Below are 111,483 nucleotides of genomic sequence, written 5' to 3'. Positions count from 1 at the left end.
CTCGGTGAGGTCGCCGAGCATGCCGGAGAGTTCGCCGGCCATCATGGTGAAATCGGCGTCGAAGCGCTCGTCTTCATCGTGCGCCGTGCCGTCGGCCTGTTCCTTGATCACGTCCAGCGGCGCCACTTTCTTCACCACCAGCCCGTCCGTCAGCACGAACGAGACCCGGTCGTTCCACGTCATCGCCAGGCGCGTGCAGCGCTTGCCGGCGGCGATATGGCGGCGCAGGTCTTCCGGGTCCAGCGGATGGCGCACGTAACGCACGGTGGCCTTGCTTTCCGCGCCGGACTGCAGCTCGATTTCCTGGTCGACAGTGAAGCCGCCCGGTGCCGCATCGCCGGCCAGCCATTCGGTCATGGCCGCCACCGGCGACTGGTTGACGTGCAGGTTGATCAGCGGCAGCGGATCCAGTGCCTTGAACAGCATGCCGCGCACTTCATCGGCCTTGGCCGTGGCGGCGGCGTCGATGGCAAGCCAGCCGTTGTCCGGGTCGATCCACACACGCGTGTCGCGGCGGATGCTGAAGGCGCGCGGCAGCAGTTCTTCGGTGACCTGCTCCTTCAGTTCCTTCATTTGCTTGCGGCCCGGCTTGTAGCCTTGCTGCTCTTCGATTTCCGCGGCGCGGGCGCGCGTGACCTGGTTGACCACGGTGGTGGGCAGCAGCTTCTTTTCCGTGCGCAGCGTCAGCAGCATCTGGCGGCCGACGGTATGGACCAGCGGGCCGTTGTCACGCGGCGAGGCCCAGCCCTGGGTTTGCATTTCGAGGCTGGTACCGGGGAAGAAGGCGTGCTTCGCCAGGCTGGCTTCAACCTCTTCGGCGCTCAGCGACCACGGGGCGGAGAAGCGATGGACCTGCAGATTCTTGAACCACATGGGAATTCGGCCAAAGGGACGAATTCTATCCTCTCGCGGCGCACGGCCGCAAAAAAGGAGGGCGCCGCGCAGCACGCCGGCCGCGCGACGGTCACCGAGAGCCCGCCCTTACAGGTCGAGCTTGCTGATCTTGCTGCCCTCGAAGCTCAGGCCCGCCATCAGGCCGGCATTGGTCATGACGAAGCCGACGATGGGCTGCTGGCCGGTGTTGGTGTCCAGCACGCCGTTGGCGCCGACTGTCGCCAGGGCCACGGTGGCATCGACGCCGGCGGTCCAGCCGCTGCTGCGCACGAACTTGTCGTAGGCATCCGGCGTCAGGAACATCAGGATCACGGACTTGGACTGCGCACCGATCTGCCAGCCGACCGAGCCGGAAATCAGGCGGTAGTAACCGCGCGTGGCGCCGCCCGAGCGCAGGGCACCGTCGCCATACTCGCCGCCGACGATAAAGCCGGCCGACAGCGTCTTCGGGAACACCAGGATGCCGCGCGCGCGGTTGCCTAGCTCGCGCGAGCCCTGGACCGAGCCGTACAGGCGCGACAGCGTGGCGTCCACGCCGGAGTCCAGCTCGCGCCGGCGTGCGGCCTTGTCGGTGGGAGCATCGGGCTTGGTGGTGGTGCAGGCACCCATGGCCAGGCTGCCGAGGGCCAGACCCGCGCTGGCCGAAAGGAAGGTTCGACGTTTCATCTCGTCTCCTTGTGTTGTTGTCGTCTTTGAAGCATAGGCGCCGGAAGCACCCGGGCAAATACCGGACCGCGCAGAGACGTTTCCATTTGTGACGAAGGTGGTGCCGGGAGGCCATTCGCGGCAAGAATAGCCAGTCTTGCGCCCGGAACGTCCCATGGCTACACATGGGACGGCCCAATGCGCCGTGACAGCATCATCCAGCCATGAAAAAACTCCTGACCGCCCTGCCGCTGGCCTTCCTGGCCGCGTGCGCTTCACATCCTTCGGGTTCTTCCAATGACGCCGGCGCCGCGGGTGCCGGATCGGCGTCGGCCGTCGACAGCAGCGGCTGGCAGGCGCTGCGCGCCAAATACATGGATTGCGCGCAGAAGAAGGCCAACGATAACCTGTCGGCCAAGGGCCAGCCCAAGGACGTGGCCAACCTGGCGCTGGCCGCGTGCGAGCCTGAGCTGGGCGCCATGCATGATTCCTTCCGCACCTACCTGGATGGGCAGATGTCGTCGTCGCACGGCAAGACCAGCGCGCGCCAGGCAGCGGCGCGCGTGACCACCGACACCCGCGAGAAGGCGCGCAGCTACCTGGTGCGCTACGTCGAGCGCGAGCGCTACGTGGCCCGCGTGCCCTGAGCGCACGCGCCCGGCAGCCTGCTCAGAGCATTTCCAGCGGGCCCGGGCCGTCGGGCGGCGGGAAGATGCGGTCGAGCTCGGCCAGCTGGGCGGCCGACAGCATCTGCGACAGCGCCCCCAGGTTCTCCTGCAGGCGCTCGCGCCGGCTGGTCTTGGGGATGGCGATGACGCCGTCCTGCGCCAGCAGCCAGGCCAGCGCCGCCTGTGCCGCCGTCATGCCGTGGTCGCGCGCAAAGCGCTTCAGACCGGGGTTGCCCAGCAGGCGTGACTGCTCGATCGGCGAATAGGCCATCACCGGCACGCCGCGCTGGCGCAGCCACGGCAGCAGGTCCCATTCGATGCCGCGCCGGCCCAGGTTGTACAGCAGCTGGTTGGTGGCCAGCCGGTCGCCGCCCGGCGCGTCCCACAACGCCTGCATATCGGACAGGTCCAGGTTGCTCACGCCCCAGCGGCGGATCTTGCCGTCGCGCTGCAGTGCCTCCATGGCCTGCACGGTCTCTTCCAGCGGCACGCCGCCGCGCCAGTGCAATAAATAGAGGTCGATGCGGTCGGTGCGCAGCCGCTTCAGGCTGCGCTCGCAGGCCTGCACGGTGCCGCGCCGGCTGGCGTTGAAGGGATAGACCTTGCTGACGAGGAAGGCCTCGTCGCGGCGCCCGGCGATGGCCTCGCCGATCATCTCCTCGGACTGGCCCTCTCCATACATCTCGGCGGTATCGATCAGCCGCAGGCCAAGGTCCAGGCCCAGGCGCAGCGTGGCGATTTCTTCGGCGCGCGCGGCGCGCGACTCGCCCATATTCCACGTTCCCATGCCGAGCGCCGGGACGCGCTCGCCGTCGGGCAGGGTGACTTGCTTCATGTGTCGGCTTCCTGGTTTGCCGGGCCAGGTGCCGGGCGGCACCCAACCACACTAGTTAACAACACCTGGAATGTACAAGCCGCGCGGGCCGGGATTGCTTCAGACCAGTCCGGTCAGAAAATACACCGAGATGACGAAGAACACCGCGGCGGTCTTGATCATTGTGACGGCGAAGATATCGCGGTAGGACTCGCGGTGGGTCAGGCCGGTCACCGCCAGCAGCGTGATCACGGCGCCGTTGTGCGGCAGCGTGTCCATGCCGCCGCTGGCCATCGACACCACGCGGTGCAGTACTTCCAGCGGGATCTGCATGGCCTGCGCGCCCGCGATAAAGGTCTGCGACATCGCAGCCAGCGCAATGCTCATGCCGCCCGAGGCCGAGCCGGTGATGCCGGCCAGCGTGCTGACCGAGACCGCGGCATTGACCAGCGGGTTGGGAATCGCGCGCAGCGCGTCGCTGACCACCAGGAAGCCGGGCAGGGCGGCGATGACCCCGCCGAAGCCGTATTCCGATGCGGTATTCATCGACGCCAGCAGCGCGCCGCCGACGGCGCCCTTGGTGCCCTCGGCAAAGCGCTCGCGCAGGGCGCCGAAGGCGGTCACCAGCACCACGGCGATGCCCAGCAGCAGCGCGCCTTCCACCGCCCAGATCGCGGTCACGCTGGCGATCTTGGTTTCCACCGGCTTGGGCAGGCCCGGCAGCGCCACGCTGTTGGAAGGGCCATACCAGAGCGGGATCATCCGCGTCAGCCAGAAGTTGGCCACGCCCACCACCACCAGCGGCAGCAGCGCCAGCAGCGGGTGCGGCAGCTTACCGGACTGGCTGCGCTCCGGCTCGTTGCGCAGGTTGGTGCCGTAGCCTTCGCCACGCGCCGCGGCGGCGCGACGGCGCCATTCCAGGTAGCTCAGGCCCACCACCAGGATAAACAGCGAGCCGGCCACGCCCAGCACCGGTGCGGCCCAGGACGTGGTGTTGAAGAAGTTGGTGGGGATGATGTTCTGGATTTGCGGCGTGCCCGGCAGCGAATCCATGGTGAACGAAAACGCGCCCAGCGCGATCGCGCCCGGCATCAGCCGCTTGGGGATGTTGCTCTGGCGGTACAGCTCGGCCGCAAACGGATAGACCGCGAACACCACCACGAACAGCGACACGCCGCCATAGGTCAGCAGCGCGCACACCGTGACGATCACCGCGTTGGCGCGCGAGCGGCCGATATAGCGGATCGCCGCGGCGACGATGGACTCGGAAAAGCCGGACAGCTCGACCACCTTGCCGAACACCGCGCCTAATAGGAACACAGGGAAATACAGCTTCACGAAGCCGACCATCTTCTCCATGAAGATGCCGGTGAACACCGGCGCAACCGCGGACGGGTCGGTCAGCAGCACCGCGCCCAGCGCGGCGATGGGCGCGAACAGGATCACGCTGTAGCCGCGGTACGCGGCGAACATCAGAAAGGCAAGGGCTGCCAGCACGATCAGAAACGACATCGGATCTCCTTCAGGGTTGCCTTGTCCTGAGGTGCGGTCCGTTGCCGCGCGGGGGCTGGCGCTTGTGGCGCCTTGTCTTGCGTCAGTCCATCAGGAAAAGGGATCAGCCGGCGACTGTGCCACAGCTTGGCCCGCGGCGAAACCTCCGGTCTCGCCGCGGGGGCACTGGGATGACAGCGGCCTGCATGAAGGAGATACGCCGTTTCAGCCGTGCTGGTGGCGATACTCCTGCGTGCGCCCGCCGTAGCCATAGGCCGCGGCGCGGGCGTCGATCACGTGCACGTACGACACCGGATGCAGCTTGCCCAGCAGCCCCGACATGGTCTCGAACACGGCCTCGATGAACTGCGCCTTCTCCGCCTTGGTATTGGTTTCATCGGTCACGCTGATGTCCAGGTGGAAGGCGTTGCGGCCCTGCTCCGACAGCGGCACGTCGGCGATGATCCAGCTGTCGTGCGGGATGTACTGGACCGTGATGGCAATCACGTCGCGCTTCTTGCCGAGCACGCGCTCGGTCAGGTCGGCGATCGCCCTGGCGCTGCGGCGGGTGAGGGCGGCATCGGGTTGGCCGGACAGGTGCAGGACGATGTGGGGCATGGCTGGCTCCTTGGCTTTGCGTGGGTGGGTGATGCCATGGTAGGGGGTGGTGTAGTATCGGAAAAGCGGGAATATCCGATGCGGACCATCGAGTTATCCGAAGTAACGCCACCCTTGCCGGAGCCTTGCCATGCGTGGATTCGAAACCGACCAGTTGCGCACCTTTGTCACGGTCGCGGACAGCGGCAGCTTGTCGGCGGCGGCGCCCAGGCTGTTCTTGTCGCAGTCCTCGGTCAGCGAGCAGCTGCGCAAGCTGGAGGAGCGCGCGGGCGTGCCGCTGCTGTCGCGCGGCCGGCATGGCGCGGTGCCGACGCCGGCCGGGGAGCGGTTGCTGGAACACGCGCGGCGGATCCTGGCGCTGAACGAGCTGGCCCTGCAGGAGCTGCGCGGCCACGCGCTGGCGGGCGAACTGCGGCTGGCCGTGACCGACTACTTCCGCCCGGGCGAGATCGCCGGCATGCTGCGGCGCCTGCGCGAGCGCTACCCGTATCTGCGCCTGCACGTGACGGTGATGAAGAGCGCGGCGATCGATGCCGCCGCGGAGATGGACACCTTCGATATCGGCCTCAGCATGCGCCTGCCGGGCACGCGCGGGCAGCGCACGCGCGGCACGGTGCTGCGGCGCGAGCCGCTGGCCTGGGTAGCCGCGCCGGCCGAGGCCGACAGCCTGTCCGCGACGCTGCCGCTGGTGCTCCTGCCCGATACCTGCTCGCTGCATCAGTACGTGGTGCAGCTGCTGCTGCGCAAGCGGCTTCCGTTCGAGATTGCGCACTCCGCGTCGGGCGTGGCGGGGCTGCATCTGGCACTGGCGGCGGGGCTTGGGATGTCGTGCCTGAACGCCTCGGCGATCGGCCCCGGCGTGGCGCCGCTGGACGCCGCCACCATTGCACGGCTGGGGCTGCCGCGGCTGCCTGAGGCGGAGTTTTTCCTGCTGCCCGCGCGGCGCGGGGAGTCAGCGTTTGTAGCCGAGGCGCGCGATGCGCTTGCCGGGCAGCTGGGCTAAGGGACGGGCATCCAGTACGACACCTCAAGTCGAGGAATCGATCACAAGACGGACTGTGATAACCGCCACTTGTGTCGAAAGCAACATATATTGACCGCGAATAGGAATAATTCGCAATCTCGTTGACCCTGACAATCCTGTAATCGATAATGCGCCCGCGTTTTCAAAACTATTACAGCCGATTACAGTGAAATGAGAATAAAACTTCACCCGATCTGTGCCGCGGTGGCGGGGAGCTTCGTATTTCAACCGATGCTGACGTGGGCCCAGGCCGCGCCAGACGCTTCGGCGCAGTTGCCTGAGGTCACGGTCAGGGCCGATGTCAGCCGCGAGCTTGGCACCGGCTATAACCCGCCCAATGCGGTCAGCGCGACCAAGACCGAGGCGCCGCTGCGCGACATCCCGCAGACCGTCAACGTGGTCACCGCCGATGTCATGCGCGACCAGCACGCCACTTCGATGCAGGATGCACTGAAGAACGTGCCGGGCGTGTCGTTCTCCCACGGCGACGGCCAGCGCGACCAGGTGTCGATCCGCGGCTTTTCCGCCATTGCCGACCAGTTCGTCGACGGCATCCGCGACGATGCGCTGTACTTCCGCGACATGTCCAATGTCGACCGCGTCGAAGTCATCAAGGGTCCCGCGGCGGTGCTGTACGGGCGCGGCTCGTCGGGCGGCCTGATCAACCGCGTGACCAAGAAGCCGGGCATCGACGTCACCGACTTCGCGCTCAGCTATGGCATGTGGGCCGACCGCCGCGCCGAAGCCGACGTGGGCCGCGTGTTCGCCGACGGCGCCGCCGCCTTCCGCGTGACCGGCGCGGTGGAGAAGGCCAACAGCTACCGCTCGCAGCAGTTCCTGGACCGCTCGGCGATCGCGCCGTCGCTGGAGCTGCGCATCGCTCCCGAAACCACCGTGCTGTTCCAGGCAGACTACCTGGAAGACCGCCGCGTGACCGACTTCGGCATCCCGGCCTACAAGGGACGCCCGGTGGACGTGCCGGCCTCGCGCTACTACGGCGCGGCCAACGCGCGCGATGCCGACTACTCGCAGTCGCGCGTGTTCTCCGGCACCGCCACGATCAACCATCGCTTCAATGAGAACTGGTCGATCCGCAACGCCACGCGCTACTACCACTACTCGCTGGACCGCAACAACACGCTGACCAACACGGTGAACGAGGCGGCGCGCACCCTCACCATGAACCACGGCAATGTCCGCCGCGAGGAACATGGCTGGTTCAACCAGACCGACCTGACCCAGAAGGCCACCTTCCTGGGCATGAAGCACGAGATCCTGTACGGCATGGAGATCGGCCAGCAGAACAAGGACCAGGTCAACAACACCAAGCCGGTGGTCGGCGCAAACGGCCTGCCGATCGCTTTCGACCTGTTCAACCCGGTGTTGGTGGCGCTGCCGCGCCAGGCACCCGGCACGCCGGGCACGTCGAACCTTGGCGTGTTCAATACCCTCGCGTTCTACACCCAGGACATGATCACCTTCAGCGAGCAGTGGAAGGCGCTGCTGGGCGTGCGCTACGACAACTTCCAGCAGGAGACGCAGAACCGCATCGCCGGCCAGCGCAACCTGTCGCGCACCGACACCGCCTGGAGCCCGCGCGCCGGCCTGGTGTGGCAGCCGTCGAAGTCGCAGTCGTACTACGTGTCCTGGAGCAAGTCGTTCCAGCCCTCCGGCGAGGCTTTCGCGCTGGCGGCCAACAATGCCGACCTGGCACCGGAGACCACCAACAACACCGAGGTGGGCGCCAAGTACGACTGGCTGAACGGCAAGGCGAGCACGACGATCTCGGTGTTCAGGCTGGAGCGCAGCAATATCAAGATCGCCAACGCCACCAACACGGCGCTGCTGCCGATCGGCGAGCAGCGCACCGACGGCATCGAGATCTCCGGCGCGGCTGAACTCGGCGGCGGCTGGCGCATGCTGGCCGGCTACGCCTACCTGGATGCCACCGTCACCAAGTCCACCGCCGCGCTGCAGGGCAAGCGCGCCACCATCACGCCGCGCCACTCGGGCAACGCGTGGCTGACCAAGGACCTGGGCCACGGCTTCGGCGTTGGCGCCGGCCTGAACCTGGTGGGCGCGCGCTATGCCGACCCGCTGAACACCGTGACGCTGCCCGGATATGTCACCGCCGATGCGATGGCCTGGTACCGCCGCGGCGCCTTCGAGGCACAGCTGAACCTGTACAACCTGTTCGACAAGGGCTACATCGTGTCCGCGCATGGCACCAGCCCCAACCTGAACATGCCGGGTGCCCCGCGCAGCGTGATGGCCACCCTGCGCTACCGGATGTAAAGCGCAGCATCGTGGACAAAAAAACCGGGCGGTGATGAACCGCCCGGTTTTTTTTCGACTGCCGTTTCTCCTTCGGCGGGGACACGCAACGGCATGCCCCGGAGAAACCCTGAGTCCCGCGTCGTGCCAGCAGGGTCAGTGGTCGCGTTCCCAGGTCTGGGTGCGGCCGATCAGGCTGATGCCGATGAAGCCGCGCACGTTGAGCTTGTTGCCGTCCTCGGCCAGCGACATCTTGCTCTTGTAGACCTTGCCGTTCTCCGGATCCAGGATCTCGCCGCCGCTCCACTCGTTGTCGCCGGTCTTGCGCAGGCCAGAGAGGATGGTCATGCCGATGACGGGCTGGTCCTTGCGTGCGTCGGTGCACTTGTCGCACACGCGCGGCTTGCCATCGCTCTCGACGAAGGTCTTGACCAGGCGTCCGCTGAAGACGCCGTTCTTCTCGGTGATCTCCACCAGCCCGCGCGGCTTGCCGGTGTTGTCGTCGATGGTCTTCCACATGCCGCTGGGCGTGGCCTGCGCCATCGCCGCGGCGCTGCCGAGCAGGGTGGCGGCAAGCACGGCGGCGCGCAGGGTCGAAGCAAGGGGGGAATGGATGCGCATGATGTCTCCTTTGAGGTTCGTAGCCACGCCAATCTACTGGCGCCGGGAGCGCGCCGCAATCCGGCGCGGCGCGGCGCTCGCCTTTCCGCCGCCATCGCCTGCTACCCGGAAAACCGCATGCAGCCGCCGTTTGCGGGTTATTGTGATGCAGCAAAAGGTGCCGGCGGGCGGGCGCTGAAGCAATCCTCTAAGCGGACGTACGACGCGCTGCCGGCAGGGCGAGGCGAGTGGTGCGGAGAGTCGTGAGGGTGAGAGCGCGAACACGCGAGGCACGGCGCGCGCGATCCGGATCGCTCGGCAAGCGCGCGGATCGAACACCCATGCCGATGGCTTGATCGAAGCGTCTGCCGAAGTGTTGCCGCGATGCTTCGCGAGCGTCGCGGCTTGGCTCGATCGCAACGCTTTGATGACCTCGCGATGCCTTCGCGCTGTTGCGTCGATGCAAACCGTTGCGTGCACGCATCACTCTTGGACGGTGTGTGCGACGGTGCCGCGCGAAGCGCGAAGCGAGCATGGCCGCGGCGTGCTCGCATGGCGGCGCGTGCGTGCGCTGCCGACTGTGCAAAGCATGCAGGGCGGGTGTCGCGCAGCGCGGCGCGCGCGATCAGGAACGCGTCCGCGTGAGTCGACGGCAGCCGCGCGCGCATCTGTGTATCGCCCGCAAAGCCTTTGTCCATGCGGCTTTTCGGAAAACGCGATGACGCGCGCAGCGGCGTTGCGCAGTGGTCAGGCGCGCGTTGCGATGCTGGTCGTCGGGGTTTGTCGCGGTGTGTAAAAGCTGCGATGCGCGGTGTGTGCGATGGGGCGTCGCGCTGTGTGTGCGAGCGTGCGAAACGAACATCCGCACCAGCGTGCGAGCGACGCGTTGCGATGCTATCGGCAACGTCTTCGTGACACCGCGCGTGAGAACTAGTTCGAGCGATACATGCAGGCAAGTTTTTTTGCACTTTTTTCTTAACATCATCGTGCAAACGAATTATGATTCGCCTTGACAAGAGTCTCACTTCATTGCAGAGAAGCAGGAAGCAAGATGGAACGACGAGCGCGATGCGCGCTTCGATGCAGTGACGAAGGTAGTAGCTGAGGAGCACGAGAACTTTGACGCAGACCAGGCCGGACCGGCTTCTTAAAACGCGTGCAGTCTCCCTTGGTCCATTAACGGGTTGGACCCGCTACCACCGAATGAATGCCGCCTGCCGTGCGCGAGGCCAAGCCCGCACCGCAGGCCAGCTGTCCGATATCTCCTCATTTCTGGCCGTGCGCCGGCTCAACGGGCGGTGCGGGCTGATCGAATATTCCAGGGCGCGGCACGTGCCCGAGACCCGCTTGCGGGCTCGCTCCGGCCGCCAAGTCACCGCCAGGGGCGGTGCGCCTGCAACCAAATTCATTAGCGTGCAGCAGTGGTCGGGCCGCACGCCGATGAATCGCTCGCTCGACTGGGGCCGCGCTGCTGTAATGCGCCTCGGGTCGGTCGGGTCGCCAACTTAGGTCATTCGATATTCACTCTCTAGTGAAGGAGTTATCCATGGCAACTGCTGCAAAGAAAAAGCCGGCGGCTAAGAAGGCCGCCAAGCCGGCCGCCAAGAAGGCTGCTGTGAAGAAGGTAGCCGCCAAGAAGGCAGCACCGGCCGCCAAGAAGGCACCGGCCAAGAAGGCCGCTGTGAAGAAGGTCGCCGCCAAGAAGGCACCGGCCAAGAAGGCCGCCGCCAAGAAGGCACCGGCCAAGAAGGCCGCGGTGAAGAAGGTAGCCGCCAAGAAGGTAGCGACCAAGAAGGTTGCAGCCAAGAAGGCCCCGGCCAAGAAGGCCGCAGTGAAGAAGGTAGCCGCCAAGAAGGTCGTGGCCAAGAAGGCTGTCGCCAAGAAGGCTCCGGCCAAGAAGGCTGCAGTGAAGAAGGTTGCTGCCAAGAAGGCTGCACCGGCCAAGAAGGCTGCCGCCAAGAAGCCGGCTGCCAAGAAGGCTGCTGCCAAGAAGCCGGCTGCCAAGAAGGCTGCCGCCAAGCCTGCCGCGGCCCCTGCCGTTGCTCCCGCTTCGGCTGCCAAGACCGCGCTGAACCCGGCTGCTGCCTGGCCGTTCCCGACGGGCAACCGTCCGTAAGCTGCTCCGCCACGGAGTGGACCTTACACGTTCCGCAAGGAACCGCACCGGCACGCAGCGCGTGCCCGCATGACCGGATACTGCGTATCCGGTCCGCAAGACACCAGGTCTTGCCGACCCGCCGATGGCATCCGCCCGGCGGGTTTTTTCATGGGCGCGCGCCCGCGCGCGGAGCGGTCCGCCGCAATGTTACGGAATTGCAAAGCCGAAAAGAAAAAGCGCCGCGACCCTTGCGGGTGCGGCGCGCTTTGCTGCGCTCTGGCGCGGCCCTGCGGGGCCGCGAGGGCTCAGTGCGTGACCCGCGTCACGCCGCCCGAGGACAGCAGCCGCACGCGTTCGCCAGGGCGGAAGGCTTCGTCGGCCTCCTGCGTGATCGCGCGCATCTCGCCGTTGTCCAGGCGCACGGTGATTTCCAGCCCGCGGCGCTGGTTGATCTTGTTCTCGGCCGCGCTGCCGGCAATGCCGCCGAGCACCGCGCCAAGGATCCCGGCCGCCACCGCGCCGTTGCCGCCGCCGATGGTGCTGCCGGCGGCAATGCCGCCGATGGCACCGCCCGCGAGCGTGCCGGCGCCGCTCTGGCCACCCTGGATGGTGACCTCGCGGATGCCTTCGACCACGCCGTAGCGCACGGTCTGTTCGCGCTGCGCCTGGCCGGTGCCATAGACGCTGTTGGAGTTGGATTGCGTAGCGCAGCCGGCAACCAGGGCGGTGACGGCAAGGACGGCAACGGCACCGCCACGTAGCTTGTTGTTCATGTCGTTTCCCGAGAAGAAGCCACGCGCTGGCCGCAGGTCAGGCGTAGCGGTACCCGAATGCAGACTGGAACCGGTTGCCGATTTCCTCGCGCGACAACCAGTGATTCTGCGGACCCTGTTGCGCGATCTTGACCGAACCCATCAGCGATGCCAGGCGGCCAGTCGTTTCCCAGTCTAATCCGTTTTCAATGCCGTAGAGCAGGCCGCCACGGAAGGCGTCGCCACACCCGGTCGGGTCCACGATGCGCTCGGCCGTAACCGCCGGAATCGCGTACTGGCGACCATCGGCAAAGATGCTGGCGCCGCGCTCGCCGTGCGTGACGATGAAGGCACGAACCTTGGCGGCAACCTCGGCGCTGGTCCATGCGGTGCGGGATAGCAGGACCTGCGCCTCGTAGTCATTGACTGTCACGTAACTGGCGAGTTCAACGAACTCGCGCAGGTCTTCCCCGTTGAACAGGGGCATCGCCTGACCCAGGTCAAAGATGAATGGCACGCCGGCTTCGGCGAACTGGCGCGCGTGGTGCAGCATGCCCTCGCGGCTGTCGGGCGCGACGATGCCCAGGCCCGGCGCGCTGGCGCCGCCGAGCGCATCCTTGACGTGGTTCAGCTGCGACTGGCTCATTGCGCCAGGGTGGAAGGCGGTGATCTGGTTGTTGTCCAGGTCGGTGGTGATCATGGCCTGCGCCGTGAAGGTCTCCGGCAGCACGCGGATGTGGCCGGTGGCGATCTCCAGCTTGCGCAGGTAGTCCAGGTAGGGTTCGGCATCGGCGCCGACGGTGGCCATCACCACGGGATCGCCGCCCAGCATCTTCAGCGTGTAGGCGATGTTGCCGGCGCAGCCGCCGAACTCGCGGCGCATGCCGGGCACCAGGAACGAGACGTTCAGCATGTGGATCTGGTCCGGCAGGATGTGTTCACGGAAGCGTCCGTCGAACGTCATGATGGTGTCGTAGGCGACGGAGCCGCAGATCAGGCTGGCCATGCTCTCTCCAGGTGTTGGGGTGATTGGGTGGAACGGAGCCCTTGCGGGCAGTATCGGTCGGGCAGAAAACAAAAAGCGGCCGCCCCGGGATGCGGGCGGCCGCTGCCGTCCGGGAACCCGCGGGTTCCCGGGCGTGCCGCTGATTTACTTCAGCGCGGCCAGGGCGGCGTCGTAGTCCGGCTCGGTCTTGATTTCCGGCACCAGCTGGCTGTACTTGACGGTGTCGTTCTCGTCGAGCACCACCACGGCACGTGCGGTCACGCCGGCCAGCGGGCCGGACTTGATGTCCACGCCGTAGTTGCCCTTGAACTCGGCGCCGCGCATGGTCGACAGCGGCACCACGTTGGCCAGGCCTTCAGCGGTGCAGAAGCGGCCCATGGCGAACGGCAGGTCGGCCGAGATCGTCAGCACCACGGTGTTGGCGAGGCCGCTGGCGGCTTCATTGAACTTGCGCGCGGAGGCCTGGCACACCGGGGTATCCAGGCTCGGCACGATGTTCAGCACCTTGCGCTTGCCGGCGAAGTCGGCCAGCGTGACGTCCTTCAGGTCCTTGCCGACCAGCGAGAAGGCGGGGGCCTTGTCGCCGGCTTGCGGGAACTTGCCTGCGACTTCGATGGCGTTGCCGCCGAGGGTGACGTTGCTCATGTCTACTCCTTGTTGTCTGATGGATTTCCGGTTCGTGTCCGGAGCGGGGGGCGCGGCCTGCCGCCGGACTCGGATTCGGTCCGGCGGCGGGCCAGGGATTCAGGGGTAAAAAATCAGCACGCGATAGTTGGCTGGCGCCTGCTGCGTCCGGAATCGTACCCGAACCGGCAGCTCCATGCCCGCGCGAAGACCCTGCGCGGCAAAGGCCTTTTGCGACGGCTCCAGGTACTCCGCGGGTTGCAGCACGCGGCGCAGCAGCAGCTGGTCCTGCAGGTCGGTCATCACCAGCTCGATCGCGGGCAGGGCGGTGCTGGCGCGGCCCAGGTTGCGCAGCGTGACCGCCAGCAGGTAGGTGTCGCCGTCTTCATCCTGGCGCTGCAGCTGCGAGGTCTCGATGCGCAGCGCATCGATGTCGCGCCACGGCGGCACGTCGCAGCCCAGCGGCGCGCAGGCGGCCTCGAGTGCCGGGCGCAGCATCGGGAACTGGCCGGCCAGCTGGCTGCGCGCCAGGTAGACCACTTGCACGGCCGCGGCGATGGCAAGCACGACGGCGGCCACGCGCCAGGCGGAGCGGGGCACCGTCACGGGCTTGCGGGGCTGCCGTTCGCGTTCGCGCTCACGCGCGTGGCGCAGGAAGTCGGGGGCGAAGACCGGGCCGGCCGGTGCTTCGGTGCGTGCCCAGCGGCGCGTGGTCTGCTCGCGCGCGACGGCGCCGCCGGTGACGCTGGAGGGCTGTCCGGTGTCGGGGGCGTTGCCGTCGTCGCCAACGGTGGGTGAGGCGGGCGCGGCAGGCGAGGCGGCACGGCGGGCCGATGCCTCATCCGGCCATGCGGTCGGCTCAGACCCGGCATCGGCTGACGCCGCGCGCAGGAACTCGCTTGCGCTGGGGATGTTGGCCGCGGGTGTCACCGGCGCGGGCCCGGCGTCAGCATCAGCGGGTCGCGGTGCTGCCGGTGCCGCCGCAGCGGCCGGGGAGGGGGCCGGTGCGGCCGGGGTATCGAGCGCGCCGTGATCGAGTGCCGGCCAGGCGGACGCGGACGCCGCTTGTGCCCGCTGTGCCGGCGCATCCTCGGCGGGTTCCGGTGCCGTGACGGGGGCGGGCTCGGCCGCCTCCGGGCCGGCAGCCTGGCGTTCCGCCTCGCGTGCATCGCGATGGGCGACGGCTTCGTTGGCTTCGCGCAGCGCCTGTTCGATCTCGGCGTCTTCCATGCCAGTGGGTGCCGGCATGGCCATGTCCTCCGGCGACGACATCAGCATCGTCGGCGCATCCAGCGCCGGCACGTCATAGCCGGGGTCGATGGTCGGGGTGAAGGCAGGCTGCGGCGCAGGCGCGGCTTCCGCCGATGCGGGCGGCGCCGGGGGAGCGGGAGGGGCGGCCGGCGAAGCTGCCGCAGACGGCGCCGACGACGCCGACGACGCCGACGACGCCGATGATGCAGCGCCGGCCGGCAGCGGAATCTCGATCAGGTGCTCGCGCGCGTCGAACACCGTTTCGCACTGGCCGCAGCGCACCAGCCCCTGGCGCAGGCGCAACTGGTCGGCGACCAGCCGGAAGGCGGTGCGGCAGGCCGGGCAGCGCGTGACTAGCTTGACGGCGGCCATCGGTGTGAATCAGGGTCGGGCGCCGCGGGTGCCATGCAGGCACACCCAGCCTTCCTCGCTGCGCCACACCGTCAGCGGCAGCCAGGGCGCGTAGGCCGCGGCGACTTCATCGGCCTGGCGCTCCAGCACGCCGGACAGCACCAGCCGTCCGCCGGCGCGCACGCGCGCGCTCAGCATGGCGGCCATCAGCTTGAGCGGATTGGACAGGATATTGGCGACCACCAGGTCGTAGCTGGCCTCGGACACCGATTCGGGCAGCGCGAACGAGGCTTCCACGCGGTTGCGCTCGGCGTTGTAGCGCGACGCTTCCACCGCGTTGGGATCGATGTCGATGCCGACGGTATCGCCAGCGCCCAGCTTGCGCGCCACGATGGCCAGGATGCCGGAGCCGCAGCCGTAGTCGAGCACGGTTTCGCCCGGCTTCAGGTTCTGCTCCAGCCACTGCATGCACAGCCGCGTGGTGGGATGGCTGCCGGTGCCGAAGGCCAGGCCGGGGTCCAGCTCCAGCACCACGGCATCGGGCTCGGGTGCGTCGTGCCACGACGGCACCACCCAGATGCGCTCGCCGATGCGGATCGGCTCGAACTGGGATTGCGTCAGCCGCACCCAGTCCTGATCCTCGACCGCGCGCAGCTGGTAGGCCGGCACCGGGTCGATGCCCAGCTGGTTGGCGGCTGCCGCCACCACCACGGCCGGATCGGCATCGTCGCCGAACAGCGCCACCACGCGCGAGCGGTTCCACGCGAGTTGCTTCGGTTCCAGCCCGGGCTCGCCAAAGAGCGGCTGCTCGTCGGGCGTGTCGGCATCGGCGTCTTCCACCGAGACCGACAGCGCGCCGAGGTCGAACAGGGCATCGGACCAGGCTTCGGCCTGGTCCTGCGCCACTTCGATCACACATTCCTGAAATGCCACGGGCTTCCTTGCTTGCTGCTTGTGTATTGCGGGTAACGTTGCGTCAGGCCTTCGCGCGCTCCGCCAGGCGATGCTCGAGGTAGTGGATGCTGGTGCCGCCTTCAACGAAGTTGGCATCCATCATCAGCTCGCGGTGCAGCGGCACGTTGGTCTGGATCCCGTCCACCACCATTTCCGACAGCGCGATGCGCATGCGGGCAATGGCCTGCTCGCGCGTGGCGCCGTAAGTGATGATCTTGCCGATCATCGAATCGTAGTTGGGCGGGACGAAGTAACCATCATACGCGTGCGAGTCGACCCGCACACCCGGGCCGCCGGGCATGTGCCAGGCGGTGATGCGGCCCGGCGACGGCGTGAACTTGAACGGATCCTCGGCGTTCACGCGGCATTCGATCGCGTGGCCACGGAACTGCACATCCTTCTGGCGCAAGCGCAGCTTCTCGCCGAAGGCGATGCGGATCTGCTCCTGCACGATGTCGATGCCGGTGATCATCTCGGTGACCGGGTGCTCGACCTGCACGCGCGTGTTCATCTCGATGAAGTAGAACTCGTTGTTCTCGTACAGGAACTCGAACGTGCCGGCGCCACGGTAGCCCATCTTCTTGCAGGCCTCGGCGCAGCGGTCGCCGATGCGCTCGATCAGGCGGCGCGGAATGTGCGGTGCGGGAGCTTCCTCGATCACCTTCTGGTGGCGGCGCTGCATCGAGCAGTCGCGCTCGCCCAGCCAGATCGCTTGGCGGTGCTGGTCGGCGAGGATCTGGATTTCCACATGGCGCGGGTTCTCGAGGAACTTCTCCATGTAGACCTCGGGATTGCCGAAGGCGCGGCCGGCTTCTTCACGCGTCATGTTGACGGCGTTGATCAGCGCGGCTTCGGTGTGCACCACGCGCATGCCGCGGCCACCGCCGCCGCCGGCGGCCTTGATGATCACCGGGTAGCCCACGCGGCGCGCGGTGGCCAGGATTTCCTTGGGGTCGTCGGGCAGGGCGCCGTCTGAGCCGGGCACGCACGGCACGCCGGCCTTGATCATGGCTTGCTTGGCCGACACCTTGTCGCCCATCAGGCGGATGCTGTCGGCGGTCGGGCCGATAAAGACGAAGCCGGATTTCTCCACGCGCTCGGCAAAATCGGCGTTCTCGGACAGGAAGCCGTAGCCGGGGTGGATGGCCTGCGCGTCGGTCACTTCGGCGGCCGAGATGATGGCCGGCATGTTCAGGTACGACAGCGGCGACGGGGCCGGGCCGATGCAGACGGCTTCGTCTGCCAGGCGTACGTACTTGGCCTCTTTGTCGGCCTCGGAGTACACCACGACCGTCTTGATGCCCAGTTCGCGGCAGGCGCGCTGGATGCGAAGAGCGATTTCGCCGCGGTTCGCGATCAGAATTTTTTCAAACATGGTCTCTCTCTGCGAGAACAGTAGCGGTCCCGCTGCGCGCCGCAATGGCACGCCGGGCGCGCGGCCCGGGGGCTGTCGCCGCCGCGGCTGCCATACTGCGCGGAACTGCATGGAACTGCACGGAACGGGCCGCGAAGCCCACAACGTCCCTGGCGCCAAACAACGCCATGGCTTGCCGCGCGGGCGCTGCTGCGGGGGCCACTTGCGTGGCCGGTGGCAGCGTGCGGCGTGGCATGCCGGTCAGGATCAGCCGATCACGAAAAGAGGCTGGCCGTATTCGACGGCCTGGCCGTTCTCGACCAGGATTTCCTTGATGACACCGGCCTTGTCGCACTCGATTTCGTTGAGCAGCTTCATGGCTTCGATGATGCAGACGGTCTGGCCTTCCTTGACCGAGTCGCCGACGTTGACGAACGGCGCGGCGCCCGGCGACGGCGCACGGTAGAACGTGCCCACCATCGGCGAGGTCACCACATGGCCGGCGGGCAGCTGGGCGGCGGGCTCTGCAGCCGGAGCCACGGCACCGGCCGCCGGTGCGGCGGCCGCGGCGGGCGGCAGCGCCTGCATCTGCGGCATGGCCATCGGCGCGGCGACGATTTGCGGCGGTTGCTTGACGATGCGTACCTTGCCGTCGCCTTCGGTGACTTCCAGCTCGGAGATGCCGGATTCGGCCACCAGGTCGATAAGCGTCTTCAGCTTGCGCAGGTCCATCTTTTTATCCTCCTGAATCGGGTTATCCGGCCGCTGCCCGGGACGGGCCGCGGCGGAAGAATCGTGTTGCCGGCCACCGGAAATCCACGCCCGCCGTGCCGAGGCACGCCAACGGGCGCAGGCCGCCGGGCGGCGCGCGCAGGTTGTCGAAAAAATCTTGGGAGTTCAGCTCCCCGAACTCTCGGGTGGCGGCTGCTCCTGGCCCAGCACATAGTCCAGCGCCAGCAGGTAACCCTGCCAGCCAAGCCCGCAGATCACTCCGACCGCCACCTCGGAGAAATAGGAGTGGTGGCGAAAGCTTTCGCGCCGGTGCACGTTGGACAGGTGCACCTCGACGAACGGGATCGCTACGCCGGCCAGGGCATCGCGCAGTGCCACGCTGGTATGCGTGTAGGCAGCCGGGTTGATGATGATGAACTCGACCCCTTCCGCGCGTGCGGCGTGGATGCGGTCGACCAGTGCCCCCTCATGGTTGGACTGGAACGTATCCAGCGAAATGCCGGCTTTTGCCGCGCGTTCGGCCAGGGCCGCGTCGATATTGGCAAGCGTCGTGTGCCCGTAGGTTTCCGGCTCGCGCGTGCCCAGCAGGTTCAGGTTTGGCCCATGCAGGACCAGCACCTTGCGGTAGCGGGCTGAGCGACGGATAGAGCGGGTTGCAGTCACGGCGGCTCGACCAGATCAACGAAATTGCGCGGAGATTACCGTAGCTTAGAGGGATTTGTCTAGCGCGCGATACAAGGCTTGACGACCTTGCGCGGCGCTTTGGCGGCCCTTTAAGCACTTTCTGGCCGTTTTGGCGCCCCGGCGAAACAAATCGCTGAAGAAAAACGAAATTCAGCGAATTTGGCGGAAGAATACGCTCAGGCTCGTGGCAGCACGGCCCGCAGTTCCTCGGCCGTCACCCGTCCCATCTTGCGGTACTTGACCGATCCGTCCGGGTTGATCACCACCGTGTAGGGCAGGCCGCCGGCGCTGTTGCCGAAGTTGCGCGACAGCTCGGTGCCGGCAAAACCGGCCACGGCGAGCGGGTAGGCCACCGGGACCTTGGTGGTGAACTGCTGGATATTGGCGGCTGAATCGATGCCGATGCCGACAAACTCCACCTGGCGATTCTTGTATTCCTCATGCAGCGCGGTCAGCTCCGGCATTTCCTCGACACACGGCCCGCACCAGGGCGCCCAGAAGTTGATCACCACGGTCTTGCCGCGCAGCTTGCCCAGGTCCAGGTCGGCGCCGGCGGCGTCGGGCAGGCGTGTCTGGAAGAAGGTTTCCACCGCCTGGTCGCTGGCGGGCTTGGGCGAGAACACGAAATGGCCGGCCAGTGCGCCGGCGGCGCAGGCGACCACGGCCACGGCGATCCAAAGCCAGAGGCGGGAGCGGCGGGCGGGCGAGGAAACGGTTTCAGTCATGGGGATGGCTTGGACCAGTGAAGTGGGGGGCAGGCATCAGGCCGGGTCGGCATCGCCGGGCGCGTCCATCAGCGCCCGTACCGCCTGCACGTCGGCGCGGGCCGGGCGGCCCGAGGCGTCGGCACGCACGGCGCCGCGTTCGTCGACGGCATCATACAGTGCAATATGAATGCCGACTGGGGCACCCAGTTCCGCGCGCACCTCGCCGGCGAGCAGCCGGGCCTCGCGGCGGTCGGGCCACTGGCCCTTCCACAGGAAGCTGAGGGTCTCGACCTCGCCGCGGCCGCCGAAATGCCGGCTCTCGCTGGTCTCGAAGTCCACGCCGGCGTTGATCAGGTGCAGTGCCGCGTCCTTGGCGCTGTCGCAGAAGCACTGCAGATAGATATCGGAGTGCTCGGTGGCGGTGCCGTTGAGCACGGCGCCGACCAGGTAAGGCCGGAACGGCGCCAGGTCTTCCATGGCCAGCACCGCCAGCCGGCGCAGCAGCGCCAGCACGCGGGGCTGGCTGTCGGCGTGGAACAGCGCCTGGTAGGCGCGCACTTCGGCTTCGACCTGTTCGTTGTCGGGCAGCCATTCGCCGGGCACGCGCTGCTCGCCCAGCACCTGGCGGGCGGCCTTGCGCTTGGCGGTGGCGTAGTCGGCACCGTCCTCGGCGATCATCCGGGCGGCAGCCTGGGCGATTTCCTCGCGCAGGCGGGTGGGGTCGGGGGTGGTGCGTCGGGTCATGCCCCATGATACCGGACGCTCCCGCGCAACCGGTGCGCGCGCTGCCGCAGTGCAGCGAAGGCCGCGGGCGCTCGGGTACAATCGGAGGCTTCCTGCCCGGCCACCGCACCGCAAGACTCGGCCTGAAACAGCCGCCATGCCGCCGCGCCACGCCGGGTGCCGAATCCCCACGCCTGCGGGCTTCAAGTCTTTCCGGGAACCCATGCATATTCATATCCTTGGCATCTGCGGCACCTTCATGGGCGGCCTGGCGGTGCTGGCCAAAGAGGCCGGCCACCGCGTCACCGGCTGCGATGCCAATGTCTACCCGCCGATGAGCACCCAGCTCGAGGCCCAGGGGATCGAGCTGATCGAAGGCTTCGACCCCGCGCAACTGTCGCTGGAGCCGGACCTGTTCGTGATCGGCAACGTGGTCTCGCGCGGCAATGCGCTGATGGAGGCCATCCTCGACCGCAACCTGCCCTATGTGTCGGGTCCGCAATGGCTGGGCGAGCACGTGCTGGCGCGCAAGTGGGTGCTGGCGGTGGCCGGCACCCACGGCAAGACCACCACCACGTCGATGCTGGCCTGGATCCTGGAGGATGCCGGCTACAACCCCGGCTTCCTGGTGGGCGGGGTGCCGCAGAACTTCGGCATCTCGGCGCGCGTGAGCGAATCGGACTTTTTCGTGATCGAGGCCGACGAGTACGACACCGCCTTCTTCGACAAGCGCAGCAAGTTTGTCCACTATCGCCCGCGCACTGCGATCCTGAACAACCTGGAATACGATCACGCCGACATCTTCCCGGATCTGGCGGCGATCGAGACCCAGTTCCACCACCTGGTGCGCACCGTGCCCGGCCAGGGCCGGGTTGTCGTCAACGGCCTGGAGGAAAGCCTGGCACGCGTGCTGGAGCGCGGCTGCTGGAGCGAGGTCGAGCAGTTTGGCGTGGGCGACTGGCGCGAGAGCGATGCTGCCGCCACTGCGGCGCCCGGCAAGGACGCCTTCGACGTCTGGTTTGGCGATACCGTCCAGGGTACCGTGGTGTGGGACTTGCAGGGCACCCATAACCGCATGAATGCGCTGGCCGCGATCGCCGCCGCGCGCCATGTGGGCGTGCCGGCCGCGCAGGCGATCGAATCGCTGTCCCGCTTTGCCAACGTCAAGCGCCGCATGGAAGTGCGCGGCGTGGCGGGCGGCGTGACCGTCTATGACGACTTCGCCCACCATCCGACCGCGATCCAGACCACGCTGGACGGGCTGCGCCGCCGCGTCGGCGATGCCCGCATCCTGGCGGTGCTGGAGCCGCGCTCCAACACCATGAAGCTGGGCGTGATGAAGGCGCAACTGCCGGCCAGCCTGGAGCAGGCCGACCTGGTGTTCGGCTACGGCGCCCCGGCCGGCAAGGACGCGCTGGGCTGGGACCTGGCCGGATCGCTGGCGCCGCTGGGCGACAAGGCCGCCGCCTTCCAGGACCTGGGCACGCTGGTGCAGGCCGTGCGTGCCGCGGCGCAGCCGGGCGACCACGTGCTGGTGATGAGCAACGGCGGCTTCGGCGGCGTGCACCAGAAGCTGCTGGACGCCCTGAGCCAGGGCGCCGCAAGCTGACCGGCGGGAAGGACCACCATGCTGCTGTACCTGCACGGATTCCGCTCCTCGCCCCAGTCGTTCAAGGCCCGGCTGGTGCAGGAGCGCATGCGCGAGTGGGGCGTGGGCCGCTACTACGCCTGCCCCACGCTCAATGTCTCGCCCGAAATGGCCATTGCCCAGGCGCAGGCCGCGATCCGCGCCGCGCAGGCCGGCGGCGACCAGGAGATCGCCATCGTCGGCTCGTCGCTGGGTGGCTTCTATGCCCGCTGGCTGGGCGAGCGCCATGGCTGCAGGACCGTGCTGCTCAATCCGGCCATCCATCCCTGGACCGACCTGGAAGCGTACCTGGGCGAGCAGCCGCTGTGGCACGGCGGCGGCTCGGTCACGGTCGAGCGCCGCCATCTGCAGGAACTGCTGGACCTGCGCGTGGACACCATCACCGATCCCGGACGCTATTACCTGCTCGCCGCCACCGGCGACGAAGTGCTGGACTACCGTGAGATGGTCGCGGCCTGCCCGGGCGCAAACATCCGCGTGATCGAGGGCAGCGACCACGGCATCAGCGAATTTGCCGACTACGTCGACGATGTGCTCGCCTTCTGCGGCTACGGCCCCGGCGGCAAGGTGCCGGCAGGCGCAGGCCCGGCATGAGCGCGCAGTCCGCGCGCCGCTGCAGCTGGAGCCCGCACCTGGCCTTTGATGCGGCCATCACGCCCAACCTGCGGCGCTGGGTGACCGGTGACGACGGCTCGCTGACCGCGCGCCTGGTGGCAGCATCGGAGCGCTTTCGCGTGGCGCGCCTGCTGCAGCGCCCGCAGCGCCCGCTCGCCGATGAATGGCAGGTGCTGGGCCAGCACGACCGCACCCCCGCGCTGACGCGCGAGGTGCTGCTGATCTGCGACGATATTCCCGCCATATTTGCCCATACTGTGGTGCGCCAGCGCCATGCGCGCCGCGACTGGCCGTTCCTGCGCGGGCTGGGCGAGCGCCCGCTGGGCGGCCGGCTGTTTGTCGACCCGGCGGTGGCGCGCGAGCCGTTCCAGTTTGCGCGGCTGCTGCCGCACCATCCGCTGCGCCAGGCCTTGCAGCGAGTGCTGCCGGCCATGGCGCCACTGCCCATGCTGCCGGCGCGGCGCTCGGTGTTCCGGCGCGGCGACGGCGTCATGCTCGTGACAGAAGTGTTCCTGCCGGACCTGCTGTCGCGGCCATCCCCGGGGACCGAGGCGATTCCGCATCCCAGGTATTTGCGGACGACAGACCGAAGCCCCTCTACACACACTACCGAAACCAAGAAAGAGACCACGAGATGAAACTGCAGGGTCGGGTTGCCATCATCACCGGTGCCGCCGGCGGCATCGGGTTTGCCACCGCGCAGCGCTTTGCCGCCGACGGCGCCATTGTCGTCCTGTGCGACGTGCAGGAAGAGCGCGTGCGCGAGGCCGCCGACAAGCTGGCCGCCACCGGCGCCACCGTGTCGGCCTACCGCGTCGACGTGACCCGGCGCGACGAAGTCGATGCCATGGTGGCCGCCGTGCTGGCCGCGCACGAACGCGTCGACATCCTCGTCAATAACGCCGGTATCACCAAGGATGCACGCCTGGCCAAGATGACCGAGGCCCAGTTCGATGCCGTCATCGACGTCAACCTGAAGGGCGTGTTCAACTGCGCGCAGGCCGTGGCCGGCCTGATGAGCGAGCAGGGCAAGGGCGTGATCCTGAACGCTTCCAGCGTGGTCGGCCTGTACGGCAACTTCGGCCAGACCAACTACGCCGCCAGCAAGTTCGGCGTGATCGGCTTCACCAAGACCTGGGCGCGCGAGCTGGGCCCCAAGGGCGTGCGCGTGAACGCGGTGTGCCCGGGCTTCGTCAATACCGAGATCCTGCAGACCGTGCCGGAAAAGGTGCTGGACGGCATGAAATCGTCGTGCTGGCTGCGCCGCCTGGCCGAGCCGGCCGAGATCGCCAGCATCTACGCCTTCCTGGCCAGCGACGACGCCAGCTACGTCAACGGCGTGGCGATCGAGGCCAGCGGCGGCATGTCGCTCTGAGCTGCGTGGGTGCACGCACCCCGCCGGGGCGCCGGCCCCCGCAGGCGCCGGAGCGGGGTGCGGTATCATTCCAGGTCTCAGGCCGTATCGATACGGCGTGGCCCGCGGCCAGCGGTTTGCACCCCGCGCGCCGCACTCGCTTCCGTTCGCACGCATTTGCGCCCGGTTGCACCATTTCTCCCACAGGACCCGCCCCGGCGCTGCCTCTTGGCGGCCAGACGCGGTTCCGCGCATTTCTGAAAGTACCGATCGATGCAGTTGCTGTTCGAAGAAGGCGGCGAAATCCGCGCCGGCACCGTGCTGAACCAGCAGGGCGAGGCTTACCAGGTAGAGCTGCCAGCCGGCAAGCGCACCAAGGTCAAGTCGCGCGACGTGCTGCTGCAGTTCGCGCAGCCGTCGGCAATCGAGCTGGTGCGCCAGACCGGCGACATGATGGCCGAGATCGACCTGGACTTCCTGTGGGAATGCGCGCCCGAGGCTGAATTCGGCTTCGCCGAGCTGGCCGCCGAATACTACGGCGCCGAGCCCGGCCCGGTGCAGCAGGCGGCGCTGGCGATGGCGCTGCACGGCAACCCGGTGTACTTCCGCCGCAAGGGGCGCGGCCGCTACCAGCGCGCGCCCGAAGACCAGCTCAAGGCGGCGCTGGCCGCGCTCGAGCGCAAGCGCCAGCAGGCGCTGGTGCAGGCCGAGTACGAAGAGCAGCTCAAGGCGCTGACGCTGCCGGAGACGTTCCGCAACAAGGTGCTGCAACTGCTGTTCAAGCCGGACAAGAACAGCCTGGAATACAAGGCCATGGACGCCGCCTGCACCGCGCTGGGCATGACCCCGATGCGGCTGATGGTGGCCGCCGGCGGCGTCGCCAGTGCGCGCGCGCTGCATGAGGCCAAGTTCCTGGCCGAGTGCTTCCCGAAGGGAACGGGCTTTCCGGAAACCGACGTGCCCGAGCCGCCCGCCGACCTGCCGGTGGCCGACGTGGAGGCATTCTCGATCGACGACGTCACCACTACCGAGATCGACGATGCGCTGTCCGTGACCAAGCTGCCCGACGGCAAGCTGCGCATCGGCATCCATATCGCCGCGCCCGCGCTGGGCATCCGCCGCAGCGAACCGCTCGATGCAGTCGCGCGCCAGCGGCTGTCCACGGTCTATTTCCCGGGCGACAAGATCACCATGCTGCCCGACGCCGTGGTGGAGCGCTACACGCTGCAGGAAGGGCGCACGTGCCCGGCGCTGTCGCTGTATGTGACGGTGGACCCGACCGTGTGGCTGATCACCGGCAGCGAGACCCGCGCCGAGCTGGTGCCGATCGCCGCCAACCTGCGCCACAACCTGCTCGACGATGTCATCACCGAGGCTGCGCTTGCCGCGGGCACCGGCGACTACCCGTTCCGCGACGCGCTGACGCAGCTGTGGCACTTTGCCGGCTACCTGTACGACGAGCGCCAGAAGGCGCGCCTGGCCAGCGGCCTGCGCCCCGAGACCCACAACCGCGCCGACTTCAATTTCTACCTGGACGACCAGGCCGACGGCAGCCAGCGCGTGCGCATCGAACAGCGCAAGCGCGGCTCGCCGCTGGACAAGATCGTTGCCGAGCTGATGATCCTGGCCAACAGCACCTGGGGCAAGCTGCTGGCCGACAACGGCGTGCCGGGCATCTACCGCACGCAGAAGGCGTGGGGCATGCACCGCACCCGCATGCAGACCTACCCGGCACCGCACGAGGGCCTGGGCGTGGCGCAGTACGCTTGGAGCACCTCGCCGCTGCGCCGCTATGTCGACCTGGTCAACCAGTGGCAGATCCTGGCGGTGGCCCAGCACGGGGTGACCGCCAAGCTGGTGGCGCCGTTCAAGCCCAAGGACGCCGACCTGCTGGCCGCGGTGGCGGACTTCGAAGGCACTTACGCCGCCTACGCCGACCACCAGTCGACCATGGAGCGCTACTGGTGCCTGCGCTGGCTCAAGCAGGAAAAGCGCGAGCGCATGGTGGCCTCGGTGCTCAAGGAAGGCGCGGTGCGCTTTACCGAGATCCCGCTGGTCACGCGCGTGCCCGAACTGGTGCAGGCGCAGCGCGGCACGCAGGTGCTGCTGGAGATCGGCGAGACCGACGAGATCACGCTGGAAGTGTCGTGCCGGGTGCTGGAGATCTTCGCCGGTGAAGGCGAAGTGCCCGAGGAAGAGCTGGAAAGCGACGAGGAAGCCGCAGAGCTGTCCGCCGAAGCCGCTGCCGATGCAGCCGCCGAGGAAGCGGCCGAGCAGGCCGCCGGGGTCTCGGACGAAGCCCCGGCCGAAGCGGGCGACGACGATGCCGGCGCGGCGTCGGGCGAGCGCGACACCGGCACCCCGGCCGCCGGCTGAAGCCTTCGGAAATCGGCGGCGCTCACTTACAATGCCTGTCTGATCCGGGGCCCGCCGCCCCGGTCTTGCCAGGCCGCCGGCCCGGACCGGTTCGGGCCGCCGCCCGCCCTTCAGCCACCCTCCATCCATCGTGAACGCCACACTCGCCGCTCCCCGCCACTGGTGGCATGCCAGGTGGCACAACAGCAGTACGCTGGCCAAGGCGCTGGCCATTTCCGTGGCCGTGCACGTGCTGCTGCTGATGGTGCGGGTGGCTGCGCCCGAGGTGTTCGAGATCAAGCGCAGCGATGCCGCGCTGGACGTGGTGCTGGTCAATGCCAAGTCGGCGCAGAAGCCGCGCAACCCGACCGCGCTGGCGCAAGCCAACCTGGACGGCGGCGGCGACCATGACCTGCAGCGCGCTACCACGCCGCTGCCCGCGCAGACCCAGACGCAGGAAGGCGACCTGGTGCGCCAGGTGCAGCGCCGCGTCGAGCAGCTGGAACAGGAGCAGCAACGCCTGCTGACCCAGTCGCGCGAGGCCGCGCCGTCGGTGCGCAACCAGCCGCTCAAGCCCGGCGAGAAGCGCCAGGACACCCCGCAGCGCGGCCAGGACGAGCGCACCTCGACCGACGAGATGGCCAGGCTGGAGGCCGAGATCGGCCGCAACCTGGACCACTACGCCAAGCGGCCCAAGCGCTTCCAGCTGACCGCCACCAGCGCCCAGGCGGTCGACTACGCGCAGTACTACGACCGCCTGCGCCACAAGATCGAGGCGCGCGGCACCACTGACTTCCCGCAACGCAACGGCAAGCCGCTGTACGGCCAGCTGATCCTGGTGATCAACGTCAACCGGCTCGGCAAGCTCGGCTACAACCGCGACGGCTACAACGTCGATGCCATCGACGTGGTCAAGAGCTCGGGCGATCCCGCGCTGGACCGCCAGGCCGTGGCGATCGTGCGCGCGGCCGCGCCGTTCGGCCCCTTTACTGCCGAGATGGCGTCGCGCCAGGACATCCTCGAAGTCATTTCCACTTTCAAGTTTTCGCGCAACGGGCTGGAAACCCGCTTGCAGGCACGCTGATGACATCCACTGATTCTTCCCAAGCCACTTCCGACCGCTATGTGGTGATCGGCAACCCGGTTGCGCACAGCCGTTCGCCGGCGATCCACGCGGCCTTTGCGCGCCAGACCGGCGAGGCCGTGCAATACGACCGCCTGGAGGCGCCGCTGGACGGGTTTGCCGATGCCGTGCGCCAGTTCTTTGCCGAGGGCGGCTATGGCTGCAATGTCACCGTGCCGTTCAAGCTCGAAGCCTATGACCTGGCCGACCGCCTGACCGAGCGCGCCGAGGCCGCCGGCGCGGTCAACACGCTGTGGATCGAAGAGGGCCTGATCCATGGCGACAACACCGACGGCATCGGCCTGGTGCGCGATATCCAGGACAACCTCGACACCCTGATCGAGGGCAAGCGCGTGCTGCTGCTGGGCGCCGGCGGCGCCGCCATGGGCGCGATGCTGCCGCTGATCGAATGCCGGCCGTCGCGCATCGTGGTGGCCAACCGCACCGCCTCGCGCGCGAGCGACATGCTGGAAGAGTTTGTCGAAGCCGCCGACCAGTACGGCGTGGAGCTGTGGGGCGGCGGGCTCGATGCGCTCGACGGGCTGTCCGAGGACGAAGCCGTCGACGTGGTCATCAACGCGTCGTCCAGCAGCCTGCATGGCGAAGTGCCGCCGGTGCCCGAGTTCCTGCTGGGCGAAGGCGTGCTGGCCTACGACATGATGTACGGCGCCGAGCCCACGGTGTTCCTGCAGTTCGCCGCGCGCTGTGGCGCGCGCACCAGCGACGGCCTGGGCATGCTGGTCGAACAGGCGGCTGAAGCGTTCTACAGCTGGCGCGGCGTGCGCCCCCGCACCGCCCCCGTGCTGGCCGAGCTGCGCGCCGCGCTGCAGGCCGAACGCAAGGGCTGACCGGGGCGCCGCCAGCCGTGGCCAACCGCAACCGCGCAGCCAGCGCCAGCCGCGGCGCAGCCCCCGCACGCACGGTGTTCAACCCGGTCCGCTGGCTCGGCTACCTGCTGGGCTGCGTGGCGGCGGGCGTGGTGGCGATGCAGCTGTACTTCTTCGTGCAGATCGCAAGCTGGCAATACATCAATCCTTCGACGACCACGTTCATGCGCGCCGAGCGCTGGCGCCTGTGCGGCATCAACCTCTGGAACTGCGGCATCGACCGGCAATGGGTACCGTACGACCGCATCTCGCGCAACCTCAAGCGCGCGGTGATCGCCAGCGAGGACGCCGACTTCGTCAACCATCCGGGCTATGAGCTGGATGCCATGCTCGATGCCTGGGAGCGCAACAAGAAGCGCGGGCGCATCGTGCGCGGCGGTTCCACCATCACGCAGCAGCTGGCCAAGAACCTGTTCCTGTCGTCCGAGCAGCAATACCTGCGCAAGGGCCAGGAGCTGGCAATCACGTGGATGCTCGAGTTCTGGCTGGACAAGCAGCGCATCTACGAGATCTACCTGAATTCGGTGGAGTGGGGCGAGGGCGTGTTCGGCGCGCAGGCCGCGGCGCAGCACTACTTCCGCACCAGCGCCGACAAGCTCAGCGTGGGCCAGTCCGCGCGCCTGGCCGCGGCGCTGCCGGCACCCAAGTGCTTCGACAAGAAGGAATACTGCGCCAACGTGCGCGTGAATTTCCGCGCCAAGGCAAGCACCATCGCGCGGCGGATGGGGGCAGCCACGCTGCCCGACTGAGCCCCGCGGGGCTCAGCTCAGCCAGCCCTTCCTGCGGAAATACACCAGCGGGATCGCCGCCGACACCGCCATCAGCGCAATCGCCCACGGATAGCCCGCGCCCCAGTCCAGCTCCGGCATGAACTTGAAGTTCATGCCGTAGATGCTGGCGATCAGCGTGGGCGGCATCAGCGCCACCGACACCACCGAGAACAGTTTGATGATCTTGTTCTGGTTGATGTTGATGAAACCGACGGTCGCGTCCATCAGGAAGTTGATCTTGTCGAACAGGAACGCGGTGTGGTTCTCGATCGAGTCGATGTCGCGCAGGATCTGGCGGGCCTCGTCCTGCTGCTCGGCCGACAGCAGCTGGCTGCGCATCAGGAAGGACACCGCGCGGCGCGTGTCCATCACGTTGCGGCGGATGCGCCCGTTCAAGTCTTCCTCGCGGGCGATGGTTTCCAGCACGTCGGCCGCGGCGGCATCGGTCACGTTCTCGGCCAGCACGCGGCGGCTCGCTTCTTCGAGCCGCTCGTAGATTTCCTCGATCGAGTCGGCGGAATACTCGGCGTCGGTCGCGTACAGGTCCATCAGCACGTCCTTGGCATTGCGCACCGAGCCCGGGCGCATGCGTGCGCGCAGCCGCACCAGCCGGAACACCGGCAGGTCTTCGTCGTGGATGGAGAACAGTACGTCGCGCGTCAGCACGAAAGCCACGCGCACGTTGCGCGACAAGGCCTCTTCCTCGTCCAGCAGGAAGTCGGTGCGGATATGGATATTCTCGTCCTCGCCCTCGAAATATCGCGCGGACGCTTCCAGGTCGCCCAGGTCTTCCAGTTCGGGAAGGGCGACGCCATAGGCTTCCTTGATCCAGTTCAGTTCCTCGTCGTCGGGATTGACGACATCGATCCAGATCGGCTTGTGCTGCAGCAGCTCATTGCGCTCGTCGACCTGCTCCTGGGCAAGCCGGCCTTTCTGCAGGACGAACAGGTTGATCATCCCCGGGATTCCTTATTGCTGATTGCGACGAAAAACAAAGACAAGCGCGAAGACAAGCGCAGGCGGCTCGCCGCATTCCCAGGTAGTCCGTCATGCCCTGCATGGCCTGGCGCGACGCCGGAAGGCGCCCTGCCAGGGCCGGGCCACGGGCAAGCGTGATCGCGCTGTACCGCGGCTGCCGGACGCAACGGACTCGGCGGGCGGTACAAGGCGATGGCGTTTGCCTGGGTTGGCTGGCTAGCCGGGAGAGGGAAAATCCGCACGCGGTGCGGCGCGCATGGATGGCGCCGCCGGTGGCACGGAAAGACACTCGCCCGCAGTGTTCTGCTGCGGGCGAGGCCGACGAGGCGCGGAGCCGGGTGCTCCGGGCGGGTCGTCGTTACGCAGCCCGCAGTGACATGGCATTCGCAGAGGTCGCAGCGCTGCTGCGGCAACTCGAACACCCGATGCTACTGCCCACGTAATTTCTCCGGGATTGTGATGGCCGCGAGTGTAGCCCAACGTAGGGTGGCTTGTTAAGTGAAATCTCCGCGCACGCGGCCCGCTGTTGCCCGCTCACGACCGGCGGCGCGCCCACCTGGCGATCAGCCCAGCGCGCCCTGCAGCCGGCGCCACAGCAGCGGCGCCAGCATCACCGAGGACAGCGCCAGGAACATCAGCACGATCGCCGCGTAGTCCTGCCAGTGCGGCTGCTCGCCCAGCATCCACATGCCCGAGAACACGCCGACTACCGGAATGAACATGATCGACAGGCTCGACACCACCGGCGGCAGGCTGCGCGCCAGCCCGAACCAGACCAGGTGGCAGAAGGCGAAGACCACCACCGCGTTGTAGGCGATGGCGCCCCATTCGACGGCGGTGGGCATGCGCCAGCCGTCTTCCAGCAGCAGCGAGCCGACCGCCAGGAAGGGCAGGGTCACGGCCAGCATCCAGAACGTCATGGCGCCGATGGGCACGTCGGTCGGGGTGCGTTTTATCAATTGGGTGCCGAAGCCCCAGCCGGCCGCGGCCAGCAGCATCAGCAGCGTGCCGGCCGGGCTGCCGGTCAGCGCGGCGAGCTCGCCGGAAAGCAGCAGCACCGTTCCGGCCAGCGCGCAGCCGATGCCCAGCCAGGCCCAGGCGCCGATGCGCTCGCGGAAGAACACCAGGCCCCAGACCACTGCCCAGATCGGCATGGTGTAGCCCAGGATGGCGGCCCGGCCCGAGGACAGCATCTTGACCGCGCAGATCGCAAACAGGTGCCAGACCACCATGTTGGGAATGGCCAGGCGGACCACCGTGCCCCATTCGCGCCGCGGCACGGCCAGCGAATCGCCGCGCAGCCGCAGCGCCAGCCCCAGCGCCACCAGCCCGCCCGCCATGCACAGCAGGCGGAAGCCCATCGCCGGAAAGTGCGCTACGCCTACCTTCATGATGGGCCAGTTGATGCCCCAGGCAAGGGTGAGCACGACAAGCAGGAAGATACCGCGGCGATCGAGAGACATGACGGGACGCGGCTGTGCGTCATGCCGCGCTTTGTTTTGAGAGGAAGCGCAAAACCATAGCACGCAGCGGGTAAAATTGCCGGAAGCGACATATGCTGCAGGGATGAAAGGTTTTCACGCCGCTGCGGCCAACCGCGCCGGCCGGGCCAATGGGGCGCCGGCGCCACCAGGATATTCCGAGTACCCATGACTTTCACCGAGCAGCTTGCTGCCGCCTGGCAGCGCAACGATTCCCTCCTGTGCGTCGGGCTCGATCCTGACCCGCAGAAGCTGCCGCTGTCCCTGACCGGGGCGGGCGGCGCCATCTTTTCGTTCTGCCGCGAGATCGTTGATGCCACCGCCGACCTGGTCTGCGCCTTCAAGCCGCAGATTGCGTACTTCCACTCGCAGCGCGCGGAAGACCAGCTCGAGCAGCTGATCCACTATATCCACGACGCCCACCCCGGCATCCCGGTGATCCTGGACGCCAAGCGCGGCGACATCGGCTCGACCGCCGAGCACTACGCGCTGGAGGCCTTCGAGCGCTACCACGCCGACGCGGTCACGGTCAGCCCGTACATGGGCTTCGATTCGATGCAGCCGTACCTGGCCTATCCCGACCGCGGCGTGATCGTGCTGTGCCGCACCTCCAACCCGGGCGGCTCGGACGTGCAGTTCCTGCAGGTCGACGGCAAGCCGCTGTACCAGCTGGTGGCCGAGGCCGCGCGCGAGCGCTGGAACACCACCGGCCAGATGGGCCTGGTGGTCGGCGCGACCTTCCCCAACGAGATCGCGCGGGTGCGCCAGATCGTCGGCGACATGCCACTGCTGATCCCGGGCATCGGCGCCCAGGGTGGCGACATCGAGGCCACGGTCAAGGCGGGGCGCACCGCGGACGGCACCGGCATGATGATCAACTCGTCGCGCGCCATCCTCTACGCCAGCCGCGAGAAGGATTTTGCGGCGGCGGCGCGCAATGTCGCGCTGCAGACGCGGGAGACCATCAATCGCTATCGCCACGGCTGAAACCGAGCGTAGACAATAAAAAACCGCGCCGGAGACGGCGCGGTTTTTTATTGGGCGCAGATTGCCGGGCGCCGGCCTCAGGCCTCGTTCCGGATCAGCTCCAGCAGCCCCCGCATGGCATGCTCGGCCGCCTGCCGGCGGATCTGGCCGCGGTCGCCGCGAAAGCGTTGAGTCTCGGTATTGGTGGTAATGCGGTTGCTCCAGCCGAAGCAGACCATGCCCACCGGCTTTTCCGGGGTGCCGCCGTTGGGCCCGGCCACGCCGGTGATCGATAGCGCCACCTGGGCGCGGCTGTTGAGCAGCGCGCCTTCGGCCATGGCGCGCGCCACTTCCTCGCTGACCGCGCCGTGGTCGCGGATCAGCTTGGCCGGCACGCCCAGCATGGTGGACTTGGCCTCATTGGAATAGGTGACGAAGCCGCGCTCGAACCAGCCGGACGAGCCGGATACGTCGGTAATGGCGGCAGCCACCAGCCCGCCGGTGCAGGATTCGGCAGTGGCCAGCATCAGGGATTTGTCGGCAAGGGCGACGCCGGCCTGGATGGCGAGCTGGTCGAGCAGGCGGCTGACAGACATGGTGGATACAGGTAGTTTTGAGGGGGAATCAGCTTGCAATGGCTGGCGATGCGGGGCTCAGAACGAGCGCCACAGCGCAAACACCAGCAGGGTGTAGAAGGCCGCGAAGATGTCGTCGAACATCACGCCAAAGCCGCCGCGCAGGCCCGGACCCTTGAGCGTGCGGTCATAGTGGCCGATCGGCGCCGGCTTGGCGATGTCGAACAGCCGGAACCACAGGAAGGCGGCGAACTGCCCCCAGAAGCCGGTCGGCATGACAAAGGCCAGCACCAGCCAGAAGGCGACGATCTCGTCCCAGACCATGCTGCCATGGTCGTGCACGCCCATGTCGCGCGCGGTGCGCGCGCACGCCCACAGGCCGACCAGGAAGCCGCCGGCGATGATCCACAGCCAGGTGGTGGGCTCGATCCACAGCGAAATCACTACGAACGACAGCCAGGCGTAGAGCGTGCCGACCGTGCCCGGCGCAACGGGCGACAGGCCCGAGCCGAAGCCGAAGGCGATCAGGTGGGCCGGATGGGACAGCATGAAGCGCGCGCTCGGGCGCGTGACCTTGACGGTCTGGCCGGCTTCCAGGGTCAGGGCGGGGTCGCGCGGCGCGGCCCCGGGAGGCAAGGTGGACATCAAAATGGGCTCGTGTGATGCAGATACTGCTTATGGTTATGGCCGGCTTGCGCTGCCATGCTTGCGGGACTCCCGTGCCCGCGCAGCGCGCCGATGCCGGCATCATGACATGCCCGCGACCCGGTGTCAGGGGGCAGCGAAGTGGTCGAAGCTGGCGCCTTGGTACCGGGTCGGGTTGCCGGTACTGTCGACCAGCCGCAGGCCGGGCTCGGGCGTGATCGCGCCGACACGTGCGAGCGGCAGCGCCAGCCGTTCGCTGATCGCCGCAATGGCGTCGCGACTGCCGGCGGGCGCGGTGAAGCACAGTTCGTAGTCGTCGCCGCCGGCCAGCACGCATTCGCGCTGGATGGCATCGGGCTGGCTGGCCAGCACCGCCGAGCGCGGCAGCGCATCGACGTCGACCAGCGCGCCGACCTGCGAGCGTTCCAGGATATGGCTCAGGTCGCCGACCAGTCCGTCGGAGATGTCGAGTGCGGCATGCGCCACACCGCGCAGGGCCATGCCCAACGCCACGCGCGGCGTGGGCGTGTCCATGCGCGGGCGCACCTGGCTGAACTCGGGCTCAGGCAGCAGCCATTCGCCGCGGCAGTCGCCCAGCGCCAGGCGGGCGTCGCCAAGCGTGCCGGAAATCCAGATATCGTCGCCGGGCCGCGCGGCGTCGCGGCGCAGCGCGGCACGCAGCGGCACGTCGCCGAATACCGTCAGCGAAAGCGTCAGCGGGCCGCGCGTGGTGTCGCCGCCGACCAGTTCGCAGCCGTGGGCGTCAGCCAGCGCCAGCATGCCGTCGGCCAGCTCGGCCAGCCAGGCGGGGTCGGCCTCGGGCAGGGCCAGTGCCAGGGTGAACGCGCGCGGCTCGGCGCCCATGGCGGCCAGGTCGGACAAGTTCACGGCCAGGGCCTTGTGGCCGAGTGCGCGCGGCGCCACGTCCGGGAAGAAATGCCGGCCGCTCACCAGCATGTCGGTGCTGATGGCCAGGTGGTGGCCGGGGCGGCCCTCGATCAGCGCGCAGTCATCGCCCACGCCGAGCGCGGCCTTGCGCACCGGCCGCGTGAAAAAGCGGCGGATCAGGTCGAACTCGGAAAGCGGGGCTGGCTGGGCGTGGGACATCGTCGTCGGGAAGATTCGCCCGCCGGGTGGGACGGGATTGGGGGCTGCGCGTTGCGCGAAGATGAATGGCGATCCGGGGCAATCCCGCGGCGCCTGCGCAGCGCGTCAGGATGGGGCGCGTCCGGCATTTCAGCAAGATACTGCCGCGCACGACAGCCATGACCATCGCGCGGTACGCCGCTTCTGCCGGCAGGCGCTACGCTTGCTGGTATTGCCCGGGGGGATGGGGCATATTGTACCGAATCGCAAAGGTGCCCCAAGTAAAAGGCTTATTGTGAAATAGTATTTCACTATATAAAATGCAGGGTTCCAAAGGAAGAGAAGGGCGGACACGTGGAGCCGGTCCGCCGATCGTCCCCCGCCTCGTCAATGACGGCTCCACCGATTGGAAGATGCGCCGATGACCAGCCCTCAGCAGTCCCCGTCCCAAGACGATCTGAAACAGCAGCAGCGTGAGGCGCTGCGCAAAGCGGCGCTCGAGTACCACGAGTTTCCCACCCCCGGCAAGATCTCGGTCACGCCGACCAAGCCGCTGTCGAACCAGCGCGACCTGGCCCTGGCCTATTCGCCGGGCGTGGCCGCCGCTTGTGAAGAGATCGTTTCCGATCCGGCCAATTCCTTCCGCTACACCGCCCGCGGCAACCTGGTCGCGGTGATCACCAACGGCACCGCCGTGCTGGGCCTGGGCGACATTGGCGCCGCGGCTTCCAAGCCGGTGATGGAAGGCAAGGCTGGCCTGTTCAAGAAGTTTGCCGGTATCGACGTGTTCGATATCGAAGTCGACGAGAAGGACCCGGAAAAGCTGGTCCAGATCATCGCCGCGCTGGAGCCCACCTTCGGCGGCATCAACCTCGAAGACATCAAGGCACCGGAGTGCTTCTACGTCGAGCGCAAGCTGCGCGAGAAGATGAAGATTCCCGTCTTCCACGATGACCAGCACGGCACCGCCATCGTGGTGTCCGCGGCCATCATCAACGGCCTGAAGGTGGTCGGCAAGGACATCAAGAAGGTCAAGCTGGTGGCCTCGGGCGCCGGCGCGGCCGCGCTGGCCTGCCTGGACCTGCTGGTCGACATCGGCCTGCCGATCGAGAACATCTGGGTGACGGACCTGGCCGGCGTGGTCTACGAAGGCCGTACCGAGCTGATGGACCCGGAAAAGGCGCGCTTCTCGCAAAAGACCGACAAGCGCAAGCTGGCCGAAGTGATCGACGGCGCCGACATCTTCCTGGGCCTGTCAGCCGCGGGCGTGCTCAAGCAGGACATGGTCCAGCGCATGGCCGACAAGCCGCTGGTGCTGGCACTGGCCAACCCCAACCCGGAAATCGCGCCGGAGCTGGTCAAGGAAGTGCGCCCCGACGCCGTGATGGCCACCGGCCGCACCGACTACCCGAACCAGGTCAACAACGTCCTGTGCTTCCCGTTCATCTTCCGCGGGGCGCTGGATTGCGGCGCCACCACCATCACGCGCGAGATGGAAATCGCCGCGGCCAATGCCCTGGCCGAACTGGCACGCCAGGAGCAGAGCGACATCGTCGCCACTGCCTATGGCATCCAGGACCTGTCGTTCGGCCCCGAGTACCTGATTCCGAAGCCGTTCGACCCGCGCCTGATCGTCAAGGTGGCGCCGGCCGTGGCCGAGGCCGCGATGAAATCCGGCGTGGCCGCCCGTCCGATCGAGGACATGGACGCCTACCGCCTGCAGCTGCAGCAGTTCGTGTACCACTCGGGCACGCTGATGAAGCCGATCTACGCCGCCGCGCGCAAGGTCGAGATGGATAAGAAGCGCATCGTCTTCGCCGAAGGCGAGCAAGAGCGCGTGCTGCGCGCGGTGCAGGTGATCGTCGACGAAAAGCTGGCCAACCCGATCCTGATCGGCCGCCCGGCCGTGCTGCAGCACCGCATCGAGCGCTTCGGCCTGCGCCTGCGCGCCGGCGTGGACTTCACCGTGGTCAACCCCGAGCACGATGAGCGTTTCCGCGACTATTCCGACGCCTATTACCGCATGATGGCACGCGAGGGCATCACGCCCGAGTATGCCAAGCTGGAAATGCGCCGCCGCACCACGCTGATCGGCGCGATGCTGGTGAACAAGGGCGAGGCCGACGGCATGATCTGCGGCACCGTCAGCAACACCGCTGCGCACCTGCGCTATATCGACCAGGTGCTGGGCGGCACCAACAAGGTCTACGCGGCGATGAACGGACTGGTGCTGCCGGGCCGCCAGATCTTCCTGGTGGATACGCACGTCAACGTCGACCCGAGCGCCGAAGAGCTGGCCCAGATCACGCTGATGGCCGCCGAGGAACTGAAGCGCTTCGGCATCGAGCCCAAGATCGCGCTGCTGTCGCATTCGAACTTCGGTTCGTCCGAAGCGCCTTCGGCCCGCAAGATGCGCGAAACCCTCGCCATCCTGCGCGATCGCGCCCCGGACCTGGAGATCGACGGCGAAATGCACGGCGACAGCGCGCTCGACCAGAAGCTGCGCGACCAGCTGGTGCCGGACGGCGCGCTCAAGGGCGAAGCCAACCTGCTGGTGTGCCCGAACATCGACGCGGCCAATATCTCGTACAACCTGCTCAAGGTTGCCGCGGGCAACAATGTCGCGATCGGGCCGATCTTGCTGGGCGTGAAGGCGCCGGTGCACATCCTGACGCCGTCGGCCACGGTGCGGCGCATCGTCAACATGACCTCGCTGGTCGTGGTGGACGCCGCTGCCAAGCGCTAAACCGCTGGTAGCGCCGGTTGCATGGCCGGTAACAGGCCAATGCGACGAAAAGCCGGGCTCGCCCGGCTTTTTTTACGTCCATATGTGCATGGTTAGTATGCGCACACATACGCTTAACATATTGAAACAATTGAAGAATTACCGCTGCCGCTGGGCCGGGATTGATTAATTGCGTGCATGCGCGTAACCTTACGCCTTTGATACAGGCGCTCGCCATGAGCGCCCCGGTGCGGCCGGCATCCATCGCGCTCCTCTACGGGTGGCGCAGGGCGCTGGCCAGGGTGGCCCGGACAGATCGTCTACCCAACCAGCGGCAGGCTCGATTTCCGGTTCAACCAAGACAAGCAACGTGGGTTTCCAAGTTTCTCTGATGCGGCACGCAACGCGCATGCTGGCCCGGTCCATGACCGGCGCGGCGCTGGTGCTGGCCCTGGCGCAGCCGACGCTGGCGCGGCAGGCGCAGACCGAAGGGATGGGAACCATTGCAGTGCAGCAGTTGCCCAACGATGCACGGCAGACCTTGGAGCGCATCGAAGCCGGCGGCCCGTTCCTGTATGAAAAGGACGGATCGAGATTCGGCAACTACGAACGCATCCTGCCTCAACGTGAACGCGGGTATTACCGCGAATACACGGTCAAGAGCGCCAGGAGTCGGAACCGGGGAGCCAAGCGGATCGTCTGCGGCGGGGAACAACGCGCTGCCAACGATTGTTACTACACGGAAGATCACTACAACAGCTTCAAACGGATACTCAAATGATGACTGACATTTTCGGATTGGGCGACGCCCTTGCCGCCCGCGAAGAGCGCGGCGCCGGAGATGGCTGGCAGCGGGCTCAGCAGCAGGCCCAGAACCTATACGACAACGTGCTGATGATGCCGAGCCAGGAGCTCATGCAAAAACTCCCGCCCGCGACCGCGCCCGTGGCCATGCCCGCCGGTCCCGGTTGGAACGACGGCACCAGCGAGGGGGCCATGAACCTGTTCAAGACGGTGCGTCCGAACATCGTCCAGTCGATCCGCGCCTTCCGCGTGCCTGAGCTGGCCCAGGCGGCCGCCGATCTCGGGCAGCATTTCCTCTATGCCAATTGCGCCCATTGCGCGAGCAAGGCGGAGGTACTGGAAACCATCGCCACGTCGTTCACCTTCCCGAAGCACTTCGGCAAGAACTTCGACGCGCTGGCTGACTGCCTGACCGACATGATCTACAAGGCCGGCCCGCAGCCGGGCTTTGTGATCGTGCTGGAAGGACTGCCGATTGCGCAGAAGTTCGACAAGGAAGGGCGCGAGGTGCTGCTCGACGTATTCCGCGACGCCGCCGAGTTCTGGGGCGAGCGCAAGGTGCAGTTCCGGGTGTTTTATTCGTTCGCCTGAGCGCACTGCCTGAGCCCTTGCAAGGCGAATCAAGCAAAAAGCCCGCAATTGCGGGCTTTTTGCTTTCCGGCGAGGTGCTGGTCTTATGCCTGCGCCGGCAGATGTCCATGGGGCGTGAGGCGGTCGATCAGCTCCGGCAGCCCTTCGCTCAGTTGCGCGGCCACGTCGTCCTGCGACATGCCGGTGGTCCGTGCCAGCGATTCGAGCGCGCCGGTGTCGCCCAGCGCGCTGCTCAGCGCCGACGGCGTGACCGGCTGGTTGGCGCCGCTGCCGATCCACGAGTTCACCTGTTCGCCCAGCCCGGCCTGCGCCAGGATCTGCTGCAGCGCGCCGATGCCGCCGGCGGCCGCGCCCAGTGCCTGGCTGTTGGCCGGCGCGCCACCCTGGCCGCCAAGCAGGCCGCCGAGCAGCGAGCCAAGGTCCAGGCCGCCGGTGGCGCCGCCGGGCGCAGCGCCGGCACCGCCGCCGCCGAGCATGCCGCCCAGCAGCCCGCCGAGGCTGCCCAGTCCGCCCAGGCCATCATCGACAGGCGCCGCATCGCCGGCTTGCCCGCGGCCGCGCATGGCCAGCGTTGCCAGCAGACCAAGCGCCATCATCAGCTTGGGGTCGAGCCCTCCGGTACTGCCTGCCTCGCCACGCGCGCCGCCGAGTTGTCCGAGCACACCGCCCAGCACGCTATCGAGTAGTCCCATGGTCGACTCCTTTCAGTCAGGGTTGCAAGGTTGACGCGATGACCGGATGGCCGCCGTCGTCAGAATCCGCCAAGCAAGGCGTTAAGGGTTGCCAGGCATGCCAGCCCGGCGGTTTCAGTGCGCAGGATGCGGGGGCCGAGCGACACGCCGGTGAAACCCGCATGTCTTGCCGCCTGCTCTTCCTCGGGCGCCAGGCCGCCTTCGGGGCCGATCAGCAGCGTGACGCCGCCGGCCAGCAAGGTTTCGCGCTGTTCGGCGATGAACGCTGGCAGCGAGTGCGTGGCGCGCGGCGATACCAGCAGCCTGGCACCGCCAGCCGCGGACTGCGCCAGCCATGTCTCAAAGTTAGCGACCGGCGCAACCTCCGGCAAGCGATTGCGGCCGCATTGCTCGCAGGCGGCCTGCACCAGCGCCTGCCAGTGCGCGTGGCGCTTGTGCGCGCGCTCGCCCGACAGGCGCACCACCGAGCGGCTGGCCTGCAGCGGCTGGATTGCCGTGACGCCCAGTTCGACTGCCTTTTCGATCAGCCAGTCCATCTTGTCGCCGCCGGCCAGGCCCTGGGCCAGCGTGACACGGAAGGGCGGCTCGGCTTCGGCCGCGTCATGCGCGCCGATGCGCGCCAGCGCGTGGCGCTTGCCCAGCTCGACCAGCGTGGCCGCGTGGCTGCCGCCGCGGCCGTCGAACAGCGTCATGGCGTCGCCCGGCGCCAGGCGCAGCACCTGCGCGTGGCGTACCACCGGCTCGGGCAGCGGGAAATCGGATTCGGCGGCCAGGACGGTATCGGTGCCGCCGACGAAGAAGCGTGGTGCCATCAGCTTGCCTGGCCTGCTGCCTGTTCCAGCGGCTTGCCGAAGCCCCAGCGGTAGCCGTCGGGATCTTCGACCATGCAGTAGCGGTCGCCCCAGAACTGGTCGGCCGGCGCCATCAGGCTGACCGCGCCGGCGTCGACCGCGCGCTGGTGCATGGCGTCGACATCGTCGCAATAGACATAGAAGGTCTGCGGGCACTCGACGCCCAGCGAGCGCGGCGTGCGCGCGGTGCTGCCCCAGGCGCCCTCGGGCGCGAACATCACCACCAGTTGGCCCTGGTAATGCATCTCGGCATGGGTCGGCACGCCGTTTTCGTCGACCACGTTGCCGGCGGTGAAGCCGAAGGCGCGGCTGTAGAAGTCCAGTGCGGCGCGCCCGTTGGCGACGGTCAGGTAGGGGGTGAGCCAGGGGGTGTTGGCCGGTCTGGTCATGATCGTCTCCTGAGTGCGGGAAACCCGGCGCGGCTGGCGTGCCGCGCGGTGCGAGAGTGCATCTTACGCGTGCCGCGCTACGCTGTCGAAGTGCGGCGCAGCGGCGAAGCTGGCGCTGTCGGGGTGAGGTATCAGGCATGTCAGGGCCTGGATAGTTCCGGTGCCGGGGGCGGGGCCGTGCCAGGCGGCCTGCGGTGATCGCGCGGACTGCGCCGCGGGGGCTGTCCGGGAGTCCGGAAAACCCCCTAGCTTCTGCTAAAATTGCGGTTTTCCTGCCGTCACCGTCAGGCTCACGCCCGCTCACGTCCAAGACCGCCCGCATGTCCGCCCTTGCCCATCCCGCCACAAGCCCTTTTGCTTCCCAGCCCGCCAAGCTGATGGCCGACGCCATCCGCGTGCTTGCCATGGACGCCGTCCAGCAGGCCAATTCCGGCCACCCCGGTGCACCGATGGGCATGGCAGACATCGCCGTGGCGCTGTGGGGCCGGCACCTGAAGCACAACCCGAGCAACCCCCAGTGGGCCGACCGCGATCGCTTTGTGCTGTCCAACGGCCACGGCTCGATGCTGATCTATTCGCTCTTGCACCTGACCGGCTATGAGCTGCCGGTGGAAGAACTGAAGAATTTCCGCCAGCTGCACAGCAAGACCGCCGGCCACCCGGAATACGGCATCACCCCGGGCGTGGAAACCACCACCGGCCCGCTCGGCCAGGGCATCACCAATGCAGTCGGCATGGCGCTGGCCGAACGCCTGCTGGGTGAAGAATTCAACCGCCCCGGCTACGACATCGTCAATCACCACACCTATGTGTTCCTGGGCGATGGCTGCCTGATGGAAGGCATCAGCCACGAGGCCTGCTCGCTGGCCGGCACGCTGAAGCTGAACAAGCTGATCGCACTGTGGGACGACAACGGCATCTCGATTGACGGCGACGTGGTGCACTGGTTCAACGACGATACCCCGAAGCGTTTCGAAGCCTACGGCTGGAACGTGATCCGCGGCATCGACGGCCATGACGTGACCGCCGTCGACATGGCGATCTCGCAGGCCAAGGCCAGCGACAAGCCGACCCTGATCTGCTGCCGCACCAAGATCGGCAAGGGCGCCCCGAACAAGGAAGGCGGCCACGACGTGCACGGCGCCCCGCTGGGCGGCGCCGAAGTGCTGGCCACGCGCGAGGCGCTGGGCTGGGCCCACGCCCCGTTCGAAGTGCCGGCCGAGGTCTACGACGCCTGGGACGCCAAGGCCAACGGCCAGGCGCTGGAGCGTGCCTGGAACGCGCTATTCGATTCGTACGCCGAGCGCCACCCGTATGAGGCCGGCGAGTTCCGCCGCCGCATGAAGGGCGAGCTGCCGGGTTCCTTCGACGCCGCCGTTGAAGCCTTTATCGCCAAGTGCGAGGAAAAGGCAGAGACCATCGCCACCCGCAAGGCCAGCCAGAACACCATCGAGGCCTTCGGCCCGGTGCTGCCCGAGTTCCTCGGCGGCTCGGCCGACCTGACCGGCTCGAACCTGACCAACTGGTCGGGCAGCCAGGCCGTGCGCGTGGATGCCTGGGGCAACCATATCAACTACGGCGTGCGCGAGTTCGGCATGAGCGCCGTCATGAACGGCATCACGCTGCATGGCGGCTACATCCCCTACGGCGCCACCTTCCTGACCTTCTCGGACTACAGCCGCAATGCGCTGCGCATGGCGGCGCTGATGAAGATCCGCTCGCTGTTCGTGTTCACCCATGACTCGATCGGCCTGGGCGAAGACGGCCCGACCCACCAGTCGATCGAGCACGTCGCCAGCCTGCGCCTGATCCCGAACATGGATGTCTGGCGCACCGCCGACACCACCGAGACCGCCGTGGCCTGGGCCGAGTCGATCCGCCGCGAGAACGGCCCGAGCTGCCTGATCTTCAGCCGCCAGAACCTGCCGTTCCAGCGCCGCGACGACGTCACCCGTGCCAATATCGCGCGCGGCGGCTACGTGCTGCGCGACAGCGTCAACCCGAAGACCAACCGTCCGGACGCCGTGATCCTGGCTACCGGCTCGGAAGTCGGCCTGGCCGTCGGCGCCGCCGATGCACTGGCCGCCGAAGGCGTGCACGTGCGCGTGGTCTCGATCCCTGCGACCACCGTGTTCGACAAGCAGGACACCGCCTACAAGGCCAGCGTGCTGCCGGCCGGCGTGCCGCGCGTGGCGGTCGAGGCGGGTGTGACGGACTTCTGGTGGAAGTACCAGGTCCAGGCGGTGGTGGGCATCGACACCTTCGGTGAATCGGCCCCGGCCGGCGTGCTGTTCAAGCACTTCGGCTTTACCGTCGACAACGTTGTCCGAACGGTAAAGGACACCCTTATCTAAGCATCCGGGCGCTGGAGCCGCGTGGTGCGCCGCGCGGCCGGTGCGGCGCCCACCGGTTTCAATCGATCCTCAGGAGAGACAGTCATGACCATCAAGATCGGCATCAACGGCTTCGGCCGCATCGGACGCATGGTGTTCCGCGCCGCAGTCGCCAACTTCAAGGACATCGAAGTCGTTGGCATCAACGACCTGCTGGAGCCCGACTACCTGGCGTACATGCTGAAGTACGACTCGGTGCATGGCCGCTTCGACGGCGAAGTGTCGGTCGACGGCAACACCCTGGTCGTCAACGGCAAGAAGATCCGCCTGACCGCGGTCAAGGATCCGGCCGAGCTGAAGTGGGGCGAGATCGGCGCCGACGTGGTGGTCGAGTCGACCGGCATCTTCCTGACCAAGGAAGGCGCGCAGAAGCACCTCGACGCGGGCGCGAAGAAGGTGATCATGTCGGCTCCGTCCAAGGACGACACCCCGATGTTCGTGTACGGCGTGAACCACGAATCGTACAAGGGCGAGGCGATCATCTCCAACGCCAGTTGCACCACCAACTGCCTGGCACCGGTGGCCAAGGTGCTGAACGACAAGTGGGGCATCAAGCGCGGCCTGATGACCACCGTGCACGCTGCCACCGCCACCCAGAAGACCGTTGACGGGCCGTCCAACAAGGACTGGCGCGGCGGCCGCGGCATCCTGGAAAACATCATCCCGTCGTCGACCGGCGCCGCCAAGGCCGTGGGCGTGGTGATTCCGCAGCTGAACAAGAAGCTGACCGGCATGTCGTTCCGCGTGCCGACCTCGGACGTGTCCGTGGTCGACCTGACCGTCGAACTGGAAAAGCCGGCGACGTACGAAGAAATCTGCGCCGAGATGAAGGCCCAGAGCCAGGGTGCGCTCAAGGGCGTGCTGGGCTACACCGAAGACAAGGTCGTCGCCACCGACTTCCGCGGCGACGCCCGCACCTCGATCTTCGACGCCGAAGCCGGCATCGCGCTGGACGGCACCTTCATCAAGGTCGTGAGCTGGTACGACAACGAGTGGGGCTACTCGAACAAGGTGCTGGAAATGGTCCGCGTCGCGGCCAAGTAATCCGGCAGCTTCCGCGGTAATGAAAAACGCGCCTTCGGGCGCGTTTTTCATTTTCCGGCGCTGTGATATTCAGCCAGCCGGGCGGGGCGCCAGCGGGCGCGCGTCGATTGCGTCGCCGTCCACCAGGAAATGGCCGCCAGCCACGTGGTGGATGGTGCGCAGCGCATCATGGCCGTTGAAATGCCAGCGCCCGTTGCTGAACACGCGCGAGTCCGCCTGCGCGGCCACGACTTCGCCAAGGAACAGGTCGTAGGTCTGCTGCGTGGCCGGCTCCGGCAGCAGCCGGCATTCCAGCCAGGCCGCGCAGCCCTCCAGCAGCGGCGCGCCCACTGCCGTGCCGGCAAAGGTGTCGAGGCCGTAGGCGTCGAACTTGTCGGTGCCTTCCTGCTCCATCAGTGCCAGGCCCGAGCTCGAGCCCAGCGCCGCGGTCAGGTCGACCTGGCTGACGGTAGGGACCTGCAGTACGAACTCGCCGCTGTCTTCCAGCAGGCGCCGGGTCCAGGTGCTCTTGTCCAGCACCACTGCCACCTTGGGCGGAGCGAAGTCGAGCGGCATGGCCCAGGCGGCGGCCATGATATTGCGCTTGCCGCCGGCGGCGGCGCTGACCAGCACGGTGGGGCCGTGGTTCAGCAAGCGGTAGGCTTTCGGGAGTGGTACGGGCAGGCGGAAATGTTCAGGCATGATGGCCGGGATCGAGCCGTCAGAAAAGAATGATAAAAATGGGAACGGCGGATCCACTATACCCCGATGCACGAGTGCATGTTGCGGCGCGGGAAATGTTCACATATGCGGTCAATAGTGGAAAAAGAGCGCAATTTTTCAGAAATATGGCGTAGACGGCCATTTCAGAAATGCCGAATTTGCTTTCCGAGCTTGTTTTTTCCTCTTACACTATTAAGACGCCGTTGAAATCTGATGTGCAGCCAGTGCAAGTGGTGGGGCCATCTAGCTAAGAATAATCCGACCGAGGCCTGATCATGGTGAACGTAGACACGAAGCTTTTAGTGATCTTCACCGAACTACTGAGCAAGCGAAACGCCACTTATGTAGCGGAAAAGATGCATATGACCGCACCGGCCGTATCGCACTCGCTGGGCAGGCTGCGTGAAATCTTTGACGATCCGCTCTTCATTCGCGTCCCGCATGGCCTGACGCCAACGCCGCGTGCGCTGGAACTGGGGCCGAAGATCCGCGACATGCTGGACTTGTGGTCGTCGATCAACGAGGGCGATGCCGACAATTTTGATCCGGCCACTGCCACCGGCACGCTGAGCATCGGCTTTGCCGCCGAGCTGGGCGACACGGTATTCAACCGTTTTGTGCTGCGTATCAAGCAGCTGGCGCCGGACCTGCATATCAAGCTGGTCGAATCCCATTCATGGGAAACGGACGTCGCCTCGATGCGCGCCAACGAACTTGACCTGGCCTTTTCGCCGTTCCCGACCCGCCACCCGGAAATCGTCGAGGAAATGGTGACGTCTCTGAACCTGTGGGTTTGCGCGCGCAAGAGCCATCCGGTGCTCAAGAACCACTGCTCGCTGGAGCAATACCTGGATTGCGGCCATATTTTCATGGCGCATTCCGGCGGCTCCGGCCGCCCGGCGCCGTCGCTGATTCCGCTCGACTACGCGCTGCAGCAGCGCGGGCTCAAGCGCAATGCGACGCTGACGGTACATTCATGGCGTGCCCAGGCCGAACTGGCCTCGCAGACCGACATGATCTTCACCGTCAATGCGCTGACCAAGGACATGGCCTGCGAGACCTATGGCCTGAAGGCCTTCCCGCTGCCGTCGGAACTGAACACCACGCTCGGCCTGAACATGTTCTGGCACCGCAGCCGCAACACCCATCCGATGCTGGTGTGGGCGCGCAACCTGTTCCGCCAGGTAGTGGGCGAGTTTGTCGGACTGCCGCCGGCACGCCCGGCACGGGTGGTCACCGAACAGAACCTGCAGGACCTGCAGGCGCCCTGAGCAGCATCCTGCGGCGAGCAGTCCAAACAAAAAACCGGCGCCTGGCGCCGGTTTTTTGTTGCCCGTCTGCGCTCCGCGCTGGAGCGTGCAGGCTTATCGTTTGGGTCTGTGGGGACAGTCTGTTTTGGTGCAGTTGCCGTACAGCGACAGTGCATGTTCCTGCAGCGTAAAGCCGCGCTCGCGCGCAATGCTTTGCTGGCGGTGCTCGATTTCAGAGTCGAAGAACTCCTCGACGCGGCCGCAGTCGAGGCACACCAGGTGGTCATGGTGCTTGCCTTCGTTGAGTTCGAAAATCGCCTTGCCGGATTCAAAGTTGTTGCGCGAGAGCAGGCCTGCCTGCTCGAACTGGGTCAGCACGCGGTAGACGGTGGCCAGGCCGATATCCATATGCTCGTTCAGCAGGATACGGTAGACGTCTTCCGCGCTCAGGTGCCGCTGTTCACTGGTCTGAAAAATTTCAAGAATCTTCAGCCTGGGCACGGTCGCCTTCAGGCCGATGTTCTTGAGGTCCGCCGGACTCGGCATGTGGGTGACTCCCTAGAGTACAATGACTGGATAGTTGAATCATAAGGGTTTTGGCAGCAAAAGTCGCTCGCGGTAGTGATGTCCCAGGTCGACGTCACGCGCCCGGCACGGTTGCCGTCCCATGTGGTTGTCGCGGCAGGCGCAACAGGCGTGTGTGGTGCAATCGGCGCATATTGCGCCGTTTTTGTGCCCGCTTTGCAGTACCTTGCCGCGGTACTTTTCTTTCCCTCCCGGAAGCGAGATACATGCGTTCTATCCGTTCGTCCGCCATGCGCCCGACGCTGGTTGTCTCCCTGCTGGCCGCGGCCCTGCTGGCCGGCGCCTGCTCAGCCTACGATTCCACCTCGCGCAAGGTAGCCAACGCCATCACGCCGTACCGGATCAACATCGTGCAGGGCAATTTCGTCTCGCGCGAGGCCGTATCGCAACTGCGCGAAGGCATGACGCGCGACCAGGTCAAGTTCCTGCTCGGCACGCCGCTGCTGAATGACGTGTTCCACGCCGACCGCTGGGACTATGTGTTCTCGTTCCGCCGCGGCAACACCCCCGTGGTGCAGCAGCGCCGCTATACGGTGTTTTTCGAAGGCGACCGGCTGGTCAAGTTCGGCGGCGATGAACTGCCGTCCGAGTATGAGCTGATTGCCGAGATCGACGGCATGAAAAAGGCGCTGAAGGACCAGACGCCGGGCAAGATCTCCACCGGCGCGGCAGCCGCCGCGGCCGCCCCGGCCGAAGCGCAGACCACGGTAGAGAACTTTGTGCCGCGGCAGGCGCAGCAGCCGGAAGCGGCACCCGCCGCTGCGGCATCGCCGGCCGCTCCCGCCGAGGCAGCGGCGCCGGCCCAGGCCCCCGCGCCGGCCGAAGCCCCCAAACCGGCCGCCAACTGATCGGCCGCACGGCGCGCCGGCGGCGGCGCGCCACCAGTTTTCCGGGCCGGTCAGGCATGGCCGGCTCGATCACTTTCCGCGCATTGCGCATATTCCGCTGAGCCAGACACCATGAACATCGCCATTGCAGGCGCATCGGGCCGCATGGGCCGCATGCTGATCGAACAAGTGCTGAACACCGAGGGCGTGAGCCTGGCGGGCGCGCTCGACGTGCCGGGCTCGCCGGCGCTAGGACAGGATGCGGGCCTGCTGCTGGGCCGGCAGACCGGCGTGGCGATCAGTTCCGATGTGGAAGCGGTGCTGGCCGGCGCGGACTGCCTGATCGACTTCACCCGCCCCGAAGGCACGCTGGCCCACGTGGCCGCGGCGAAGAAGCTGGGCGTGAAAATGGTGATCGGCACCACCGGCTTCGACGAGGCCGGCAAGGCCGCGCTGGCCGAGGCCGCCAGGTCGATCGGCATCGTCTTCGCCGCCAACTTCAGCGTCGGCGTCAACGCCACCTTCAAGCTGCTGGAAGTGGCCGCCAGGCTGCTGTCGACCGGCTATGACATCGAAGTGATCGAGGCGCACCACCGCTTCAAGGTCGACGCCCCGTCGGGCACCGCGCTGAAGATGGGTGAAGTGATTGCCGATGCGCTTGGCCGCGACCTCAAGACCTGTGCCGTCTATGCCCGCGAAGGCCACACCGGCGAGCGCGATCCCAACTCGATCGGTTTTGCCACCGTGCGCGGCGGCGATATCGTCGGCGACCACACCGTGATGTTCGCCGGCATCGGCGAGCGCATCGAGATCAGCCACAAGTCGTCCAGCCGCCAGTCGTATGCCGACGGTGCCGTGCGCGCCGCCCGTTTCCTCGCCGACAAGCCCAACGGCCTGTTCGACATGCAGGACGTGCTGGGCCTGAAGTAAGGCGCCGCGGGGCGCGCAGGGCCGAAACTGGCCTGCCGCCACGGTTATAATCGTCTTCTTTCGCATTGCACGCCCGGCGGGCGCCGCGCAAGCGGCGCGCCCGCTGCTCTCATCCCAACGATTCCCCCGGATGCCGGCAGGCCAGTTGCCGCGCAAACGTTGTCCTGACTGCTGTCCCGACCATGCAAGACAAATACCTTCCTTCCGCCGTTGAACAAGCCGCCCAGCAGCACTGGCAAGCCATCGACGCCTATCGCGTGTCGGAGCATGCGGCCGGGGCCGACGGCAAGGAAAAGCCCAAGTTCTACGCCTGCTCGATGCTGCCGTATCCGTCGGGCAAGCTGCACATGGGCCACGTGCGCAACTACACCATCAACGACGTGATGGCGCGCTACCTGCGCATGAACGGCAACAACGTGCTGATGCCGATGGGCTGGGACGCCTTCGGCATGCCGGCCGAGAACGCCGCGCTGAACAACGGCGTGGCGCCGGCGGCCTGGACCTACGACAACATCGCTTACATGAAGAAGCAGATGCAGTCGATGGGCCTGGCGATCGACTGGTCGCGCGAAGTCGCCACCTGCAGCCCGGACTACTACCGCTGGAACCAGTGGCTGTTCCTGAAGATGCTGGAAAAGGGCATCGCCTACCGCAAGACCGGCACCGTCAACTGGGACCCGGTCGACCAGACCGTGCTGGCCAACGAGCAGGTCATCGACGGCCGCGGCTGGCGCTCCGGCGCGGTGGTGGAAAAGCGCGAGATCCCGATGTACTACCTGCGCATCACCGAATATGCGGAGGAACTGCTGGGCGACCTGGACCAGCTGGGCTGGCCCGAGCGCGTCAAGGTGATGCAGCAGAACTGGATCGGCAAGAGCGTGGGCGTGCGCTTTGCGTTCCCGCACGACATCCCGGGCGAGGACGGCAAGCCGATCAATGACGGCAAGCTGTACGTGTTCACCACGCGCGCCGACACCATCATGGGCGTGACCTTCTGCGCGGTCGCCGCCGAGCACCCGCTGGCCACCCACGCCGCGCTGAACAACCCCGAACTGGCTGCCTTCATCGACGAATGCAAGCACGGCTCGGTCATGGAAGCCGACATGGCGACCATGGAGAAGAAGGGCATGCCGACCGGCCTGCAAGTGGTGCACCCGCTGACCGGCGAGAAGGTCGACGTGTGGGTCGGCAACTACGTGCTGATGAGCTACGGCGACGGCGCCGTGATGGGCGTGCCCGCGCACGACGAGCGCGACTTCGCCTTCGCGCTCAAGTACAAGCTGCCGATCAAGCAAGTCATCGACGTGAAGGGCCAGCCGTACTCGACCGAAGCCTGGCAGGAATGGTACGGCGACAAGGAAAACGGCACCTGCATCCACAGCGGCAAGTACGACGGCCTCGGCTACCAGGCCGCGGTCGAAGCCATTGCCGCCGACCTGGGCGCCAAGGGCCTGGGTGAGAAGAAGGTGACCTGGCGCCTGCGCGACTGGGGCATCTCGCGCCAGCGCTACTGGGGTACGCCGATCCCGCTGATCCACTGCGACAGCTGCGGCGTGGTGCCGGTCCCTGAGAAAGACCTGCCGGTGGTGCTGCCCGAAGACCTGGTTCCGGACGGCACCGGCAACCCGCTGGCCAAGGATGCGCGCTTCCTGCAGTGCACCTGCCCGTCGTGCGGCAAGCCGGCGCGCCGCGAGACCGACACGATGGATACCTTCATCGACTCGTGCTGGTACTACATGCGCTATACCTGCCCGGATGCGGCCACCATGGTCGATGCGCGCAACGATTACTGGATGCCGATGGACCAGTACATCGGCGGCATCGAGCACGCGATCCTGCACCTGCTGTACGCACGCTTCTGGACCAAGGTCATGCGCGACCTGGACCTGGTCAAGTTCGACGAGCCCTTCACCAACCTGCTGACGCAGGGCATGGTGCTCAACGAGACCTACTACCGTGAAGACGCGTCGGGCAAGAAGCACTGGTACAACCCGGCCGAGGTCGACCTGCGCACCGACGAGCGCGGCCGCCCGGTGGGCGCCACGCTGATCGCCGACGGCCAGCCGGTGGTGATCGGCGGCGTCGAGAAGATGTCGAAGTCCAAGAACAACGGCATCGATCCGCAGGCGCTGATCGACCAGTACGGCGCCGACACCGCGCGCCTGTTCGTGATGTTCGCCGCGCCGCCGGAGCAGCAGCTGGAATGGAGCGGCTCGGGCGTCGAGGGCGCCTCGCGCTTCCTGCGCCGCGTGTGGAACTACGGCTATGCCAATGCCGCGGCCATCCGCGACGGCGCCGGCGGCAAGCCGACTGCCGATGACGCCGACCTGCGCCGCGAGATCCACGGCGTGCTCAAGCAGGCCAACTACGACTACCAGCGCATTCAGTACAACACCGTGGTGTCCGCCACGATGAAGATGCTGAACGCGCTGGACGACGCCAAGACCGCTTCGCCGGCCGCGCGCCGCGAGTGCTTCGGCATCCTGCTGCGCGTGCTGTACCCGGTGGTGCCGCACGTCACCCACGGCCTGTGGGACCAGCTGGGCTACGCCGCCGAAGCCGGCGACCTGCTCGACGCGCCGTGGCCGCAGGTCGATGAAGCCGCGCTGGTGCGCAGCGAGATCGAACTGGTGCTGCAGATCAACGGCAAGGTGCGCGGCAGCATCACCGTGCCCGCCGAAGCCGACCGCGCCGCGATCGAGGCAACCGCCGCCGCCAGCGAGACCGTGGCCAAGTTTGCCGAGGGCAAGGCGCCGAAGAAGATCGTGGTGGTCCCCGGCCGCCTGGTCAACGTGGTGTTGTAAGCTGGCCCCGGAACCTGACAAGGAATCGCCAAGAATGAAGCGACTGAACATGGGGCGCCGCAAGGTGCTCGCGGCAATGCTGGCAGTGCCGGCAACGGGCCTGCTGGCCGGTTGCGGCTTCCACATGCGCGGCAACGCGGATTTCGCCTTCAAGCGGCTCTATATCGGGATTCCGGCCAATTCGCTGATGGGCGCGGACCTGCGCCGCGCCATCCGCGGCGGCTCCGACACCCAGGTCGTGGCCGACCAGAAAGAGGCCGACGCCCTGCTGGACGTGCTGCAGGACACCCGCACCAAGTCGATCCTGTCGATCACGACCGAGGGCGTGGTGCGTGAATACCGCCTGACGCAGCGCTTCACCTTCCGCCTGCGCGACCCCGCCGGCAAGGAACTGATCGCGCCGTCGCAGCTGGTGCTGACGCGCGACCTGACCTACAACGAAGCCAACACGCTGGCCAAGGACTACGAAGAGCAGCAGCTGTACCGCGACATGCAGCGCGATATCGTGCAGCAGCTGATGCGCCGGCTGGCCGCCGTCAAGGCCATCTGATCACGGCATGCAGCTCAAGCTCGACGGGCTCGACGCGCACCTGAGGCAGGCCAAGGCCAAGGGCCTGGCACCGCTGTACGTGGTGCACGGCGACGAACACCTGCTGGTGCTGGAAGCCGTCGACCGCCTGCGCGCCGCGGCGCGCGAAGCCGGCTTCTCCGAGCGCGACGTGCTGGTGGCCGAGCGCGGCTTCCACTGGGGCCAGCTGGTCGAGGCGCAGCAGTCGATGTCGCTCTTTGGCGACCGCAAGATCGTTGAACTCCGCATCCCGTCGGGCAAGCCCGGCAAGGACGGCGGCGAGGCGCTGCGCGCCGTGGCCGCCCAGCCGTCGCCCGACGTGGTGCTGCTGGTGACGCTGCCGCGGCTGGATTTTGCCGCGTCCAAGTCGGCCTGGTTCCAGGCGCTGGAAGGCGCCGGCGTGTCGATCAAGGTCGACACCGTGGACCGCACCCGGCTGCCGGCCTGGGTCGGCGAGCGGCTGTCGCTGCAGCAGCAGCGCGTCGAAGGCGGCGAGCCGGGCCGGCGTGCGCTGCAGTTCATCGCCGACAAGGTCGAGGGCAACCTGCTGGCGGCGCACCAGGAAATCCAGAAGCTGGGGCTGCTGTACCCGCCCGGCGAACTCACCTTCGACCAGGTGCACGATGCGGTGCTGAATGTGGCCCGCTATGACGTGTTCAAGCTGTCTGAATCGATGCTATCTGGCGACGTGCCGCGGCTGGTGCGCATGCTCGAAGGGCTGCGCGGCGAGGGCGAGGCCACGGTGCTGGTGCTGTGGGCGCTGACCGAGGAAATTCGCGTATTATCCAAGGTCCGGCAAGGGCTGGCGGCCGGCAAGCCGGCGGGTGTGCTGATGCGCGAGCTGCGCGTCTGGGGCCCGCGCGAGCGGCTGGTGCCGCAGGCCGCGCAGCGCCTGGCGCAGCCAAGGCTGGAAGCGGCGCTGGCGCTGGCGGCGCGGCTGGACCGCCAGGTCAAGGGCCTGTCGGACCTGCCGCCACCGGGCGGCAGCCCGCTGCCGGCGGAACCATGGGACGGGCTGCAGCAGCTTGCCCTGATGATCGCGCGCTGAACGCGCAACTCTACAGGTTTGCTTCCCCCGCCGCGTGCGGCGGGGGGACGGAAAACACACTGACGGCCACCACCCCAGGGCCACTGACATGAACGAGCTCGACCTCAACCAATACATGGACCGCGTCGGCCGCCAGGCCCGCGCCGCGTCGCGCGCCATGGCGCGTGCCTCCACGGCCGACAAGAACCGTGCGCTGCTGACCATTGCCGCGGCCATCCGCCGCGATGCGGACAAGCTCAAGGCGGTAAACGCGCGTGACCTTGAACGCGCCCGCGCCAACGGCCAGGACGCCGCCTTCATCGACCGCCTGACGCTGTCGGACAAGGCCATCGCCACCATGGCCGCGGGCCTGGAGCAGATCGCCGCGCTGGCCGACCCGATCGGCGAGATCTCGAACATGAAGTTCCGCCCGACCGGCATCCAGGTCGGCCAGATGCGGGTGCCGCTGGGCGTGATCGGCATCATCTACGAGTCGCGCCCCAACGTGACCATCGACGCCGCGGCGCTGTGCCTGAAGTCGGGCAACGCCACCATCCTGCGCGGCGGTTCCGAGGCGATCGAATCGAACACTGCGCTGGCCGCGCTGGTGGCCGAAGGCCTGGCCGAAGCCGGCCTGCCGTCCGAGGCCGTGCAGGTGATCGAGACTACCGATCGCGCCGCCGTGGGCCGTCTCATCACCATGACCGAATACGTCGACGTGATCGTGCCGCGCGGCGGCAAGAGCCTGATCACGCGGCTGATGGAAGAAGCGCGCGTGCCGATGATCAAGCACCTGGACGGCATCTGCCACGTCTATATCGACGCCGATGCCGACCTGGACAAGGCCGTGCGCGTCTGCGACAACGCCAAGACGCAGCGCTATGCGCCGTGCAACACCATGGAGACGCTGCTGGTGTCGCAGGACATCGCCGCCGCCGCGCTGCCGCCGCTGTGCCGCATCTACCAGGAGAAGGGCGTCGAGCTGCGCGTGTGCCCGGCCACCCGCGCCACGCTGGAAGCCGCCGGCTTCGCCGGCCTGGTCGATGCCGCCGAGGAGGACTGGCGCCTGGAATACCTGGCGCCGATCCTCGCCATCAAGACCGTGGCCGGACTCGACGAGGCCGTCGCCCATATCAACGAATACGGTTCGCACCATACCGATTCGATCATCACCGAGAACTACTCGGCGGGCATGCGCTTTATCCGCGAGGTCGATTCGGCCAGCGTGATGATCAATGCCTCGACCCGCTTTGCCGATGGCTTCGAGTATGGCCTGGGCGCGGAGATCGGCATCTCCAACGACAAGCTGCATGCACGCGGCCCGGTCGGGCTGGAAGGGCTGACCTCGCTGAAGTACGTGGTCTTCGGGCACGGCGAGATCCGCACCTGACGCTCGCGCGCCAACAACAATAACAATCGTTCTCGAACGTCTCTCTGCCGATGCTCTGGGTCAAAGCGCTGCATATCGTCTTCGTGGTCTCGTGGTTCGCCGGCCTGTTCTACCTGCCGCGCATCTTCGTCAATCTGGCGCTGGAAACCGACGCCGCCAGCACGCAGCGCCTGTTGCTGATGGCGCGCAAGCTGTTCCGCTTCATGACCATGCTGGCGGTGCCGGCGGTGGTGTTCGGGCTGTGGCTGTACCTGGGCTACGGCATCGGCCGCGGCGCGGGGCAGGGCTGGATGCACGCCAAGCTGGCGCTGGTGCTGGTGCTGATCGGCTACCACCACGGCTGCGGCGTGCTGCTGCGCAGGTTCGAGGCGGGGCGCAATACGCGCGCGCACAAGTTTTATCGCTGGTTCAATGAGCTGCCGGTGCTGGTGCTGCTGGCGGTGGTGATCCTGGTGGTCGTCAAGCCGTTCTGAGCCTGGCGCCCGGTCTGTTGTTGCCAATCCTGTTGCGGAACCGAAATGAGCAAGCTGGTTGACTATTATCTGACGCCGCAGTCGCCGTACGTCTACCTGGGCCATGCGCGTTTTGCCGCCATCGCCGAGCGCCATGGCGCGCAGGTGAACCTGAAGCCGTGCGACCTGGGCAAGGTGTTTTCCGTCTCCGGCGGGCTGCCGCTGTCGCAGCGCCCGCCCCAGCGCCAGGCCTACCGCCTGGTGGAGCTGGCGCGCTGGAGCGAATTCCTGGGCCTGCCGCTGCATCCGCAGCCGACGTTCTTCCCGGTATCGGGCGACGCGGCCAGCAAGCTGATCATCGCGGCGCAGCTGGCGCACGGCACCGCCCGCGCGATGCAGCTGACCGGCGCCATCGGCGCGGCAGTGTGGGCGCAGCAGCGCAATATCGCCGATGCCGCCACGCTGGCGCAGATCGCCGACGAGGCCGGCCTGGACGGCGCCAGCCTGCTCAAGGCCAGCGAGGCGCAGTCGGTGCAGGCCGCCTATGCGCAGAACACCCAGGACGCGATTTCGGCCGGCGTGTTCGGCGCGCCGTGGTACGTCCATGACGGCCAGCCCTTCTGGGGCCAGGACCGGCTGGATTTCCTCGAGCGCGCCCTGGCGGCGGCTTGAGCTAAGCTTCGGATAGATCCCCGTCCGCTACGGCGGACGTTTTTGTTTGCAGGAAACCCAACACATGACCCAAGCCTTCTTTGCCCCTTGCCCGCGCGGCCTGGAGAGCGCGCTCGCCGAAGAACTGCGCGAGATCGCCGCGATGCCGGGCATGGCCGCGCTGGCGCCGTTCACGGTGCACCAGGAGGTGCCGGGCGGCGTCAATTTCTCGGGCGAGATGGCCGCCGCCTATGCGGTCAACCTGCATTCGCGCATTGCCAGCCGGGTGCTGATGCGCGTGGCCGCGCGCGGCTACCGGCATGAGGACGACATCTATACGCTGGCACGCGGCGTGCGCTGGGAGCAGTGGTTTTCGCCCGATGAATCGCTGCGCGTGGACATCACCTCGCACAAGTCGCCGCTGCGCAGCCTGAATTTCACCGCGCTGCGCGTCAAGGACGGGGTCTGCGATGCCCTGCGCGAGCGCGTGGGTGCGCGCCCGAGCGTCGATACCGCCAGCCCGGATGTGCGTATCTATGCCCACCTGACCGAGCGTGACTGCACGCTGTACCTCGACACCACCGGCGAGCCCCTGTTCAAGCGCGGCTGGCGCACCGAGAAGGGCGAGGCGCCGCTGAAGGAAAACCTGGCCGCCGGCATTCTGCGCCTGGCGGGCTGGGTGCCGGGCCAGACCTTCCGGCCCTTCTACGACCCGATGTGCGGCAGCGGCACCTTCCTGATCGAGGCCGCGCAGGTAGCGCTGGGCATCGCGCCGGGCGGCAGCCGCAGCTTTGCCTTCGAATGGCTCAAGGGCATGGACACCAAGGCCTGGCAGAAGCTGAAGTCGGACGCGCAGCGCGCCCGCATGCTGGCCTCGGCCGATGAGCTGCAGGTGGTGGGTTCGGACATCTCCACCGACATGCTGGCCATCACGCGCGCCAACTGGGAGCGTGCCGGCCTGCCGGGCGAGGCGCGCACCAAGCAGGTGGATGCGCGCTTCGTGCAGCCGCCTTTTGATGAGCCGGGTTTGCTGTTGATGAATCCCCCGTACGGCGAGCGCATCGCGGTGCGCGGCCAGCGCCGCCTGCCAGAGGAAGAGATGCCGCGCGACGAGGTGGAGGAGGCCGCCGCCAACCAGTTCGCCAGTGCCTTCGCCGCCACGCTCAAGCAGCATTTCGCGGGCTGGCAGGCGTGGGTGTTTACCGGCGACATGGGCTTCCCGCGCCGGCTGCGGCTCAAGGAGTCGCGCCGCACGCCGCTCTACAACGGCAATATCGAGTGCCGGCTGTTCCGCTTCGACATGGTGCGCGGCGCCAACCGGGCGCCGCAGGCTGACTGACGGCGCCGGGCCGCCGGGTCAGGGGCGCTTGCGCCCCGTCAGTGCGTCAGGATTGCGGCTGAAGTCCGCCAGGAAGCCCTGCAGGCTGACCACCGGCTCCTGCAGCAGGTGGCGCGGCAGGTCGAACAGCGCGTAGATGAATTCTTCATTGCCTTCGCAGCGCTCGGCCGGCAGGCAGTATTGTTCCCAATCCACGCACGCCGGCGTGTACATGCCGTTGCCGGGCCAGAAGAACGGCACCAGCCGGCCTTCGCGCAGGCCTTCGATCAGTGCCGCCGGGGCGTCGTAGGCCTCGGCCGATTCCACCTGGCTCATCAGCCCGGCGCGGGTCTCGATCACCATCAGCGTGGCGTGGCCCTGCGCGGTCAGCAGCAGGATGCCGGCCGGGTTGGGGTACAGGTAGTACTCGACAAAACCATAGCGCGCGATCAGCTGGCGCACGCGCTCGGTGATGGCCGGATCGGACAGGAACGAGAACGAATGCCGCGTCAGCAGCTCGCGCAGCGTGCGCGACAGCGTGGCGAAGTACGCCTGCTGCATGGCCTCGATTTCCTGGTCCAGCCGCTCGACCATATTGCTTTCATGCTTCTTCACGTAGCGGTCGATCAGCCCGTGGTTGAAGCCCTGCACGGCGATGCTCTCGTCGGCGGTGCCGGTCAGCAGGATGGTCTTGCAGGGCAGGTCCTGCAGCGCCTGGCAGAATTCCAGCCCGTCCATCTGCGGCATCGAATAGTCGACCACCACCACGCCCGGCTGCAGGAAGCGCTTGAAGTCGTGGATCTGGCGGTAGATGCGGTCGATGTCGAGCTGCACGGTGCGCCGCTCGGTCAGGAAGGTCAGGTCGTCGTGCGTCACGCGCACCGGCAGGAAGCCCGGGAAGCGGGTGGCATAGGCCTCGCGGATCCATTGCAGCGCTTCACGCGGGTCGGTGAAGGTGATCACCGCGCGCGAGGCATCCATCTGGAACGCCAGGCTGTCGATGAACGACTTGCTGTCATCGACCAGGACGGTCAGGACCGGGTGATGGAAGACCGACAGGTTCCTGTCGTGCGGGTTGAAGGTCATGGAGCGGCGGGCAGGGGTTCGGCGCAGTGGTTCGGCACGGGCGTGGCGCAAGCGGCAAGCCAGTGTGCGCATTCGCAGGCCAGTATAGCGCGCCACGGCTGCCTTGCAAGGCACGCCTTGCAGCCAGGGCCGGCGGCGGGAGGCGCCCGGCGGGCGCCGGGCTGGGGAAGCGCCCGCGGCAGGACCCGGGATGGCCCGGGCCTGCGCGCGGCGCGCTGACGGCCTTAGTCGACCGCCTTGAACATGTCCTCGACCACCTTCTTGGCGTCGCCGAACACCATCATGGTCTTGTCCATGTAGAACAGCTCGTTGTCCAGCCCGGCGTAGCCGGCCGCCATGGAGCGCTTGTTGACGATGATGGTCTTGGCCTTGTAAGCCTCCAGGATCGGCATGCCGGCAATCGGCGACTGGGGGTCGTTCTTGGCCGCCGGGTTGACCACGTCGTTGGCGCCCAGCACCAGCACCACGTCGGCCTGGCCGAACTCGCTGTTGATGTCTTCCATCTCGAAGACCTGGTCGTACGGCACTTCGGCCTCGGCCAGCAGCACGTTCATATGGCCCGGCATGCGGCCCGCCACCGGGTGGATCGCGTACTTCACGGTCACGCCCTTCTCGGCCAGCTTCTCGGTCAGTTCCTTGAGCGCGTGTTGGGCGCGCGCCACGGCCAGGCCATAGCCCGGCACGATGATCACGGTCTCGGCGTTGCCCATCAGGAACGCGGCATCGTCGGCGGAACCCGACTTGACCGGGCGCTGCTGCTGGTCGCCCGTTGCCGCCGCCGCGGTCGCGCCGCCGAAACCGCCCAGCAGCACGTTGAAGAACGACCGGTTCATCGCCTTGCACATGATGTACGACAGGATCGCACCGGAGGAGCCCACCAGCGAGCCCGCGATGATCAGCATCGGGTTGTTCAGCGAGAAGCCGATGCCCGCCGCTGCCCAGCCCGAGTACGAGTTCAGCATCGACACCACCACCGGCATGTCGGCGCCGCCGATCGGGATGATGATCAGCACGCCCAGCACGAAGGCGATCGCCAGCATGATCAGGAACGGCAGCCAGTCCTGCGACAGGAAGAAGATGACGCCGAAGCCCACCATTGCCACCGCCAGCAGCAGGTTCAGCCAGTGCTGGCCGGCAAACACCACCGGCGCGCCCTGGAACAGGCGGAACTTGTAGCGCCCGGCCAGCTTGCCGAAGGCGATCACCGAGCCCGAGAACGTAATCGCGCCGACGAAGCAGCCGATGAAGAGCTCGATGCGGTTGCCCAGCGGGATCAGGTGCGAGCCTGCCGGGCTGATGCCGAATGCCGCCGGCTCGGCCACCGCCGCCACCGCAATGAAGACCGCGGCCAGGCCGATCAGCGAGTGCATCGCCGCGACCAGCTCGGGCATCTTGGTCATCTGCACTTTCTTCGCCACGTAGGCGCCGATGCCGCCGCCGACCACGAGCGCGGCGAAGATCAGCGCCAGGCCCGTGCCCACCGACGACTGGGCCGTGCCCGCCGCGAGGAATTCATTCTTCAGCTTGATGATCAGGACCAGCGTGGTCACCACGGCAATGGCCATGCCGATCATGCCGAAGGCATTGCCCTTGCGCGCCGAGGCCGGGTGCGACAGGCCCTTGAGCGCCTGGATAAAGCAGACCGAGGCCACCAGGTAGAGCAGGGTGACGAGGTTCATGCTGACAAGACCAGTCATCACGCACCCTCCCTGGCCAGCGCCGGCTTGGCCTCAGACGCCTTGGCCTTCGGTTCCTTCTTCTTGAACATCTCCAGCATGCGCTGGGTGACCAGGAAGCCGCCGAACACATTGACCGCGGCCAACGCCACCGCCAGCGTGCCCATCACGCGCCCGACCCCGCCTTCGGTCAGGCCCGCGGCGAGCATGGCGCCGACGATGATGATCGCCGAGATCGCATTGGTCACCGCCATCAGGGGCGTATGCAGGGCTGGCGTTACCGTCCAGACCACGTGGTAACCCACGTAGATTGCCAGCACGAAGATGATCAGGTTGATCACCGTGTGGTTCACCATCTCCATCGACTTCTCCTCCGTTGCTTTGAATCCGGGATGCCGCTTGTCTTTTGCTGTATTGCGAACGACCGGGATGCTGCCGCGCAGGCAGGCCGACAGACCTCTGTGCGGGTCATGGCTCTAGGCGACCAGCTGCGCGACCCCTCTCCCGCCTGCGGCAGAGGGGTGGGGAGCAAACCCTCAGAACTTCTTGATTTCCTTGATGCCGTTCTTCTCGTTCACCAGGATGACCTTGGGCTTGTAGGCGGCGATTTCCTCGTCGCTCATCGGCGCGTAGGTACAGATGATCAGCTGGTCGCCCAGGTGCGCGCGGCGGGCCGCGGCGCCGTTCAGCGAGATCTCGCCGCTGCCGCGCTCGCCCTTGATGATGTAGGTGGAGAAGCGCTCGCCGTTGTTCACGTTGTACAGCTCGATCTTCTCGAACTCCTTCATGTCGGCAGCGTCCAGCAGGTCCTGGTCGATGCCGCACGAACCCTCGTAGTTGAGGTCCGCCTGCGTCACGGTGACGCGGTGGAGCTTGGCGCGGAGCATGATGCGTTGCATGGGTGATACGTCCTTATATTTGATGCAAAAGCAGTGGGCGCACGGCGCCCGTGGAAATTACGCCGCCTCTCGCACGACCTTGCCGTCCCTGCACATCAGGCAGGCCGCGACGATGTCGTCTTCAAGGTTCAGCGTGAACTGGCCGTCCTTGTCGACGACCAGCTTGAGGAAGTCCAGCACGTTGCGGGCATAGAGCGCCGAGGCGTCGGCCGCGACCATGCTGGCCAGGTTGGTGTGGCCGATGATGATGACGCCGTTGTGGTTGACCACTTCGTCAGCCACTGTCAGCGGGCAGTTGCCGCCCTGTGCCGCAGCCAGGTCCACCACCACCGAGCCGGGTTTCATCTGCGCCACGGTGGTTTCCTGCAGCAGCACCGGCGCCTTGCGGCCCGGGATCAGTGCGGTGGTGATGACGATGTCGGCCTGGACCGCGCGCTGGTGCACCAGCTCGGCCTGGCGCTTCATCCAGTCCGGCGGCATCGGGCGGGCATAGCCGCCCACGCCCTGGGCGATCTCGCGCTCTTCATCGGTGAGGAAGGGCACGTCGAGGAACTTGGCGCCGAGCGATTCGATCTGCTCCTTGACCGCGGGGCGCACATCGGAGGCCTCGATCACCGCGCCCAGCCGCTTGGCCGTGGCGATGGCCTGCAGGCCGGCGACGCCCGCGCCCAAAATCAGCACGCGCGCGGCCTTGACGGTGCCGGCGGCGGTCATCAGCATCGGCATGAAGCGCTGGTAGTGGTGCGCGGCCACCAGCACGGCCTTGTAGCCGGCGATGTTGGCCTGCGACGACAGCACGTCCATGCTCTGCGCGCGCGTGGTGCGCGGCGCGGCTTCCAGGGCAAAGGCGGTGATGTTCGCGGCGGACATGCGCGCGTTGTTCTCGGCGTCGAAGGGATTGAGCATGCCGATCAGCACGGCGCCCGGCTTCATCTGCGCCAGTTCGGCGGCGTCCGGTGCGCGCACCTTGAGCACCAGCTGGGCGCCCAGAGCTTCGGCGGCGGTACCGATGGTGGCGCCGACCGCCTCATACGCGCCGTCGGGCTGGCTGGCGCTTACGCCGGCGCCGGCCTGCACGACCACCTTGTGGCCCTGGGCGACGTACTTCTTGACTGTCTCCGGGGTGGCGGCGACGCGAGTCTCGCCGGCCCGCGTCTCCTGCGGGATGCCGATGTACATCGTCAATTTCTCCTTTAGCTGGCGTCTTGTGTGGTTGGGCGGACCGACGTCTGGCCCGTGCGCGCCGCAGGCTTAAGCCGCAGCGCAACAATTTTTTCGCAGCTTACAGGAATCTGACGTTCAATGGTGACCGGCCGGTCGGCTTTTGCGGCGACCGCCAAAGAGGGCGTTGCAGCCGCCATTCCAGCACCAGCCGAGCTCACCGGCCGGGGGCCGTGGTGGGCCGGCAGCGCTGCACGATGGGCCCGCAACCGGTAGAATGCGGGATTGCCTAAAAATTGAGCATCATGTCAAGTGACTGGAATGCCAGCGTGACCGTTGCCGCCGTGATCGAGCGCGGCGGACGCTTCCTGCTGGTCGAAGAGGAAACCGCCGACGGGCTGCGCCTGAACCAGCCCGCCGGGCACCTGGACCCGGGCGAGAGCCTGATCCGCGCCGTGATCCGCGAAACCCTGGAAGAGACCGCGCACACCTTTGAGCCGCGCGCGCTGCTGGGTTGCTACATGGGCCGTTCGCTGTCGTCGCGCACCGGCACCGATGTGACCTATGTGCGCTTCGCTTTTACCGGCGACCTGGGCTCGCTCGATGCGGGCCGCCAGCTCGACACCGGCATCGTGCGCACGGTCTGGATGAGCGCGGAAGAACTGCGCGCCTGCACGGAGCGTCACCGTACGCCGCTGGTGATGGCCTGTGTCAACGACTACCTGGCCGGCAAGCGCTTTGCGCTGGACGCCTTGTACACGCACCCGTCGGCGCTGGCCGCGGCCGTCCCGCTGGGAGCGCAGCCGTGAGTGGTGCCGGAAAACGTGTCGTGGTGGGCATGTCGGGCGGGGTCGATTCGTCGGTCACCGCGTGGCTGCTCAAGCAGCAGGGCTACGAGGTCATCGGCCTGTTCATGAAGAACTGGGAGGACGATGACGACAGCGAGTACTGCTCAACGCGCCAGGACTGGCTGGACGTGGTCTCGGTGGCCGACCTGATCGGCGTCGACGTGGAGGCGGTCAACTTTGCCGCCGAGTACAAGGACCGGGTCTTTGCCGACTTCCTGCGCGAATACTCCGCCGGGCGCACGCCCAACCCCGACGTGTTGTGCAATGCCGAGATCAAGTTCAAGGCCTTCCTCGACCATGCCATGTCGCTGGGCGCGGAAACCATCGCCACCGGCCACTATGCGCGTGTGCGGCAGAACGCGGCCGGCCGGTTCGAGCTGCTCAAGGCGCTCGACCATACCAAGGACCAGAGCTACTTCCTGCACCGGCTGAACCAGGCGCAGCTGTCGCGCACGCTGTTCCCGCTGGGCGAGATCCCCAAGACGCGCGTGCGCGAGATCGCCGCCGAGATCGGTCTGCCGAACGCGAAGAAGAAGGACTCCACCGGCATCTGCTTTATCGGCGAGCGCCCGTTCCGCGATTTCCTGAATCGCTACCTGCCGACCAAGCCGGGCCCGATGAAGACGCCCGAGGGCAAGATCGTGGGCGAGCATATCGGCCTGGCCTTCTACACGCTGGGCCAGCGCAAGGGCATCGGCCTGGGCGGCAGCCGCGACGGCAACGGCGACGCCTGGTACGTGGCGCGCAAGGATATGGCGAACAATACGCTTTACGTGGTGCAGGGCCACGACCACCCGTGGCTGCTGACGCCGGTGCTGACCGCGTCGGACCTGTCCTGGGTGGCCGGCGAGCCGCCCGCCGCGGGCGCGGCGATGGCGGCCAAGACGCGCTACCGCCAGAGCGATGCGGCCTGCACGGTGCAGGCGGTGGCCGGCGACGCGCTGACGCTCCGGTTTGCCGAGGCGCAATGGGCGGTCACGCCCGGCCAGTCGGCGGTGCTGTATGACGGCGACATCTGCCTGGGCGGCGGCATCATCCAGTAAGCGCTGCCGCAGTACGAAAAAACACCCGCTCGAGGCGGGTGTTTTCTTGTCGGCCGCCGTGGGTCAGCCGCGCGGCGGTTCCGTATCGATAAACGACTGGCGCTTGGACAGCTTTTCCTCCAGCGCCGCCAGGTTGGGATGGCGCTCGCGCCAGGCGATCTCGGGGAAGCGGAAGTCCAGGTAGGACAGCGCGCAGCCCACCGCCACGTCGGCCAGCGAGTAGTGCGTGCCGGTGCAGAAGGGGCGGTCGGCCAGGCCGTGCGCCATGGCCACCAGCGCCGCGTCGATCTTGCCGCGCTGGCGCTGCACCCAGCGCTCGCTGCGCTCATGCGGCTCGCGCTGGGTTGCCTCCAGGCGCACCAGCAGCGCTGCGTCGAGCAGGCCGTCGGCCAGCGCCTCCCAGCAACGGACTTCCAGGCGCTCGCGCCCGCCCTGCGGGATCAAACGGCTGACCGGCGTCAAGGTGTCGACATATTCGACGATCACGCGCGAATCGAAGATTGCGCCGCCGTCTTCCATGACCAGGCAAGGCACTTTGCCGAGCGGGTTGAACTGGCCGATCCTGGTCTCGGGCGACCAGACATCCTCTTCGATGAGCTGGCACTCGATCTTTTTCTCCGCCATCACCACACGCACCTTGCGCGCGTAGGGACTGGTCCGGGATGCATACAGCTTCATATTCTCCCCTTGAGCTTGTTATGAAGTGCATCGTCGCTCTGTGGCAGCGGCGGTGGGGCGCGCGGCTTGCCCGATGCACTTCATAACAGGCTACTGGAACGGCGTGCGCGAGTATACCCGTGGTGCATGGCGAATGCGGGCTTGCGCACCGATGCCCCGCGGCGGCGCTTTACCGCTGCCCGGAGCCGGGGCAGGGGTGGTAAAATCCCGCGTTGCGCAGCGCCGGCGGGCCTGCCGGCGCGGCGTTTTGGACGCATCCGGCCGCATAAGGTCGCTTTTCCGGTCCTCCCGCCGCCAACGCTGACAGCGCCAGCCCCCGCGGCGCTTCTTGTTCGTCGCCTTCTTCCATTGCCTCCCTTTTTCCCGGTTTCCAGCATGACCTCCTCTTCGCTTTCGCCGCTCACCGCCCTGTCCCCGATCGATGGCCGTTACGCCGCCAAGGCCGATGCGCTGCGCGAATGGCTGTCCGAGGCCGCGTTCATGCGCAACCGCGTCAAGGTCGAGGTGCACTGGCTGATCGCGCTGGCGCAGGCCGGCCTGCCCGACATGCCCAAGTTCTCGGCCGCCTCCGAGGCCGCGCTGCTGGGGCTGGTGGACAAGTTCAGCGAGGCCGACGCCGCCCGCATCAAGGAAATCGAAGCCGTCACCAACCATGATGTCAAGGCGGTCGAGTACTGGCTCAAGGAACAGGTCAAGGGCAACGCCGAGCTGGAAGCCGCCAGCGAGTTCATCCACTTCGCCTGCACCTCGGAAGACATCAACAACACCTCGCACGGCATGATGCTCAAGGGCGCCCGCGAAGGCGTGGTGGTGCCGGCGCTCAAGCGCGTGCACGCCCGCCTGGTCGAGCTGGCCAAGCTCAATGCCGCGCAGCCGATGCTGTCGCGCACCCACGGCCAGCCGGCCAGCCCGACCACGCTGGGCAAGGAAATGGCCAACGTGGCCGCGCGCCTGGCGCGCGCGATCCAGCGCATCGAGCAGGTCGAACTGCTGGGCAAGATGAACGGCGCGGTGGGCAACTACAACGCGCACCTGTCGGCCTACCCGAGCTTCGACTGGGAAGCCTTCTCGAAGCAGGTGATCGAGACCCGCCTGGGCCTGGTCTTCAACCCCTACACCATCCAGATCGAGCCGCACGACTACATGGCCGAGCTGTTCGACGCGATTGCCCGCGCCAACACCATCCTGCTCGACCTGAACCGCGACGTCTGGGGCTATATCTCGCTGGGCTATTTCAAGCAGAAGACCAAGGCCGGCGAAATCGGCTCGTCGACCATGCCGCACAAGGTCAACCCGATCGACTTCGAGAACTCCGAAGGCAACCTGGGCCTGGCCAACGCCGTGCTGCGCCACTTGTCCGAGAAGCTGCCGCTGTCGCGCTGGCAGCGCGACCTGACCGATTCGACCGTGCTGCGCAATATCGGCGTGGCCTTCGGCTACAGCCTGCTGGCCTATGAGGCCTGCCTGCGCGGCCTGGGCAAGCTGGAAACCAACCCCGAGCGCCTGGACGAAGACCTGGACAACTGCTGGGAGGTGCTGGCCGAGCCGGTGCAGACCGTGATGCGCCGCTTCGGCGTGCCCAACCCGTACGAGCAGCTCAAGGAGCTGACCCGCGGCAAGGGCATCTCGCGCGAGGCGCTGCAGACCTTCATCAACGGCCTGGCGATCCCCGACGACGCCAAGAAGCTGCTGCTGGACATGACGCCCGCCAGCTACATCGGCAAGGCCGTGGTGCTGGCCGAGCGCATCTGACGCCACATTTCGCCCCTGAACCGGGGCGACGTGCTGCAAAAGCCATCCGCGAGGATGGCTTTTTGCTTTTCTGGCGCAGCGCGGCGGGCAAGTCACTGCGGCTTTGTGCCGCTTGCGACAGAATGTCACTTCAAAGCATTTGAATAACTTAATGAAGGACTGTCCTTCACCGGCGCACAGCCCGCCGCAATAATGCGAGAATCGTAAGCGCACGGGCGGGCCAGCCCCCGCCGGTGCCTTCCCCAAAATTGTGAAACGCTCCTGCACGGGGCGAGAGGAATCCGATGCGTTCTACCGCCAACGCCCCCACCGGCTACGGTGCCACCGCGATCGCCTTGCACTGGGTCATTGCGCTGGCGATCTTCGCCGCGTTCGGGCTCGGCCTGTACATGACCGGCATTCCGGGGCTGACGCCGACCAAGCTCAAGCTCTACTCCTGGCACAAGTGGCTGGGCGTGACGATCTTCGCGGTTGCCGTGCTGCGCGTGCTGTGGCGTGCAACCCATGCGGCACCGCCGGTAGCGCCCGGCACCCCGGCCTGGCAGGCTAAGGCTGCGGCCGGCGCCCATCACCTGCTGTACCTGCTGATCGTGATCGTTCCTATCAGCGGCTACCTGTACAGCTCGGCCGCGGGCGTGCCGGTGGTCTACCTGGGCCTGTGGAAGATGCCGGCGCTGCTGGAGAAGAACGACGAACTGAAAGAAGTACTCAAGTTTGTCCATATCTGGCTGAACTACCTGATGGCGGCGGTGGTCGTTGTCCATGCGGCGGCGGCGGTCAAGCACCAGTTCGTCGACCGCGACGGCACGCTGGGCCGGATGCTGCCGTTCCTGCGCTGAGGCGCCGCCCCGGCCAACTTTTTCCGTACCGCGGCGCGTCGCGCCGACCCTGACAGGAGTTTTTTGAGATGAAACGCAATTCCCGCCGCGGCTCGCTCGTCATCGCCGCCGTCCTGGCCGCCTCCGGCATCGCCGCCAACCTGGCCTGGGCGCAGGTTGATGCCGCCAAGAGCTCGGTGACCGCGGTCGCGCGCCAGATCGGCGTGCCGATGGAGGGCAAGTTCAGGAAGTTCGATGCCGCGGTCAGCTTCGACCCGGCCAAGCTGGCGACCTCGTCGGCCAAGGTCGAGATCGATGTGTCCAGCTTCGAGATCGGCGACGCCGAGACCACCAAGGAAGTGAAGGGCAAGGACTGGTTCGACGCCGCCAAGTACCCCAAGGCCGTGTTCCAGTCCACCAGCATCAAGAACGGCACGCCGGGCAAGTACGACGTGGCCGGCAAGCTGACCATCAAGGGCAAGACCGTTGACGTGGTGGTGCCCGCCACCTACCGCCAGGAAGGCGCCGTGCAGGTGTTCGAGGGCGCGCTGCCGATCAAGCGCACGGTCTTCAATATCGGCGACGGCGAGTGGAAGGACACTTCCGTGGTGGCCGACGACGTGCAGATCAAATTCCGTATCGTGCTGGCCAAGAAGTAACAAGCAAGGCCGGCATTCCGCTGACGTACCCAATCGGCGTTCCTGAGAACGTTCCGCCCCAACCTGATTTGTCGGGAGATTCCATGAAACTGCGTTCCCTCGTTGCCGCTGTCGCGGCCATTTCCGCAACCGCCGCCTTCGGCGTGGCTTCGGCCAATACCGTGACGTACAACCTCGATCCGACCCACACCTACCCGAGCTTCGAGGCTGACCACCTGGGCGGCCTGTCGACCTGGCGCGGCAAGTTCGACAAGTCCAGCGGCGTGGTCACGCTGGACCGTGCCGCCAAGGCGGGCTCGGTCGAGGTCAAGATCGACCCGGCTTCGATCGATTTCGGCAATGCCAAGCTGAACCAGCACGCCAAGGGCCCGGACATGTTCGACGTGGAAGCCTTCCCCGAGGCCGTCTACAAGGGCAAGTTCTCCAAGTTCAAGGGCGACGTGCCGACCGAGGTTGACGGCGTGCTGACGCTGCGCGGCGTGTCCAAACCGGTCAAGCTGGAAATCCGCGACTTCAAGTGCATCCAGCACCCGATGCTCAAGCGCGAAGCCTGCGGCGCCGACGCCGTGGGCCATTTCAACCGTGCCGACTTCGGCCTGGACTACGGCGTGAAGATGGGCTTCAAGCCCGAGGTCAAGCTTGCCATCCAGGTGGAAGGCGTGCGCGCGGACTGAGCGTGCCAGCCCGCTGCGCCGGGCTTGCAGGCAGTCAGGGCCGGCAATGCCGGCCTTTTTTATTGTCCGGTATGATTCAGGCGCCTGCCAGGGCACTTGGTTGTACGACCCCCGACGGGCACAGTACAATGGCCCGCGGCAATCCCTCCTTGATCGTGGCATTGCTACTCCTGCCAAGGCGGGGGCAGCCATGCCCGCAACCGGCTAAAGCGCATCACTATGAGCATTCGCTGCATGTCCCGATACCGGTAGCCACCCCGCGACCTCCTCGCCCCTCATGCTGTACCCGGCCGTTCTGCCCTGGCTGTATGGCCCGCAGCGTTTCTCGGTTTTCCCTGGCGCAATACCGTGTATTCCAAAACGCAAATCGATCCGGTAGTTAGTTTCCGCAACTCGCAGGGCGAGCAGGTGCGGGGCACGATTGTCAATCTCCAGAGAAAGTCCCTGGTGATGGAGATCTACAACCCGTATTCGATCGTGCAGGTCAGCGAGGTGCTGAGCGAACTCAGCGTCCGCATGGGCTCGAAGAATGCCTACCTCGGCAAGGCCGTGGTCATGAGCCTGGTGAACACCGGCCTGACCGCGGTGGTGTCGCTGACGCTGATCGACGAGTGGCTGGAACTGAGCAACCTGGACAACGAGCCCAAATCGGTCGCGCGCGAGTCGCAGCGGTTCGTGCAGGACTGGAATGAGCGCTTCAATATCCGGCCCGACTACCAGATCGTGGTCAATGAAATGCGCGCGTTCCTGTCCGAGGTGTCGCGCTGGGTGGAGCAGGTCGACATGACCAGCACGCTGCCCAAGGAAGGCGATACGCTGCGCATGGACGTGTTCGAGGAGCTGGCCACCCCGATCGCACTGAAGATCCGCGAATATTCCGCGCGGCTCGACGGCGAAGCCGCGCACGTGCCGGAAGAAGACACCGTGATGCACCGCACCTTCACGCAGGCGGCGCTGCATCCCTTGCTGCTGCGCTCACCATTTGTGTTCCGGACCTATACCAAGCCGCTCGGCTATGCCGGCGACTACGAAATGGTCAACCAGATCCTGTCGGATCCGCGCCAGGGCCCCAGCACCTACTTCCAGATCGTCAACGCAACCTTCCTGCAGTCGTCCGTGGCCGCTGCCCACCGCAACCGCATCGACCTGCTGGTCGATTTCCTGGTGCGAATGGCCGAGCAGGCCCGTGCCGCGGGCAAGCCGTTCCGGCTGCTCAACGTGGGCTGCGGCCCGGCGGTCGAGATCAACCGCTTCATTACCGAATACCCCGAGCCGCACTGGCTGTCGTTCCAGCTGCTCGACTTCAGCCAGGAAACGCTGGACTACGCGCGCGAGCGCATCGAAGAGAGCTGCCGCAAGGCCAATGCGAAGGTCGAGGTGGAATATGTCCACCACTCGGTGCATGAACTGCTCAAGCGCCGGATCGACCACGATCCGTCGCTGCGCGAGTTCGACGGGGTCTACTGCGCCGGCCTGTTCGACTACCTGTCCGACCGCGTCTGCGCGCGCCTGCTGAGCTATTTCTCCACGCGCACCCATCCCGAGGGGCGCATCCTGGCCACCAACGTCCACGTCGACAACCCGGAACGGTACAGCATGGAACATATGCTGGAGTGGTACCTGATCTATCGCGATGAGGCCGGCATGCAGTCGTTGCTGCCGGCCAATACGCGCGACGGCCGCACCTACGTCGACCCGACCGGGGTCAACGTGTTTGTGGAAGCGATCGTGACTGATCCGGCCAAGGCCTGACCACCATGCTGAAACGGACTGCGAGCAGGTATTCCCCGTACGAGGCTGACCTGCGCGAGTTTCGCCTGGTCTCGAGCCGGGCCGGCGCGCTGACGGCCATCGTGCTGGTGATGGCCGGCGTCGGGCTCGACTACGGGATCTATCCCAGCCACCAGCTGCAGTTCTTTGTCGCCCGCCTGGTGGTCTCGGTCCTGATCGGGCTGATCTTCCTGCTGCTGGCCAACCAGGCCGGCCGGCGCTTCGTGCAGCCGCTCACGCTGGCCTGGCTGCTGCTGCCGCAGATGATGATCACATGGATGATCGCCACCACCGACGGCGCCTCGTCCATCTACTATGCCGGGCTGAACCTGGTCATCTTCGCGGTCGGCATCGCCATGCCCATGGGCCTGTGGCAGACCATCGGCTTTGGCGTGGTCACTTACCTGCTCTACCTCGGCGCCTGCCTGATCCACCCCGATGGCCTGGCGCAGCGCGCGCACTTCACCGTCAATTCGCTGTTCATCATGTTTTCGATCGTGGCCAGCGCGGTCTACACGTTCATGAACGAGCGCGGCCACTTCCACCTGATCCGGCTCAAGGAAGAGCTGGCGCACAAGAACGATGAGCTTGCCGACATCAACCGCCGGCTGGCCGACATCAAGGGCCAGATGCTGCAGCAGGAGAAGATGGCCGCCATCGGTACGCTGGCGGCCGGGCTGCTGCACGAGGTGAACAACCCGGTCAACTTCTGCCTGATGGCGATCGAAGTGGCGATGGAAGAGCCACAGGCCAAGGAGAACCCTTCGCTGGAAGAGTGCCTGGTCGACGCCAAGCAGGGGATGCAGCGCATCCAGCATATCGTCTCCGACCTCAAGACCTTTGCCTACCGCAAGCCGGGCGCCGAGGTGGAAGGCACGCCGTTCCTGTTCGAGAAGGCGCTCGATTCGTCGATCCGCCTGACCGCGCATGAGCTGCGCGGGGTCAGCCTCAGCCGCGAACTGCCTGCCGACACCCTGGTGCTGGGCGACGAGGCGGCCATCATCGGCGTGCTGATCAACCTGTTCTCGAATGCCGCGCTGGCCATGCGCAAGGCGGGCACGGCCGCGCCGGCGATCCATACCACGGCCCGCTGGGACAACCACCGCCTGCACGTCATGGTGCGCGACAACGGCCCTGGCATCCCCCAGGAAAACCTGGCGCGCGTGTTCGAGCCGTTCTTCACCACGCGCGAGGTGGGGCAGGGGCTTGGCCTGGGCCTGTCGATCAGCTACGCGGTGGTGGAACGCCACGGCGGGCAGCTGTATGCCGAGAGCGAACTGGGCCAGTGGACCGCGTTCAGCTTCGACCTGCCGCGTGCGGAGTAACCAGCCATGAGCGAAGCGAAGCAGGCACGGCTTGCCGTCCTCTATGTCGACGACGAGGAGATGGCGCGCAAGTATTTCGCCCGAGCCGCCGGCGGCGACTATGAGGTGCTGGTGGCAGACGGCGCCGACGAGGCCCTGGCGGTGCTGCGCGCGGACCCCGCCCGCGTGGCGGTGCTGGTGACTGACTTCCGCATGCCCGGGCGCGACGGTGGCCAGCTGCTGCGCCAGGTGGCGCAGGAATACCCGCAGATCGTGCGCATCCTGGTCACGGCCTATGCCGACAAGGATGTGCTGCTGGAAACGGTCAACAGCGGCGAAGTCTTCCGCATCCTGGAAAAGCCGCTGAGCGTGGCCGACCTGCGCGAGGTGCTGGCACGCGCCGCCGAGCGCCACCGCGAGCGCACCCTGCGCCAGCACCGGCTGATGGCGATCGACGAGACCCTGGCCTTCCTGGCGCACGAGCTGAACACCCCGCTGGCGGCCATCGCCAACTTTGCCCACGGCATCCGCGGGCGTGTCGCCGGCGAATACAGTGCGCAGCGCCAGGCCGAGATCGGCCAGGCGGCCAGCGCCATGTACGACAACGCCCAGTATTGCCTGGCGGTGCTGTCGTCGTTCCTGCAGTCGGTGCGCAACAGTGCCGGCAGCACGCCGGCGAGGCCCGATGCCGGCACCGAGGTCAGCGCCGGCACGCTGGTCACTTCGCTGCTGGACAGCTACCCGTTCGCAGGCGACCAGCGCAACTGGGTGCAGGTGGAGATGCACGGCGATTTCCCGGTGCAGACGCTGCCCAACTGCGTGGCGCTGGTGCTCTCCTCGGTGATGAGCAACGCGCTGCGGGCGCTGGGCAGCGTCGGCACGCCGGCCTTGCGCTTTGTGGTGGTGGCGCAGCCGCGCCCGGAAATCCGCATCTGCGACAACGGGCCGGGGATTCCGCCGGAAGTGATGGAGCGGTTGCTGGTCGACCCTGTCACCACCCACGCCAGCGCCGGCGGCAGCGGCCTGGGCATGATTTTCTGCAACCGCGTCATGCAGTCGTTTGGCGGCGGCATCCGGATCGAATCCGCATCCGGTGCCGGCACGACGGTGACGCTGGACTTTCCAAGTTTCAAGAGTCGAAAGCATAGGAGTGACCGATGACCGAACCGAATGCCACGCAGGCACCACCCCCGGCGATTCTGTTCGTCGATGACGAAGCGACTGCAGTCAAGTATTTCCAGCGTGCCATCGGGGCGCTGGCGCCGGTGGCCACCGGCGGCTCCGTTGAAGAGGGCAAGGCCTTGCTCGACGCCCACGCGGACAGCCTGGCGGTGCTGGTGTCGGACCAGCGCATGCCGGGCGAATATGGCAACGAACTGCTGCGCTACGCGCGCGAGCGCTACCCGCATATCGTGCGCATCCTGACCACCGCGTATTCGGAGCTCGACCAGACCGTCGAGGCGGTCAACCAGGGGCAGATCCACCGCTACATCAAGAAGCCGTGGGACATCACCGCGCTGCGCATGGAGCTGAAGCAGGCGCTGGAACTGGCCGGCCTGCGCAAGGAACGCGACCAGCTGCTGCGCGAAAAGCTGTCCGTGCTGCAGACCCAGACTGTGGCCTCGCGCATCGGCATGGTGCATGCGCTGTGTGCCAGCCTGATCGGGCCGGGCCGTTTCCAGCCGGTGGAGACCTACCTCGCGGCGGTCGACCTGGCCGGCGCGGGCAGCGTCGAGCCGGACTGGCAGCGCATGGACTACGCCGACCTGGTGCGCGCAGAGGCCGAGCGCAGCGGCAGCTTCGGCCATGCCGTCGGCACGCGCCTGGCGCAGCTGCGCGGCACCCATGCCGGCAAGGGCGCTGCCGATGCCGCGGCGGTGATCGCCGACACGCTCGGCAGCGAAGTGGTGCGCCGCGACGGCGATACCCTGGTGTGGACCGCGCCGGCGACGCTGGCCGAGTTCCTGGCACAGCCGGTGGGTTCGCCCGTGTCGGCGTCGCACGCCGCCTGGCTGGCGAGCCTGCTGTGGCTGGAAGAGGCCGGCGGCGCAATGAAGTTTGCGCGCGACGGCGAGGCCGTGGTGTGCCGCGTGGGCCCGCGCAGCGAGAGCTTCGCGGCCGACCGGCTGGCGGCGTGGATCGAGCGCTTCTCGATGCCGGCCTGAATTTCCCAGGTCTTGCTGCCATGAAAAACGGCGCCCCGCGGGGCGCCGTTCTGTTTTGCCGGCAGGGCAGGGTCAGGCCTGCGCGCCGTAGTTGGGGTCGTTGCGGTCGGTCGAGTCGGACTTCTTCTCGCCCTTGACCAGGTCCTCGCGCTTGACGCCCAGCCACATCGCCAGCGCCGCGGCCACGAACACCGACGAGTAGATGCCGAACAAGATGCCGACCGTCAGTGCCAGGGCAAAGTAGTGCAGCGTGGGGCCGCCGAAGAAGAACATCGACAGCACCATCATCTGGGTCGAGCCGTGGGTGATGATGGTGCGCGAGATGGTGCTGGTGATCGCGTTGTCGATGATCTCGTGCGTGGTCATCTTGCGGAACTTGCGGAAGTTCTCGCGGATCCGGTCGAAGATCACCACCGATTCGTTGACCGAATAGCCCAGCACCGCCAGGATCGCCGCCAGCACCGACAGCGAGAATTCCCACTGGAAGTAGGCGAAGAAGCCCAGGATGATGACCACGTCGTGCAGATTGGCGATGATGCCCGCCACCGCGAACTTCCATTCGAAGCGGAACGACAGGTAGATCACGATGCCGGCCACCACGCACAGCAGCGCCAGCAGGCCGTCGGTGGCCAGTTCCTTGCCCACCTGCGGGCCGACGAACTCCACCCGTTGCAGCTTCACGTCAGGCGAGGCCGCCTGCAGCGAGGCCATCACCTGCTCGCTCTGCTGGGCCGAGGTGACGGGCTTGCCGTCCGCGCCCTTCTGCAGCGGCAGGCGGATCATCACGTCGCGCGAGGTGCCGAAGTTCTGCACCTGCACGTCGGTATAGCCCAGCTTGCCCACCTGGCCGCGGATCTTTTCCAGGTCAGCGGCCTGCTGGTAGCTGACTTCCATCACCGTGCCGCCGGTGAATTCGATCGACAGGTGCAGGCCCTTGTGCCAGAGGAAGAACACGGCTGCGGCAAACGTCAGGAAGGAAATCACGTTGAAGACCAACGCGTGCTTCATGAACGGAATGTCGCGCCGGATGCGGAAGAATTCCATGTTGAATCCTGTTCTGTACTGCTAGTTGTTGCTGCTCGCCTTACTTGGCGACCGGCGTGTCGGTGGTGTTGCCCGGCTTCCAGATCTGGCCGATGGCCACGCTCTGCAGCTTCTTCTTGCGGCCGTACCAGAGGTTGACCAGGCCGCGGTTGAAGAACACCGCCGAGAACATCGAGGTCAGGATGCCCAGGCAGTGCACCACGGCAAAGCCGCGCACCGGGCCCGAACCAAAGGCCAGCAGTGCCAGGCCGGCGATCAGCGTGGTCACGTTGGAGTCCAGGATGGTGGCCCAGGCGCGGTCGAAGCCGACCGCGATCGCCATCTGCGGCGACGCGCCCGCGCGCAGTTCCTCGCGGATGCGCTCGTTGATCAGCACGTTGGCGTCGATGGCCATGCCCAGCACCAGCGCGATGGCGGCAATGCCCGGCAGCGTCAGCGTGGCCTGCAGCATCGACAGCACCGCCACCAGCAGCAGCAGGTTCACGCCCAGCGCCACCACCGAGAACACGCCGAACAGCATGTAGTACAGGATCATGAACACGCCGATGGCGGCAAAGCCGTAAGCGACCGAGTCAAAACCCTTCTGGATGTTGTCCGCGCCCAGCGACGGGCCGATGGTGCGCTCTTCGATGATTTCCATCGGCGCGGCCAGCGAGCCGGCGCGCAGCAGCAGCGCCAGGTCGTTGGCGGCTTCGGTGGAGTAGGAGCCAGTGATCTGGAAGCTGGAGCCCAATTCGGACTGGATCGTCGCCACCGTCAGCACTTCGCCCTTGCCCTTTTCGAACAGCACGATCGCCATCGGCTTCTTCAGGTTCTCGCGCGAGACGTCGCGCAGCACGCGGCCGCCCTGGGCGTCGAGCTTGATGTTGACCGAAGGCTGCTGGTTCTGGTCGAAGCCGGCCGAGGCGCTTTCAATGCGGTCGCCGGTGAAGATGACCTGCTTCTTCAGCACCACCGGGGCGCCGTTGCCTTGCGTGAAGAGCTCGCTGCCGAACGGGATCGGGTCGCCCGGGCGCGGGCTGCGCGGCGCGTCGTTGTCGACCAGGCGGGCTTCCAGCGTGGCGGTGCGGCCGATGATGTCCTTGGCCTTGGCGGTGTCCTGCACGCCGGGCAGCTGCACCACGATGCGGTCGGCGCCTTGCTGCTGGATCACCGGCTCGGCCACGCCAAGCTCGTTGACGCGGTTGTGCAGCGTGGTGATGTTCTGCTTGACCGCGGCATCCTGCACGGCCTTGCGGGCGGCTTCGGTGAAGGTGCCGACGATATTGTTGCCGTCCATGGCGAAGGCGACTTCGCGCAGGTTGTCGGCCAGCAGCGGACGCGCGCGGTTGGCGTCGTCGGCGTTGTTGAAGCGCACCGTCAGGCGCTCGCCGTCGCGGTCGATGCCGCCGTGGCGGATGCTCTTGTCGCGCAGCAGGGTGCGCGCGTCGCCGCCCAGGCTGTCGAGCTTCTTGTCGACCGCGCCCTTCATGTCGACCTGCAGCAGGAAGTGCACGCCGCCGCGCAGGTCCAGGCCCAGGTACATCGGCAGCGCGTGCATGGCGGTCAGCCAGCGCGGCGAGCCCGACAGCAGGTTCAGCGCGACCACATAGGTGGGGTCGGCCGCGTCGGGGTTGAGCGTGCGCGACAGGATGTCCTTGGCCTTGAGCTGCTCGTCGGTGGTGCGGAAGCGCGCCTTGACCGAGCCGGACTGGCCGGAAATATCAAAGAAGACGCCGTCGGGCTGCAGCTGGTTCTGTGCCAGGATCTCTTCGACCTGCTTCTGCATCGACAGGTCAACCTTGACCGTGGCCTTGCCCGAGGACACCTGCACCGCAGGCGCCTCGCCGAAGAAATTCGGCAAGGTATAGATGATGCCGATGGCCAGGGCCACCAGGATCACGAGGTATTTCCAAAGCGGATAACGATTCATCTCTGGCCAGTCATTCAGCGGTTGGCGGGGCCGGCGCTGGCGTGGCGCACCACGTCGGCGGGGCCGAACCGGTTTGGCAAACAGCCGCCTGGCAACCACGGATCGAAGCCACGGGGGCTTCGTCGGGCTGGATCAGGCGGCTGCCGGGGCATGCGCGAACGGGCATGCCGGAAAAGACAAAGGCGGGAGTCGCGCGCGCGATCGGTGGATCAGAGCGCCTTCAGCGAGCCCTTCGGCAGCACCGTCGTCACGGCGTTCTTCTGCACGGTGATTTCCGTGCCTTCGGCGATTTCCAGGCTGACGTACTGGTCGGTGACCTTGGTCACCTTGCCCAGGATGCCGCCGGCGGTCACGACTTCGTCGTTCTTGGCCAGCGCTTCGAGCATTGCCTTGGCTTCCTTCTGACGCTTCATCTGCGGGCGGATCATGATGAACCACAGCACGCCAAACATCAGGATGATGGGCAGGAAGCTCATCAGGCCGCCAGCCGCGCCGCCGGTACCGGTGGTCTGGGCAAATGCGTTAGAAATCAGCACGTTGATTCTCCGTCACAAAATTAGTCAAATAATCGATCATTCTACCATTCGCATTCCGCCCACCCTTGGCATTCTAGGGCGGAATACGGGTTTGTTCGGGTGCGCCCGGGACAACTTGCGGCAGGGGTCGGCAAGGCCGGGCGCTCCGGATCGCGGCTCGCCCCCGGATGACCCGGCTATTCGACCGCCGGCAGCGCAAAAGTTCGCGCCAGCCGGCGTTGTCACTGCGTGCCGCGGGCGCGGTCGGCGGCGAACTGGCGGCGGAAGTCGGCAAAGCGGTGATGCTCGATGGCTTCGCGCATCTCGCGCATCAGCTGCAGGTAGTAGTGCAGGTTATGGATGGTATTGAGGCGCGCGCCCAGGATCTCGCCCACGCGGTGCAGGTGGTGCAGGTAGGCGCGCGAGAAGTTGCGGCAGGTGTAGCAGGCGCAGCTTTCATCGAGCGGACGCGGATCGTTGCGGTGCGCCGCGTTCTTGATCTTGACGTCGCCGAAGCGGGTGAAGAGCCAGCCGTTGCGTGCGTTGCGGGTGGGCATCACGCAGTCGAACATGTCCACCCCGGCGGCGACGCCGGCGACCAGGTCCTCGGGCGTGCCCACGCCCATCAGGTAGTGCGGCTTGTCGGCCGGCAGGCGCGGCGCCACGTGCTCGAGCACGCGCATCATGTCTTCCTTGGGCTCGCCCACCGACAGCCCGCCGATGGCAAAGCCGTGGAAGTCCAGCTCGGACAGGCCCGCCAGCGATTCGTCGCGCAGGTCTTCGTACATGCCGCCCTGGACGATGCCGAACAGCGCGTTGGGGTTGGCCAGGCGCTCGAACTCGTCGCGCGAGCGCTTGGCCCAGCGCAGGCTCATGCGCATCGACTTGGCCGCTTCCTCGTGCGTGGCGGCGCGGCCGTCGATCTCGTACGGCGTGCACTCATCGAACTGCATCACGATGTCGGAGTTCAGCGTGCGCTGGATCTGCATCGAGATCTCGGGCGACAGGAAAAGCTTGTCGCCATTGACCGGAGATGCGAACGTGACGCCATCTTCGGTGATCTTGCGCAGATCGCCGAGCGAAAACACCTGGAAGCCACCGGAATCGGTCAGGATCGGCTTGTCCCAGCCGATAAACTTGTGCAGGCCCTCGTGGGCATTGACCACGTCCAGCCCGGGGCGCAGCCACAGGTGGAAGGTATTGCCCAGGATGATGTGCGCGCCAATCTCGTTCAGTTCCAGCGGCGACATCGCCTTGACCGAGCCGTAGGTGCCGACCGGCATGAAGATCGGCGTCTCGACCACACCGTGGTTCAGCGTGACGCGGCCGCGGCGGGCGTTGCCGTCGGTGGTGATGAGTTCGAAGTTGAGCATGGCTTGTGATTCTGGATTCAGGCGCCGGGCTGGCGGGTCAGCAGCATGGCGTCGCCGTAGCTGAAGAAACGGTAGCGCTGCTCGACCGCATGGCGGTAGGCGGCGCGGATGGCTTCCACGCCGGCCAGTGCCGACACCAGCATCAGCAGCGTCGACTTGGGCAGGTGGAAGTTGGTGATCAGGGCATCGACCAGCCGGAAATGGTAGCCGGGCGTGATGAAGATATCGGTGTCGCCACTGCCGGCGGCGAGCGTGCCGTCGGCCTGCGCGGCCGATTCCAGCGCGCGCAGCGAGGTGGTGCCGACCGCGATCACGCGGCCGCCGCGCGCGCGGGTGTCGCGCACGGCCTGGGCCAGGTCTGCGGAGACGGCATACCACTCCGAGTGCATCTTGTGCTCGGCCAGGTTCTCGGTGCGCACCGGCTGGAAGGTGCCGGCGCCCACGTGCAGCGTCAGGAAGGCGCGCCGCACGCCGGCGGCATCGAGCCGCGCGAACAGCGCATCGTCGAAATGCAGGCCCGCGGTGGGCGCGGCCACCGCGCCGGGGCTGCGCGCGTAGACGGTCTGGTAGCGGGTCTCGTCATAGGCGTCCGGGTCGTGCGTGATATACGGCGGCAGCGGCAGGCGGCCGTAGCGCTCGATCAGGTCCAGCGCCGGCTCGGGGAAGCGCAGCGTGAAGAACTGGTCCACGCGCGGGCCAACGGTGACGGCGAAGGCATCGTCGGCCAGGTGCAGCGTGCTGCCCTCGGCCGGGGTCTTGGAGGCGCGCACCTGGGCCAGCACGGTGTGGCTGTCGACCACGCGCTCGACCAGCACCTCGATCTTGCCGCCGCTGGGCTTGTGGCCGAAGAAGCGCGCCTTGATCACGCGGGTGTCGTTGAAGACCAGCAGGTCGTCGGGACGCAGGTAGTCGATGATCTCGCTGAAGGCGCGGTCGACCATGCGCACCGCGTCGGCGGTGTCGGCCGGGGCCAGCCGTTCGACCACCAGCAGCCGGCTCGCGCTGCGGTCGGGCAGCGCGCTCTGGGCAATCAGTTCTGGCGGCAGCGGGAAATCGAAATCGGAAAGCGTCAACATCGTGGGAGCGGCGGGCTGCGCGATCCCATGCAGGCCGGAGCGGGGCACAAAACGGCACTCCGCTGCCCGTGGTGGCAGCCGGCATGGGTACAATCGGCGAATCCGATATTGTAAGGCCACGGGCGCGCTTGCCGCCGGGCCGGGCGTGATACCGGCTATTCGCCGGCGCCGCGCCAGCCAACCCCGCAGCACGAGAGCGACCGCTGCCAACTTTTTCGCCGATGCCCGGAACCGCCGCTGAACCGATCCACGACCCCGCCGACGCCGCCAAGGAAACGGCGGCGCCCGCGCGCGGCAAGGCCGGCGAAGCCAGGGGCAAGGCCGCCGCCTCCGGCACGTCCTCCGCGGCCGCGCGCCTGGCCAAGCTCGGCCTGCGCCGTCCCGTCGACCTGGTGCTGCACCTGCCGATGCGCTATGAGGACGAGACCACGCTGGCGCCGATCGCCGAGGCCATCCACCGCGCCGGGCTCGGGCTGCCGGCGCAGGTGGAGGGCGAGGTCATCTCCAACGAAGTCACGTTCCGGCCGCGCCGCCAGCTGGTGGTCAAGATCGCCGACGACAGCGGCGAGCTGACGCTGCGCTTCCTGAACTTCTACGGCAGCCAGACCAAGCAGATGGCCGAAGGCGTGCGCCTGCGCGTGCGCGGCGAGGTGCGCGGCGGCTTCTTCGGCGCCGAGATGGTCCACCCCACGGTGCGTCCGGTGGTGCCCGGCGAAGCGCTGCCTGACCGCCTGACGCCGGTGTATCCGTCCACCGCCGGCATCCCGCAGGCCTATCTGCGCAAGGCCATCGGCGGCACGCTGTCGCGCACGCCCATGCCCGAGACGCTGCCGCGGGCTGTGCTGGAGGGGCCGCTGGCACGCCTGCACCTGCGCCCGCTGGCTGACTGCCTGCGGTTGCTGCACGCGCCGCCGCCGCAGGAGAGCGAGGCCGCGCTGGCCGACCGCTCGCATCCGGCCTGGCAGCGCATCAAGTTCGATGAGCTGCTGGCGCAGCAGATCTCGCTGCGGCGCGCGCACGCGGCGCGCCGCGAAAAGACCGCGCCGACCATGCCGCGCCGCGAGGGCGGCCTGCTGACGCGCTTCCTGGCCGCGTTGCCGTTCCGGCTGACCGGGGCGCAGCAGCGCGTGGTCGAAGAAATCGCCGCCGACATGACGCGCCCGCACCCGATGCACCGGCTGCTGCAGGGCGACGTGGGCAGCGGCAAGACCATCGTCGCCGCGCTGGCAGCCTGCCAGGCGATCGATGCCGGCTACCAGGCCGCGCTGATGGCGCCCACCGAAATCCTGGCCGAGCAGCACTACCGCAAGCTGTCCGCATGGCTGGAGCCGCTGGGCGTGCCGGTGGCGTGGCTGGCCGGCAGCCAGAAGGCGCGCGACAAGCGCGAGGCCGTGGCGCGCGTGGAATCGGGCGAGGCGCAGCTGGTGATCGGCACCCACGCGCTGATCCAGGACACCGTGCGCTTTGCCAGGCTGGGGCTGTCGGTGGTCGACGAGCAGCACCGCTTCGGCGTGGCGCAGCGGCTGGCGCTGCGCGGCAAGGCCGGTGCCGCCGACGCCCCCGATTCACCGGCAACCGCGGCCGAGACCGTGCCGCACCAACTGATGATGTCGGCCACGCCGATCCCGCGCACGCTGGCCATGACGTATTACGCCGACCTCGATGTCTCGGTGATCGACGAGCTGCCGCCCGGGCGCACCCCCATCGTCACGCGCCTGGTCAACGATGCGCGCCGCGACGAGGTGATCGCGCGCGTGCACCATGCCGCCGCCGAGGGGCGCCAGGTCTACTGGGTCTGTCCGCTGATCGAGGAAAGCGAGGCGCTGCAGCTGCAGACCGCGGTCGAGACCTATGAAACGCTGGTGGCCGCGCTGCCCGACCTGCGTGTGGGCCTGGTGCACGGGCGCCTGCCGCCGGCCGAGAAGGCCGCGGTGATGGACGACTTCAGCGCCAACCGCATGCAGGTGCTGGTGGCCACCACCGTGATCGAGGTGGGCGTGGACGTGCCCAATGCCTCGCTGATGGTGATCGAGCATGCCGAGCGCTTCGGCCTGGCGCAGCTGCACCAGCTGCGCGGGCGGGTGGGGCGGGGCAGCGCCGAATCGGTCTGCCTGCTGATGTACCAGGCGCCGCTGTCGCCGACCGCGCGCGAGCGCCTGGCGACCATGCGCGAGACCACCGACGGCTTCGAGATCGCCCGGCGCGACCTGGAAATCCGCGGCCCGGGCGAGTTCCTGGGCGCGCGCCAGTCCGGCGAAGCGATGTTGCGCTTTGCCGACCTGCAGACCGACGCGTGGCTGGTGGAATACGCGCAGGAGGCGGCCGAACTGATGCTGGCGCGCTACCCGGAAGCGGTGGAAGCGCACCTTTCGCGCTGGCTGGGCGGGCGCGAGCACTACCTCAAGGCTTGAGTGCGGGCTGGTTTTTCGACGGATGTGCGCCATCCAGCGCACCTGCCGGTTCGCTGCGGACAATTCGGGCTGGCGCTCTGACAGAAGCGGCAATCGAAGGTAAAATCTATCGCCTACCGGAAACTGATAAGTCATGACGCTCACCGAACTCAAGTACATCGTCGCCGTCGCGCGCGAGCGCCATTTCGGCCGGGCCGCCGAAGCCTGCTTTGTGTCGCAGCCGACGCTGTCGGTCGCGATCAAGAAGCTGGAAGACGAACTCAACGTGCAGATTTTCGAGCGCGGCACCTCCGAGGTGTCGGTGACGTCGGTCGGCGAGCAGATCGTGGCGCAGGCCCAGCGCGTGCTCGAACAGACCATGGCCATCCGCGAGATCGCCAAGCAGGGCAAGGACCCGCTTGCGGGTCCGTTGCGGGTGGGCGTGATCTACACCATCGGTCCGTACCTGCTGCCGTCGCTGGTCAAGCAGATGATCGAGACCGTGCCGCAGATGCCGCTGATGCTGCAGGAGAACTACACCCACAAGCTGATCGAGCTGCTCAAGCAGGGTGAGATCGACTGCGCGGTGATGGCCGAGCCGTTCGCGGATTCGGGCCTGACGGTGCGCCCGCTCTATGACGAGCCCTTTGTCGTCGCCGTGCCGCGCGGCCATCAGCTGGCGCAAGCGCGCTCCATCGACCCCGATGAACTGAAGCAGCAGACCATGCTGCTGCTGGGCAGCGGCCACTGCTTCCGCGACCATGTGCTGGGCGTGTGCCCGGAACTGTCGCGCTTCTCGCAGGCGGCCGACGGCATCCAGAAGACCTTCGAGGGCTCATCGCTGGAAACCATCCGCCATATGGTGGCCAGCGGGGTCGGCATCACCGTGCTGCCGCGCACCTCGGTGCCCGACCTGAAGGCCAAGGGCGACATGCTGTCCTATGTGCCGTTTGCCGATCCGGTGCCCGACCGGCGCGTGGTGCTGGCCTGGCGCAAGAGCTTCACCCGGCTGCCGGCGATGGAAGCGCTGGCCAACGCCGTGGCCGCGTGCGAGCTGGCCGGCGTGCGCAAGCTGGACGCCAAGGAGCTGGCCGAAGCGGCCTGATCTTCCTGCCCCCGCAGTACAGGCATTTCCCTCGGCCGCACCGGAGATTCCGCTGCGGCCGTTGTCATTTCCGGCCCCGCAACGGGGTATTTCACGGACCTGTCTTCGGGCGGTCACCTTCCGCTGCGATAAGTTGCAGGAATCCCAGATAGATTTGACCTAATACATAGGTATAAATAATTGAATTCTCAATTCGATAGATCGTTGGTAGGCTGACTCCTGTCGATGCAGATGGCATCGACCTGAGACAGGAACCAATGATGAGCACCAGCGCCCAGTTCTCTCCAGCAACAATCAACGGGCGCCCGTTTCCCCTCCGCATGGGGCGCTGCCTGCTCGATTGCCTTGCCTGCTATGCCGCCGCGCTCTGATGCGGCGTTCCCTTTCAGCCCACCCACAAAGAGGAAAAGATGAGCAAGAAGGACACCCTTACCACTGCCGCCGGCGCACCCGTCGCCGACAACCAGAACTCGCAGACGGCCGGTCCGCGCGGCCCGATGCTGCTGCAGGATGTCTGGTTCCTCGAAAAGCTGGCCCACTTCGACCGCGAGGTCATCCCCGAGCGGCGCGTGCATGCCAAGGGTTCGGGCGCCTATGGCACGCTCAAGATCACCCACGACATCACCAGGTACACCAAGGCTTCGGTCTTTGCCCAGGTCGGCAAGGAAACGCCGCTGTTCATCCGCTTCTCGACCGTGGCCGGCGAACGCGGCGCGGCCGATGCCGAGCGCGACGTGCGCGGCTTCTCGATCAAGTTCTACACCGATGAAGGCAACTGGGACGTGGTCGGCAACAACACCCCGGTGTTCTTCGTGCGCGACCCGCTCAAGTTCCCGGACTTTATCCACACGCAGAAACGCAATCCGCGCACCAACCTGCGCGACCCGATCGCGGTGTGGGACTTCTGGTCGCGCCATCCGGAATCGCTGCACCAGGTCACCATCCTGATGAGCGACCGCGGCCTGCCGCAGAACTACCGCCAGATCCACGGCTTCGGCTCGCACACGTACTCGTTCATCAACGCGAACAACGAGCGCTTCTGGGTCAAGTTCCACTTCAAGTCGCAGCAGGGCATCGCCAACTGGACCAATGAAGAAGCGGCCAAGGTCGTGGCAACGGACCGCGAAAGCGCGCAGCGCGACCTGTTCGAGAACATCGAGCAAGGCAATTTCCCGCGCTGGAACCTGCGCGTGCAGGTCATGCCGGAGGCCGATGCGGCCAGGTACCACATCAATCCGTTCGACCTGACCAAGGTCTGGCCGCACAAGGACTACCCGCTGATCGACGTGGGCGTGCTCGAGCTCAACCGCAACCCGGACAACTACTTTGCCGAGGTCGAGCAGGTGGCGATGAATCCGGCCAATATCGTGCCGGGCATCGGCTTCTCGCCCGACAAGATGCTGCAGGGGCGGCTGTTCTCGTACGGGGACACGCAGCGCTACCGCCTGGGGATCAACCACAACCAGATCCCGGTGAATGCGCCGAGATGCCCGTTCCACAACAGCTTCCACCGTGACGGCGCGATGCGCGTGGACGGCAACCAGGGCGGCAAGCTCAACTACGAGCCCAACCGCGAAGGCGCCTACGCCGCCAGCGAGCGCGCGATCGAGCCGCCGCTGGCACTGGATGGCGCCGCCGACCACTGGGACCACCGCGTCGACCCGGACTACTACAGCCAGCCCGGCGCGCTGTTCCGCCTGTTCGACGAAGGCCAGCGCCAGCGCCTGTTCGCCAATATCGCGGCAGCGATGCAGGGCGTGCCTGAGGCGATCGTGCGCGTGCAGCTGGAGCACTTCGCCAAGGCCGACCCGGCCTACGGCGAGGGCGTGAAGCGCGCGCTCAACCTGAAGTAAGCGGCAGCCTGGCGCGGCGCCCGTGGCGGGATGCCGCGTCGCGGAGAACGATGATGGCGATGATCCGGTTGTTTATCGAAGAGTGGCGGCAGCTGTGGCATGACGGGCACGACCAGCCCGGGCGCGCCGATGCCGCGCGGCTGCGCCACAAGCTGTGGCGCAAGGAAATCGGCGCCGCCGTCATCGTGCTCGGCGCAGCCGTGATGTTCAGCGAGGTGGCCCGGGGTTTGGCCGGGATTGCCGGCTAGTGCAATAATGCGGGTACTGCGCCGCCCAGCCCCAAAACATGGCAAGCCCGGCGGCGCCCCTCGTGGCTTTACCAGAACGGAGCGTATTTACCATGGCAAAGAAGAATGAGATGAGCGTGAATATCGGTATTTCCGACAAGGACCGCAAGAAGATCGCGGAAGGCCTGTCCAAGCTGCTGGCGGACACCTACACCCTCTACCTCAAGACCCATAATTTCCACTGGAACGTGACGGGTCCCATGTTCAATACGCTGCATCTGATGTTCGAGACCCAGTACACCGAACTGGCGCTCGCCGTGGACTCGATCGCCGAGCGTATCCGCGCACTGGGCTACCCGGCACCGGGCACCTACAAGGAGTACGCCCGCCTGTCGTCGATCGCGGAGGAAGAGGGCGTGCCCGAGGCCACCGAAATGATCCGCAAGCTGGTCGAAGGCCAGGAAGCCGTGGTGCGCACCGCGCGCTCGCTGTTCCCGGTGATCGACGCCGCCGGCGACGAACCGTCGGCCGACCTGCTGACCCAGCGCATGCAGACGCATGAAAAGACCGCGTGGATGCTGCGCGCGATGCTGGCCTGAGGCCAGCTGGCCACCTCCGGCTGCCCTTCAGTGGCGGCCGGCACTGCGCGTCGCAACCGTCCGGGCTGCGGCGCGTTTTCATTGAATCCTCCTTCCCGGATCCGCGCAGTGCAGACCCTCTCGCCGTTGCCCCCCACGCCCATGCTTGAACGCCTTTCCCTCTACGCGCGCCTGGTGCGCATCGACAAGCCGATCGGCACGCTGCTGCTGCTGTGGCCGACGCTGTGGGCCATGTGGATGGCCGCGGGCGGGCCGCCGGCGTGGGGGCTGTTCTGGATCTTCGTGGCGGGCACCTTCCTGATGCGCTCGGCTGGCTGCGCCATCAACGACTGGGCCGACCGCGACTTCGACAAGCACGTCAAGCGCACCAGGGAGCGGCCGCTGACCGCGGGCAAGATCGCCGCGTGGGAAGCGCTGGCCGTCGCCGCCGTGCTGGCGCTGGTGGCTTTTGCGCTGGTGTTGCCGCTCAATGCGCTGACCAAATGGCTGGCAGTGGTGGCGGCGGTGGTGGCGGGCACTTACCCGTTCTTCAAGCGCTTCTTTGCGATTCCGCAGGCTTATCTCGGCATTGCGTTTGGCTTTGGTATCCCGATGGCGTTTGCCGCGATCCAGGACCAGGTGCCGCCGGTGGCGTGGCTGATGCTGCTGGCCAATGTGTTCTGGGCGGTGGCGTATGACACGGCTTATGCGATGGTCGATCGTGACGACGACCTCCTGATCGGCATGAAGACTTCGGCCATTACCTTTGGCCGCTTCGACGTGGCGGCGATCATGCTCTGCTATGCCGCGTTCCTGGCGCTGATGGCGTGGGCGGGGGTGCTGCTGGGGCTGGGGTGGCCTTACTGGGTGGGGCTGGCGGCGGCTGCCGGTTGCGCCGGGTATCACTACACGCTGATTCGCGATCGGGACCGGATGCGGTGTTTCGCGGCGTTCCGGCATAACAACTGGCTGGGGGCCTGTGTGTTTGCGGGGACGGCGGTGGCTTATGCGATTCGCTGATTTACGCGATTGCTAACGGTCCGCTGCCGGTTTGCCCCCCTCTCCCGCTTGCGGGAGGGGAGCGTTCACAAAGGGCGGCGGCCAGGTCAGAGCGCCTGTGGTCTGCCCGCCCCTCAATCCTTCCCGAACTCCGCCCCCATCTCCTTGCCCCGCGCCGCGGCAGCATGCATCGCGCGCACGAAGGCATCACCAATGCCCGAAGCTTCCATCGCCGTCAGCGCCGCGTAGGTCGTGCCGCCCTTGGACGTCACGCGCTCACGCAGCGTCGACACCGGCTCGGAAGACTGCCCGGCCAGGGTAGCAGCGCCACGGAAGGTCTCGACCGCCAGTTCGCGGCCTTGCTCCGCCGTCAGGCCCAACTCGGTGGCGGCGCGTTCCATCGCCTCGATAAAGTAGAAGACATAGGCCGGTCCACTGCCGGAAATGGCGGTGACCGCATCGATCTGGTCATCCCCATCCACCCACACGCACTTGCCGACGGCCTCAGCCACCGCGCTGGCGATCGCGCGGTCTTCGGCCGACAGCCCGGCCGGCGCGGCCAGCCCGGTCATGCCCATGCCCGCCAGCGCCGGCGTATTCGGCATCGCCCGCACCAGCCGTGTGCGCCCGTCCAGCCAGCGCTCCATGTCCTGCAGCCGGATGCCGGCGGCCACGCTGATCACCAGGTTGCCCTTGCCGCTGGCCGGCAGGATTGGGAGCAGCTGCGCCGCGGCGTCGCGGAACTGCTGCGGCTTGACCGCCAGCACCAGCACGTCGCTGGCGCCGAAGGCGGCGTCCGGCGCGCCGGCGGCGTGCACGCCGAGGTCGCGCGCCAGGCGTTGCTGGGCCTCGGGGAAGGGGTCGACCACGCGGATCGAGCCGGCCGGCACGCCGCGGGCGATCAGGCCGCCGATCAGTGCGGTGGCCATGTTGCCGCCGCCGAGAAAGCCAAAGGTAAGGGTATCGAGCATGGGGATCCGTTGGGGGCTTGGAGGGAATGGACTGGGCGCGCCGGGCTACGGGTACTGGCGCGCTCCGAAAATGGCGGTGCCGATCCGCACCAGCGTGGCGCCCTCGGCGATGGCGGCTTCCATGTCGCCCGACATGCCCATCGACAGCGTGTCGAGGTCCAGGCCGTCGGCGCGCAGCGCCTGCAGCATGGCGCGCATGGCCGCGAATGGGCGGCGCTGCGCGGCGGGGTCGTGCTCGGGCTCCGGGATGGCCATCAGCCCGCGCAGGCGCAGGCCGGGCAGCGCGGCGACGGCATGTGCCAGTGCGGGTACCTCTGCCGGGGCGACGCCGCTCTTGCTGGCTTCGCCGCTGATATTGACCTGGATGCAGACCTGCAGCGCCGCCATGCCGGCCGGGCGCTGGGCCGACAGCCGCTCGGCGATCCTGAGCCGGTCGACGGCGTGCACCCAGTCGAAATGCTCCGCCACCAGGCGGGTCTTGTTGCTCTGCAGCGGGCCGATGAAATGCCATTGCAGGCGGTGGCGCAGGTCGGCCAGCGCGGCGATCTTGTCGACGCCTTCCTGGACGTAGTTTTCGCCGAAAGCGACCTGTCCGGCGGCGTATGCGGCCCTTATGCGGTCGGGGGGAACGGTCTTGGAAACCGCCAGCAGGGCGATGTCCGCGGGCTGTCTGCCGGCTTGTTGTGCGGCCGCCGCGATGCGCTGGTGAACGGCTTGCAAGTTGGCGGCAATTACAGACATAATCCGGCGAACATACAAAAGAAAGTACGCAAAGTACTGATAACTAGGGTGGGGTCATTATAGATGGACATCGCGCAGCTATTGGCTTTCGCTGTCAAGAACAAGGCGTCTGATCTTCATCTCTCCGCGGACATGCCGCCGATGGTGCGGATCCACGGCGACATGCGCCGGATCAACATCGCCTCGATGACGCACAAGGATGTCCACGCCATGGTGTACGACATCATGAGCGACACCCAGCGCAAGGCCTACGAAGAACGCCTCGAAATCGATTTCTCGTTCGAGATCGCCGGCCTGTCCCGCTTCCGGGTCAATGCCTATAACACCCAGCGCGGCGCCGCCGCGGTGTTCCGTACCATTCCCTCCAAGGTGCTCACGCTCGAAGAGCTGCGCGCGCCCGCGGTGTTTGCCGACCTGTGCATGAAGCCGCGCGGGCTGGTGCTGGTGACGGGCCCGACCGGCTCGGGCAAGTCCACCACGCTGGCGGCGATGGTCGACCATCGCAACGAAAGCGACATGGGCCACATCCTCACGGTGGAGGACCCGATCGAATTCGTGCACAGCTCCAAGAAGAGCCTGATCAACCAGCGCGAGCTGGGGCCGCACACGCATTCGTTTGCCAACGCGTTGCGCTCGGCACTGCGTGAAGACCCGGACGTGATCCTGGTGGGTGAGCTGCGCGACCTGGAAACCATCCGCCTGGCGCTGACCGCGGCCGAGACCGGCCACCTGGTCTTCGGCACGCTGCACACCAGCTCAGCAGCCAAGACCATCGACCGCGTGGTCGATGTGTTCCCGCCCGAAGAGAAGGACATGGTGCGCACCATGCTGTCGGAATCGCTGGAGGCGGTGATCTCGCAGACGCTGCTGAAGACGCGCGACGGCAATGGCCGCACCGCCGCGCACGAGATCATGATCGCCACGCCCGCGATCCGCCACCTGATCCGCGAGAACAAGATCGCGCAGATGTACTCGATGATGCAGACCAGCAGCGGGCTGGGCATGCAGACGCTGGACCAGTGCCTGTCTGACCTGATCAAGCGCAGCGTCATCAGCTACAACGACGCGCGCGCCATCGCCAAGAACCCCGACGCGTTCATGGGCTGAGGCCCGCTCCCCAGCAGGACACCGCCATGCTCGATCGCGAATCCGCCGCCAAGTACATCAACGACCTGCTGGAGCTGATGGTCAGCAACCGCGGCTCGGACCTGTTCATCACCTCTGACTTCCCGCCGGCGATCAAGGTCGACGGCAAGATCAAGCCGGTGTCGCAGCAGCCGCTGAACCCGACCCAGGCGCTGGGCCTGGTGCGCTCGGTGATGAACGAGCGCCAGGTGCAGGACTTCGACACCAGCCGCGAATGCAATTTCGCGATCACCGCGCCCAAGGCCGGGCGCTTCCGCGTGTCGGCCTTTATCCAGCAGGGCAAGGCCGGCATGGTGGTGCGCACCATCAATACGCGCATTCCCTCGGTGGCCGACCTGGACCTGCCGGCGACGCTGCATGAGGTGGTGATGGCCAAGCGCGGGCTGGTGATCGTGACCGGCGCCACCGGCTCGGGCAAGTCGACCACGCTGGCGGCAATGCTGGATCACCGCAACGCGCATTCGTACGGCCATATCATCACCATCGAGGATCCGATCGAGTACGTGCATGCGCACCAGAACTGCATCGTCACGCAGCGCGAGGTCGGCATCGATACCGAGTCCTGGCACGTGGCGCTGAAAAACACGCTGCGCCAGGCGCCCGACGTGATCCTGATCGGCGAAATCCGCGACCGCGAGACCATGGAGTACGCGATGCAGTACGCCGAGACCGGCCACCTGTGCCTGGCCACGCTGCACGCCAACAATGCCAACCAGGCGATCGACCGCGTGGTCAACTTCTTCCCCGAGGAAAAACGCCAGCAGCTGCTGATCGACCTGTCGCTGAACCTGAAGGCGATGATCTCGCAGCGCCTGCTGCCGCGCGCCGGCAAAAAGGGGCGGGTGCCGGCGGTGGAGATCATGATCGGCACGCCGCTGGTGGCCGACCTGATCTTCAAGGGCGAGATCCACGAGCTCAAGGAAGTCATCAAGAAGTCGCGTGAGCAGGGCATGGTCTCGTTCGACCAGGCGCTGTTCGACCTGTACGAGGAAGGCAAGATCACCTACGAGGACGCGCTGCGCAACGCCGACTCGCTTAACGACCTGCGCCTGATGATCAAGCTGCACAGCGCGAGCGCCAAGGACACCGACCTGGGTGCCGGCACCGAGCATCTCAATGTCATCTGATTCGTGCACGGCGATGCGCATGGCGTTATGCTTGGGCCACGCAAGGGCCAGTTCCGGCCCCAGGAGTCTGCCATGAGCAATGTCTACCAGTTCGAAGCCAACTCGCTGGCCGGCCAGCCGGTACCGCTGTCGCAGTTCCAGGGCAAGGTGATGCTGGTCGTCAACACCGCCAGCGAATGCGGGTTCACGCCGCAGTACGAGGGCCTGCAGAAGCTCTACGACGAATACCACGAGCGCGGCCTGGAGGTGCTGGGCTTCCCGTGCAACCAGTTCGGCAAGCAGGAGCCGGGCGATGCGCAGCAGATCGGCCAGTTCTGCGAAACGCGCTTTGCGGTGCGCTTCCCGATGTTCGCCAAGATCGACGTGAACGGTGCCGACGCCCATCCGCTGTACCAGTGGCTGACCACGGAAAAGCGTGGCGTGCTCGGTACCCAGGGCATCAAATGGAATTTCACCAAGTTCCTGCTGCGCCGCGACGGCACGGTGTTCAAGCGCTATGCGCCGACCACCAAGCCCGACGAGCTGCGCGCCGATATCGAGATGCTGCTGTCCGACCCGGCCGCCTGAACAGTACTAGGTGCCGCTGGCGCGCACCGCGCGCAGGAAACCGTTGAGCGAGCGGTCGGGCGTTTCGTGGAAATGGTCGTCCAGCATGCGGATGGCGCGGCAGCGGTCCAGCCGGAAGCTGCGATAGTCCGAGCGCGTGGTGCACCACGTCGCCAGCAGCCAGGCATTGCCCCAGAAGAACAGGCCCAGCGGCATCACCACGCGTTCGGTGATGCGCTGCTGCACGTCGCAATAGTCGAGCAGCAGCAATTTCTGTTCGCCCAGCGCGCCGTGCACCACGTCGAAGGCCTCGCGCACATGCGCCTGGTTGACGTATTCCGGCGCGAACACGCGGCTTTGCTGCGCCGCCAGCCGGCGCGGCGGCGGCAGCGCGGCCATCAGTTTTTCCAGCGCGGGATCGGCCGCGGCGGCCAGCGCGCCGCCGCCCCAGGCTTTCAGGAGGCGCAGGCCGGCGACCAGCGCTTCGACTTCCATGGCGGTGAACATCAGCGGCGGGACATCGAAGTCGGCGCGCAGCCGGTAGCCGATGCCGGCCTCGCCCTCGACCGGCACGCCTGACAGCGACAGCGCCTGGATATCACGGTAGACGGTGCGTTCCGACACCCCGAGCCGCTGCGCCAGCAGCGCCGCCGTGGTCAGGCGGCGGCCGCGCAGCACCTGCACGATCTGGAACAGGCGGTCGGCGCGGCGGCTCATCGGGGGCGGCTTGCCATCGGGGTCAACCGGCCACGGGCTCGTGCAGCCCGATGCGGTTGCCTTCGCTGTCGGTGATATGGGCGATGCGGCCGATCTCGCCCGGCAGGCGCAGCGGCCCGAACACGGTCTTGCCGCCGGCGCGCGCGGCGCGCTCCAGCAGCACATCCAGTTCCGGCGCATGCAGGTACGGCACCGCGCCGTAGTAGTTGCTGGGGCGATAGCCCTCGCCGGCGACCAGCGCGCCGCCCGGGTCGGGGTGGGGGAACACCGCCATGTCGACCTGGCTCATGGTCTCGCGGCGCAACTGGATATTGAACACCTGCTCGTAGAAGCCGACCGCGCGGCTCATGTCGACGACGGGGATTTCCAGCCAGTTGATCAGACGGTTGCTCATGACAGACTCCTTGGTTCCAGGTGAAGGGGAGTGGGGAGTTCGCATCATGCGCGGGGGCTGCTGACAGCGTGCTGTCAGGAGCGTGTCAGTGTGGCATCCACGCCGCCATCACCGGCACCATGATCGCCGTCAGCACGCCGTTCAGGCCCATGCCCAGCGCGGCAAAGGCGCCGGCTTCCTGGTTGACCTGGAAGGCGCGCGCGGTGCCGATGCCGTGGGCCGCCACGCCGGTGGCGAAGCCGCGCACGCTGTAGTCGCGGATGCGCAGCAGGTTCAGCACGCTGGTGGCGCTGACCGCGCCGATGATGCCGGTTGCCATCACCAGCACCGCCGTCAGCGAGGGCAGCCCGCCGATCTTCTCGGCCACGCCCATGGCGATCGGGATCGTCACCGACTTGGGCGCGAGCGAGCGCACGGTCTCGGGCGATGCGCCCAGCAGCCAGGCAATTCCCACCGCCGACACCACCGCCACCACCGAGCCCGCCACCAGTCCTGCCAGCAGCGGGAACACATGGGTGCGCAGCTTGGGCAGCTGCAGGTACAGCGGCACCGCCAGTGCCACCGTGGCCGGCCCCAGCAGGAAGTGCACGAACTGCGCGCCGTCGAAGTAGGTCTTGTAGGGCGTGCCGGTGACGGTCAGCACCGTGACCAGCAGCGCCACCGCGATCATCACCGGGTTGGCCAGCGGCGAGAAGCGCGAACGCTCATAGATGCGGAAGGCAAAGACGTAGGCCAGCAGCGTGGCGGTCAGCCCGACCAGCGGGCTCGCGGCCAGGTAGACCCAGATCTCGTTGAGGCGGGGCGTGATCATGCCTGCTCTCCTTTCGCATCGGCGGGAGGCGTGTCCGGCGTATCGGAGCGCTTGCGCATCAGCATGCGCGTGACCACGGCGGTGGTGGCGATGGCCAGCCAGGTGGACACCACCAGCGCCACCAGGATCGGCATCCATTCGCCCTCGATGCGGTTGGCATGGACCATGATGCCTACGCCGGCCGGCACGAACAGCAGCGACAGGTGCTTGAGCAGCTCAGTGGTGGTGCCCTGGATGATGGGCAGCAGGCGGTCGTCGAAGACGAGCCAGCCGAACAGCAGGATCATGCCCAGCACGGGGCCGGGCACCGGCAGGGTCAGCGCGTAGCTGATCACCTCACCGATGGACTGGAAAACCAACAGGATTGCAAAGGTCTGGAGCATGGGGGCGTGGCGTTTGGTCGCAGGTGCGCGGCGCGCGTCCGGAAGGGATGCGTGCTGCCGCCCATGCTGCCCGCCCGCGCTAGCCGAGCATCTTGTCGACCAGTTCGATCCAGTGCATCACCGGGGTGCCGGTGCCGCCCTGCAGGTGCGAGATGCAGCCGATATTGGCCGAGACGATGGCTTCGGGCTGCGTGGCCTGCAGTTTGGCGAGCTTGTCGTCTCGCAGGCGGTAGGCCAGTTCCGGCTGCAACACCGAATAAGTGCCCGCCGAGCCGCAGCACAGGTGGCTGTCAGCGCAGAGTTTGACTTCGACGCCGAGGCCGGTCAAGAGCGCTTCGACTTTGCCGCGGATCTGCTGGCCGTGCTGCAGCGTGCAGGGCGGGTGGTAAGCCACGCGCCGGTTGTCGCGCGGGACCGCGCCGGCCAGGGTGTGCAGCTCGTCGGCAAAGTCCGGCAAGACTTCGGACAGGTCGCGCGTCAGTGCCGAGACGCGGCGGGCGCGCTCGGCGTACTTCGGATCGTTGCGCAGCAGGTGGCCGTAGTCCTTGACCATCGCGCCGCAGCCCGAGGCGGTCATCACGATGGCCTCGGCGCCGTCCTCGATATGCGGCCACCAGGCATCGATATTGCGGCGCATATTGTCGAGGCCGCCGTCGTGGTCGCCGGTGTGGAAGCGGATCGCGCCGCAGCAGCCGGCTTCGCGCGCCACCAGCAGTTGTACGCCGACACGGTCGAACACACGCGCAGTTGCGGCATTGATGTTGGGCGACATTGCCGGCTGCACGCAGCCGTCGAGCAACAACATCTTGCGTGCATGCGCATTGCGCGGCCACGTGCCGGGCGCGGTGGTGCTGGACAGCGCCGGCACCTTGTTGCGCAGCGTGCCCGGCAGCAGCGGGCGCACCATCTGGCCCAGGCGCAGCGCCGTGCCGAACAGCGCCGGGCGCGTCAGCCCCTCGCGCAGCACCCAGCGCGCGATGCGCTCGCGGGCGGGGCGCTGCACGCCTTCGGCCTCGAGCTTGTCGTCGACCAGCTTGCGGCCGATATCGACCAGGCGGCCGTAGCGCACGCCCGACGGGCAGGTCGATTCGCAGTTGCGGCAGGTCAGGCAGCGGTCCAGGTGCAGGCGCGTGCTTTCGGTGATGGCATGGCCTTCCAGCACCTGCTTCATCAGGTAGATGCGCCCGCGCGGGCCGTCCAGCTCATCGCCGAGCAACTGGTAGGTGGGGCAGGTGGCGGTGCAGAAGCCGCAATGCACGCAGTTGCCGACGATGGATTTGGCTTCCTCGCCTTCGGGCGTGTTGCGAAGAAAATCGGCCAGGTTCGTTTGCATGGTGTGGGGAGGTTGTGCCGGGGGATGCCTGGACGTGCCGGATCAGAGCCCGGGGTACATGCGCTGCGGGTTGAAGATGCCGGCCGGGTCGAAGGTCTCTTTCAGGCGGCGGTGGATCGCGGCCAGCGGCGAGGCCAGCGGCGTGAACACGCCCACTGACTTGTCGCCGTTGCGGAACAGCGTGGCATGGCCGCCGGCGGCCTGCGCCACGGCGCGCACGCTTTCGGCATCGGTCTTGTCAGTGCCGTCCTCGGGCAGCCACCAGCGCTGGCCGCCGCCCCATTCGATCAGCTGTGGGCCGGGCAGCTCCAGCGGCGCGGCGATGGTGGGCACCGCCAGGCGCCACAGCGCGCGGCCCGCCTGGGCGGGGGCGAAGAACGGGTGGGTCTGCTCGCGCAGCGATTGCCACAGCGCCGCGGCTTCCGCAGCGTCCACGCGCTCGCCGCCCAGCCTGGCGCAGGCGGCGCGCACGGCGGCGGTGGCGCCGGCCAGGCGCACGTGAAGCACGCCCGCGTGCCAGGCCGAAGACGCCAGCGGCAGCGGCTGGCCGCCCCAACGGTTCAGGTGCTCGATGGCATCGGCCTGCGCCAGCTCGAAGCGCAGGGTGGCCTCGTCGAACGGTGCCGGCAGCACCTTGACCGACACTTGCAGGATCAGCCCGAGCGTGCCGAGCGAGCCCGCCAGCAGCCGCGACACGTCATAGCCCGCCACGTTCTTCATCACCTGGCCGCCGAAGTCCATCACCTCGCCGCGGCCGTCCATCAGCTGCGCGCCCAGCATGAAGTCGCGCAGCGCGCCCGCCGTTTGCCGGCGCGGGCCCGACAATCCCGCGGCCACGGCGCCGCCCAGCGTCGCGGTGCTGGGCTGGCCCGGCAGTGCGAAATGGGGCGGCTCGAAGGCCAGCATCTGGCGCTTCTCGGCCAGCGCCGCCTCGATCTCGGCCAGCGGCGTGCCGCAGCGCGCGGTGATCACCAGTTCGGCCGGGTCGTAGTCGACGATGCCGGCATAGGCGCGCGTGTCCAGCAGCTGGCCCGCGGCGGGCTGGCCGTAGAAGTCCTTGCTGCCGCCGCCGCGCAGCCGCAGCGCGGTGCGGGTCTCGGTGGCTTGCCTGACGGCGTCGCGGATGGCGTCGAGGGTGGCTTGCATATGCGTCGTGGGGTAGGGAAGGCCGGCTCAGGAGCCGGCAGGCCCGCCGGGCACTTCCGGCCGGTCGTTCTGGTATTCGGGCAGCTGGCTGCCGCAATGCTTGCAGTAGCCGGCGTCGGGTTCGTGGCCCTCGGTCAGGCAATGGGTGCAGGTGCGCGTGGTGAGCGGCCGCTTCAGGATGCTGGCGGCCAGCTCGGCGCCGACGATGCCGGTGGGGAAGGCGATGATGCCGTAGCCCAGCAGGATGGTCAGCGAGGTGATGAACTGCCCCAGCGGGGTCTTGGGCACCATGTCGCCGAAGCCCGTGGTGGTCAGCGTCACCACCGCCCAGTACATGCTGACCGGGATGCTGGTGAAGCCGTGCTGCGGGCCTTCCACCACGTACATCACCGTGCCCAGGATCACCGTGATGATGAACACCGTGCCCAGGAACACGAAGATCTTGCGGCGGCTGTTGACCAGCGCGCGGTACAGGATCTCGGCTTCCTCGAAGTACACGGTCAGCTTCAGGATCCGGAACACGCGCAGCAGCCGCAGCAGGCGCACGTCGATCAGGAAATGCAGCTCGGGCAGGAAGAAGGCCAGCCAGGTCGGCATGATCGAGACGAAGTCGATGATGCCGTAGAAGCTGAACACATAGCGCCACGGCCGGCGCACCACCAGGATGCGCATCACGTACTCGGCCGTGAAGAACAGCGTGAACATCCATTCCAGCACGGTGAACGCCAGCCCCAGGCGGTTGTTCACCGCGGGCAGGCTGTCGAGCATCACCACCATCACGCTGGCGACGATGGCCAGCAGCAGCGCGACATCGAAGAGCCGGCCCTCGCGGGTATCGGCCTCGAAGATGATGGTGTACCAGCGCTGGCGCCAGCCGGTCTCGGGCTGGCCCAGGCGCTCGCGGACGAACGCTTCCTGCTGCTGGCGTCGGCGTGGATTGGACATGGCGTGGCTCAGAAGCGCGGCAGTTCCGGGTGCGGCAGCAGGCCCCGCTTCACATGCATCTTGCCGTACTCCGCGCAGCGCGCCAGCGTGGGGATGGCCTTGTCCGGGTTGAGCAGCCGCGCCGGGTCGAAGGCGGCCTTGACGCCGAAGAAGGCGTCGCGCTCGGCGGGCGAGAACTGCACGCACATCGAGTTGAGCTTCTCCACGCCCACGCCGTGCTCGCCGGTGACGGTGCCGCCCAGTTCCACGCAGGTTTCCAGGATGTCGGCGCCGAACAGCTCGGCGCGGTGCCATTGATCCTGGTCCGCGCCATCGAACAGCACCAGCGGGTGCATGTTGCCGTCGCCGGCATGGAACACGTTGATGCAGCGCAGGCCGTACTTTTGCTCCATGGCTTCGATGCGCCTGAGCAGCGTGCCGATGTGCTTGCGCGGGATGGTGCCGTCCATGCAGTAGTAGTCCGGCGAGATCCGGCCGGCGGCGGGGAAGGCGTTCTTGCGGCCGCTCCAGAAGCGCAGGCGCTCGGCTTCGTTCTGCGAGACCACGATGCGGGTGCAGCCCGATGCCGTCAGCACCGCGCTCATGCGTTCGATTTCCTCGGCCACTTCTTCCGGGGTGCCGTCGGATTCGCACAGCAGGATGGCGGCGGCATCCAGGTCATAGCCCGCATGCACGAACTGCTCGACCGCGGCGGTGGCGGGCTTGTCCATCATTTCCAGTCCGGCCGGGATGATGCCGGCGGCGATCACGTCCGCCACCGCATTGCCGCCTTTCTCGACATCGTCGAAGCAGGCCATGATCACCTGCGCCAGCTGCGGCTTGGGGATCAGGCGCACCGTGACCTCGGTGACCACGGCCAGCATGCCTTCGGAGCCGATCAGCACGGCCAGCAGGTCCAGGCCCGGCGAGTCGGGGGCCTCGGAGCCGAACACCACCACCTCGCCCTCCATCGTCACCGCGCGCACGCGCAGCACGTTGTGCACGGTGAGGCCGTACTTCAGGCAGTGCACGCCGCCGGAGTTCTCGCTGACGTTGCCGCCGATGGTGCAGGCGATCTGCGAGGACGGGTCCGGCGCGTAGTACAGGTTGTGGGGTGCGGCGGCGTCGGAGATTGCCAGGTTGCGCACGCCCGGCTGGACCACCGCGGTGCGCGAGTACGGATCGACCGACAGGATGCGCTTGAACTTGGCCAGCGACAGCACCAGGCCCTCGGCGATCGGCATGGCGCCGCCCGACAGGCTGGTGCCGGCGCCGCGCGGCACCACCGGCACGCCCAGCTTGTGGCACAGGCGCAGGATCGCGCAGACCTGTTCCTCGGTGTCGGGCAGGGCCACGGCCATCGGCACCTGGCGGTACGCGGCCAGGCCGTCGCATTCATAGGGGACGGTGTCTTCCGGCTTCCACAGCAGCGCGGCATCCGGCAGGATCTGCGCCAGGCCGGCCAGCAGCGCGCTGCGGCGGCCTTCGGCCGTGGCATGGGCGCCGTCGGGGGCGATGGTTTGGGCTTCGTGCGGGGCATTCATGAACGACTCCTGTGGGGCCTTCTGGATGGCGGCCGGTGCGCGGCCTGCCGGTCGCGGCAATGCAGGACCTGCCGCGGGGGACGGGTGACTATAGCGCAGGGCACCTGGCACGGGCACCACGGGACACGTGAATTCCGCATGGCAGGCCGATCAAAAATGCTCATCATGGCTGCGCGGGAAATCACTCCTGGCAGGCGGCGCAAGTCCAGCGTACACCGCAGCGCGGGTGCAGGGAAGGCGGTCCGGCCGGACTCAGCGTGCCGGCGGCTGCGGCAGGAAGCAGACCATGTCGAGCTTGTCGTGGAAGTGCGGCGCGACGTACAGCGCATCCGGCTCCAGCCCCGTGCGCACGAAGCCGAGCGACTCATACAGCCGCACCGCGCCCGCGCTGCCGGCATTGACGCACAGTGTCACCTGGCGCACGCCCGGCATGGCGGCGGCCTGTTCCATGGCCCGCTCCATCAACGCGCGGCCGAGCTTGCGGTCGCGCCAGCCCGGGGCCACGTACATGCCCCAGATAAAGGCCTTGTGCCGGTGCTTGGCGTTTTCCTCGCGCATCACCCCGACCACGCCGGCCAGCGCGCTGCCATCGCTGCCGTCGACAAAGGCGCCGAATACGGCCTTGCCCTCGGTCGCGGCCAGGCGCCCGGCGACGACTTCCAGCGGCCGGTCCTGTTCCTCTTCCAGGCTGGAAGCGAAGGCTTCCGGCGCTTCGGCCAGGCCGCGCAGCCGCAGCGCCTGGAAGGCGGCGGCATCGGCGGGGGTCAGCAAGCGGATTTCCATGAGGTCGGTCTCCTACCAGTCCAGGCTCAGCAGCCAGTCGACGAAATAGCGCGCCTCGGGCTTGAGCGGGGCCTGTTCGCGCTCGACGATGTAGTAGCCGTGCGGCGAGACCGATTCCACATCCAGCAGCCGCACCATCTGCCCCAGCGACAGCCAGTGCCGTGCCATGCGCTGGCGCACCAGCGCCACGCCCTGGTTGGACGCGATCGCCTCCAGCATCAGGCCGATGTCATTGAACTGCGGCCCGGTTTGCGGCTCGGCCCAGTCCAGCCCGGCAGTCTCGAACCACGGCTTCCACGGCTCCAGCGGACTGCGCAGCAGCACCAGGCCGTGCAGGTGCTCGGGCTTGGTGATGGCGCGGCCGTTGACGCGCTCGTAGTACTCGCGCCCGCACGCCGGGAACACCGGCTCGACCAGCAGCCGGGTGGTCTTCAGGTCGGGGTAGCGGCCGGTGCCGTAGCGGATCTCGACATCGGTGTCCTCGGCCTTGACGTCCAGGAACGGGATCGCCAGGTGCAGCTCGAGGTCGATATGCGGATACAGCGCGCCGAACTCAGGCAGGCGCGGCACCAGGTGCTGGCGCCCGAAGGTGGGCGGGATCGCCACCCGCAGCCGGGTGCGCAGCTTGTTGTATTCGGGCCGCGCCAGCTCGTTGAGCGACTTGAGCGCGTCCTGCACGTTGCGCAGGTAGCGCGTGCCGGCGGCGGTCAGCCGCAGCGCCGCGTTGGCGCGCACGAACAGGTCTTCGCCCCACAGCTCCTCAAGATTCTTGATGCGGTGCGAGACCGCGCTGGGCGTGACCGACAGCTCTTCGGCCGCGCGCGCGAAGCTGCCCAGGCGCGCCGCTGCCTCGAACGCGATCAGCAGGTGCAGCGGCGGGACGCGGTTGAACATCGAGGCCATCTGCCCGGTACGCCTTACTGCGTGCCCGCGCGCGTGGCGCTGAAGATCTTGCCCGGGTTCAGGATGTGGTTGGGGTCCAGCGCGTCCTTGATCGCGCGCATCAGGTCGAGCGCGTCCTCGCCGTGTTCTTCCACCAGGAAGCGCTGCTTGTGCAGGCCCACGCCGTGCTCGCCGGTGCAGGTGCCGCCCATCGCCAGCGCGCGCTCGACGATGCGCTGGTTGATGGCCTCGGCCTCGGCCATCTCTTCGGGCTTGTCGGGGTCGACCAGGATCGCCACGTGGAAGTTGCCGTCGCCGACATGGCCGACGATGGGGCAGGGCAGCGCCGAGGCGTTCAGGTTCTTCTCGGTCTCGGTGACGCAGTCGGCCAGGCGCGAGATCGGCACGCACACGTCGGTGGTCACCGACTTGCAGCCCGGCTTGAGCTGCAGCATGGCGAAGTAGGCGGTATGGCGCGCGTTCCACAGCCGGCTGCGGTCTTCCGGGCGGGTGGCCCACTCGAAGCCCTGGCCGCCGTGCTCGGCGGTGATCTGCTGCACGGTCTCGGCCTGCTCGCGCACGCCGGCCTCGGTGCCGTGGAATTCGAAGAACAGGTGCGGGGTCTCGGGCAGGGTCAGGTTGTCGTGGCGGTTGATGGCGCGGATCGCCAGCGCATCGACGAACTCCACGCGCGCCACCGGCACGCCCAGCTGGATGGTCTGGATCACCGCCTGCACCGCGCTGCCCATGCTGGGGAAGGCGCACACCGCGGCGGAGATCGCTTCCGGCTGCGGGTAGAGCCGCACCGTCACCTCGGTGATGATGCCGAGCGTGCCTTCGCTGCCGATAAAGAGCCGGGTCAGGTCGTAGCCCGCCGACGACTTGCGCGCCTGCGTGCCGGTGCGGATCACGCGGCCGTCGGCGGTCACCACCGTCAGCGCCAGCACGTTCTCGCGCATGGTGCCGTAGCGCACCGCGTTGGTCCCGGAGGCGCGCGTGGCGCACATGCCGCCCAGCGAGGCGTCGGCGCCCGGGTCGATCGGGAAGAACAGGCCGGTGTCCTTGATTTCCTGGTTCAGCTGCTTGCGCGTGACGCCGGGCTGCACGGTCACGGTCAGGTCCTCGGGCTGCACCGCCAGCACGCGGTTCATCTGCGACAGGTCCAGGCTGATGCCGCCTGCCACCGCCAGCAGATGGCCTTCCAGCGACGAGCCGGCGCCATACGCGATCAGCGGCACGCCATGCTGGTTGCACAGCCGCGCCACCTCGGCCACTTCCTCGGTGCTGTGGGCGAAGACCACGGCATCCGGCAGCGCCGGCGGGAACGGCGATTCGTCGCGGCCGTGGTGCTCGCGCACGCCGGCGGAGGTGGTGAAGCGCTCGCCGAAGCGGGCCGCAAGGGCTTCGCTGAAGGCGGGCGGCAGCGGACGGCGGGAGAGGGTGGCGGACGGCGTGGGGTGGTTCATGCGGGTCTCCGGCGGGTCGGCGCGACGGTGGTGCCGGCGGCGGCGCTGCGGAGCAAGCTCCGGTCTGGCCGGCAGGGGCGCGACCCGGTTATCGAATGGGCGACGAATGGGGGCTACCGGCATTCTACGCCGCGCGGCGGCTCATGCACCCTGGCCGGGCACTGCGGCGGCCGGTACTGGCCGATAGCCGCACAGCAAGCGCCGGTACCCAAGCGCTTGGCGCGCCGAGGCGGTCCGGCGCGATAATGCGTCTTTCCCCCGCACCCCGCGTTGCAGGGCGGACCACGACTACCACACGCTTACGAGGAGACCGGCATGGGCAACCGCCTGTCCAAGATTGCCACCCGCACCGGCGACGCCGGCACCACCGGCCTGGGCGACGGCAGCCGCACCGGCAAGGCCAGCCCGCGCATCGCCGCCATCGGCGACGTCGACGAGCTCAACTGCCACGTCGGCGTGCTGCTGACCGAGGTCCTGCCGGACGACGTGCGCGCCGCCCTGCTGCATATCCAGCACGACCTGTTCGACCTGGGTGGCGAGCTGTCCATCCCGGGCTACACCCTGCTCAAGCCTGAGCAGGTGGTGCAGCTCGACACCTGGCTCGCCGACTACAACGCCAACCTGCCGCGGCTGGCCGAATTCATCCTGCCCGGCGGCAGCCGCGCCGCGGCGCAGGCCCATGTCTGCCGCACCGTGTGCCGCCGTGCCGAGCGCGCGCTGGTGGCGCTGGGCGCGGCCGAGCCGCTGAACGACGCCCCGCGCCAGTACCTGAACCGGCTGTCGGACCTGATGTTCGTGCTGGCGCGGGTGATGAACCGGGCCGGCGGCGGTTCCGACGTGTTGTGGCAGCGTGATCGCGACGCGCCGGGAGGTATGGAATAGGCCACTTTCGCCGACCGCGCCGCGCCGGCGGCTTAACCTGCGGCGGCGGATGCCGTTGATAGCGTGCAGAAACCCAGAAAATTACTCGGATTTACCGGTTCTGCCCTTGAAAAGCCCCCGGACGGCCACATTTCGGCCTCAGGTTGAATTGCAGCCGCGCGGATAGCGCCGGCTCAAGAGGAGAGAATAATGGGTAAGATCATCGGTATCGACCTCGGTACCACCAATAGCTGTGTCGCGATCCTGGAAGGCAACACCCCCAAGGTCATCGAAAACTCGGAGGGTGCCCGCACCACCCCGTCGATCATCGCCTACATGGAAGACGGCGAGATCCTAGTCGGCGCGCCGGCCAAGCGCCAGGCCGTCACCAATCCGCGCAACACCCTGTACGCGGTCAAGCGCCTGATCGGCCGCAAGTTCGAAGAGAAGGAAGTCCAGAAGGACATCGGCCTGATGCCGTATTCCATCGTCAAGGCCGACAACGGCGACGCATGGGTGTCGGTGCGCGACCAGAAGCTGGCGCCGCCGCAGGTTTCCGCCGAAGTGCTGCGCAAGATGAAGAAGACGGCCGAGGACTACCTCGGCGAGCCGGTGACCGAAGCCGTGATCACCGTGCCGGCCTACTTCAACGACTCGCAGCGCCAGGCCACCAAGGATGCCGGCCGCATCGCCGGTCTGGACGTCAAGCGCATCATCAACGAGCCGACCGCGGCTGCGCTGGCGTTCGGCATGGACAAGAACGAGAAGGGCGACCGCAAGATCGCCGTGTATGACCTCGGTGGCGGCACCTTCGACATCTCGATCATCGAGATCGCGGACGTGGACGGCGAGAAGCAGTTCGAAGTGCTGTCGACCAACGGCGACACCTTCCTGGGCGGCGAAGACTTCGACCAGCGCATCATCGACTACATCATCAGCGAGTTCAAGAAGGACCAGGGCGTGGACCTGTCCAAGGACGTGCTCGCGCTGCAGCGCCTGAAGGAAGCCGCTGAAAAGGCCAAGATCGAACTGTCGAGCTCGCAGCAGACCGAGATCAACCTGCCGTACATCACGGCCGATGCCTCGGGTCCGAAGCACCTGAATCTGAAGATGACCCGCGCCAAGCTCGAATCCCTGGTGGAAGAGCTGATCACGCGCACCATCGAGCCGTGCCGCATCGCCATCAAGGACGCGGGCGTCAAGGTCAGCGACATCGACGACGTGATCCTGGTCGGCGGCATGACCCGCATGCCCAAGGTGCAGGAACAGGTCAAGGAGTTCTTCGGCAAGGAAGCGCGCAAGGACGTGAACCCGGATGAAGCCGTGGCCGTCGGTGCCGCGATCCAGGGCTCGGTGCTGTCGGGCGACCGTACCGACGTGCTGCTGCTGGACGTGACGCCGCTGTCGCTGGGGATCGAGACCCTGGGCGGCGTGATGACCAAGATGATCACCAAGAACACCACCATCCCGACCAAGCATGCGCAGGTGTTCTCGACCGCCGACGACAATCAGCCGGCGGTGACCATCAAGGTGTTCCAGGGGGAGCGTGAAATGGCCTCCGGCAACAAGCTGCTGGGCGAGTTCAACCTGGAAGGCATTCCGCCCGCAGCGCGCGGCACGCCGCAGATCGAAGTGTCGTTCGACATCGACGCCAACGGCATCCTGCACGTGGGCGCCAAGGACAAGGCGACCGGCAAGGAAAACCGGATTACCATCAAGGCGAACTCGGGCCTGTCGGAAGACGAGATCCAGCGCATGGTCAAGGACGCCGAGGCCAACGCCGAGGAAGACAAGAAGGCCCGCGAGCTGGCTGATGCCCGCAACCAGGCCGACGCGCTGATCCACTCGACCAAGAAGGCGCTCACCGAATACGGCGACAAGCTGGAAGCCGGCGAGAAGGAAAAGATCGAAGCCGCGATCAAGGAACTGGAAGACGCCGCTCGCGGCGGCGACAAGGCCGAGATCGATGCCAAGGTCAACGCGCTGTCCGAAGTCAGCCAGAAGCTGGGCGAGAAGGTCTACGCCGACATGCAGGCCAAGGCTGGCGAAGGCGCCACGGCCGGTGCCGCTGCCGGTGCCGGCGCGGCCGGTGGCCAGCAGGCGCAGCCGCAGGACGACAACGTTGTGGACGCCGAATTCAAGGAAGTCAACGACAAGAAGTAATCGGGACACGCGGGCGGCGGTGCAGGCACTGGCCGGCACCGCTCCCGCCCCGACGCCGGGCGCGGCCATCGGACCCAGCGGGAAACCGCCGTCGGATGCCTCGCTCGGCTTTTTTGCTATTCGCCGGTATCGCGCCGCATGTGCGTGCCGGCCAAAAGGGTTTGAGCCACCATGGCAAAACGTGACTATTACGAAGTGCTCGGGGTAGGCAAGAACGCGAGCGACGACGAGATCAAGAAGGCTTATCGCAAGCTCGCGATGAAGTACCACCCGGACCGCAATCCGGAAGGCAAGGACGGCAAGATCGCCGAGGAAAAATTCAAGGAGGTCAAAGAGGCCTACGAGATGCTTTCCGACCCGGAGAAGAAGGCGGCCTACGACCAGTATGGCCATGCCGGTGTCGACCCCAATATGGCGGGCGGCTTCGGCGGCGCGCAGGGCTACGGCGGTTTCGCCGAGGCCTTTGGCGACATCTTCGGCGACATCTTCGGCCAGCAGGCCGGCGGCCGTCGCGGCGGCGGTGGCCCGCAGGCCTATCGCGGCGCCGACCTGCGCTACAGCATGGAGATCTCGCTGGAGCAGGCCGCGCACGGCCACGAGGCGCAGATCCGCGTGCCGCACTGGGACGACTGCGACCACTGCCACGGCAACGGCGCGGAGCCGGGCTCGAGCGTGGAAACCTGCCCGACCTGCCACGGCGCCGGCCAGGTGCGCGTGTCGCAGGGCTTCTTCACTATGCAGCAGACCTGCCCGAAGTGCCACGGCAGCGGCAAGTACATCCCCAAGCCGTGCACCAAGTGCCACGGCCAGGGCAAGCTGAAGTCGCAGAAGACGCTGGAGGTGAAGATCCCGGCCGGCATCGACGAAGGCATGCGCATCCGCTCGTCCGGCAACGGCGAGCCGGGTATCAACGGCGGCCCCCCGGGCGACCTGTATGTGGAAGTCCACATCAAGGCGCACCCGATGTTCGAGCGCGACGGCGACGACCTGCACTGCCAGATGCCGATCTCCTTCGCCACCGCGGCGCTGGGCGGCGACCTGGAAGTGCCGACGCTGAGCGGCAAGGCCACCTTCCCGGTGCCTGAAGCCACCCAGTCCGGCAAGACCTTCCGCCTGCGTGGCAAGGGCATCAAGGGCGTGCGTTCCGGCTATCCGGGTGACCTCTATGTGCATGTGAACGTGGAGACGCCGGTCAAGCTGACCGAGGCGCAGAAGGACATGCTGCGCCAGTTCGACCGCTCGGTGCATGAGGGCGGCTCGCGCCACAGCCCGCAGGAGCAATCCTGGCTGGACAAGGTGAAGAGTTTCTTCAGCTGACCGGGTTTGCAGTATCGGACCGGCCACGTGCGAGCGTGGCCGGTTTTGTTTTTGGCGCGCGATAATGCCAAGGTTGTCCCCACCGCTCCTTTCCTGACGATTTCCCCGTGGTAGCAAGCATCCAGCCCCCGCCCTCTCCCCCGGCCCCTCTCCCGCAAGCGGGCGAGGGGAGCACACCGCCCGCAAGCGGAGAGGCCTTCGTCCTTCTCGACGACGCCACGGCCCCGGCGGCGCAAGCCGCATCACGCCTCTACACCGGCTTCATCCGTGAAGACGTCTTGCCCGCCGGCAGCGACATCGCGCAGCTCGACACCATGCTTGCCGACGGCTGGCGCCAGGGCTGGCATGCCACCCTGTTTGCCCCCTACGAATTCTCCGGCGCGCTGGTCGATGCCCCGGTGCACACTGGCAAGGCGATGCCGTTCCACGACGGCGCGCTGCGCCTGCTGTGGTTCCGCAACCTGCGCCGGCTCGATGCCGCGGCGGTCACGGCGTGGCTGCAGGCGAAAGCCGACCCCAGGCCGGCGGGCCTGATGGGCGTGGCTTCCGATACCTCCCGCGAGGCCTTCGACGACGCCATCGCCCGCATCCACCAGTGGATCGAAGCCGGCGACACCTACCAGGTCAACTACACCCAGCGCCTGCACTTCGATGCCTTTGGCGACCCGGTGGCGCTGTACGCCGCGCTGCGCGCCGCGCAGCCGGTACCGTATGGCGTGCTGGCCAGCCTGCCGGATGGCGCCACGGTGCTGTCGCTGTCGCCCGAGCTGTTCGTGCGCCACGACGGCCAGGGCCACCTGCTGACCCGGCCGATGAAGGGCACCGCGCCGCGCTCGGGCGATGCCGTGCGCGATGCGCAGGCCGCCGCCGCGCTGGCCGCCGATGCCAAGAACCGCGCCGAGAACGTGATGATCGTCGACCTGCTGCGCAACGACCTGGGGCGCATCGCGCAGCCGGGCAGCGTGGCGGTGCCGGAGCGCTTTGCGGTGCAGCCGTTTGGCGCGGTGCTGCAGATGACCTCTACCGTCACCGCGACGGCGCGGCCCGGCACGCGCTTTGGCGCGCTGATGGCGGCGCTGTTCCCGTGCGGCTCCATCACCGGCGCGCCCAAGCGGCGCACCATGCAGATCATCGCCGAACTGGAAGGCACGCCGCGCGGGCTGTACACCGGGGCGATCGGCTGGATCGATGCGCCAACCGACGAAGGCACCGCGGGACCGTTCGCGCTGTCGGTGGCAATCCGCACGCTGGTACTGGCGCCTCTCGCGGATACTGGCCTGCGCGCGGGTGAAATGGGCGTGGGCGGCGGCATCGTCCATGACAGCGTCGCGGCGGAGGAATTCGATGAGTGCGGCTGGAAGGCGCGTTTCCTGACGCGGCACGATCCCGGCTTTACGCTGTTCGAGACCATGCGCGTGCAGGACGGCGAGTGCCTTTACCTGGCGCGGCACCTTGCGCGCATTGGCGCTTCGGCACATACGTTCGGCTTCGCTTTCGATGCCGATGCGGCACGCAACGCGGTGGCCGCGCAGGTAGCGCAGCTGGGCACGGGGACATGGCGCCTGCGTATGAGCGTGGACAAGCGCGGCGCGCTCGCATTTGCCAGCGGCGCGGTGGTACCGATGCCGGCCGGTCCGGTCAGGATCGATATCGCCCCCGAGCCACTACCCGCCGCCGATCCGCTGCGCCGCCACAAGACCAGCGCGCGCGCAGTGTTCGATGCGGGCTGGCAGGCCGCCGAGCGTGCCGGTGGCTTTGACCGGCTGTTCTTCAACACGCGCGGTGAACTGCTGGAAGGCGGGCGCAGCTCGGTCTTCGTCCGCATCGATGGCCGCTGGCTGACGCCGCCGCTGTCGGCCGACATCCTGCCCGGCGTGATGCGCGCGGTGGCGCTGGACGAGGGTGGGGCGGCGCTGGGCGCCCCCGGCGAAGCGGTGACGGAAGCGGTGATCACGCGCGCGATGCTCGCGCGCGCCGAGGCCATCGTCCTGGTCAACGCCTTGCGCGGCGCGATGCCGGCGACGCTGGGCCAGTAAGCCTGAAGACTAAGGGTGGTGCGTGTCCAGCACGCCGTCGCCCAGCTTCCAGCGCACCACGCCCGGCAGGTTGATCAGCTCGCGGTCGTGGCAGATCATCACCACGGTGCGGCCTTCCGCGGCCAGGTCGCCGACCAGCCCAATCACCTGCTCGCGCGCATGGCCGTCCAGGCTCGAGGTAGGCTCATCCAGCAGCAGCAACTCCGGCTCCAGCACCTTGGCGCGCGCCAGCGCCACGCGCTGGATCTCGCCGCCCGACAGGTATTCGGGCGCGGTGTCCTGCAGGTGCGACACGCCGGCCCAGCCCAGCGCCTCGCCCACGCGGCGGGCGATCTCGTCGCGCGGCATCCCGCGTGCGTGCAGGCCGTAGGCGATGTTCTCGCGCACCGAGGTGCGGAACAGGTACGGATGCTGGTGCAGGTAGGCAATGCGCTGGCGCAGCGCCGGCGGCAGCGGGGAGAGGGGGGCGTCGTGCGCCTGGCCGTGCGCGTCGGTCCACTGCGCGCTGGCGCCGGGTGCCGGCTCCAGCCCGGCCAGCATGCGCAGCAGTGTGGTCTTGCCGGCGCCGTTCATGCCGGTCAGCACGATCGCGGTGGCGCGCGGGATCACCAGCCTGTCGATGGCAAAGAGCTTGCGCAGGCCGATGGTGCGCGCCAGTCCGCGCACAGTCAGCAGCGGGCTGTGGTCATGGGCAACCGAGGGGGTCATCGGCGGAAGCCTCCGGCACCCTGCAGCCAGGCCATGCCGATATTGACCAGCAGCGCCAGCGCCACCAGCACGATGCCCAGCGCAATGCCCTGGGCGAACTCGCCCTTGCTGGTTTCCAGCGCAATGGCCGTGGTGATGGTGCGGGTGGAGCCTTCGATATTGCCGCCGATCATCAGCGCCGAGCCGACCTCGGCAATCACGCGCCCGAAGCCGGCGACCACCGCCGCCATCAGCCCGAAGCGCAGTTCGCGGATCACCGTCAGGAAGGTGCGCCAGCGCCCGGCGCCCAGCACCCAGGCGGTCTCGCGCAGGCGCACGTCGGCGCCCTGCAGGGTCGACAGCGCAAACGCCAGCACCACCGGGAAGCCGATCACTGCCTGCCCCAGCACCATGCCCGCCGGCGTGAACAGCAGGTGCAGGCTGCCCAGCGGGCCCTGGCGCGTCAGCAGCAGGTAGAGGACCAGCCCGACCAGCACGGTCGGGAACGACAGGAAGGCCTGCGCCACCACCACCACCGCACGCCGGCCCGGGAACTGCCGCGTGGCGATCAGCCAGGCCGCGGCGATCGCCGGCACCGTGGCCAGCGCCAGTCCCAGCACCGCCACCATCAGCGAGGTCCAGACGATGAACCACAGGCCGGCGTCGCCGCTGGCCAGCAGGCGGAAGGCGTCGGCGGTGGCGGTGCCGATCTCCACCGGCTCAGGCGGAGAAGGTGTGCTCGGCGGCGGGGAAGCTGCCGTCCTTGACGGCGGCCACGTAGGCGCGCACGGCCGCCTCGATCGAGGTCTGGCCGTCCATGAAGTTGCGCACGAACTTGGCCTTGCGGCCCGGGTAGATATTGAGCATGTCCTGCAGCACCAGCACCTGGCCGGAGCAGTCCGCGCCCGCGCCGATGCCGATGGTGGGGACCGTCAGCGATTGCGTGATCTCGCCGGCCAGCGCCGCGGGCACCGCCTCCATCAGCACCACCTGCGCGCCGGCGGCCTGCAGCGCCAGCGCGTCGCGCTTGAGCTGGGCCGCGCCGGCGTTGGTCTTGCCCTGCACCTTGAAGCCGCCCAGCGCGTGCACCGACTGCGGCGTCAGGCCGATATGCGCGCATACCGGGATGCTGCGCTCGACCAGGAACTTGACGATCGGCGCCAGCCAGTCGCCGCCTTCGAGCTTGACCATCTGCGCGCCGGCCTTCATCAGCGTGACCGCGCTGGCAAACGCGGCCTCAGGCGTGGGATAGGTGCCGAACGGCAGGTCCGTCAGCAGCAGCGAGGTCTGGTTGCCGCGCGCCGCGCATTCGGTGTGGTAGGCCATCTGTTCCAGCGTGACCGGCAGCGTGGTCTGCTGGCCCTGCATCACATTGCCCAGCGAATCGCCGACCAGGATCATTTCCACGCCGCAGTAGTCGAGCAGCGCGGCGAAGCTGGAGTCGTACGCGGTCAGCATGGCGATTTTCTCGCCGGCGTCACGCATCGCCTGCAGTTTGGGAATCGTGATGGTCTTGCGGGAGGGATCGAGGAGGTAGCTCATGGCAGTGCCCATATAGGACGGCTTTGCCGGTGCCGGGAGGGCCGCCCGCACGGCAACGACAGCCGTCGTTATTGTGTTGGGTCTGGCAGGCGGAGCCTGTCAGGGCGCAGCGAGATTGAGAAAGGCCTTGCGGCCGCGCATGTTTTCGATGCGCGACAGTAGTGTACGGAAATCGTCATCATTGTCCACCGGATTGAAGTGGGCGGTGTCGACCACCATCACCGGGGCGTCGTCGTACCGGTGGAACAATTCGCCGTAGGCGCCGGCCAGGCGCTGCAGGTAGTGTTCGTCGATGCCGGCCTCGCCGGGCTCGCCGCGGCGCACGATGCGCTCGCGCAAGAGCGACGGGGTGGCCTGCAGCACGATCACCAGGTCGGCGCGCTGCGGCGGCAGGTCAAGGCGTGCGGCGATGGCGTCGTAGAGCGCCAGTTCGTCGTCGGACAGCGTCAGCGCCGCGTGCAGCCGGTCCTTGGCCATCAGGAAATTGGTGACCATGCGCTGTCCGGCCAGCACCCCCGCCTGCCATTGCTGCAGCTGCACCGCGCGCTGGGTCAGGCACCACAGCTGCAGCGCCAGCGCATGGCGCGCGGGATCGCGGTAGAAGGGTTCGAGGAAGGGGCTGCGGCGTGCGCTGTCGGGCAGCTCCTGGGCCTGCAGCGTGCGCGCCAGGCGCTGGGCCAGCGAGGTCTTGCCGGATCCGACGGGGCCTTCGACGACGATGCGGCGCAGGTGATCGAGCATGGCGCTCCGGGCTTCAGTGGGGTGGAAGGCTGCGCCGCGGGCGCCGCCGGGCGGGGTCAGCCAGGGCTGCCGCCATCGCCGGTCTCGCCAGCGGCGGCCTGCATGCGCAGGCACTTGCAGGTAGAGACCTTCTCGATGCGCTGCGCGCCCACGCCGGCCAGGTAGTCGGCGGCGCGTCCGCGCCCGGGGATGGCCAGCGCGGCGTCCAGCTCCAGCAGCGGTACCAGCGTGAAGGCGCGCTCGGTCAGGCGCGGGTGCGGCACCGTCAGGTGCTCGTGGTCGTGCTGCTCGTCGCCGAACAGCAGCAGGTCCAGGTCCAGCGTGCGCGGCGCGTTGCGGAACGGACGCTCGCGGCCGAACTGGTCCTCGATGTGGTGGCAGATGCGCAGGAGCTGCGCCGCGGTGAACGAAGTCTGCACCTTGACCACCGCGTTGTAGTAGTCGTCGCCGCCGGCATCGACCGGGGCGGTGCGGTAGAGCGATGAGCGAGCCAGCACCGTGATGCCGACCTGCTGGGCCAGACACACGATGGCGTCCTTGATGGCCTGGCGGGCATCGCCAAGATTGGCCCCGATGCCGATGAAGGCAAGCGTCATTTAGGTTTCCTCCGGCTGGCCGGGGCCGGCATGTGCTGCCTCGCCCGCGTCCGTGTCGCTCCGGGAAGACACTTTATCCGATTTCCGCGGACCGCGCCGGCGGCGCTTCTTGCGTGCCGGGCCTTCGCCCTCGGCGCCCTGGCCACCCTGACTGCCATGACCACCTTGACCACCGGGGCCGCGCGCGCTGCGTACCGCGTCGATCAGGTCCTCGCGCTCGCCCGGGTCGGCGTCCTGGAAGTCCTGCCACCAGGCGGCCAGTTCCTCGGGCAGCTCGCCCG

General features: G+C 67.3%; 108 protein-coding genes (2 of these 108 running past the window's edge). 52 read left to right on the top strand and 56 right to left on the bottom strand.

The genetic code is table 11. From position 1 onward, the window contains the following. Together AC3WLF_RS10055 and AC3WLF_RS10050 are read right to left on the bottom strand one after the other, a co-directional pair. Positions 1-873, bottom strand: the 5' portion of a protein-coding gene (locus AC3WLF_RS10055; RefSeq protein WP_492358135.1) for a recombination-associated protein RdgC. The gene continues 27 nt to the left of window position 1, outside the view; 873 of the gene's 900 nt are visible here — the first part of the coding sequence; its start codon is at positions 871-873; its stop codon lies beyond the left edge, outside the window. Between the two features lie 108 nt (positions 874-981). Beyond that, a complete protein-coding gene (locus AC3WLF_RS10050; protein WP_492320314.1) occupies positions 982-1,560 on the bottom strand; it encodes a BPSL1445 family SYLF domain-containing lipoprotein in 579 nt (192 codons plus the stop codon). Between the two features lie 203 nt (positions 1,561-1,763). On the opposite strand from AC3WLF_RS10050, the gene AC3WLF_RS10045 reads away from it, so the two are divergent. Beyond that, entirely contained in the window at positions 1,764-2,186 is a 423-nt protein-coding gene (locus AC3WLF_RS10045) for a hypothetical protein (RefSeq protein WP_492320313.1), read from the top strand. A 22-nt stretch (positions 2,187-2,208) separates the two neighbouring features. Here AC3WLF_RS10045 and AC3WLF_RS10040 read toward each other — a convergent pair whose 3' ends face one another. From AC3WLF_RS10040 to AC3WLF_RS10030, 3 genes are all read right to left on the bottom strand, one after another. Continuing rightward, the gene (locus AC3WLF_RS10040; RefSeq protein WP_492320312.1) at positions 2,209-3,042 is read right to left on the bottom strand and encodes an aldo/keto reductase; all 834 of its coding nucleotides are present in this window, start codon (positions 3,040-3,042) and stop codon (positions 2,209-2,211) included. Positions 3,043-3,141: 99 nt separating this feature from the next. Then, on the bottom strand, positions 3,142-4,533 hold the full coding sequence (locus tag AC3WLF_RS10035) for a GntP family permease (protein WP_010813171.1): 1,392 nt from the start codon (positions 4,531-4,533) through the stop codon (positions 3,142-3,144). A gap of 204 nt (positions 4,534-4,737) precedes the next feature. Beyond that, on the bottom strand, positions 4,738-5,130 hold the full coding sequence (locus tag AC3WLF_RS10030) for a tautomerase family protein (RefSeq protein WP_492320311.1): 393 nt from the start codon (positions 5,128-5,130) through the stop codon (positions 4,738-4,740). Positions 5,131-5,260: 130 nt separating this feature from the next. Between AC3WLF_RS10030 and AC3WLF_RS10025 the strand changes: the two genes are divergently transcribed. After that, entirely contained in the window at positions 5,261-6,133 is an 873-nt protein-coding gene (locus AC3WLF_RS10025; protein ID WP_492320310.1) for a LysR family transcriptional regulator, read from the top strand. 192 nt (positions 6,134-6,325) lie between these two features. Beyond that, positions 6,326-8,449, top strand: a complete 2,124-nt coding sequence (locus AC3WLF_RS10020; RefSeq protein ID WP_492358134.1) for a TonB-dependent receptor — start codon at positions 6,326-6,328, stop codon at positions 8,447-8,449. A gap of 135 nt (positions 8,450-8,584) precedes the next feature. Here AC3WLF_RS10020 and AC3WLF_RS10015 read toward each other — a convergent pair whose 3' ends face one another. Continuing rightward, positions 8,585-9,049 (bottom strand): DUF2147 domain-containing protein, encoded by a 465-nt coding sequence (locus AC3WLF_RS10015; RefSeq protein ID WP_492351220.1) that lies wholly within the window; start codon positions 9,047-9,049, stop codon positions 8,585-8,587. Between AC3WLF_RS10015 and AC3WLF_RS10010 the strand changes: the two genes are divergently transcribed. Both AC3WLF_RS10010 and AC3WLF_RS10005 read left to right on the top strand, forming a co-directional pair. Beyond that, positions 9,038-9,295 carry a hypothetical protein gene (locus AC3WLF_RS10010; RefSeq protein WP_492320307.1) on the top strand — a complete coding sequence of 86 codons (258 nt, stop codon included), beginning with the start codon at positions 9,038-9,040 and terminating at the stop codon, positions 9,293-9,295. The genes AC3WLF_RS10015 and AC3WLF_RS10010 overlap by 12 nt on opposite strands. 1,279 nt (positions 9,296-10,574) lie before the next feature. Beyond that, entirely contained in the window at positions 10,575-11,144 is a 570-nt protein-coding gene (locus AC3WLF_RS10005) for a histone H1-like DNA-binding protein (RefSeq protein ID WP_454749664.1), read from the top strand. Positions 11,145-11,431: 287 nt separating this feature from the next. On the opposite strand, the gene AC3WLF_RS10000 is transcribed toward AC3WLF_RS10005, so the two are convergent. The 10 genes from AC3WLF_RS10000 to AC3WLF_RS09955 form a co-directional block, all read right to left on the bottom strand. Next, entirely contained in the window at positions 11,432-11,899 is a 468-nt protein-coding gene (locus tag AC3WLF_RS10000; RefSeq protein ID WP_010813178.1) for an outer membrane lipoprotein, read from the bottom strand. Between the two features lie 37 nt (positions 11,900-11,936). After that, positions 11,937-12,884: a carbohydrate kinase family protein gene (locus AC3WLF_RS09995; RefSeq protein WP_492356091.1), complete on the bottom strand. Its 948-nt coding sequence runs from the start codon at positions 12,882-12,884 to the stop codon at positions 11,937-11,939. Between the two features lie 144 nt (positions 12,885-13,028). Next, on the bottom strand, positions 13,029-13,529 hold the full coding sequence (gene tpx, locus AC3WLF_RS09990) for a thiol peroxidase (protein ID WP_010813180.1): 501 nt from the start codon (positions 13,527-13,529) through the stop codon (positions 13,029-13,031). Positions 13,530-13,628: 99 nt separating this feature from the next. Beyond that, complete coding sequence (locus AC3WLF_RS09985) at positions 13,629-15,131, bottom strand: DUF3426 domain-containing protein (protein WP_492358133.1); 1,503 nt, start codon at positions 15,129-15,131, stop codon at positions 13,629-13,631. 9 nt (positions 15,132-15,140) lie between these two features. Continuing rightward, complete coding sequence (gene prmA / locus AC3WLF_RS09980) at positions 15,141-16,043, bottom strand: 50S ribosomal protein L11 methyltransferase (protein ID WP_492320303.1); 903 nt, start codon at positions 16,041-16,043, stop codon at positions 15,141-15,143. A 43-nt stretch (positions 16,044-16,086) separates the two neighbouring features. Then, positions 16,087-17,439: an acetyl-CoA carboxylase biotin carboxylase subunit gene (accC, locus tag AC3WLF_RS09975; RefSeq protein WP_010813183.1), complete on the bottom strand. Its 1,353-nt coding sequence runs from the start codon at positions 17,437-17,439 to the stop codon at positions 16,087-16,089. 246 nt (positions 17,440-17,685) lie between these two features. Then, a complete protein-coding gene (gene accB / locus AC3WLF_RS09970; RefSeq protein WP_492320302.1) occupies positions 17,686-18,150 on the bottom strand; it encodes an acetyl-CoA carboxylase biotin carboxyl carrier protein in 465 nt (154 codons plus the stop codon). 165 nt (positions 18,151-18,315) lie between these two features. After that, positions 18,316-18,813, bottom strand: coding sequence for a type II 3-dehydroquinate dehydratase (aroQ, locus tag AC3WLF_RS09965; RefSeq protein WP_492358132.1), 498 nt, complete (start codon positions 18,811-18,813; stop codon positions 18,316-18,318). 197 nt (positions 18,814-19,010) lie between these two features. Further along, positions 19,011-19,559 carry a TlpA family protein disulfide reductase gene (locus AC3WLF_RS09960; protein WP_492320300.1) on the bottom strand — a complete coding sequence of 183 codons (549 nt, stop codon included), beginning with the start codon at positions 19,557-19,559 and terminating at the stop codon, positions 19,011-19,013. A 36-nt stretch (positions 19,560-19,595) separates the two neighbouring features. Then, a complete protein-coding gene (locus AC3WLF_RS09955; protein WP_492320299.1) occupies positions 19,596-20,285 on the bottom strand; it encodes a UDP-N-acetylmuramate--alanine ligase in 690 nt (229 codons plus the stop codon). 202 nt (positions 20,286-20,487) lie between these two features. Between AC3WLF_RS09955 and mpl the strand changes: the two genes are divergently transcribed. From mpl to mtgA, 8 genes are all read left to right on the top strand, one after another. After that, positions 20,488-21,873, top strand: a complete 1,386-nt coding sequence (gene mpl / locus AC3WLF_RS09950; protein WP_492351217.1) for a UDP-N-acetylmuramate:L-alanyl-gamma-D-glutamyl-meso-diaminopimelate ligase — start codon at positions 20,488-20,490, stop codon at positions 21,871-21,873. A gap of 18 nt (positions 21,874-21,891) precedes the next feature. Then, the gene (locus AC3WLF_RS09945; protein ID WP_492320297.1) at positions 21,892-22,506 is read left to right on the top strand and encodes a YqiA/YcfP family alpha/beta fold hydrolase; all 615 of its coding nucleotides are present in this window, start codon (positions 21,892-21,894) and stop codon (positions 22,504-22,506) included. Beyond that, positions 22,503-23,165: a chorismate--pyruvate lyase family protein gene (locus tag AC3WLF_RS09940; protein WP_010813190.1), complete on the top strand. Its 663-nt coding sequence runs from the start codon at positions 22,503-22,505 to the stop codon at positions 23,163-23,165. Before AC3WLF_RS09945 ends, AC3WLF_RS09940 begins: the two co-directional genes overlap by 4 nt. Continuing rightward, a complete protein-coding gene (locus AC3WLF_RS09935; RefSeq protein WP_492358131.1) occupies positions 23,162-23,902 on the top strand; it encodes a beta-ketoacyl-ACP reductase in 741 nt (246 codons plus the stop codon). Before AC3WLF_RS09940 ends, AC3WLF_RS09935 begins: the two co-directional genes overlap by 4 nt. Before the next feature lie 252 nt (positions 23,903-24,154). Continuing rightward, complete coding sequence (locus tag AC3WLF_RS09930; RefSeq protein ID WP_492358130.1) at positions 24,155-26,257, top strand: ribonuclease catalytic domain-containing protein; 2,103 nt, start codon at positions 24,155-24,157, stop codon at positions 26,255-26,257. A 130-nt stretch (positions 26,258-26,387) separates the two neighbouring features. Next, positions 26,388-27,320, top strand: coding sequence for an energy transducer TonB family protein (locus AC3WLF_RS09925; RefSeq protein ID WP_492320294.1), 933 nt, complete (start codon positions 26,388-26,390; stop codon positions 27,318-27,320). Next, positions 27,320-28,207 carry a shikimate dehydrogenase gene (gene aroE / locus AC3WLF_RS09920; RefSeq protein WP_492320293.1) on the top strand — a complete coding sequence of 296 codons (888 nt, stop codon included), beginning with the start codon at positions 27,320-27,322 and terminating at the stop codon, positions 28,205-28,207. Before AC3WLF_RS09925 ends, aroE begins: the two co-directional genes overlap by 1 nt. A gap of 137 nt (positions 28,208-28,344) precedes the next feature. Next, positions 28,345-28,995 (top strand): monofunctional biosynthetic peptidoglycan transglycosylase, encoded by a 651-nt coding sequence (mtgA, locus tag AC3WLF_RS09915; protein ID WP_492320377.1) that lies wholly within the window; start codon positions 28,345-28,347, stop codon positions 28,993-28,995. Between the two features lie 12 nt (positions 28,996-29,007). Here the strand turns inward: mtgA and corA are convergent, their stop codons facing one another. Continuing rightward, entirely contained in the window at positions 29,008-29,973 is a 966-nt protein-coding gene (gene corA, locus AC3WLF_RS09910; protein ID WP_010813196.1) for a magnesium/cobalt transporter CorA, read from the bottom strand. A 584-nt stretch (positions 29,974-30,557) separates the two neighbouring features. Then, positions 30,558-31,457, bottom strand: coding sequence for a DMT family transporter (locus tag AC3WLF_RS09905; RefSeq protein WP_492320292.1), 900 nt, complete (start codon positions 31,455-31,457; stop codon positions 30,558-30,560). 186 nt (positions 31,458-31,643) lie between these two features. Here AC3WLF_RS09905 and pyrF point away from each other — a divergent pair, with 186 nt between their 5' ends. Beyond that, positions 31,644-32,462 carry an orotidine-5'-phosphate decarboxylase gene (pyrF, locus tag AC3WLF_RS09900; RefSeq protein WP_010813198.1) on the top strand — a complete coding sequence of 273 codons (819 nt, stop codon included), beginning with the start codon at positions 31,644-31,646 and terminating at the stop codon, positions 32,460-32,462. Positions 32,463-32,539: 77 nt separating this feature from the next. Here pyrF and AC3WLF_RS09895 read toward each other — a convergent pair whose 3' ends face one another. The 3 genes from AC3WLF_RS09895 to thiL all read right to left on the bottom strand — a co-directional run bounded on the left by AC3WLF_RS09895 (position 32,540) and on the right by thiL (position 34,768). After that, on the bottom strand, positions 32,540-33,037 hold the full coding sequence (locus tag AC3WLF_RS09895; RefSeq protein WP_492320291.1) for a CinA family protein: 498 nt from the start codon (positions 33,035-33,037) through the stop codon (positions 32,540-32,542). Between the two features lie 57 nt (positions 33,038-33,094). Beyond that, positions 33,095-33,661: a phosphatidylglycerophosphatase A family protein gene (locus AC3WLF_RS09890; protein ID WP_492320290.1), complete on the bottom strand. Its 567-nt coding sequence runs from the start codon at positions 33,659-33,661 to the stop codon at positions 33,095-33,097. 126 nt (positions 33,662-33,787) lie between these two features. Continuing rightward, positions 33,788-34,768, bottom strand: coding sequence for a thiamine-phosphate kinase (gene thiL / locus AC3WLF_RS09885; RefSeq protein WP_492358129.1), 981 nt, complete (start codon positions 34,766-34,768; stop codon positions 33,788-33,790). A gap of 400 nt (positions 34,769-35,168) precedes the next feature. Here thiL and AC3WLF_RS09880 point away from each other — a divergent pair, with 400 nt between their 5' ends. From AC3WLF_RS09880 to AC3WLF_RS09870, 3 genes are all read left to right on the top strand, one after another. After that, the gene (locus AC3WLF_RS09880) at positions 35,169-37,493 is read left to right on the top strand and encodes an NADP-dependent malic enzyme (RefSeq protein WP_492320288.1); all 2,325 of its coding nucleotides are present in this window, start codon (positions 35,169-35,171) and stop codon (positions 37,491-37,493) included. 388 nt (positions 37,494-37,881) lie between these two features. After that, complete coding sequence (locus AC3WLF_RS09875; protein ID WP_492320287.1) at positions 37,882-38,253, top strand: guanyl-specific ribonuclease; 372 nt, start codon at positions 37,882-37,884, stop codon at positions 38,251-38,253. Continuing rightward, the gene (locus AC3WLF_RS09870) at positions 38,250-38,867 is read left to right on the top strand and encodes a barstar family protein (RefSeq protein ID WP_010813204.1); all 618 of its coding nucleotides are present in this window, start codon (positions 38,250-38,252) and stop codon (positions 38,865-38,867) included. Before AC3WLF_RS09875 ends, AC3WLF_RS09870 begins: the two co-directional genes overlap by 4 nt. Before the next feature lie 83 nt (positions 38,868-38,950). On the opposite strand, the gene AC3WLF_RS09865 is transcribed toward AC3WLF_RS09870, so the two are convergent. Genes AC3WLF_RS09865 through AC3WLF_RS09855 form a run of 3 tightly spaced genes read right to left on the bottom strand, consistent with a single transcriptional unit; the run spans position 38,951 to position 40,799 of the window. Continuing rightward, complete coding sequence (locus AC3WLF_RS09865) at positions 38,951-39,559, bottom strand: YidB family protein (RefSeq protein ID WP_492356084.1); 609 nt, start codon at positions 39,557-39,559, stop codon at positions 38,951-38,953. Positions 39,560-39,618: 59 nt separating this feature from the next. Further along, entirely contained in the window at positions 39,619-40,371 is a 753-nt protein-coding gene (locus AC3WLF_RS09860; protein WP_492358128.1) for a 16S rRNA (uracil(1498)-N(3))-methyltransferase, read from the bottom strand. Next, positions 40,371-40,799 carry a VOC family protein gene (locus AC3WLF_RS09855; RefSeq protein WP_010813207.1) on the bottom strand — a complete coding sequence of 143 codons (429 nt, stop codon included), beginning with the start codon at positions 40,797-40,799 and terminating at the stop codon, positions 40,371-40,373. The genes AC3WLF_RS09860 and AC3WLF_RS09855 overlap by 1 nt, the downstream gene beginning before the upstream one ends. A 320-nt stretch (positions 40,800-41,119) precedes the next feature. Here AC3WLF_RS09855 and tkt point away from each other — a divergent pair, with 320 nt between their 5' ends. Further along, positions 41,120-43,153, top strand: coding sequence for a transketolase (tkt, locus tag AC3WLF_RS09850; protein ID WP_492320284.1), 2,034 nt, complete (start codon positions 41,120-41,122; stop codon positions 43,151-43,153). 84 nt (positions 43,154-43,237) lie between these two features. After that, positions 43,238-44,236 carry a type I glyceraldehyde-3-phosphate dehydrogenase gene (gene gap / locus AC3WLF_RS09845; RefSeq protein ID WP_492320283.1) on the top strand — a complete coding sequence of 333 codons (999 nt, stop codon included), beginning with the start codon at positions 43,238-43,240 and terminating at the stop codon, positions 44,234-44,236. Between the two features lie 69 nt (positions 44,237-44,305). Here the strand turns inward: gap and AC3WLF_RS09840 are convergent, their stop codons facing one another. Then, positions 44,306-44,917 carry a flavin reductase family protein gene (locus AC3WLF_RS09840; protein WP_492358127.1) on the bottom strand — a complete coding sequence of 204 codons (612 nt, stop codon included), beginning with the start codon at positions 44,915-44,917 and terminating at the stop codon, positions 44,306-44,308. A 296-nt stretch (positions 44,918-45,213) separates the two neighbouring features. Here AC3WLF_RS09840 and AC3WLF_RS09835 point away from each other — a divergent pair, with 296 nt between their 5' ends. Then, the gene (locus AC3WLF_RS09835; protein WP_492358126.1) at positions 45,214-46,209 is read left to right on the top strand and encodes a LysR family transcriptional regulator; all 996 of its coding nucleotides are present in this window, start codon (positions 45,214-45,216) and stop codon (positions 46,207-46,209) included. Positions 46,210-46,302: 93 nt separating this feature from the next. Here AC3WLF_RS09835 and fur read toward each other — a convergent pair whose 3' ends face one another. Beyond that, entirely contained in the window at positions 46,303-46,734 is a 432-nt protein-coding gene (fur, locus tag AC3WLF_RS09830) for a ferric iron uptake transcriptional regulator (RefSeq protein WP_010813212.1), read from the bottom strand. Between the two features lie 245 nt (positions 46,735-46,979). Between fur and AC3WLF_RS09825 the strand changes: the two genes are divergently transcribed. The 9 genes from AC3WLF_RS09825 to AC3WLF_RS09785 all read left to right on the top strand — a co-directional run bounded on the left by AC3WLF_RS09825 (position 46,980) and on the right by AC3WLF_RS09785 (position 56,761). Further along, positions 46,980-47,621 carry an outer membrane protein assembly factor BamE gene (locus AC3WLF_RS09825; RefSeq protein WP_492320280.1) on the top strand — a complete coding sequence of 214 codons (642 nt, stop codon included), beginning with the start codon at positions 46,980-46,982 and terminating at the stop codon, positions 47,619-47,621. A 111-nt stretch (positions 47,622-47,732) separates the two neighbouring features. Next, positions 47,733-48,530, top strand: a complete 798-nt coding sequence (dapB, locus tag AC3WLF_RS09820) for a 4-hydroxy-tetrahydrodipicolinate reductase (RefSeq protein WP_010813214.1) — start codon at positions 47,733-47,735, stop codon at positions 48,528-48,530. A 182-nt stretch (positions 48,531-48,712) separates the two neighbouring features. Then, a complete protein-coding gene (gene leuS, locus AC3WLF_RS09815) occupies positions 48,713-51,334 on the top strand; it encodes a leucine--tRNA ligase (protein WP_492320279.1) in 2,622 nt (873 codons plus the stop codon). Positions 51,335-51,368: 34 nt separating this feature from the next. Beyond that, positions 51,369-51,884, top strand: a complete 516-nt coding sequence (locus tag AC3WLF_RS09810) for an LPS-assembly lipoprotein LptE (RefSeq protein ID WP_340522111.1) — start codon at positions 51,369-51,371, stop codon at positions 51,882-51,884. A gap of 7 nt (positions 51,885-51,891) precedes the next feature. Continuing rightward, complete coding sequence (holA, locus tag AC3WLF_RS09805) at positions 51,892-52,950, top strand: DNA polymerase III subunit delta (RefSeq protein WP_010813217.1); 1,059 nt, start codon at positions 51,892-51,894, stop codon at positions 52,948-52,950. A gap of 88 nt (positions 52,951-53,038) precedes the next feature. Next, entirely contained in the window at positions 53,039-54,319 is a 1,281-nt protein-coding gene (locus AC3WLF_RS09800) for a glutamate-5-semialdehyde dehydrogenase (protein ID WP_492320278.1), read from the top strand. A 50-nt stretch (positions 54,320-54,369) separates the two neighbouring features. After that, a complete protein-coding gene (locus AC3WLF_RS09795; protein WP_492351206.1) occupies positions 54,370-54,792 on the top strand; it encodes a CopD family protein in 423 nt (140 codons plus the stop codon). 45 nt (positions 54,793-54,837) lie between these two features. Beyond that, positions 54,838-55,443 carry a 2-hydroxychromene-2-carboxylate isomerase gene (locus AC3WLF_RS09790; RefSeq protein ID WP_492320276.1) on the top strand — a complete coding sequence of 202 codons (606 nt, stop codon included), beginning with the start codon at positions 54,838-54,840 and terminating at the stop codon, positions 55,441-55,443. 64 nt (positions 55,444-55,507) lie between these two features. Next, on the top strand, positions 55,508-56,761 hold the full coding sequence (locus AC3WLF_RS09785) for a THUMP domain-containing class I SAM-dependent RNA methyltransferase (protein WP_492320275.1): 1,254 nt from the start codon (positions 55,508-55,510) through the stop codon (positions 56,759-56,761). A gap of 18 nt (positions 56,762-56,779) precedes the next feature. On the opposite strand, the gene AC3WLF_RS09780 is transcribed toward AC3WLF_RS09785, so the two are convergent. The 5 genes from AC3WLF_RS09780 to AC3WLF_RS09760 form a co-directional block, all read right to left on the bottom strand. Continuing rightward, positions 56,780-57,826, bottom strand: coding sequence for a response regulator (locus AC3WLF_RS09780; protein WP_010813222.1), 1,047 nt, complete (start codon positions 57,824-57,826; stop codon positions 56,780-56,782). Positions 57,827-58,050: 224 nt separating this feature from the next. Next, positions 58,051-59,523 (bottom strand): NAD(P)(+) transhydrogenase (Re/Si-specific) subunit beta, encoded by a 1,473-nt coding sequence (locus AC3WLF_RS09775; protein WP_010813223.1) that lies wholly within the window; start codon positions 59,521-59,523, stop codon positions 58,051-58,053. Continuing rightward, entirely contained in the window at positions 59,523-59,864 is a 342-nt protein-coding gene (locus AC3WLF_RS09770) for an NAD(P) transhydrogenase subunit alpha part 2 (protein WP_492320274.1), read from the bottom strand. Before AC3WLF_RS09770 ends, AC3WLF_RS09775 begins: the two co-directional genes overlap by 1 nt. 174 nt (positions 59,865-60,038) lie before the next feature. Next, the gene (gene panD, locus AC3WLF_RS09765) at positions 60,039-60,401 is read right to left on the bottom strand and encodes an aspartate 1-decarboxylase (protein WP_010815077.1); all 363 of its coding nucleotides are present in this window, start codon (positions 60,399-60,401) and stop codon (positions 60,039-60,041) included. A gap of 57 nt (positions 60,402-60,458) precedes the next feature. Beyond that, positions 60,459-61,580: a Re/Si-specific NAD(P)(+) transhydrogenase subunit alpha gene (locus AC3WLF_RS09760; RefSeq protein WP_492320273.1), complete on the bottom strand. Its 1,122-nt coding sequence runs from the start codon at positions 61,578-61,580 to the stop codon at positions 60,459-60,461. Positions 61,581-61,867: 287 nt separating this feature from the next. On the opposite strand from AC3WLF_RS09760, the gene AC3WLF_RS09755 reads away from it, so the two are divergent. Both AC3WLF_RS09755 and mnmA read left to right on the top strand, forming a co-directional pair. Then, a complete protein-coding gene (locus AC3WLF_RS09755) occupies positions 61,868-62,371 on the top strand; it encodes an NUDIX hydrolase (RefSeq protein ID WP_037023515.1) in 504 nt (167 codons plus the stop codon). After that, complete coding sequence (mnmA, locus tag AC3WLF_RS09750; protein ID WP_492320272.1) at positions 62,368-63,453, top strand: tRNA 2-thiouridine(34) synthase MnmA; 1,086 nt, start codon at positions 62,368-62,370, stop codon at positions 63,451-63,453. The genes AC3WLF_RS09755 and mnmA overlap by 4 nt, the downstream gene beginning before the upstream one ends. Before the next feature lie 63 nt (positions 63,454-63,516). On the opposite strand, the gene AC3WLF_RS09745 is transcribed toward mnmA, so the two are convergent. Beyond that, positions 63,517-64,131 (bottom strand): glutathione S-transferase C-terminal domain-containing protein, encoded by a 615-nt coding sequence (locus AC3WLF_RS09745; RefSeq protein WP_010815073.1) that lies wholly within the window; start codon positions 64,129-64,131, stop codon positions 63,517-63,519. Positions 64,132-64,506: 375 nt separating this feature from the next. Here AC3WLF_RS09745 and purB point away from each other — a divergent pair, with 375 nt between their 5' ends. From purB to AC3WLF_RS09705, 8 genes are all read left to right on the top strand, one after another. After that, the gene (gene purB / locus AC3WLF_RS09740) at positions 64,507-65,883 is read left to right on the top strand and encodes an adenylosuccinate lyase (protein ID WP_492320271.1); all 1,377 of its coding nucleotides are present in this window, start codon (positions 64,507-64,509) and stop codon (positions 65,881-65,883) included. A gap of 284 nt (positions 65,884-66,167) precedes the next feature. After that, the gene (locus AC3WLF_RS09735) at positions 66,168-66,722 is read left to right on the top strand and encodes a cytochrome b (protein ID WP_035817219.1); all 555 of its coding nucleotides are present in this window, start codon (positions 66,168-66,170) and stop codon (positions 66,720-66,722) included. 68 nt (positions 66,723-66,790) lie between these two features. Continuing rightward, entirely contained in the window at positions 66,791-67,360 is a 570-nt protein-coding gene (locus AC3WLF_RS09730) for a YceI family protein (RefSeq protein WP_010815070.1), read from the top strand. An 83-nt stretch (positions 67,361-67,443) separates the two neighbouring features. Continuing rightward, positions 67,444-68,034, top strand: coding sequence for a YceI family protein (locus AC3WLF_RS09725; protein ID WP_492320270.1), 591 nt, complete (start codon positions 67,444-67,446; stop codon positions 68,032-68,034). Between the two features lie 348 nt (positions 68,035-68,382). Continuing rightward, the gene (locus AC3WLF_RS09720) at positions 68,383-69,786 is read left to right on the top strand and encodes a class I SAM-dependent methyltransferase (protein WP_492320269.1); all 1,404 of its coding nucleotides are present in this window, start codon (positions 68,383-68,385) and stop codon (positions 69,784-69,786) included. A 5-nt stretch (positions 69,787-69,791) separates the two neighbouring features. Then, positions 69,792-71,129 (top strand): sensor histidine kinase, encoded by a 1,338-nt coding sequence (locus AC3WLF_RS09715; RefSeq protein WP_035817222.1) that lies wholly within the window; start codon positions 69,792-69,794, stop codon positions 71,127-71,129. A gap of 6 nt (positions 71,130-71,135) precedes the next feature. Next, positions 71,136-72,269: an ATP-binding protein gene (locus tag AC3WLF_RS09710; RefSeq protein ID WP_492320268.1), complete on the top strand. Its 1,134-nt coding sequence runs from the start codon at positions 71,136-71,138 to the stop codon at positions 72,267-72,269. Then, positions 72,266-73,273, top strand: a complete 1,008-nt coding sequence (locus tag AC3WLF_RS09705) for a response regulator (protein ID WP_492320267.1) — start codon at positions 72,266-72,268, stop codon at positions 73,271-73,273. The genes AC3WLF_RS09710 and AC3WLF_RS09705 overlap by 4 nt, the downstream gene beginning before the upstream one ends. Before the next feature lie 72 nt (positions 73,274-73,345). Here AC3WLF_RS09705 and secF read toward each other — a convergent pair whose 3' ends face one another. The 5 genes from secF to queA all read right to left on the bottom strand — a co-directional run bounded on the left by secF (position 73,346) and on the right by queA (position 79,193). Next, complete coding sequence (secF, locus tag AC3WLF_RS09700) at positions 73,346-74,317, bottom strand: protein translocase subunit SecF (protein ID WP_492319614.1); 972 nt, start codon at positions 74,315-74,317, stop codon at positions 73,346-73,348. Between the two features lie 40 nt (positions 74,318-74,357). Further along, positions 74,358-76,229 carry a protein translocase subunit SecD gene (gene secD / locus AC3WLF_RS09695; protein ID WP_492319615.1) on the bottom strand — a complete coding sequence of 624 codons (1,872 nt, stop codon included), beginning with the start codon at positions 76,227-76,229 and terminating at the stop codon, positions 74,358-74,360. 209 nt (positions 76,230-76,438) lie between these two features. After that, positions 76,439-76,765: a preprotein translocase subunit YajC gene (yajC, locus tag AC3WLF_RS09690; RefSeq protein ID WP_010815061.1), complete on the bottom strand. Its 327-nt coding sequence runs from the start codon at positions 76,763-76,765 to the stop codon at positions 76,439-76,441. A gap of 221 nt (positions 76,766-76,986) precedes the next feature. Beyond that, positions 76,987-78,117: a tRNA guanosine(34) transglycosylase Tgt gene (gene tgt, locus AC3WLF_RS09685; RefSeq protein WP_492319616.1), complete on the bottom strand. Its 1,131-nt coding sequence runs from the start codon at positions 78,115-78,117 to the stop codon at positions 76,987-76,989. 17 nt (positions 78,118-78,134) lie between these two features. Next, positions 78,135-79,193 (bottom strand): tRNA preQ1(34) S-adenosylmethionine ribosyltransferase-isomerase QueA, encoded by a 1,059-nt coding sequence (queA, locus tag AC3WLF_RS09680; RefSeq protein ID WP_492319617.1) that lies wholly within the window; start codon positions 79,191-79,193, stop codon positions 78,135-78,137. A gap of 221 nt (positions 79,194-79,414) precedes the next feature. On the opposite strand from queA, the gene recG reads away from it, so the two are divergent. The 6 genes from recG (at position 79,415) to ubiA (ending at position 86,366) form a co-directional block, all read left to right on the top strand. Next, positions 79,415-81,604, top strand: coding sequence for an ATP-dependent DNA helicase RecG (recG, locus tag AC3WLF_RS09675; protein ID WP_492358125.1), 2,190 nt, complete (start codon positions 79,415-79,417; stop codon positions 81,602-81,604). Between the two features lie 133 nt (positions 81,605-81,737). Further along, positions 81,738-82,688, top strand: coding sequence for a LysR substrate-binding domain-containing protein (locus tag AC3WLF_RS09670; protein ID WP_010815057.1), 951 nt, complete (start codon positions 81,738-81,740; stop codon positions 82,686-82,688). A gap of 410 nt (positions 82,689-83,098) precedes the next feature. Further along, positions 83,099-84,541 carry a catalase gene (locus tag AC3WLF_RS09665; RefSeq protein ID WP_492319619.1) on the top strand — a complete coding sequence of 481 codons (1,443 nt, stop codon included), beginning with the start codon at positions 83,099-83,101 and terminating at the stop codon, positions 84,539-84,541. 50 nt (positions 84,542-84,591) lie between these two features. Beyond that, entirely contained in the window at positions 84,592-84,789 is a 198-nt protein-coding gene (locus AC3WLF_RS09660) for a hypothetical protein (RefSeq protein ID WP_492319620.1), read from the top strand. 92 nt (positions 84,790-84,881) lie between these two features. After that, positions 84,882-85,367, top strand: coding sequence for a Dps family protein (locus AC3WLF_RS09655; protein WP_010815054.1), 486 nt, complete (start codon positions 84,882-84,884; stop codon positions 85,365-85,367). A 141-nt stretch (positions 85,368-85,508) separates the two neighbouring features. Next, positions 85,509-86,366: a 4-hydroxybenzoate octaprenyltransferase gene (gene ubiA, locus AC3WLF_RS09650; RefSeq protein ID WP_010815053.1), complete on the top strand. Its 858-nt coding sequence runs from the start codon at positions 85,509-85,511 to the stop codon at positions 86,364-86,366. 113 nt (positions 86,367-86,479) lie between these two features. Here ubiA and proC read toward each other — a convergent pair whose 3' ends face one another. Then, positions 86,480-87,316, bottom strand: a complete 837-nt coding sequence (gene proC / locus AC3WLF_RS09645) for a pyrroline-5-carboxylate reductase (RefSeq protein WP_492319621.1) — start codon at positions 87,314-87,316, stop codon at positions 86,480-86,482. A 45-nt stretch (positions 87,317-87,361) separates the two neighbouring features. After that, positions 87,362-88,057 carry a YggS family pyridoxal phosphate-dependent enzyme gene (locus tag AC3WLF_RS09640; protein ID WP_492358124.1) on the bottom strand — a complete coding sequence of 232 codons (696 nt, stop codon included), beginning with the start codon at positions 88,055-88,057 and terminating at the stop codon, positions 87,362-87,364. Positions 88,058-88,120: 63 nt separating this feature from the next. On the opposite strand from AC3WLF_RS09640, the gene AC3WLF_RS09635 reads away from it, so the two are divergent. The 3 genes from AC3WLF_RS09635 (at position 88,121) to AC3WLF_RS09625 (ending at position 90,897) form a co-directional block, all read left to right on the top strand. After that, positions 88,121-89,164 carry a type IV pilus twitching motility protein PilT gene (locus tag AC3WLF_RS09635; protein ID WP_010815050.1) on the top strand — a complete coding sequence of 348 codons (1,044 nt, stop codon included), beginning with the start codon at positions 88,121-88,123 and terminating at the stop codon, positions 89,162-89,164. Between the two features lie 26 nt (positions 89,165-89,190). After that, the gene (locus AC3WLF_RS09630) at positions 89,191-90,330 is read left to right on the top strand and encodes a PilT/PilU family type 4a pilus ATPase (protein ID WP_010815049.1); all 1,140 of its coding nucleotides are present in this window, start codon (positions 89,191-89,193) and stop codon (positions 90,328-90,330) included. Between the two features lie 72 nt (positions 90,331-90,402). Continuing rightward, positions 90,403-90,897, top strand: coding sequence for a glutathione peroxidase (locus AC3WLF_RS09625; RefSeq protein WP_010815048.1), 495 nt, complete (start codon positions 90,403-90,405; stop codon positions 90,895-90,897). Positions 90,898-90,903: 6 nt separating this feature from the next. Here AC3WLF_RS09625 and AC3WLF_RS09620 read toward each other — a convergent pair whose 3' ends face one another. The 11 genes from AC3WLF_RS09620 to AC3WLF_RS09570 all read right to left on the bottom strand — a co-directional run bounded on the left by AC3WLF_RS09620 (position 90,904) and on the right by AC3WLF_RS09570 (position 101,259). After that, complete coding sequence (locus AC3WLF_RS09620; protein ID WP_010815047.1) at positions 90,904-91,593, bottom strand: helix-turn-helix transcriptional regulator; 690 nt, start codon at positions 91,591-91,593, stop codon at positions 90,904-90,906. A 22-nt stretch (positions 91,594-91,615) separates the two neighbouring features. Beyond that, positions 91,616-91,987: a VOC family protein gene (locus AC3WLF_RS09615; RefSeq protein WP_492319623.1), complete on the bottom strand. Its 372-nt coding sequence runs from the start codon at positions 91,985-91,987 to the stop codon at positions 91,616-91,618. An 85-nt stretch (positions 91,988-92,072) separates the two neighbouring features. Further along, complete coding sequence (locus tag AC3WLF_RS09610; protein ID WP_492319624.1) at positions 92,073-92,798, bottom strand: LrgB family protein; 726 nt, start codon at positions 92,796-92,798, stop codon at positions 92,073-92,075. Further along, positions 92,795-93,181 carry a CidA/LrgA family protein gene (locus tag AC3WLF_RS09605; RefSeq protein WP_492319625.1) on the bottom strand — a complete coding sequence of 129 codons (387 nt, stop codon included), beginning with the start codon at positions 93,179-93,181 and terminating at the stop codon, positions 92,795-92,797. Before AC3WLF_RS09605 ends, AC3WLF_RS09610 begins: the two co-directional genes overlap by 4 nt. Positions 93,182-93,260: 79 nt before the next feature. Further along, complete coding sequence (gene glcF, locus AC3WLF_RS09600) at positions 93,261-94,514, bottom strand: glycolate oxidase subunit GlcF (protein ID WP_492319626.1); 1,254 nt, start codon at positions 94,512-94,514, stop codon at positions 93,261-93,263. 42 nt (positions 94,515-94,556) lie between these two features. Further along, positions 94,557-95,660, bottom strand: coding sequence for a glycolate oxidase subunit GlcE (glcE, locus tag AC3WLF_RS09595; RefSeq protein ID WP_492357523.1), 1,104 nt, complete (start codon positions 95,658-95,660; stop codon positions 94,557-94,559). 27 nt (positions 95,661-95,687) lie between these two features. Next, the gene (locus AC3WLF_RS09590; RefSeq protein WP_492353250.1) at positions 95,688-96,605 is read right to left on the bottom strand and encodes an ion transporter; all 918 of its coding nucleotides are present in this window, start codon (positions 96,603-96,605) and stop codon (positions 95,688-95,690) included. 8 nt (positions 96,606-96,613) lie between these two features. Next, positions 96,614-98,128 (bottom strand): FAD-linked oxidase C-terminal domain-containing protein, encoded by a 1,515-nt coding sequence (locus AC3WLF_RS09585; protein ID WP_010815040.1) that lies wholly within the window; start codon positions 98,126-98,128, stop codon positions 96,614-96,616. 252 nt (positions 98,129-98,380) lie between these two features. Continuing rightward, a complete protein-coding gene (locus tag AC3WLF_RS09580; protein ID WP_492319629.1) occupies positions 98,381-98,911 on the bottom strand; it encodes a GNAT family N-acetyltransferase in 531 nt (176 codons plus the stop codon). 12 nt (positions 98,912-98,923) lie between these two features. Next, positions 98,924-99,814 (bottom strand): LysR substrate-binding domain-containing protein, encoded by an 891-nt coding sequence (locus tag AC3WLF_RS09575; protein ID WP_114133744.1) that lies wholly within the window; start codon positions 99,812-99,814, stop codon positions 98,924-98,926. Positions 99,815-99,828: 14 nt separating this feature from the next. Further along, positions 99,829-101,259 (bottom strand): FAD-binding oxidoreductase, encoded by a 1,431-nt coding sequence (locus AC3WLF_RS09570; RefSeq protein WP_492358123.1) that lies wholly within the window; start codon positions 101,257-101,259, stop codon positions 99,829-99,831. Between the two features lie 315 nt (positions 101,260-101,574). Here AC3WLF_RS09570 and AC3WLF_RS09565 point away from each other — a divergent pair, with 315 nt between their 5' ends. From AC3WLF_RS09565 to pabB, 4 genes are all read left to right on the top strand, one after another. After that, entirely contained in the window at positions 101,575-102,141 is a 567-nt protein-coding gene (locus tag AC3WLF_RS09565; protein WP_492358122.1) for a cob(I)yrinic acid a,c-diamide adenosyltransferase, read from the top strand. Between the two features lie 189 nt (positions 102,142-102,330). Further along, the gene (gene dnaK, locus AC3WLF_RS09560) at positions 102,331-104,283 is read left to right on the top strand and encodes a molecular chaperone DnaK (RefSeq protein WP_010815035.1); all 1,953 of its coding nucleotides are present in this window, start codon (positions 102,331-102,333) and stop codon (positions 104,281-104,283) included. A gap of 171 nt (positions 104,284-104,454) precedes the next feature. Further along, positions 104,455-105,600 carry a molecular chaperone DnaJ gene (gene dnaJ, locus AC3WLF_RS09555; protein WP_492319632.1) on the top strand — a complete coding sequence of 382 codons (1,146 nt, stop codon included), beginning with the start codon at positions 104,455-104,457 and terminating at the stop codon, positions 105,598-105,600. Positions 105,601-105,707: 107 nt separating this feature from the next. Continuing rightward, on the top strand, positions 105,708-107,636 hold the full coding sequence (gene pabB / locus AC3WLF_RS09550; RefSeq protein WP_492358121.1) for an aminodeoxychorismate synthase component I: 1,929 nt from the start codon (positions 105,708-105,710) through the stop codon (positions 107,634-107,636). A gap of 9 nt (positions 107,637-107,645) precedes the next feature. On the opposite strand, the gene AC3WLF_RS09545 is transcribed toward pabB, so the two are convergent. The 6 genes from AC3WLF_RS09545 to pcnB form a co-directional block, all read right to left on the bottom strand. After that, complete coding sequence (locus AC3WLF_RS09545; protein WP_010815031.1) at positions 107,646-108,344, bottom strand: ATP-binding cassette domain-containing protein; 699 nt, start codon at positions 108,342-108,344, stop codon at positions 107,646-107,648. Beyond that, a complete protein-coding gene (locus AC3WLF_RS09540; RefSeq protein WP_010815030.1) occupies positions 108,341-109,039 on the bottom strand; it encodes an ABC transporter permease in 699 nt (232 codons plus the stop codon). Before AC3WLF_RS09540 ends, AC3WLF_RS09545 begins: the two co-directional genes overlap by 4 nt. A 4-nt stretch (positions 109,040-109,043) precedes the next feature. Beyond that, on the bottom strand, positions 109,044-109,865 hold the full coding sequence (gene panB / locus AC3WLF_RS09535; RefSeq protein ID WP_492319634.1) for a 3-methyl-2-oxobutanoate hydroxymethyltransferase: 822 nt from the start codon (positions 109,863-109,865) through the stop codon (positions 109,044-109,046). A gap of 99 nt (positions 109,866-109,964) precedes the next feature. Further along, positions 109,965-110,606, bottom strand: a complete 642-nt coding sequence (locus tag AC3WLF_RS09530; protein ID WP_010815028.1) for a deoxynucleoside kinase — start codon at positions 110,604-110,606, stop codon at positions 109,965-109,967. Between the two features lie 56 nt (positions 110,607-110,662). Then, positions 110,663-111,202 (bottom strand): 2-amino-4-hydroxy-6-hydroxymethyldihydropteridine diphosphokinase, encoded by a 540-nt coding sequence (gene folK / locus AC3WLF_RS09525; RefSeq protein WP_010815027.1) that lies wholly within the window; start codon positions 111,200-111,202, stop codon positions 110,663-110,665. After that, on the bottom strand, positions 111,203-111,483 hold the end of the coding sequence (gene pcnB / locus AC3WLF_RS09520; protein WP_010815026.1) for a polynucleotide adenylyltransferase PcnB. 1,261 nt of this gene lie beyond the right edge of the window; the window shows 281 of its 1,542 coding nt (coding positions 1,262-1,542); its start codon lies beyond the right edge, outside the window; it ends in the stop codon at positions 111,203-111,205.

The sequence above is a fragment of the Cupriavidus sp. FW306-01-F10A genome (assembly GCF_058782785.1).
The sequence above is the reverse complement of the archived record's forward strand: the minus strand, read 5'-3'. Positions and strand labels throughout refer to the sequence as shown.

Bases quoted from the DNA above. Each gene is read 5' to 3' on its own strand.
- AC3WLF_RS10050 (WP_492320314.1), bottom strand. From the start codon at position 1,560: ATGAAACGTCGAACCTTCCTTTCGGCCAGCGCGGGTCTGGCCCTCGGC.
- AC3WLF_RS10045 (WP_492320313.1), top strand. From the start codon at position 1,764: ATGAAAAAACTCCTGACCGCCCTGCCGCTGGCCTTCCTGGCCGCGTGC.
- AC3WLF_RS10040 (WP_492320312.1), bottom strand. From the start codon at position 3,042: ATGAAGCAAGTCACCCTGCCCGACGGCGAGCGCGTCCCGGCGCTCGGC.
- AC3WLF_RS10035 (WP_010813171.1), bottom strand. From the start codon at position 4,533: ATGTCGTTTCTGATCGTGCTGGCAGCCCTTGCCTTTCTGATGTTCGCC.
- AC3WLF_RS10030 (WP_492320311.1), bottom strand. From the start codon at position 5,130: ATGCCCCACATCGTCCTGCACCTGTCCGGCCAACCCGATGCCGCCCTC.
- AC3WLF_RS10025 (WP_492320310.1), top strand. From the start codon at position 5,261: ATGCGTGGATTCGAAACCGACCAGTTGCGCACCTTTGTCACGGTCGCG.
- AC3WLF_RS10020 (WP_492358134.1), top strand. From the start codon at position 6,326: ATGAGAATAAAACTTCACCCGATCTGTGCCGCGGTGGCGGGGAGCTTC.
- AC3WLF_RS10010 (WP_492320307.1), top strand. From the start codon at position 9,038: ATGGATGCGCATGATGTCTCCTTTGAGGTTCGTAGCCACGCCAATCTA.
- AC3WLF_RS10015 (WP_492351220.1), bottom strand. From the start codon at position 9,049: ATGCGCATCCATTCCCCCCTTGCTTCGACCCTGCGCGCCGCCGTGCTT.
- AC3WLF_RS10005 (WP_454749664.1), top strand. From the start codon at position 10,575: ATGGCAACTGCTGCAAAGAAAAAGCCGGCGGCTAAGAAGGCCGCCAAG.
- AC3WLF_RS10000 (WP_010813178.1), bottom strand. From the start codon at position 11,899: ATGAACAACAAGCTACGTGGCGGTGCCGTTGCCGTCCTTGCCGTCACC.
- AC3WLF_RS09995 (WP_492356091.1), bottom strand. From the start codon at position 12,884: ATGGCCAGCCTGATCTGCGGCTCCGTCGCCTACGACACCATCATGACG.
- tpx (WP_010813180.1), bottom strand. From the start codon at position 13,529: ATGAGCAACGTCACCCTCGGCGGCAACGCCATCGAAGTCGCAGGCAAG.
- AC3WLF_RS09985 (WP_492358133.1), bottom strand. From the start codon at position 15,131: ATGGCCGCCGTCAAGCTAGTCACGCGCTGCCCGGCCTGCCGCACCGCC.
- accC (WP_010813183.1), bottom strand. From the start codon at position 17,439: ATGTTTGAAAAAATTCTGATCGCGAACCGCGGCGAAATCGCTCTTCGC.
- accB (WP_492320302.1), bottom strand. From the start codon at position 18,150: ATGGACCTGCGCAAGCTGAAGACGCTTATCGACCTGGTGGCCGAATCC.
- AC3WLF_RS09960 (WP_492320300.1), bottom strand. From the start codon at position 19,559: ATGACTGAAACCGTTTCCTCGCCCGCCCGCCGCTCCCGCCTCTGGCTT.
- AC3WLF_RS09955 (WP_492320299.1), bottom strand. From the start codon at position 20,285: ATGACCCGACGCACCACCCCCGACCCCACCCGCCTGCGCGAGGAAATC.
- mpl (WP_492351217.1), top strand. From the start codon at position 20,488: ATGCATATTCATATCCTTGGCATCTGCGGCACCTTCATGGGCGGCCTG.
- AC3WLF_RS09945 (WP_492320297.1), top strand. From the start codon at position 21,892: ATGCTGCTGTACCTGCACGGATTCCGCTCCTCGCCCCAGTCGTTCAAG.
- AC3WLF_RS09940 (WP_010813190.1), top strand. From the start codon at position 22,503: ATGAGCGCGCAGTCCGCGCGCCGCTGCAGCTGGAGCCCGCACCTGGCC.
- AC3WLF_RS09935 (WP_492358131.1), top strand. From the start codon at position 23,162: ATGAAACTGCAGGGTCGGGTTGCCATCATCACCGGTGCCGCCGGCGGC.
- AC3WLF_RS09930 (WP_492358130.1), top strand. From the start codon at position 24,155: ATGCAGTTGCTGTTCGAAGAAGGCGGCGAAATCCGCGCCGGCACCGTG.
- aroE (WP_492320293.1), top strand. From the start codon at position 27,320: ATGACATCCACTGATTCTTCCCAAGCCACTTCCGACCGCTATGTGGTG.
- mtgA (WP_492320377.1), top strand. From the start codon at position 28,345: ATGCAGCTGTACTTCTTCGTGCAGATCGCAAGCTGGCAATACATCAAT.
- corA (WP_010813196.1), bottom strand. From the start codon at position 29,973: ATGATCAACCTGTTCGTCCTGCAGAAAGGCCGGCTTGCCCAGGAGCAG.
- AC3WLF_RS09905 (WP_492320292.1), bottom strand. From the start codon at position 31,457: ATGTCTCTCGATCGCCGCGGTATCTTCCTGCTTGTCGTGCTCACCCTT.
- pyrF (WP_010813198.1), top strand. From the start codon at position 31,644: ATGACTTTCACCGAGCAGCTTGCTGCCGCCTGGCAGCGCAACGATTCC.
- AC3WLF_RS09895 (WP_492320291.1), bottom strand. From the start codon at position 33,037: ATGTCTGTCAGCCGCCTGCTCGACCAGCTCGCCATCCAGGCCGGCGTC.
- AC3WLF_RS09890 (WP_492320290.1), bottom strand. From the start codon at position 33,661: ATGTCCACCTTGCCTCCCGGGGCCGCGCCGCGCGACCCCGCCCTGACC.
- thiL (WP_492358129.1), bottom strand. From the start codon at position 34,768: ATGTCCCACGCCCAGCCAGCCCCGCTTTCCGAGTTCGACCTGATCCGC.
- AC3WLF_RS09880 (WP_492320288.1), top strand. From the start codon at position 35,169: ATGACCAGCCCTCAGCAGTCCCCGTCCCAAGACGATCTGAAACAGCAG.
- AC3WLF_RS09875 (WP_492320287.1), top strand. From the start codon at position 37,882: ATGCTGGCCCGGTCCATGACCGGCGCGGCGCTGGTGCTGGCCCTGGCG.
- AC3WLF_RS09870 (WP_010813204.1), top strand. From the start codon at position 38,250: ATGATGACTGACATTTTCGGATTGGGCGACGCCCTTGCCGCCCGCGAA.
- AC3WLF_RS09865 (WP_492356084.1), bottom strand. From the start codon at position 39,559: ATGGGACTACTCGATAGCGTGCTGGGCGGTGTGCTCGGACAACTCGGC.
- AC3WLF_RS09860 (WP_492358128.1), bottom strand. From the start codon at position 40,371: ATGGCACCACGCTTCTTCGTCGGCGGCACCGATACCGTCCTGGCCGCC.
- AC3WLF_RS09855 (WP_010813207.1), bottom strand. From the start codon at position 40,799: ATGACCAGACCGGCCAACACCCCCTGGCTCACCCCCTACCTGACCGTC.
- tkt (WP_492320284.1), top strand. From the start codon at position 41,120: ATGTCCGCCCTTGCCCATCCCGCCACAAGCCCTTTTGCTTCCCAGCCC.
- gap (WP_492320283.1), top strand. From the start codon at position 43,238: ATGACCATCAAGATCGGCATCAACGGCTTCGGCCGCATCGGACGCATG.
- AC3WLF_RS09840 (WP_492358127.1), bottom strand. From the start codon at position 44,917: ATGCCTGAACATTTCCGCCTGCCCGTACCACTCCCGAAAGCCTACCGC.
- AC3WLF_RS09835 (WP_492358126.1), top strand. From the start codon at position 45,214: ATGGTGAACGTAGACACGAAGCTTTTAGTGATCTTCACCGAACTACTG.
- fur (WP_010813212.1), bottom strand. From the start codon at position 46,734: ATGCCGAGTCCGGCGGACCTCAAGAACATCGGCCTGAAGGCGACCGTG.
- AC3WLF_RS09825 (WP_492320280.1), top strand. From the start codon at position 46,980: ATGCGTTCTATCCGTTCGTCCGCCATGCGCCCGACGCTGGTTGTCTCC.
- dapB (WP_010813214.1), top strand. From the start codon at position 47,733: ATGAACATCGCCATTGCAGGCGCATCGGGCCGCATGGGCCGCATGCTG.
- leuS (WP_492320279.1), top strand. From the start codon at position 48,713: ATGCAAGACAAATACCTTCCTTCCGCCGTTGAACAAGCCGCCCAGCAG.
- AC3WLF_RS09810 (WP_340522111.1), top strand. From the start codon at position 51,369: ATGAAGCGACTGAACATGGGGCGCCGCAAGGTGCTCGCGGCAATGCTG.
- holA (WP_010813217.1), top strand. From the start codon at position 51,892: ATGCAGCTCAAGCTCGACGGGCTCGACGCGCACCTGAGGCAGGCCAAG.
- AC3WLF_RS09800 (WP_492320278.1), top strand. From the start codon at position 53,039: ATGAACGAGCTCGACCTCAACCAATACATGGACCGCGTCGGCCGCCAG.
- AC3WLF_RS09795 (WP_492351206.1), top strand. From the start codon at position 54,370: ATGCTCTGGGTCAAAGCGCTGCATATCGTCTTCGTGGTCTCGTGGTTC.
- AC3WLF_RS09790 (WP_492320276.1), top strand. From the start codon at position 54,838: ATGAGCAAGCTGGTTGACTATTATCTGACGCCGCAGTCGCCGTACGTC.
- AC3WLF_RS09785 (WP_492320275.1), top strand. From the start codon at position 55,508: ATGACCCAAGCCTTCTTTGCCCCTTGCCCGCGCGGCCTGGAGAGCGCG.
- AC3WLF_RS09780 (WP_010813222.1), bottom strand. From the start codon at position 57,826: ATGACCTTCAACCCGCACGACAGGAACCTGTCGGTCTTCCATCACCCG.
- AC3WLF_RS09775 (WP_010813223.1), bottom strand. From the start codon at position 59,523: ATGACTGGTCTTGTCAGCATGAACCTCGTCACCCTGCTCTACCTGGTG.
- AC3WLF_RS09770 (WP_492320274.1), bottom strand. From the start codon at position 59,864: ATGGAGATGGTGAACCACACGGTGATCAACCTGATCATCTTCGTGCTG.
- panD (WP_010815077.1), bottom strand. From the start codon at position 60,401: ATGCAACGCATCATGCTCCGCGCCAAGCTCCACCGCGTCACCGTGACG.
- AC3WLF_RS09760 (WP_492320273.1), bottom strand. From the start codon at position 61,580: ATGTACATCGGCATCCCGCAGGAGACGCGGGCCGGCGAGACTCGCGTC.
- AC3WLF_RS09755 (WP_037023515.1), top strand. From the start codon at position 61,868: ATGTCAAGTGACTGGAATGCCAGCGTGACCGTTGCCGCCGTGATCGAG.
- AC3WLF_RS09745 (WP_010815073.1), bottom strand. From the start codon at position 64,131: ATGAAGCTGTATGCATCCCGGACCAGTCCCTACGCGCGCAAGGTGCGT.
- purB (WP_492320271.1), top strand. From the start codon at position 64,507: ATGACCTCCTCTTCGCTTTCGCCGCTCACCGCCCTGTCCCCGATCGAT.
- AC3WLF_RS09735 (WP_035817219.1), top strand. From the start codon at position 66,168: ATGCGTTCTACCGCCAACGCCCCCACCGGCTACGGTGCCACCGCGATC.
- AC3WLF_RS09730 (WP_010815070.1), top strand. From the start codon at position 66,791: ATGAAACGCAATTCCCGCCGCGGCTCGCTCGTCATCGCCGCCGTCCTG.
- AC3WLF_RS09725 (WP_492320270.1), top strand. From the start codon at position 67,444: ATGAAACTGCGTTCCCTCGTTGCCGCTGTCGCGGCCATTTCCGCAACC.
- AC3WLF_RS09715 (WP_035817222.1), top strand. From the start codon at position 69,792: ATGCTGAAACGGACTGCGAGCAGGTATTCCCCGTACGAGGCTGACCTG.
- AC3WLF_RS09710 (WP_492320268.1), top strand. From the start codon at position 71,136: ATGAGCGAAGCGAAGCAGGCACGGCTTGCCGTCCTCTATGTCGACGAC.
- AC3WLF_RS09705 (WP_492320267.1), top strand. From the start codon at position 72,266: ATGACCGAACCGAATGCCACGCAGGCACCACCCCCGGCGATTCTGTTC.
- secF (WP_492319614.1), bottom strand. From the start codon at position 74,317: ATGGAATTCTTCCGCATCCGGCGCGACATTCCGTTCATGAAGCACGCG.
- secD (WP_492319615.1), bottom strand. From the start codon at position 76,229: ATGAATCGTTATCCGCTTTGGAAATACCTCGTGATCCTGGTGGCCCTG.
- tgt (WP_492319616.1), bottom strand. From the start codon at position 78,117: ATGCTCAACTTCGAACTCATCACCACCGACGGCAACGCCCGCCGCGGC.
- queA (WP_492319617.1), bottom strand. From the start codon at position 79,193: ATGTTGACGCTTTCCGATTTCGATTTCCCGCTGCCGCCAGAACTGATT.
- recG (WP_492358125.1), top strand. From the start codon at position 79,415: ATGCCCGGAACCGCCGCTGAACCGATCCACGACCCCGCCGACGCCGCC.
- AC3WLF_RS09670 (WP_010815057.1), top strand. From the start codon at position 81,738: ATGACGCTCACCGAACTCAAGTACATCGTCGCCGTCGCGCGCGAGCGC.
- AC3WLF_RS09665 (WP_492319619.1), top strand. From the start codon at position 83,099: ATGAGCAAGAAGGACACCCTTACCACTGCCGCCGGCGCACCCGTCGCC.
- AC3WLF_RS09660 (WP_492319620.1), top strand. From the start codon at position 84,592: ATGATGGCGATGATCCGGTTGTTTATCGAAGAGTGGCGGCAGCTGTGG.
- AC3WLF_RS09655 (WP_010815054.1), top strand. From the start codon at position 84,882: ATGGCAAAGAAGAATGAGATGAGCGTGAATATCGGTATTTCCGACAAG.
- ubiA (WP_010815053.1), top strand. From the start codon at position 85,509: ATGCTTGAACGCCTTTCCCTCTACGCGCGCCTGGTGCGCATCGACAAG.
- proC (WP_492319621.1), bottom strand. From the start codon at position 87,316: ATGCTCGATACCCTTACCTTTGGCTTTCTCGGCGGCGGCAACATGGCC.
- AC3WLF_RS09640 (WP_492358124.1), bottom strand. From the start codon at position 88,057: ATGTCTGTAATTGCCGCCAACTTGCAAGCCGTTCACCAGCGCATCGCG.
- AC3WLF_RS09635 (WP_010815050.1), top strand. From the start codon at position 88,121: ATGGACATCGCGCAGCTATTGGCTTTCGCTGTCAAGAACAAGGCGTCT.
- AC3WLF_RS09630 (WP_010815049.1), top strand. From the start codon at position 89,191: ATGCTCGATCGCGAATCCGCCGCCAAGTACATCAACGACCTGCTGGAG.
- AC3WLF_RS09625 (WP_010815048.1), top strand. From the start codon at position 90,403: ATGAGCAATGTCTACCAGTTCGAAGCCAACTCGCTGGCCGGCCAGCCG.
- AC3WLF_RS09620 (WP_010815047.1), bottom strand. From the start codon at position 91,593: ATGAGCCGCCGCGCCGACCGCCTGTTCCAGATCGTGCAGGTGCTGCGC.
- AC3WLF_RS09615 (WP_492319623.1), bottom strand. From the start codon at position 91,987: ATGAGCAACCGTCTGATCAACTGGCTGGAAATCCCCGTCGTCGACATG.
- AC3WLF_RS09610 (WP_492319624.1), bottom strand. From the start codon at position 92,798: ATGATCACGCCCCGCCTCAACGAGATCTGGGTCTACCTGGCCGCGAGC.
- AC3WLF_RS09605 (WP_492319625.1), bottom strand. From the start codon at position 93,181: ATGCTCCAGACCTTTGCAATCCTGTTGGTTTTCCAGTCCATCGGTGAG.
- glcF (WP_492319626.1), bottom strand. From the start codon at position 94,514: ATGCAAACGAACCTGGCCGATTTTCTTCGCAACACGCCCGAAGGCGAG.
- glcE (WP_492357523.1), bottom strand. From the start codon at position 95,660: ATGCAAGCCACCCTCGACGCCATCCGCGACGCCGTCAGGCAAGCCACC.
- AC3WLF_RS09590 (WP_492353250.1), bottom strand. From the start codon at position 96,605: ATGTCCAATCCACGCCGACGCCAGCAGCAGGAAGCGTTCGTCCGCGAG.
- AC3WLF_RS09585 (WP_010815040.1), bottom strand. From the start codon at position 98,128: ATGAATGCCCCGCACGAAGCCCAAACCATCGCCCCCGACGGCGCCCAT.
- AC3WLF_RS09580 (WP_492319629.1), bottom strand. From the start codon at position 98,911: ATGGAAATCCGCTTGCTGACCCCCGCCGATGCCGCCGCCTTCCAGGCG.
- AC3WLF_RS09575 (WP_114133744.1), bottom strand. From the start codon at position 99,814: ATGGCCTCGATGTTCAACCGCGTCCCGCCGCTGCACCTGCTGATCGCG.
- AC3WLF_RS09570 (WP_492358123.1), bottom strand. From the start codon at position 101,259: ATGAACCACCCCACGCCGTCCGCCACCCTCTCCCGCCGTCCGCTGCCG.
- AC3WLF_RS09565 (WP_492358122.1), top strand. From the start codon at position 101,575: ATGGGCAACCGCCTGTCCAAGATTGCCACCCGCACCGGCGACGCCGGC.
- dnaK (WP_010815035.1), top strand. From the start codon at position 102,331: ATGGGTAAGATCATCGGTATCGACCTCGGTACCACCAATAGCTGTGTC.
- dnaJ (WP_492319632.1), top strand. From the start codon at position 104,455: ATGGCAAAACGTGACTATTACGAAGTGCTCGGGGTAGGCAAGAACGCG.
- AC3WLF_RS09545 (WP_010815031.1), bottom strand. From the start codon at position 108,344: ATGACCCCCTCGGTTGCCCATGACCACAGCCCGCTGCTGACTGTGCGC.
- panB (WP_492319634.1), bottom strand. From the start codon at position 109,865: ATGAGCTACCTCCTCGATCCCTCCCGCAAGACCATCACGATTCCCAAA.
- AC3WLF_RS09530 (WP_010815028.1), bottom strand. From the start codon at position 110,606: ATGCTCGATCACCTGCGCCGCATCGTCGTCGAAGGCCCCGTCGGATCC.
- folK (WP_010815027.1), bottom strand. From the start codon at position 111,202: ATGACGCTTGCCTTCATCGGCATCGGGGCCAATCTTGGCGATGCCCGC.